The organism is Salibacterium aidingense DSM 18341 (genome assembly GCF_000429685.1).
GTDB classification, from domain to species: Bacteria; Bacillota; Bacilli; order Bacillales; family Marinococcaceae; genus Salibacterium; species Salibacterium aidingense.
In genome coordinates this window covers 56990-171795 of sequence record NZ_AUCI01000003.1, presented here as the reverse complement: position 1 = coordinate 171795, position 114806 = coordinate 56990, and the positions used below count along the sequence as shown (strand labels likewise).

The window sequence follows — 114806 nt, the reverse complement described above, 5'->3', positions numbered from 1 at the left end:
GTTATATCGGAAGGAGGATATATTGAAAAAGGACAACAGGTAAAGGTAGTAGAGGCAAAAGGTTCCAGAATTGTTGTACGAGGAATAAACAATTGAACATGAAGGAGGATTCCCCATGGATATGCCCGTGGATTTAACATTAATTATTGTACTGGTGCTGGCATTTATTCTGCTGGCTGTTCTATTTACGTTTGTACCTATCATGCTTTGGATTTCTGCGCTTGCTGCTGGAGTGAAAATAGGTATTTTCCAGCTTGTGGGTATGAGACTGCGGAGAGTTATCCCGGCCAGAGTGGTGAACCCGTTAATTAAAGCTGAAAAAGCAGGTCTTAACATTGAATTGAATAAACTAGAAGGGCATTATCTCGCAGGAGGCAATGTGGATCGTGTGGTTAATGCTCTTATCGCCGCTCAACGTGCGAATATCGAACTCACCTTTGAACGCTGTGCCGCGATTGATCTTGCCGGGCGGGATGTGCTGGAAGCAGTTCAAATGAGTGTTAACCCGAAGGTGATTGAAACACCGTTTATTGCCGGTGTGGCGATGGATGGGATAGAAGTGAAAGCCAAGGCCAGGATTACTGTTCGTGCGAACATAGACCGTCTCGTTGGGGGCGCCGGTGAAGATACAGTGATTGCCCGTGTTGGGGAGGGGATTGTATCAACCATCGGGTCTTCCACCGATCACAAAGCGGTGCTTGAAAATCCTGATATGATTTCCCAGACTGTTCTCAAAAAAGGACTAGATTCCGGAACGGCCTTTGAAATCCTTTCCATTGATATTGCCGACATTGATATTGGCAAGAACATTGGTGCCGGTCTGCAGACTGATCAGGCAGAAGCAGACAAGAAGATTGCCCAGGCCAAAGCCGAAGAACGCCGTGCCATGGCTGTTGCGCATGAACAGGAAATGAAAGCAAAAGTGGAAGAAATGCGCGCCAAGGTTACAGAAGCGGAAGCTGAAGTGCCGATGGCCATGGCCGAAGCCTTTAAAGCAGGCAATCTCGGGGTCATGGATTATATGAATTACCAGAATATCAGTGCTGATACAGATATGCGGGACGCTATTGGTAAAGAATCCAAAGGAAACGACGAAGATGGGTACAGCAATAATCCGGGGACCGATTTGTAATGGCTCAGCGGATAGAAGGAAGGGGGGACCCCCTTGGAAGCCATTTTTGAACTGATTTTTGGAAATATCTTTATTCTGGCGCTGCTGATTGGCGGTTTGATTTCCCTGTTTAACCGCAATAGAGGCGGACAGGAACAGTCGGAGACCAGCGGCCGCCGAAATGAAGATCAAAAAGACTGGAAGGATATTTTTCAGAATCAAAAAGAAGAAACAACATCCAGTCAGCGGCCGACTAAACCAGTACCGGAAGCTGAAGGAGAATTGGTGAAGCCAGATCGTGCCGGCTATGAACCGTACCATGAAGAAATGGAAGAACTGCGCAGGAAGCAGGAACGAGCAAGAGAAGCGGCAGAAAAAGCTGGCAGTCCTTCAGTAGATACAAGACCAGCTGGGAGGAGAAGACCAGCTCCCGGAGGCATTGCCCCCGTTACGCCTGAGAATGCAAGGCAGGGTATCATATGGGCGGAGGTTCTGGGAGCGCCGAAGTCCCGGCGGCCATACTCGACTCATAGAAAAAACGCATACCGAAAAACACGATAATCTTCCACTAGAAAAATTCGTTTTGATGAAACGTCCGGGTGATGTGAGCCCGGGCGTTCTTTTTTTATCATTGTGAAGCAAAAAGTGATACATACAAAATGCAAACATATGATGAGAAAAGGGGTGCATGAGATGCTGGATCAATGGAAACGTTGGCTCACAGAAAAATTAACACTGCCGGAGGATGTATTACTGGACACACCTCGATTGACAATGATAGGCCAGCATCAATTACACGTGGAAAACCACCGCGGTGTGCTCTTTTTTTCAAAAGAAACCATCCGTCTGAAGCTGGCCGAGGGGGAACTGCTGATAAAAGGGGAACAATTTATTATAAAAAAAATATATCCGGAAGAGTTGCTGATTGAAGGCAAAATCCGAGAAGTAGCTTATCCTGGAGGGAAGACGGAGGGAGGATGGAATGAAGAAAAAACGTCACTTTTCTGAAGTAAGAATTTATATACAAGGGCCTCACATTGAACAGGTAATCAATCACTGTCTTTCCGACTCCATCGTATTACATCATATAGAAAAATCAAAAAACGAGGCGGCGGTTTTTCATGCCTCCACCCGTCATATCAGTGATATTGAATCCATTGCTCAAAAATATCATTGTGAGATGGAAGTGACCGACCCTTCGTTTTATGAAAAATCATTTGGTTACTTGAAAAGAAGGTGGGGCGTTACAGTTGGAATTCTATTATTTGTCATTATTACAGTTGTGTTGTCCCAGATGATATGGAATATAGAAATAGAAGGGGCCGATCCTCCTCTTGAAAATAAACTTCGGAACCATCTTCAGGATATGGGGGTCAAAATAGGGGGCTTTCAGTTCCTTCTGCCTGATTCCAAAACCATTCAATCAGCGTTAATGAATGAAATCGAAGGGACGACATGGATTGGTATGAATAAAAATGGGACGACCTATCATTTTGAAGTAGTCGAACAAACTCTGCCGGAAGAAACAGAAACGGCGCAGCCTCGGCATCTCGTTGCTTCTAAAACCGCAGTTATTCACCAGATATATGCTGAAAAAGGACAACCAGTAGTTCAACAGAATGATCTTGTCCATGAAAACGAGCTGCTTATATCGGGTTTTATTGGGGAAGGAGAATATGCAAGGGCAGTAGCGGCTACAGGGAAAGTTTTAGGGGAAACCTGGTACAAGGTGACCGTGGCCGTGCCGGAAAATCTTCTGCTGCAAACGTTAACCGGGGAATCAGAAACAGAATATGAAATCACGATCTTTGGGAAAGATATACCTGTATGGGGGTTCGGGGCTGATGATCAATTTTCTCAATCTGTAGTAAAGGAAAGCCGGTATCGTCCTTCCATCCGGGGATGGCAGCTTCCTATTGCCCTGAAGATAAATGAATACCAGGAAAGCCGTAAGACCAAAAATACTTCAGAAAAAAGCACCGTGGAAAAAGCCAAACGAGCGGCAGATAATAAAATACAACAGTCCCTCTCACCGGAAGCGGAAATCCTTTCTGAAAAAATTTTGCACGAGGACACGCAGAATGGTAAAGTTAAACTAGTTATCCACTATCAGGTCATAGAAGATATTAAGTCGGAAACACCGATCATCCAAGGAGAATGAGAAGATTGGCAGAAAAGCAGGTTATTGAACTTGATGTAAAAGATACGAATGAAATGCAGATTTTGTTCGGTCCTAATGATATACATTTAAAGCGAATCGAAGAAAAATTGAACGTTTCTATCATTACAAGAGGAGAATCCCTGCTCGTATCCGGACCAGAAGCAGAAGCTGCTTTAATAAAAGAAGTCCTGGATTCTCTTGTGCGGCTGCTTCGAAATGGGATTAAGCTGTCCGAAAGAGATGTTATATATGCCATTCAGCTGGCCCGGGAGGACAAACTCGATCAATTGGAGGATCTGTATCAGGAGACAATAGCGGTTAACTCTAAAGGCAAGCCCATTGTGGTAAAAACACTTGGACAAAAAGAATATGTAGATGCTATCAGAAAAAAGGACCTTATTTTCGGCATTGGCCCTGCAGGTACAGGGAAGACTTATCTAGCTGTAGTAATGGCGGTCAATGCATTAAAAGAGGGAAGCGTAAAACGGATCGTACTCACCCGGCCGGCTGTTGAAGCGGGAGAAAGCCTTGGGTTTCTGCCAGGGGATCTAAAAGAAAAAGTAGACCCTTATCTTCGACCGCTGTATGATGCTCTTCATGATATATTCGGTGTTGAACATACAGCCCGCCTCATGGAGCGGGGCACGATTGAGGTTGCGCCGCTTGCCTATATGAGAGGGCGGACGCTTGAAGACGCCTTCGTTATACTCGATGAAGCCCAAAACACGACAAGAGAACAAATCAAAATGTTCCTCACCAGGTTAGGCTTTGGGTCAAAAATGGTGGTCAATGGAGATTTAACGCAGGTGGATCTTCCAAAAGGGCAGCAGTCGGGTTTGAAAACAGCCATTCATATACTGGAACACATTAACAATATAGGATTTATTTATTTACAGCCTACGGATGTTGTCCGGCATACGATCGTACAGCAGATACTGGATGCTTATGAAGAAGCAGAACCATCCCGTAATTTCAGCAGCCGCAGGACCTCCGGCGGGCAATACAGCGAGTAGGAGGATGAAGCATGAGCGCTGTTATAGACTTAATAGATGAAACAGAAATGATGTTACCTGAACATGCTACGTTACTAAAAGATCTCCTTCACCATGCATTTCTTTATGAAAATATTCCCGAAGGGGCCGAATTATCTGTCACGATAATGGATAATGACAGCATTCAAGCTGTGAACAGGGAGTACCGCGGCATAGATAAGTCAACAGATGTCATTTCTTTTGCGTTGAATGAAAATGAGGAGATCATACAAATAGAGCAGGAGATGCCGGATCTGCTCGGTGATATTATCATAAGCTTGGACAAAGCGCAGGAACAAGCGGAGGAATATGGTCACAGCCTGAAAAGGGAGCTTGGATTTTTGGCGGTCCATGGATTTCTGCATCTTCTTGGGTACACCCACGAGCAGGAGGATGCAGAAAAAGAAATGTTCGAACGCCAGGAATCGATATTAAAGGACTATGGGCTTGAAAGATAGAAGAAAAAAGGGATGGCGCCGGCTGTTTCGATCGTTTATATATGCCGGCCGCGGTCTCTGTTATGTAGTGAAAGAGGAACAGAACATGCGGTTTCATCTTTTGGCGGCGGCGGTTATGATAATCCTTGGTTTATCCTTTGCTATCCCTCTGCTCCATTGGATGATGTTAGTCCTTGTCATAGGAGGGATGTTCGCTCTTGAGACTATAAATACAGCCATAGAGCGGGTCGTTGATTTTATTACGGAGGATTACCATCCTATGGCGAAATTAGCGAAAGATATAGCGGCTGCCGGCGTTTTGGTTTACAGTATCGTTGCAGTTATCATTGGAATTTTTATATTTTACCGTCCGATTATCGATTTGTTTTCGGGCTGATCATAAGGAGTGAAGATAATAATGACTGATAAAGAACTGCTCGAAAAGGCAGTCGAGGCCAGAGATACGGCCTATGTTCCTTATTCCGGTTTTCCCGTAGGGGCGGCGTTAATAACGGAGGAAAAAGAAGTATTTACGGGCAGTAACATTGAAAATGCTTCCTACGGCCTTACCAATTGCGCTGAACGTACGGCTGTATTTAAAGCGGTCAGTGAGGGAAAACAAAACATATATGCGCTGGCGGTGGCTGCTGATACTCCGGAACCGGTATCCCCATGCGGGGCCTGCCGTCAAGTATTGTCAGAGTTTTTAGCAGGCGAGACAAAAATTATACTTGGAAACCTCCAGGGAGAAATACAAGAAACCACCATTGCGGCTTTGCTTCCGGGAGCCTTTAAAGCGAAGGATCTTCCCCATGAGTAAACCGTTTAAATCAGGATTTGCGGCTATTATAGGCAGGCCCAATGCCGGGAAATCCACACTGCTAAACCATGTTCTCGGCGAAAAAATAGCCATTATGAGTGATAAGCCGCAGACGACTCGCAATAAAATTCAAGGAGTATATACCGCAGAGGATGCGCAGATTATTTTTATTGATACACCGGGAATTCATAAGCCAAAACATAAACTCGGGGATTTTATGGTGCAGTCCGCAGTTCAGACCCTGCAGGATGTAGATCTGATTTTATTTTTAATCGATGCAGGCGACCGGTATGGACCGGGAGAAGAATTTATCATTAATAAATTAAAAGACCTTTCCACTCCCGTTTTTTTAGTCATAAACAAAATTGATCAAATTCATCCAGACCAGCTTCTTGAAAAAATTGACCATTACCGGCAGCTTGCTGATTTCGCTGAGGTGGTGCCGATTTCAGCACTTCAGGGAAATAACGTGGATACATTAATGCAGCAGATCACCCAGTATATGGAAGAGGGGCCGCAGTTTTATCCTGCGGATCAATTGACGGATCACCCTGAACGTTTTGTTGTCAGTGAGCTGGTGCGGGAAAAGGTTCTGCACTTGACTGAGGATGAGATCCCCCATTCCATTGCTGTGTACGTAGAAGAAATGAAGGAACGGGAAGAGGGTGCTGTTTATATTGCTGCTGTGATTGTAGTGGAGCGTTCTTCCCAAAAAGGGATTATTATTGGGAAACAGGGAAATATGCTCAAAGAAATTGGAAAAAGGGCAAGACAGGACATCGAATCACTGCTTGGCTCCAACGTTTATATTGAACTTTGGGTAAAGGTGCAGAAAGACTGGAGAAACAGCCGTTTCCAGCTTAATGAATATGGATATAAAGAAGAGGAGTATTAATAAAGAGGCAAATATTACAGGGCATTATTTACAGAGAGTAAGACATTCTAAACATATCAGCTTTTATATTATGCTGTTGGAAAGGATGTCTTATTATGCTTCGGGAAGAGCATTTTCCTTGGGATTTATTTTATTTAACTGGTAATATAGATGCCTATCTTTTAACGAAAGAAGTGGAACAGAATCAACGCAGTGATGGGGAGAACTTGGAAGGAAGCGAAGAATACCTGGAGTAAAAGCAAGGAAGGAAAACCATGCTTGAAAAAGCGGAAGGCATTGTTCTCCGTACCTTTTCATACGGAGAAACGAACAGTATATTAAGGCTTTTTACAAGAGAAGCTGGAAAAATATCAGTAATGGCACGCGGTGCAAAAAAGCCGAAAAGCAGATTAGCCGCTGTTTCCCAGCCGTTTGTTTATGCTTCTTTTTTATATTATAAATCCACTGGTATGAAAACCTTGAATCAAGGGGATACGATTGATTCGTTCCGCATCATACGAAGTGATATTGTCAAAACTGCGTATGCATCCTATTTATTAGAACTGCTTGATAAACTGACGGAGGAACAGGAAAAAAACCCTTATTTGTTTGAGTTATTATTGCAGCTCCTGCAGCGGATGAATGAAGACGATGATCCAGAAATTCTGGTGCGTATTTTCGAGATGAAAATGACCGCTCAAGCTGGGATTAAACCCGAGCTGGAACACTGTACAAACTGCGGCAGCACGAAAGGCACATTTAGTTTTTCAGTGAAAGAAGCTGGTTTTTTATGTCACCGCTGCATTTTCCTAGATGAACACAGACTCGATATTCACCCAAAAACCGTCGAACTGCTCCGTACTTTTTTTCACCTGGATATTTCCCGGTTTGGGAGCATTTCCTTGAAACAGCGGACAAAAGATGAACTGCGGCGGGTGCTGGAAGCGTATTACGATGAATATTCTGGTCTTTACTTGAAATCAAAACGATTTTTAGAACAAATGGAGAAGTGGGAGTGAAACAAACAGGACTTGACAAATAGCTGAAGATTTCAGTATGATGCTAATACATTCTAAATTGGTGCGTTGAAGGAAAGTAGTAATGATCCTCTGATTAAGAAAGCGAGCGCAGGGTGGTGGAAGCTGCGTTAATTATGATGATGAAGGCGTTCCGGAGCAGATTGTTTTGAAAGCGGCCTGTTATTCCAGGCAAATAGGGTGGAACCGCGGATCTTATGACCCGTCCCTATATACCCGGCAAGGTATATAGGGACGGGTTTTGTTTGTTTTCAGCATTAGCGGTATAGTACATAAGAGAAGGAGGCAGTCTGATGAATATTCAGGACATGATATTAACGCTGCAAAATTTTTGGGCAAAACAGAATTGCCTGATCATGCAGGCGTATGACGTGGAAAAGGGAGCGGGGACGATGAACCCGATGACATTTTTAAGAAGCATCGGCCCGGAGCCCTGGAATGTAGCTTATGTAGAGCCTTCCAGAAGACCGGCAGATGGCAGATACGGAGAAAATCCAAACCGCCTTTACCAGCACCATCAGTTTCAGGTTATTATGAAACCATCGCCGATTGATATTCAGGAGACCTATCTCCGCAGCCTGGAAGAACTGGGAATCAATCCAAAAGAACATGATATCCGTTTTGTAGAAGATAACTGGGAAGCGCCGACGTTAAGCGCCTGGGGACTTGGCTGGGAAGTGTGGCTGGACGGTATGGAAATTACCCAATTCACTTATTTCCAGCAGGTTGGCGGTATTGATGCGAAACCAGCAGCCGTGGAGATTACATATGGCATTGAACGTTTGGCTTCTTATATTCAAGATAAGGAAAATGTATTTGATCTCACCTGGGTCGACGGATTTACGTATGGGGATGTGTTCCTTCAGCAGGAGTACGAACATTCCAAATATACATTTGAAGTGGCTGACCATGACATGCTGTTTCAGGAGTTTGCCACCTGTGAAAAAGAAGCCGAGCGGGCCATTTCCGAAAATCTTGTATTCCCGGCCTACGATTATGTATTAAAATGCTCTCATATTTTTAACCTTCTGGACGCCGGTGGAGCGATATCGGTAACAGAAAGAACCGGTTATATTGGCAGAGTACGAAATTTAGCAAGAAAATGTGCTGCAGCCTATTATGAAGAAAGAGAAAGGCTTGGCTTTCCTATGTTGAAAGAGAAAGAAGGTGACCGGGTTGAATAAGAAAAATTTTCTCCTTGAAATAGGGATGGAAGAAATGCCGGCCCGTTTTGTGACAGATGCTATGCAGCAGCTTCAGCAGAAAGTGGGGAATTGGCTGACGGAGAACCGGCTGGCCTTTGATTCTATCGATGCATTCTCCACACCGCGCAGATTAGCTGTACGGGTGAACGGCCTGGCGGAAAGGCAGGAGGATGTCGTGGAAGAAGCACGAGGACCTGCCCACAGCATCGCATTGGATGAAGAGGGAAACTGGACCAAGGCGGCAGAAGGATTTGCCCGTGGTCAGGGCGTGAAGACAGACGACCTTTATTTTAAAGAAGTAAAAGGGACCGGTTATGTATTTGTAAACAAAGAAATAAAAGGAAATGCGGCAGCCGATATATTAACGGGGGTGGATGCTGTTATCACAGATCTGACCTTCCCTAAAAATATGCGCTGGGGCAGTTTTAATCTAAGGTTTGTCCGCCCGATCCACTGGCTGGCAGCATTGTTTGGAGACGAGATCATACCACTAACCATTACCGATATTCAAAGCGGAAGGCATACGTATGGCCACCGTGTTCTGGGGGGAGAAGTGGAGATCACGGACACCAGCCGCTATGAAGAATTACTGCTTCAGCAGTTTGTCGTTACAGAACCGGAAAAACGAAAGGGAATGATTCGCCGGCAGATAGATGCTCTCGCAGAAAGACAGCAGTGGAACGTGCTTGTCACGGAAGATCTGCTTGAGGAAGTGAACAATCTGGTGGAATATCCGACAGCCCTGTATGGAAAATTTGACGATGACTTTCTTCAGCTTCCAGAGGAAGTGCTGATCACTTCCATGCGGGAACATCAGCGGTATTTTCCTGTCGAAGACCAAAACAAACATCTTCTTCCGTACTTTGTCACCGTCCGGAACGGAAACGATGAACATCTGGAAAATGTGCAGAAAGGAAACGAGAAGGTGATCCGGGCCAGATTATCTGATGCAAAATTTTTCTACGAAGAAGATCAAAAACTGAGTCTGGAGGAAGCTGTCGCAAAACTGGATTATATAGTGTTTCAGGAAGAACTGGGAACGATTGGAGACAAAGTACGCAGAGTGGAAGCGATATCCAAGGCTTACGGCAATATGCTGAAACTGGGAGAAGAGGATTTAACGCACACTGTCAGAGCCGCTGCTATTTCCAAGTTTGATCTTGTAACACTGGTGGTGGACGAATTTACTGAACTGCAGGGCTTGATGGGAGAAAAATATGCGTTAATGGCAGGTGAAAACCCGGAAACCGCCAGAGCGATAAGAGAGCATTATCAACCAAAACATGCATCTGATGCGGTTCCATCTTCTCTTCCTGGAGCCGTCCTTGGCTTGGCCGAAAAAATGGATACTATTGCAGCCTGCTTTGGAATTGGCATGACCCCGTCTGGTTCCCAGGATCCCTATGGGTTAAGGAGACAGGCAGCTGGAGTCTCAAGAATTTTATTGGAACACGAGATTGCTGTACCGTTGGAGCAGTTAATTGATACCGCCCTGGCCCAGACAGAACAAGCTGGCATCCTGAAACGTCCGGCGGCGGAAGGAAAAGAAGAAATCCTTTCCTTTTTTGGATTAAGGTTGAAAAATATTTTAGCAGAACGTTCCATTCGATATGACATCGCCGATGCTGTATTGAATCAACTCGGCGGGCAGATGAGAGTACTGGTTCACAAGGCGGAGTTTCTTCACTCTATTTCAGAAGATGCGTCCTTTAAAGATACAGTGGAAGCATTAAGCCGGGTAACAAATATTGCCCGCAAGGCGGAAACGAAGGGTACGGCAGTCCAGGAAGACCTATTAAGAGAACAACAGGAACGTGATCTTTATCAGGCGTTTAACAACCTGCGGGCCGATCTCCCGGCCGCACTGGAAAAAGGGAGGATTGAATCGGCCTATCAGCTGCTGGAAGAAATGAAGCCGTTTATTCACGCCTATTTTGACAATGTCATGGTTATGACAGATGATACAGCATTAAAAAATAATCGTTTGGCTTTGATGAATCACTTATCGGCTGAAATAAAGCGTTTCGCTGATTTTCAACAAATTGTATTTTCATCCTAGCCGCTCTCCTGCCATAAGAATAGTCATCCTTCTGGTATTAGGATATAATGGAAGGAACAATGAGGAGACCATTAAAGGATGAAAAGATGGTCTTAAGGCGGTGATGATAATCGAACTGACCGATCGACAAGAGTATATATTAAATATTGTAAAAGAAAACGGCCCGATCACAGGAGAGCATATTGCAGAAAAATTATCATTAACACGCGCCACGCTTCGGCCGGATCTTGCTATTCTTACCATGGCCGGTTTCCTGGATGCCCGTCCAAGGGTGGGATATTTTTTCACAGGAAAGACGGGGACGCAGCTTTTGACAGAAAAAGTAAAGAAACTGACAGTCCAGGATTATCAGTCTATTCCGGTGGTAGTCAATGAATCCCATTCTGTTTATGATGCGATATGCACTATGTTTCTGGAAGATGTAGGGACCCTGTTTGTGGTGAATGAAAAAGCTCATCTCGTCGGGGTATTGTCGCGGAAGGATCTGCTGCGGGCGAGTATTGGCAAGCAGGATCTAGAAGCTATGCCGGTCAGTATTATAATGTCGAGAATGCCTAATATAGCCGTGTGCCAGAAAGATGATTTAATCATTGAGGTTGCGAATAAACTGATAGAAAAACAAATTGATGCCCTGCCAGTCGTAAAACCGGTAGAGGATAATCAATTGGAGGTTATCGGAAGAGTGACGAAAACCAATATGACAAAAGTGCTCGTGGATCTTTCTCACGATCAGATTGACTAACCGCTGAAAATATGATGGCGAGGAGGATGGGGATGGAATCTATGACTCAACAGCGTCCAATTGTATATGTTGTCTCTGACTCGGTTGGGGAAACAGCGGAACTGGTGGTAAAAGCGGCGGCCAGCCAGTTTGGAGAAGAAGGAATGGAAATCCGGAGAATTCCTTACGTAGAGGATGAAGGAACCATTGATGAAGTGATAGAGCTGGCAAAAGAAGTACACGCCATGATTGCTTATACACTGGTGATTCCGGAAAAAAACAGATACCTGCTGGAACGTGCAAGAGAGGCAGGGGTGGAAACCGTTGATATCATTGGGCCGATGCTTGAAATGATGATGACCGTGACAGGCCGTGACCCGAGATATGAACCGGGGCTTGTCTACCGTTTAGACGAAGACTACTTCCGTAAAGTGGAGGCCATCGAGTTCGCTGTCAAGTATGATGACGGACGGGACCCAGGAGGTATATTACGAGCTGATATTGTCCTGATCGGTGTGTCCCGAACATCGAAAACACCATTATCGCAGTACCTGGCCCATAAGAGGCTCAAGGTGGCTAACGTTCCCCTTGTTCCTGAAGTAGACCCGCCGGAAGAACTGTTTAAGATTTCTCCTAAGAAATGCATCGGGTTGAGTATCAGTGCGGAAAAATTAAATGCTATCCGTACGGAACGGTTAAAAGCGCTGGGGTTAAAAGCGGAAGCTAATTATGCAAAACTGGAAAGAATTGAACAGGAACTGGCCCACTCAAAAAAAGTAATGGATGAAATCGGATGTACAGTTATTGACGTATCAAGCAAGGCGGTAGAAGAAACAGCCAATTTAATTTCAAATATGTTTCAGAAGGGATAAATTTCTACAACAGAAAAGCTGCCAGCAGAAAACAGCAGCTTTTTTAAATTTATAGGGAAATATTAATATTAGGCGTTTTCAAGATCCACCTTCAGGCGTCAACGGCTCGAAGCCGCTTCCACCTACATTGCAGCAGCAGCCCTTTTCGGCAGGTATCCAGCGCTTGCCGCCGATAGAGGGGCCCCTTTGCGCTTTTCTTATGTTAGAAGCTTATGAATGGCATTTGCACTAAATATCATTTAGAATAAAAAAATGTGTTCTATAATTTTTTAAAGAAGGAATTTGTATAACGTTGTCGAATTAAAGAAAGGGACGATTATTTATAATCATTTATACGGATGCGAATGCATGTCCGGTAAAACAGGAAATCGACACCCTCGCTTCTGAAAACCACCTGGAATCTTATTTTGTTTTTACCTTTGCCCATGTTACCAATAGAACCTATTACTCTACATCTATTGTTCTGGATACAGATGCAGAAGCGGTGGACCTTTATATTTATAATCACGTAAAGCCCGGCGACGTTGTGGTGACTCAGGACAACGGTCTCGCTGCAATGATACTGCAAAAAGGCGCAGCTGCGGTGTCTCCAAGAGGAACTGTGTTTCATTATAGGGACATTGATATGCTTTTACTCGGACGGTTTGAAGGAATCAGGGCAAAACAGGGAAAAACGAAGATAAAAGGGCCTCCGGCAATATCGAAGGAGGACCGCTGTCGATTTGTACAGGCCTTGGAAAGACAGTTGCAATAATAGGTATCTGCTTAAAAAAACGGGTGATGAAAGTTGGCAGCATATATTCCAGAAGAAACGATTTCCGAGATTCAACAATCTCTGGATATTGTCGATATTGTTAGTGAACATATCCAGTTAAAAAAACAGGGAAAACACTATCTGGGGCTTTGTCCCTTTCATGGGGAAAAGACTCCTTCTTTTTCGGTTTCCCCGGAGAAACAGCTTTATCACTGTTTTGGATGCGGCGTCGGAGGAAATGCCATTACCTTCGTTATGGAGATGGAAAATCTGGTATTTGTGGATGCCGTAAAGAAACTTGCGGATAAAACTGGAATATCGGTCCCTGATGTTGGATATTCTAATGCGGAACACGAAACAGCATCGGTGCATCAGGAAAAGAAGGAAGCTCATGAGCTGGCGGCTAAATTTTACCATCATGTGTTAATGAATACGGAACAGGGGAAACAGTCCTATGACTATCTCCTGGAGCGGGGCTTTACCCCGGAAGTGATGGAACGATTCCAGCTTGGCTGTTCTCCGGACCAGCCGGACGTGTTAAAGGGGCTGCTGGAAAAACGGGGATATGACCTGGAGGAGATGGAAACGTGCGGACTGCTGCTTCGTCAGGAATCGAACTGGGAACTGCGGGACCGTTTCCGTCATAGGATTATGTTCCCGATTCGTGAACTGCAGGGCCATACGGTTGGTTTTGGAGGACGCAGCCTGGGAGAGGCAGAACCCAAATACTTGAACAGTCCGGACTCCCCTATTTTTCATAAAAATGAGCTGCTGTACGGCTTTGATATAGCTAGACCTGATATTCGAAGACAGAATGCAGCAGTGTTATTTGAGGGATACGCGGATGTTATTGCTGCGAATACGGCTGGCGTGAAAAATGGCGTGGCTTCTCTTGGAACTTCTTTAACCGAAAGACAGGCTCAAATCATACGTCGTAATACGGAACGTATTATTATCTGCTACGATGGAGATAATGCGGGACAAGGAGCGGCCCAAAAGTCGGGAGAAATTCTGGAACAGCAGGGATTGCTTGTTGAGGTAGCTGTCCTTCCTGCCCGGATGGATCCGGATGATTATATTCAGACTTACGGGTCAGAGCGTTTCCGAAAAGAAGTGATTGAGTCGGCAGTTCCTTTTATGAGCTTTAAAATCCAGGCCCTGAAAAAGGATAAAAATCTTCAGGATGAAGGAGATAGACTGCGGTATATCGAAGAGGTGTTAAAAGAGATAACTCACCTTTCCAAAGCAGTTGAAAGAGATTTTTATCTAAGACAGCTGGCGGAAGAATTTTCTCTGTCTCTGGATGCTTTAAAACAGGAGCAGTACCGGATATATAAAGAGAATGTCAGAAACGGAGCAGGTAAAAACAACAGAGAATACCGCTTCAGCGGCAGACAAAAACGCTGGAATGTGGAAGATTATTCAAAAGAACGGCTGCTGCCTGCTTTTCACAATGCGGAAAGGTATCTGCTTGCTCATATGATGCGGGACAGTCAGGCGTCTCTGGAGGTACAGGAACGGCTGGGCGGCAATTTTAATATAGAAAACCACATTGCCCTGGCCGCGCACCTTTATGCCTACTATGCTGATGGAAAGCCGGCAGACCCCGGGACATTTATCAATCACCTGCATGACCCGGATCTTATCAAAGAAGCTTCTGACATTGCTATGCTTGACATTACGGAGCACATGTCGGAAAATGAATTGGTTGATTATATAGATGAGATTAAAAATTACCCAAAATGGGTAGAAATAGAACAAATCAAACAAAAAATGAAAGAAGCAGAAAGAAATCAAGATGTAGAGCTTGCTGTTAAGCTGGGAAACGAAATAATTGACATGAAAAAAGCCTTGCAAAAATAAACTCGTTAAAGTAAGATATAATGTTATTTTTTATTATTTTCGGGTGGAAAGAAACATTTTTCTGAATATGGAGAGTGTCCCGAGAGAGATATAGCGGTTTGAAGAATGGAAGGAGGGGATCGAGAATGGCTGAAAAACCAACGCGCCCGCTCGCGGAAGGTGAAATGTCGATCGATCAAGTGAAAGAACAGTTACTCGAAACCGGTAAAAAACGAGGAGTACTCTCGTATGCTGAAATAACAGAAAAACTTGCCCCATATGACCAGGATTCGGAACAGATGGACGAGTTTTTTGAATACCTTGGAGAACAAGGTATTGATTTATTAAACGAAGGGGAAGAGGTCCCCAGCATGGAACAGGTCGAAAAAGAGGAAGAAGAACTTGATTTAAATGACTTAAGTGTACCGCCCGGGATTAAAATTAATGACCCGGTAAGAATGTACTTGAAGGAAATCGGCAGGGTTCCACTCTTATCTGCTCAGGAAGAAATCACGTATGCCAAACAAATAGAAGAAGGCGATGATGAAGCAAAACGGCGTCTTGCGGAAGCAAACCTCCGTCTTGTGGTTTCGATCGCGAAAAGATATGTAGGCCGCGGCATGCTGTTTCTGGACCTTATTCAGGAAGGAAATATGGGACTAATTAAAGCCGTAGAAAAATTTGATTATGATAAAGGGTTTAAGTTCAGCACGTATGCGACATGGTGGATACGTCAGGCCATCACAAGGGCCATCGCCGACCAGGCCAGAACGATCCGTATTCCTGTTCACATGGTGGAAACCATAAACAAGCTTATACGGGTCCAGCGCCAGCTGCTGCAGGATCTGGGACGGGAACCGACGCCGGAAGAAGTCTCCAAAGAAATGGACCTGACCCCGGATAAAGTCCGGGAAATCCTGAAAATCGCCCAGGAACCGGTGTCCCTTGAAACCCCGATTGGGGAAGAGGATGATTCCCATCTCGGCGACTTTATTGAAGACCAGGAGGCTACAGCGCCGTCTGATGCAGCCGCGTATGAACTCTTGAAAGAGCAGCTGGAAGATGTCCTGGACACCCTGACGGACCGGGAAGAAAATGTGCTGCGTCTCCGTTTTGGTCTTGATGACGGAAGAACACGCACACTTGAAGAGGTTGGAAAAGTATTCGGCGTGACCAGGGAACGTATCCGCCAGATTGAAGCCAAAGCATTGCGGAAGCTTCGTCATCCAAGCCGGAGCAAGCGTCTAAAAGATTTTTTGGATTAATTGGAAGGAATACCGGGATTGTCTCTAGAACAGAAACAGGAGGCAATCTTTTTCCTTTTGGTACCCTCCTTATCGTGCCAGATGGCAGCAGCCGGCTGCCTACACCCCTGTATTCAGACAGAGGAGATTAGAATGGATGAAGAAAGAAAAGACATTATTTTAAAGGAAATAAGATATTGGAAGGCGAATCAACTGCTGCCGGATCAATATTGTAACTTTTTATTAATGCTGTACTCCGAAGGGGAGGAAGCGGATGAAATGGAAGATAATACGCCTTCCCTTTCTCCTTCCCCCCATAACTTCGGTGTTGTGCTTACCATGCTGCTTGCAGCTGCGGCTGCTTTAATTTTAACATTTATTGTTATTTATTTTACTTCTTTTTCTCTCCTTTTGCAAACGCTCTCGCATCTTATCTTAGCAGCGTTTGTCTTTGCTATGGCTTTTTATGCGAGAAGAAGAAGGGACCATATTCTATTTCATATTCTTATCTCCGCAGGGGCTCTCCTCCTTTTCATTGGAAGCACCACAACAGTGATGCGGTTTGAAGAAAATAATATCCTGCTCCATCTAACCATCCTTTTTCATTGTTCTGTCTGGCTTCTGGCCGGGTTTTATTGGAAGCTGACGTATTTAAAATGGGCCGGAGCGGCCGGAATCATTTTGGCTGTGCTGTTTTCCGCGGCCTCCTGAAAAAAGCGGGATATTTGAACAGGTTGTGACAAAAACTATAAAAGTCTGGTTATAGTCTTTTCTAAACGATAAGAATAAAGTAAAATGAGAAGGAATGCGGAATTATAACGCTTCTTCTTTTGAAGTACATAGAGAAAAGGGGGAAATGGTCGTGAAAGGTAAACCTCTCATTCCGTTTTTCCTCATTGCGGTTGCCGGTTTGCTGTTGACTTTAGGTTTATCCCTTGTGGGAGTGAATCAACAGGCAGGTGACGGCGGCGAGGAAGAAGCGGCAGAACAAGACCCGGTGGAATACGGGGAAGAAGTTGCAATGGAAAACTGCGTGTCCTGTCATGGCGACAACTTAGAAGGAGCCAGCGGCCCTGATCTTACCACGGCAGGAGAGAAATATTCAGCAGAGGAGATTGCTGATATTGCTCAGAATGGTACCGGCGATATGCCGAGCGGTATTGCCAATGCAGAAGAAGCGCAGGCTATTGCAGAATACCTGATGTCGCTTTCAGAAGAATAAAAAGAAGGAGGGGCCGCGCTGCCTCTCCTTCTTTTCCATATAAGAGAGGAAAAGAAAAAGGATGAACAAAAATCATTTGTCGAAGAGACTTTTTGCGGTTGCTGAACATATTCCAGCAGGAGCGGTAATAGCAGATATAGGAACGGATCATGGAATTCTGCCTATTTATGCGGTGAAACAAGGTACAGCGGTTTCTGCCATTGCTTCTGATGTCAATGCCGGCCCTCTCGAGTCGGCCCGGAATAATATCGCAGCCGAACAATTAGAATCCCGTATAATAACAAGGGCAGGGGACGGGCTGCAGGCACTAAAAAAAGAAGACAATGTGGACACCGTCATTATCGCAGGAATGGGGGGAGCCCTGATCACTTCCATGTTGAACGAGGGGACCTGCCCCCTGCAGAATGTACAACGACTTATTCTGCAGCCTAACCTTGGCGCGGAAGAAATCCGCAGATGGCTACTCCATAACCACTGGCAGCTGACTTCGGAAAGTATAATAGAAGAAAGCGGAAAAATTTATGAAATTTTAACTGCTGTGAAAGGGAACGGAGACAAACCTTATAGTGATAACATGGAAAGAATAGAGGCCGAGCTGTTATTTGGCCCATTTTTGCTCCAGAAGAAGAATAGGGCTTTTGTAAAAAAGTGGTCGAGGGAAAAGAAGCAGTGGGAAACCATTATAAGCGAACTAAATAAAGCAGAGGAACCGCGGCAGGTAGCTGCAAAAAAGAGAGAACTACAAAAGAAAATAAATTTGGCTGAGGAGGTTTTAACATATGAAACCAGCTAATGGTCAGGCCGTTATTCAAGCGTTTGAACAGTGGGCGCCCAAGTCACTGGCTCTGGAAGGGGATAAAGCAGGGCTCATGCTTGGCACGTTAAATAAACCGGTCCGTCAGGTAATGACCGCCCTGGATGTCTCCGAAGAAGTAGTTGACGAAGCGGTAAGAAAAAATGTAGATTTAATTATTGCTCATCACCCTCTTATCTTTAAACCGTTAAAACAAATAGAGACATCGAGGGGACAGGGACCTATTATTGAAAAATGTATAAAACATGATATTGCTGTGTACGCCGCTCATACGAATCTGGATATAGCCGGCGGCGGAGTAAATGATATGCTGGCTGAAGCACTGGGTCTGGAACACACGGAAGTGCTGGTACCAACGCAGGAAATTCCGTTAAAGAAACTGACTGCTTTTGTTCCAGAGGATCATGTGGAAACCGTCCGTCAGGCGCTCGGCGATGCAGGAGCAGGACATATCGGTGATTACAGTCACTGTACATTTACTGCCGGGGGAACGGGGACATTTATCCCCGGGGACAATACGGACCCTTATTTAGGTACGCAGGGGAAAATGGAGTATGCTGCGGAAAAAAGAATGGAAACCATTGTACCCGAAAACATGTTACCCTGCGTTATCAAAGCGCTGGAAAAAGCGCATCCCTATGAAGAACCAGCTTACGATGTATATCCCCTGGATCTTGAAGGGGAGATCCTTGGGCTGGGAAGGGCCGGCTATATGAAGAAGCCTGTTTCCTTTGAGACTTTTATTGAAAACGTGAAAGAGGCCTTTGATGTCTCCCATATCCGTACTGCCGGACCAGAACCGAAGGAAGTCAGAAAAGTTGCCATCCTGGGAGGAGACGGCAATAAATACTGGAATTACGCGTTAAGAAAAGGAGCAGACGTCTATATCACCGGTGATTTGTATTATCACGTCGCGCAGGATGCCGCGCTGGAAGGGTTAAGTATGATCGATCCAGGCCATCATATAGAAAAGATTATGAAGAAAGGCGTGAAACGAAAAATGGAAACGCTGGTGGAGCCGGCCAAATATGAGACAACTTTTATTGCTTCCGACGTTACAACTGAACCGTTCCGCTTTAAATAAAATAAAAAACCGGCCCGCAACTGGGGAACCACGAAGATATGCGCTGCAGGCGGGCCGTCCGCCCTCCTCATAGAAAAGGAGCTGTATCTTTTGATACAGCTCCGAAGCGTCCGTCTTCCGTTTTATCACAACGGCGGGCGGACATATATTCCGCTATTTCTCTGATTTTTCCCCTTTTGAAGGAGAGATGGGACATTTGTGCCGCTATTTCCCCTTTTCAACGTTATAGAAGCAGTCGCAAGCTTTGATAGCGGAATATATGTCCGAAAAAGCCTCCACGGACTGTAAAATCCGCCATATAACGGAGCCACTTTGTCTATCCTATTTACTTTGATTTCGTCTTCACTTTCGGAAGGATTTTGGACGTTTCTACCTGTTTTTCCGCATTCCAGGTAGATGGATCATTTTCATCGTACTGTTTCAAGAACTCAATCACTTCTTTCGTGATTGGTGTCGGAGTAGAAGCACCTGCGGTGACAGCAATCGTCTCAATTCCCTGCAGCCACTCCAGGTTCAGTTCGGAGATATCGGCAATGCGGCGTGCCGGTGTCCCGGCGATGTTTTCCGATACCTGGGCAAGCCGGTTGGAATTATTACTCTTTGGATCCCCGATAACGAGCATTAATTCTGCCTCTTTTGCCTGTTCCGCGACAGCTTCCTGACGAACCTGGGTCGCCATGCAGATTTCATTGTGAATCTCTGCATCAGGGAAGCGGTTTAAGGCTTCACTCATGATATCGGAAACATCCCACTGGCTCATCGTCGTCTGATTGGTGATAGTAATTTTATTGGTTGGGATATCGAGTTCCTTAACGTCATCCATGGTTTCCACCAGATGGACGACATCAGGAGCAACGCCCACGGCACCTTCCGGCTCAGGATGCCCCTTTTTGCCGATATAAATGATGTGGTAGCCCTCTTCTTTTTTATCACGGATTAAATCATGGGTGCGTGTAACATCCGGGCAGGTGGCATCCACCGTGGTCAATCCTTTTTCTCTTGCCAGCTCACGCACTTCCGGGGAAACACCGTGAGCGGTGAAAATCACCGTTCCTTTTTCCACTTCTCTCAGAATTTCTAAACGGTTGGGCCCGTCCAAAGAAATGATACCTTCTTCATCAAAAGCCTCGGTAACGTGTGTATTATGAACGATCATTCCCAAAATATAAATAGGGCGCGGCAGTTCTAAATTACTGGCCGCTTGTTTTGCCAGTACCATCGCGTCGACAACACCGTAGCAATAGCCCCTCGGGGATATCTTAATAACTTCCATAACAGCCTCCTCTGAAACTGATTCCATTATAGTCGTCTATTCAATAGACGCGCACGCATTGCAAATGCTCTATCAGTTGAATGCTACGGTCATTATACTATCTATACTGCTAATTGTAAAAGAAGACGATGGTCGAAAGTCGATGACTGCGGGCCCTATATATACAGTTTCGGAGGTGGGGTATCAAAGTCATCTATATCGGCCGTATTCCAATCGTAATTTGTTGTTTTTTCCGTATCCTCCAAAACACCTTCCGAAAATCCCGTCGAAGGGGCGGCAGATAAAAGTTTCCATAACGTAGGAAGCTGCCGGACGATGGGATAGTACTGCTTGACATATGGAGCAACGGTTTGAGCAATACGTATCATGTTCTGAACCTGGGGGAGCAGGGTATGCAAAGACGGAACCTGGGATATAAAAGGCGCAGGGGAAAACGGACTTCGTTCTACAGGCGGTTGATAAGAAAATGGAAACGGCTGTCTGAATTCATCGGCAGCAGGACCAGGAACACGCGGTTCCGGTGGAAAAGGTGGGTATAATGAAGACAATGTCATCATCCTTTCTGCAAATGGGGTTTAAGAAAGCTGTGTTTTTGCCATGTTTATGATAAAATATGATAGCATCTTCCTTGTTGTGCAGATACAAGGACATTTTCGTTTACTTTTCAGGAAGGCGGTTAAGAATGAAAGCTTTTCAGCGCTTTAATTTGCCTCCTTATTTATTAGAGGCATTACAAACTCAAAAAATATCCCAGCCGACGGAAATACAGGAAAGGCTGATTCCGGCTATTTTAAATAAAAGGGACGTGATCGGGCAGTCACAGACTGGTACCGGTAAGACACTCGCTTTTCTGCTTCCGGTTGCTGCCCGTGTTGAACCGGAGAATGAAAAGATTCAGGCAGTTATTACAGCCCCTACAAGAGAGCTGGCCTCCCAGCTTCACCATGAACTGCGAAAGCTTCTGGAAGACGGCGAGGGCCAGCGAATTTCAATAAAAAGTCTGACTGGCGGCACAGACCGGCAGAAGTCTATTGAAAAGCTTCAAAAACAGCCTCACATTATTATCGCGACGCCGGGGCGGTTAAAAGATATGAGTGACAGCGGTGCCATTGACATAAGCGCCGTAGAAATGCTGGTGATTGATGAAGCAGATCAAATGCTGGACATGGGATTTATAGAAGACATTGACCCTGTAGCAGCAAGAATGCCGGATACTCTCCAGATGCTGGTGTTTTCTGCAACCATTCCGGAGCAGTTACAGCCTTTTTTAAGAAAGTACATGAGTTCCCCTCGTCATGTGCAGGTACAGCCTGAACATGCGGCACCGGCAGCCATTGATCATTATTTTATCCCTTTGAAGCATAGAGATCGAACGGGTGTGACGGTGCAGCTGGCAGCTCAATTACGGCCGTATTTCGCTATCATATTTACCTCGACGAAAGAGGAAGCTGATGAGGTTTCGGATGCTATGATAACCTCCGGAATACAGGTCGACACGCTGCATGGTGATATTGCTCCCCGTCAGCGCAAACAGGTAATGAGAAACATCGAAAAATTAGAAGTACAGTATCTTGTGGCGACGGATCTAGCCGCCAGAGGTATGGACATTAAAGGTGTCTCACATATTATTAACCATTCTCTTCCAAATGAGCTGGGATATTATGTACACAGAGCAGGACGTACCGGACGGGCAGGCGCTTCTGGAGAGGTTTATACGCTTGTAGATGAACAAACAGAGTATCCTCGTGTGAAGTCTCTTGAGAACCAGGGGATTACATGCCGGTTTCTGGAGTTTAAAAAAGAACAATTCCACCTGATGGATAGTCCACTTACCAATATAAGCAAAAATAAACGCCGTCCTTCTTCTCCAGAAATAAAAGAACCGAAACCTAAGAAGGTGAAACCGGGATATAAAAAGAAAGCCAGAGAAAAAGCGCAAAGAAGACAGAAAAACAATAAAAAGAAATAGGAGGAATAAACAGTGTTAATAGGTTCCCACGTGTCTATGAATGGAAAAAAAATGCTTCTGGGTTCGAGTGAAGAGGCAGCATCGTATCATGCGACTGCGATGATGATTTATACTGGCGCTCCGCAAAACACCCGCAGAAAAGCGATAGAGGATTTAAATATAGAGAACGGCAGACAGCATATGAAAGAGAACGGTATAGAAAGTGTGGTTGTCCACGCCCCTTATATTATTAATATAGCGAACACCACAAAGCCGGAAACCTTTCAGCTCGGAGTAGACTTTTTACGTTCTGAAGTGGACAGGACGGAAGCAATCGGAGCGAAACAGATCGTTTTGCATCCGGGCTCTCATGTAGGGGAAGGAGCTGATAAAGGAATAGCTAAAATCATTGAAGGATTAAATGAAGTGATTGACCCCTCCCAGGATGTACAAATTGCGCTCGAAACAATGGCTGGAAAAGGATCGGAATGCGGACGCAGCTTCGAAGAACTTGCTGCCATTATAGACGGTGTCACCCATAACGAGAAACTATCGGTCTGTTTTGATACCTGTCATACCCATGATGCCGGCTATGATATCATACATGACTTTGAAGGCGTGCTGCATACGTTTGATGAAATAATTGGTCTGGATCGTTTAAAGGTACTGCACGTCAATGACAGTAAGAATGAAAAAGGAGCGGGAAAAGACCGTCACGAGAACATAGGTTTTGGGTATATTGGATTTGATGCATTGAAGGATATCGTTCATCATCCTGTTTTTGAAAATGTTCCTAAGATATTGGAAACCCCTTACGTCGGAACGGATAAGAAAAATAAAAAGCCTCCGTACAAACACGAAATTGAAATGCTCTGTACAAAGGCGTTTAACGACAATATGAAAGAAGAACTGATTTCCTAAACATTGTTCAGCAGGCCGCTTCCTTGGTCTGCTGATTTTTACCCGAAGTACTGTTGAAACAGCTGTTCTATAGCACGGAAGGTTTCCGGAGAAACATTCTGCTCCACTTTTTCCAATACCGCATATAACGAAGGCTGATCGTCCATGCTCCAGCTGCTGTTTTGTACGATGTTCAGAACAGTAGCTGCTTCTTCATACGTTACTGTAATCCCAAAGAGATTTCCATAATGAATAAGGTCTTTTGGATGCATTTCCGAGATTTTGTATTTAACCCATTGTTCCTTAAAATGATTCATAGGGCACTCTCCTCCAGCATAGTGTAATATTATGAAGCCCGACAAAACACTCCCTGCCATCGTATGTGGCAGAATAAGAAATGTACCGGTTTAAAATAATCTCAAATAAAAAACAAAAAATGTAGTAATTTTTGAAAATTTTAGTATAATTGAAAATAGAGCAAAAAATGATATGATTGTATTATAGATATAAAATGATATTTGGGGGTTGGTTTAATCAAGGAGGGGTTACATGTACCAATCGCTGCGTACATTAAGCACAACAGATTTTCAAGAAGAGTTTGAGCAGCTGAAAACAGATGTCGTTGAGCTTCTGCTTACAAAGGAAGGGCTTATTTTATCAGTGAATGAACCGGGCAAAGCTTTATTCTCTGAAAATCATTCGTTTTTCGCCTATGTTCCTCCGGTATTTAGAAAACAGGCAGAACAATTCTTGCAAAAGATCATGTCGCATGGGACATGCATGGAAGTACCCCTTTTACACACTTTCAAAGACAGAGGGATGTATATCCAGTACAATGGCATGTATACCAATGAGTATATATTGCTTACTGGACAAAAACCCGTAGATGCTGGGTTTTCTATTGAAACTTCAGAAATGCTCCAGCAGTTTGAACATGCCAGTGTCATCGTCAATTCAGACATGGAAATTGAATTATGCAATAATGCTTTTAACTCTTATATGGAGATGGAAGACAAGGAAGGCAATGTTCAACATTTTTCAAAGGATATATATGTCTTAAGCAGCGCAAAAGAAGGACTTGATGTGGCACCGAAACTCATAGAAGAAGTGCTGGAAAAGAAAAAATCGCTGGAGCTGGAAGTGAAAAATGAACAATCCGAAAAATGGCTGTATTTAAAAGGTGTATACTTAAAAGGAACCCATTGTGTTTTACTGATGATATACGATCTGACGTATGAAAAAAAGTATCACCATCTTCTGACGTATCAGGATCAGATGGAATCGGTCTCCTATCTTTCCGCCGGCGTAGCCCATGAATTGCGGAATCCTTTATCAGTGATTAAAGGGTTTTTGCAGCTGTCTTCTTTAACGGACAGCTTCCACAAATACTCAGATACCATTTTATCGGAAGTGGAAAGAATGAATGAGATTATTGATAACTTTCTTTCGGTAGCACGGAAGAAAGTAAAGAAAGAACCTAAGGATCCCGGAGATCTTCTGGACAGTGTTATTGATATTATGAGGTCGGAGTGTTTGATGCAGGGGGTGCATTTTCAGTACAAGGTGGAACCGGTGGAAGGGCAGATCGAAGTGAATGAATCTTCATTTAAACAGATTATCTTAAATGCCCTCCGTAATTCGATGGATGCGTTTCCAGAAGGAAGAAAAGACAATAGGTTTTCACTCGAAAGTTATGCCCGCAATGACAGCCTCATGATTCGTTTAGAAGATAACGGCGAAGGTATTCCGGAAGAAGTCCTCCGCAATATTGGGAAACCGTTCTTTACCACAAAAGAAAAAGGGACTGGCGTCGGGATTCCATTATGCAAAAAAATTATGCAGGAACATAATGGCACATTTGATATTGAGAGTGAACCAGGAAAAGGAACCGTGATAACATTATCCTTCCCCTTAAATATTAAGTAAAACCAATAGAAACCAATTCTGTGAGAGGAAAGCAGGATTGGTTTTTTATGTAAGGATGGAATGTAAAATATCGTGGGAAACTCATGTAAAACAACACACCTTCGTTGACGGGGGCCCTCCCTTGTGATAAAAACTGGTATCGTGGCCGTTTATCAAAAAGCTGTATGTTTAGGGGCAAGGCGGAAAGGGAACGAGCCGTCTGGTTCGTTTTCAACAATGGAGCCTGCGTAAGCAGAAGAAACGGAGGTGAATCATTTGAATTCTATATCGTTGAGATGGACAGGCCTGCTGCTGCCTGTTTTGTTATTGTTGTCTGCTTTTGATAAATCTCACATCGAAGAGCTGGAAGGAAAAAGCGAAGAATTGGAGCACGCCATAGATTTTGAGGAGAAGATGCCGTTTTTACAGGAATCAGAACAGCTGACGTGGGATGCCGGTTACCATGAGTGGACGGATGCCAGGCAGGAAGCAGCTGTACTCAGGGAAGAGAGCGGGGATGAATTTCCTTTAGACTGGGGCACTTATATGGTATATCAAGCAAAGAAAAAAGAAATCAGCCCCGCTCTTGTCTATGAATTGTTACATGTGGAGACAGGGGGAACCTTTGACCCAACATTGACAGGACCTCCGACAGAATACGGCCGCGCTTATGGTCTGGGACAATTCATGAAAAACACAGGTCCCTGGATTGCAGATCTATCCGGACTTCCATACAGGGATTCTTTATTATTTGATCCTTATTATTCCATCCAATTATCGATTGAGTATCTAGATTACTTGCATGATAAATATAATGACTGGGATCAGGCTTTGACAGCTTATCACCGCGGAGTGGGGGGCTTAGAAGCATATGAAAGCCGCCATGGAAACGCAGAAAGCTGGTATGCGGAAGAAATCCAGAAGAAGGCGGACAAGAAAGAAGAATTACTGGCCGCTGAATAATATAAAAAGGCTCGTACAGAAGCGGAGCAGGTTCCCTGTACGAGCCTTTTATTCATCCTGGTGATCAATAAAACGGGCAGCACGTTCGAACAAAAGCAGCTGGCTGTTTATGGCTTCTTCGGAATGTTCCCGGACCGCGTAATGATATTTCCCGGAGTCGTCCTGTATCCTTGCTTTTTGGTTATCCTTGAGGGTTATTTGCAGTATTGTTTTTAATCTGTCTTTCAGCTCGTTTTCCAAAATAGGAAACATGATTTCGATTCGTTTTTCCATGTTCCGGGTCATCCAGTCGGCAGACGATAGAAACATTTTTTCCTCCCCGTTATGGTGGAAAAAGAAAATTCGGCTGTGTTCGAGAAAACGGCCTACGATGCTGCGGACGGTGATATTTTCACTGATCCCCTCAATTCCAGGGCATAGGCAGCAGATGCCCCGGACGATCAGGTCAATCTTCACTCCGGCTCTTGACGCTTCGTACAGTTTTAAAATAATCGGCTTGTCGGTAAGGGAGTTCATTTTGGCAATGATCCGGCCTTTCCCATGCTTTTTGTGGGAGGCGATTTCCTCTTCCATATAAGCCAGCAGCTGCTCTCTGATTTCAAGGGGAGAAGTGGAAATATAATTCCATTCCGGTTTGGTGCGGTAGCCGCTTAAATAGTTAAAGAAATTGGTGGCATCTTCTCCAAATTCCTGACGGCAGGTTAACAGCCCCATGTCTGTATACTGTTTTGCTGTAGAGTCATTGTAATTCCCTGTTCCCAGGTGGACAAAACGCTGGATACGGCCCCGGGTCTGTCTGACTACGAGGGTGATTTTACTATGCGTTTTTAAGCTTGTAATTCCGTAAATGACGTGGACGCCTGCTTTTTCTAATTTTTTGGCCCATTGGATGTTGTTCTCTTCATCGAATCTCGCTTTCAGTTCCACAAGCACGGTTACCTGCTTGCCGTTTTCCGCTGCTTCCGCTAACGCATGGACAATGGGGGAATCTCCGCTGACACGATACAAAGTCTGTTTAATAGCCAGCACTTCCGGATCTTCGGCCGCTGCAGCCATGAAATCAACCACAGGCTGAAAAGACTCATATGGGTGGTGAAGAAATATGTCTTTTTTTTCAATAGCGGAAAAAATATCAGTTTCTCTAATTAAATCCTCGGGCGGCTGAGGTATTAATGTCTCATATACAAGATGCTCCGAGTCTTCAGCTAATTGATTGTAAAGAGAAAACAGAAAGGTCAAATCCAGCGGTCCTCTTAACCGGTAGACATCATTAGGGTGAATTTCCAACTCTTCTGTTAAATATTCAAGGATTTTATTGTCCATTAAACCGATCTGATATTCCAGACGGACGGCGGCGCCCCATTTTCTTTTCTTGAGTTCTTTTTCAATCTCCACGAGCAGATCCCGGGCCCCTTCTTCGTGTATCGTAAGGTCTGCGTTGCGGGTAATCCTGAACGGGGAGACCGACGAGACTTTATATCCGACAAACAATTCGCCGATAAACTCGCTGATGACCTGCTCCAGCATAATAAATTGGTTCCGGCTGGTTCCTCCGGATGGGAGTTTAATGAAACGATTCAACACCGCAGGAACCTGCACAATAGCAATCTGTTCGTTATGTAGATTGGTCGTTTCTTTTAACAAAACAGCCAGGTTTATGGACTTACTTAAAAGAATAGGAAAAGGACGATAAGCATCAACAGCCAGAGGAGTGAGCACAGGGAAAATATACTCTTTAAAATAGTATTTTACAAAGGTTAACTGTTCGGTGTTCAGTTCCTCGAGTGATAAAAATTCAATATGCTCCTGATGAAGCAGAGCCATTAACGTTTCTGTGAAAAAATCATCCTGGAGATGAACCAGTTCTCTATTTTTTTTTGTGATTTCTTTTAACTGCTGTTTTGGAGTAAGGCCTGCTTTATTTTCCGGCTTGTTATATCCAGCTTCTACCTGATCCTTTAATCCTGCCACCCGGACCATAAAAAACTCGTCCAGATTAGAACTGAAGATAGCCAGGAATTTCAGGCGTTCCAATAAGGGATTGGTTTCGTCAATGGCCTCTTCCAGGACTCTTTCATTAAAAGCCAGCCAGCTTAACTCCCGGTTGTTATAATAGGCTGGATTATTTAAATCAACGCTTGGATATTCATCGGAAGTCATGGTATCCTGCACCTTTCTTTATAACATCTGATTCAATCGTAACATTAGAATATAAAGGTTTTATTAAGCTCAGTTATCGGATGAAAATGCAGCGTGATATTTCTTTTTAATACTTTCTCCACGTGCTTTTTATATTTATTGCTTTTTACTTCTTCAAAATAACTATATGTCTCGTTTTTACACCATATGTATAGGTCCAGGGATTCACCGCTGTCTTCGACAGTCACGGATTCGACGACCTTCCGTTTCGTCCGGTCCAGCGCATAGGCTAATTTTAAAATACTTCCCAGCAATTCATACCGTTTAAACTCCTTTTTGGATACGTACGATTGAAATGGCTGGGACAGCCGTTTCATCCATGATTTGGATTTAAAAGAAGCTATAAAGGACATGGCCAGCCGCTCAGAATGAGGGATTCCATCAATCGAACGATTTGTCAGCACATAAAAAGTGTGCTGGCTGCTGGTTTCATGACTGATGAACTCCCCAATATAAAGAACCCGGGCGCTTTTTTTTAATAAGGTCATATTGTCTGCTTCTTTTAGATGGTTTGGAACACAGGGCTGCAGTTGAGTATAAAGCTGGCGTGCGATACTTCCTACTTCCTGTACATAACTTTCATTCATTTCAAATTCCCGGCTCAGCTGGAAAAAACTCTCTTCGGTCACTTCCGGAAAATAATCGGCGGAATGTTCGCGCAGCATCTCTTCAAAAAATAATCCTTCCCGCAATCCTTTGCTGCTCATCATGAAATCGTTAGAGCTGATATAGTCTGCTAATTCATAAATAACGCGGACGGCAGGGATAATGACGTCAGCACGATCTTTGGACAGGCCTTCGATATTTTCTCTTTCCTTCAGGTCCGCATTTTCAAAAAGCTGCATCATAGAGGATATGTCGGCTTTTTTCATTTCATATTGATGAAGACCGGACAAAGGATAATTAGTCTGAGCCTGATGGACAAGAGACATGTTTCTGGCGCTTCCCCCAATTCCAATAACTGGTAGATTTTCTGCTTCTTTTAACCAGGTTAGACTGTCCAATTGACGCAATACATATTCTGAAAGTTGTTTTAAGTCCTGCTTGGAAGGTTCGGTCTGCGGAAAAAATTTCTTTTTTAACGTGAGGGCGCCAAAGGGAAAGCTGTGGGCATATTGCAGTTTTTTATTTTTAAATACCGTAATCTCTGTACTCCCGCCGCCGATATCGATGGAAATGCCATCTTTATGGGAGGTGGAATTGATAACAGCAAGGTAACCATAATACGCTTCTTCTTCCTCTGATAATACCCGGACATGAAGAGAGGTTTCGCGATGAATAAAATCGAGAATCTGCCTTTTATTTGCGGCATTTCGAATGGCAGCGGTAGCCACCGCCTTTACATTGGTGACGTGATGGTGCTGGAGGACCTCCTCGAACTGCTGGAGAGATTCTTTTAACACTTTCATTCCTTCAGCTGTAAGGAAATAATTCTCATCGATGTAATTACTTAACCGGGCAACCTGCTTAAGGTTATGTAATTCCCGCGTCCCTTTTTTATCATCCAGTTCATTTATTACTAAGCGGATAGAGTTGGAACCAATATCGATAACAGCTACTTTTTCTTTGAGTGGCCTCATTTTCTTATATCGCTCCCTATTGTCAAAATAGTTCTTATTTTTATCATAAACGGTTGTTGCATAAAGAACAAGGCGGAGAAGCGCTTATATTTACAAGGTAGAAAACTTGCTGTATACTCTATTAATGCATAAATCGTAACGGTTCTTATAATGGACGGAAAACAGGGAGGACTCCCATGGAAAACAGCAGATCAGATACACCCATAATTGAGTTGGAAAACATCAGTTTGAAGCGGGAAAATCAAACAATATTAAGTAATATTGATTTAAGGATCAGAAAAGGGGAGTTTTTAGGCCTAGTCGGGCCAAATGGATCTGGAAAATCTACTCTCATCAAGATCTTACTTGGATTAATCAGACCTGATAAAGGGAACGTCCACTTGTTTGATCAACATCTGAAACAGTTTAAGCATTGGGAAAAAATAGGCTATGTTCCTCAAAAAGCTGCCAGTATTAATACAGGGTTTCCGGCCACTGTTTATGAAGTCACCGCTATGGGGCTGTTTGCCAAAGTAGGGCTGCTTCGTTTTTTGAAAAAAAGCCACAAACAAAAAATTGATGAAGTTCTTGAAACAGTAGGAATGCTTGAATATAAACACCGGAATATCGGAGCCTTGTCCGGGGGACAGCAGCAAAGGGTCTTTATCGCAAGAGCGCTTGTCAGTGAACCGGAAGTGCTTATTCTGGATGAGCCCACAGTAGGGGTGGATGCAGCATCCGTAGAGATTTTTTATCAATTGTTAACCAAATGGAATCAGCAGAAAGATCTTACTCTGTTACTAGTGACTCATGATGTAGGAGTCATGACCAGCTATGTCACCAGCGTAGCCTGTCTGAATCAGACTCTGCATTTTCACGGGAGTTCCCGGGAATTTGAAACAAGTGAGCTCTCGTCCCTATACGGCCATGATGTGCAGGTAATCCATCATGACCACGGAGGACAGTAAAATGATCAGTGCCTTTTTGAATTATGACTTTCTCCAGCATGCATTATGGACTGGCGTGATGGTTGGATTTTTAGCACCGGTTATCGGTGTATTTATTGTCGTCCGCAGATTAGCTTTGATTACAGATGCATTATCTCATATTACCCTGACTGGTATAGCCTTTCACTTATTGCTCGCCCAGACTTTTACGTTTTTGCAGTTGTATAACCCTTTATATATGGGGATGGGATTTGCTGTGGTGAGTTCTTTATTGATAGAAAAGCTCCGCCGCCTGTATACAGCGTATCAGGAGCTGTCTGTGCCCATTATGCTGTCGACAGGGATTGGTCTCGGGGTTGTATTTATTTCCCTGGCGGATGGATTTAATAATGACTTGTTTCAGTATTTGTTTGGAAGCATCATTGCAGTCACGGAGGAGGACTTTCTTGCGATTTCCGCTCTTACGGTGATTGTAACCGGATTGCTGCTTCTGTTTTATAAAGAATTAATGTTCCTTTCTTTTGATGAAGAGCAGGCGAAAGTAAACGGTATTGCAGGCAGGAGTATTAATACAATGTTTATTATCATGACAGCATTGGTGATTGCTTCTTCCATGAAGGTCGTTGGCATTTTACTGGTCTCCTCTTTAATGACCCTTCCGGTTGCCGCGGCGGTTCAGCTGTCGAAAAGTTTTAAACAGATGTTCTTTTATGCCGTGATGATTGGGGAATGTTCTGTTATAACCGGTATGTTGACGGCGTTTTATTTGGATGTATCCTCCGGAGGGATGATTGTCATGACGTCGTTATTCATACTGCTGATTGTACTTGGTTTTCGAAAAGCTGCCGGTATGCCGGCAAGACTGTTGAAACGGAGAGAACCCTCAGCAGAATTCGAATGAGTTGCTGAATATGCCCGATACTGTATAAAATGATATTAATTAAACGGAGAGGATAAGACATGGAATTATCGTTTATTGAACGGGGATTTTTAGCAGCGCTTTTCATCGGCGTGATTGCACCGGTTTTAGGCACGCTGCTGGCTGTCCGACGTTCCTCCATCATTTCAGAATCTCTCTCTCATGTTACGCTGACCGGTATTTCTGCGGGAGTACTTCTGGGACAGACCATTGAAATATTGCCGGTTAACCCGTTGTATGCAGGATTTATTTTTTCTCTTGCGGGTTCTCTGTTTATTGAAAAACTAAGGCAGGTGTACCGGTCTTTTCAAGAACTGGCTGCTCCGATCATTTTATCGGCGGGAATTGGGATGAGTGCTATTTTCATGAGCCTGGCATCATCTGGTTACAATGAATGGTACGATTATTTGTTTGGAAGCGTGGTTTCTGTGACAAATCAGGATCTTGTTTTTATAACAATTACTTTTTTTCTTGTTATTGGTCTGTTTCTGTTGTTTTTTAAGGAACTGACATTTGTTTCATTTGATCAGGAGGCGGCTGGGGTATCCGGTATTTCAGTGAAGTTCTTTAATTTTTTATTTTCCCTTTTGACCGCCCTTGTTATTTCCATGTCGATGAAAGTGGTGGGCATCCTGCTTGTCGGAGCTTTGATTTCCCTGCCGGCAGCGGCTGCTCTGCAGGTGGCAAAAAGTTTCCGGACATTATTTCTATGGAGTGTTATGATAGGGGAAACGGCTGTTATAGCAGGTGTTTACGGTTCGTATTACCTGGACATCGCAACGGGAGGCGTGATTGTCGTCCTTGCGGCATTCCTATTACTTTTTATTCTGGCTTGGAATTCAATACACATACGTATATTCAGCAGGGGGGAGCATTTATGAATGTAGAACAGGCTTTATCCCAATTAAAAGAAAAAGGGTATAAATTTACAGGGAAGCGCGAGGAAATCCTTTCGGTATTTGCTCAGGAAAAGCGGTATTTGTCCGCAAAAGATGTCCTTTCCGCACTGCAAATGAATTATCCTAATATCAGTTTTGATACAGTATACCGGAATTTATCCCTGTTTGAAGAAATGGAGATTCTTGAAGTAACGGAACTTGAAGGAGAAAAACGATTTCGGTTTCAATGTTCCACGACCCGCCATCATCATCATTTAATATGCCTGGACTGTGGAAAAACCAAGCAAATTCATGCATGTCCGATGGATTGGCTGGAGGACAGCGAAGAGGAAGAATTCCAGGTGACAGGCCATAAATTCGAGATTTACGGCTACTGTCCGGAATGCAGTTCTGCTGCGGTTCAGGCTTAATGCTTGAAATTGGCAGGGTGAACTGAACTGCTTTGTGCCATACTATAACTGCTCTTACTTTTAAGGAGGATGCTTTGGAGAATCCCTTAATAAGAGCAGGGAGGGGCAGCAGCATGGATGAAGAGCGTCGTCTGAATGAACAGTCGACTGATGCGATGGATACTGTGCCCAAAGAAAAGGGTCCTGACGATGTTGAGATTGAAGAAGAAGATTATACCATGGAAAATGCCTCCGAAATAGCTGCGCCGGGAATTGGCAGTAAATCAAACCTGGCGGAGCCGGAACGGGAAGAAGAAGAGCAGGATGCAACAATGGAAGCAGATGTAAATGATGAGTCTATTGGGAAAGGCATTGGTGTAACAGCTCTCATTTTAAGCATATGTTCTTTATTTTTTCTTCCTGCCATTACGGGAGGCGCTGGTATAGTTCTCGGTATTTTTGCTCTCAGAAGAGAAGCAAAAGGCCTCGGCTGGTGGGCAATTGGGCTTGGGGCTTTTTCCATTGCCATGACTGTATTATTCGCACCATTCTTTTAGGTATAAAAAAAGCTGTTCCGAACTATAACGTTCGGAACAGCTTTTTTTGCAGATTATTAAGCACCGCCGATGCTGATTAGTTGGTGGCTGCTGCTTCGTCTTCTTTTGCCTGTGCTTCTTTGGCATAATGCTCTTCGGCAATTTTATCGACTTCTTTTTTCAGTTCGTCAACCATTGTTTCCTCCGGTACTTTGCGGATAATTTCCCCGTGCCGGAATAATAGTCCTTCTCCTTTGGCACCGGCGATTCCTATGTCCGCTTCTCTTGCCTCGCCCGGTCCGTTGACGGCACAACCAAGGACGGCGACTTTGACAGGAGCCTTAATGGTGGAGATGTAGTCTTCCACATCATTGGCAATACTGATTAGATCAATTTCGATCCGACCGCAGGTGGGGCAGGAAATCAAAGTGGCTGCGTTGGACGCGAGTCCGAACGTCTTTAACAATTCTCTGCCGACTTTCACTTCTTCCACCGGATCAGCACTCAGGGAAATCCGCAGGGTACTGCCGATCCCTTTACTTAGAATTGCACCAAGCCCCGCTGAACTCTTGACCGTTCCTGCAAATTGAGTGCCTGATTCAGTTATCCCCAAATGCAGTGGGTAAGAGAAGGCCTGGGCTGCTTTTTCATAAGCTTCAATAGCCAGGTGAACATCGGAAGCTTTCATGGAAACGACGATATCGTAGAAGTCCAGCTCCTCCAGAATTTTTATATGGTGAAGGGCGCTTTCCACCATCCCGTCTGCGGTAGGATAACCGTATTTTTCTAAAATGCCTCTTTCTAGAGACCCGGCATTTACCCCAATACGAATCGGGATATTTTTGGCCTTGGCTGCTTTCACCACAGCCTCGACTTTTTCCCGGCTGCCGATGTTGCCCGGGTTAATGCGGATTTTATCGGCGCCGCCTTCTATGGCCTTTAAAGCCATGCGATAGTCGAAATGAATATCAACAACAAGCGGGATGTTAATTTGTTTTTTTATTTCCGGAATGGCTTCAGCCGCCGGCATATCGGGGCAGGCCACCCTTACGATCTGGCAGCCGGCTTCTTCCAGCCGGTGAATTTCATTCACGGTTGCTTCCACATCATCTGTTTTTGTCGTTGTCATACTTTGCACAACAACTTCATCATTTCCTCCGATAACGAGGTTTCCAACCTTTACCTGTCTTGTTTCCGTACGATGGGTGATTTGGTTCATCAATCCATTCGCCCCTTTTATGATGATACGTTTCATCGATTTTTTACTTACAGTCATTATATATTATCAACCAGGATCAGTCCTAATTGTATCAGCGTTTTGAATGGTTTGGCAAGCAAAGGCCTTTAAAAATGAAGACAATCAGGGCGAATAAACGGGAAAATAGTAAGACTTGTCCACTTCGATATCTGTGGGCTCTACGCCGTTGTTCAGTTCCTTAAAATCATTGCTTATTTTTTCGATACTGGCATGCACCGGCTGGTCGTGCAGTCTTTCTACAATCGACAAAACCGTCTGGCCAGGTTCAACTGTAACTTCTCTTCCTGCTTGCTCGTCTATAATAGTGGAGGTGTTGGAGGGATCACTATCCCCGGAAGAAGGACTTGCCAATGTTCCATCTGTTACATCATAATAAATAGACGCAGAGAGTAAAATAAAAGCGCAGATAAATAATAATTTTTTCATATTTTATTCCTCCGGCTGGACGAATTCTCTTTATAATGTAATTATATGCAGGAAAGGGCGAAATAAGAACGGGCTGTTACTAATAATGGATAATAAAAGGAGAATGATTATGACAGTAATAAAAAAATCTTTATTGGGATGTTTAGCTGTGGTCATGACGGCACTCACTCCTTCTGCCGTATTTGCGGAGGCAACCGAAGGGGATGTGATTGTTACTTTGGGAGAAGATTTAAGTGAAGACCAGCGGAGTTCTCTTCTGAATGAAATGGAAGTAGATGAAAATGTGGAAATGGTGACGGTATCGAATGAAGAAGAATATGAATATTTAGGAGAATACCTCGGGGATGACATTGGAAGCAATGCCCTTTCTTCTTCTAAAATAACGATAGCTGCTGAAGGCGAAGGAATTAGTGTGGAAACGAATAACATAAATAAGGTGACCGAAGGCATGTATGCGAATGCGCTTGTCACTGCGGGAGTGGAAGATGCCCAAGTGTATGTTACTGCGCCGTTTTCTGTTTCCGGGACTGCAGGTTTGACAGGGTTAATCAAGGCTTACGAGATCCAAAATGATATTGACATTTCAGAAGAACAGAAAAAAGTAGCGAATGAAGAGATGGTAAAAACATCGGAATTAGGGGAAAGTATCGGGACAGAGGAAGCAACCGAGCTTATTACACGGATTAAAGAAGAAATCAGCAATGAAAATATTGAAACGGAAGAGGATCTCCGCGATCTGATTGAACGGATTGCCAACGATCTTGGGGTGGAATTGACCGAAGAGGAGATGAACGGTCTTGTGTCCCTGTTTGAGAGAATGCAGAATTTGGATATCGATTGGAACCAGGTACAGGACCAAATAACGAATATCCGGGATAATTTGGATGAATTTTTAAACAGGGAAGATACCCAATCGTTTATTTCAAGCTTTTTGGATTTTATCAATGAGTTAATCGACTCTCTTCGCGGATGGTTTGGAAGCGAAGAAGAATCAGCCTAGGCCAGGGTGCACGCCGTCTTTCTTGAAAGACGGCGTTTTTATGAGTGAAATAAAAGCAGGAAAGAGGTAAAATAGAAGGTGAAACCATAAAGGCTGCTGAACGTAAGGATAGCAGCAGCATGTTAAGCACGTTTGAATTTTATGCTCAAAAGGAGCTGGTTACCTTGGAATGGCTTTCATATGCCAGTGTCGGCTTTTTAGTTGTGTTTTTAGGAACGTTATTTTTAATGGGGGAAATGCTGGTAAAAGCAAAGGGCTTGTTTGCTGTATTGGGTATTGCTTTTATGAGCCTGTTTTTCTCTTATCATATTGATGCAGGCGGAAATATGTGGATCATTATTCTGTATCTTCTAGGGGTTGCGTTAATTATATTAGACGGAAAGGTGATCAGTGACGGTACCATTGCTTTATTTGGTGCTTTGCTTATGGGACTGGGACTCGCTGTGCCTACCCCGTCGATTACTTACGGAATTTTAGTGGTTTTTGGGTATATAAGCGGTTTGTTTGCCTCCGGTTTATTTTTGAAAGTATTCCCAAGCCGTAACCTCTGGTCGAAAATGACACTGCGAGATCAATTGGGAACGGAACAGGGTTATAATTCGATGAATGAATCCTATAAAGAGCTGGAAGGGAAAAACGCTAAAACCTTGACCCCTTTTCGTCCTACGGGTACTATCATTGTGGATGGACGGCATTACAGTGCCACAAGCGGAGATCAATGGCTCGAGGCCGATGAAATAGTAACCGTTACAGCCGTGGACGGCACGAAAATCTTAATACAGCGGCAGGAAGAAGAAACACAGGATAATCATTAAAGAGCCGGGACAAAAGATAAAAGTAACGGCGAAAACCTGAACATTTCGTATTCTAGTTATGACGAAGCGATAAATAGTAAAGAACGAAATGAGGCCGGGACAGAAGGCCGGGACAGAAGGATAGGAGCTGGCCGAAAACCCGAACAAAACAATGACGATGGGATCGCTGCACCCGGTCACTGCGCTTTCCATGGGGACGGCTTCAGCTCATGGTAAAGAAGATCGCATTATCAAGTGAATCTGGAGTCTCCGTGGCCGGCCTCGGCTGAATAGAGAGGGAGGTTGGGCCAAACGAAAGAAAAATTGGTAAAACGGACATCTTAGGGTTTATATAACAAGAACGTCCATTCAGCGGAGTCAAAATAGGTCGACTCCTGCGGGAAAAGCACGAGTCTCGAGACCCCGCAGGCAGATTTTTTTCTGCCGAGGGCCCGCAGGATGCGGGTCAGGTCGGCGTTGGCACAGGACGTGCCGCTCTTAGCCGATCCTCCTTTAAAGAGGCCGTGCCCGCGGAAAGCGACCTATTTTGACGCAGCGATAGAACAATACACAAAAATCCGAACGATTTATGGAAAAATCGTTCGGATTTTTTGTCCATGATAATGTTTTGTCCCAGACTCATTTTTATCTACTAATGTATTGTCTCCGTCCTTTTTTCGGCGAGGTGCGGTTTTATTCTGTTTCCTTTATATGCATGAGGCGAAGTCCCCGCAGAGTGAAGAATAAGCTCGTGGAGGCTGCGGCCATGCCCGCGGCAAAAGGGGGGGCCGGTGCCGCGCTAGGACCAGTAGGTTTCTGCCTTCTGCTTTTCTTAAGGGGGCCGGGTCTTTAAAAGCATCTTGCTTTTGAATGACTTAAAGGGTTCCCTGTTATCTGCTTTTTCTTGGAATTTTGAAGACTACATACAGCCAAACAAAGGCGATCAGCCAGTACACCGTAAAAGAATAGGGCAGTTGAAACGGAAAAGCGTTAAAAATGGTCATAATTAATGTTGGCAGGGTGACAGTGTAGGCACATATGATCCAGATTTGGCGGTAAGATAAAGGAATAGGGGAAGCCTTTCTTATTAATAATCCAAATACGGACAGAGAAAAAATACCGATAAATTTTAATGCAGTAGTCAATAAATACATGCAGACAAGGATGACGGGAATAAAAAGAAGAAGAAGCCCATCCACGGATTCCATATAAGAAAGCAGGTCTTCTTTTTCGATATGAAAATTCCCGGCCTGTTCATATCGAAAGGTCTGGCGGTCTCCGTTCATCTCTAAAACAAATCGCTCCTCGAGGAAGGCTGTCACATTTTCTCCCAGTTCGAGCTCGTCTGCAGTGGTTCTCCCGGAAGGATCAAAAATGATAATATTACCTTGGGCATCTTCCATTTTACGGAAAGGTTCGTCCATTTCGGAGCTGAGGCGGCCGTTTGAAATCGAAAACTGCGGCAGCTCTTCATGGCTTAGAGCTGATTCCAGCTGGCTGACCCCGCTGAATACGGTATTTGTTAAAAATACACCAGCAGGAATACTCGCAAGAAACATAAGTAAAAAGACATACCCAATCGTTTTACCGATACTTTTAAAACGAAATCGACCAATGTATGTCGGGGAATGAAGGCATTTAATAAACGTTTGAATCGTATTCATGAATAACTCCTTTCACCCGTCTCATTTTACCGTATCCTGTATGTAGGAAAAAGAAATATTACAGATATCTTTACAAATCTTAATAAAATCTTTACAAAAAATAAATGACATTTAAATAAATTTAAAGTAGAATGCAAGAGGTTTGTCGATAAAGGGGATTAAATCTACAATACTTGAAGGGATGAACGGGATTGGAACTTGATCTTCAAACAATTATTTTCACATTTCTAGGTGGTCTCGGAATCTTTTTGTTCGGTATCAAGTTTATGGGGGATGGATTACAAAAAGCGGCTGGAGATCGTTTGAGGGAAATATTGGACAAGTTTACAAGCAATCCTATCATGGGTGTGCTTGCAGGAATTATTGTTACCATTCTAATTCAAACCAGCTCTGGTACCACTGTATTAACGGTTGGGCTGGTCAACGCAGGATTCATGACTCTGCATCAAGCGATCGGGGTCATTATGGGGGCAAATATTGGTACAACGGCTACCGCATTTATTATAGGATTGGATATTGAAGCGTATGCGCTCCCTATTATGTTTATCGGCACGGTTATGATTTTTTTCCTTAAAAACAAAAAGATCAACAATATAGGCCAGATATTGTTTGGGTTCGGCGGTATTTTTTATGGCTTGAAATTAATGGGGGACGGCGTAGCCCCGCTGGAGAGTCTGCAGTCCTTTGAGAATTTAACGGTGAGTATGAGTAACAACCCCATTCTTGGCGTAATAATCGGCATTACCTTCACAGTTGCCGTGCAAAGTTCGTCTGCTTCGATTGGTCTGCTGCAGGAGCTTTACCAGCAGGGAACGCTTGTCCTCGATGCAGTCATGCCGGTATTATTCGGTGATAACATAGGAACTACGATAACAGCGGTTCTGGCCGCAATAGGAGCTTCTGTTGCTGCCAAACGAGCAGCGCTGACGCACGTAATTTTTAATTTAATTGGGACAACCATTATATTAATACTGCTCGTCCCGTATACGTCCTTTATTGAAAACATGCAGCAATGGTTAAGTTTAAATGAACGAATGACGGTAGCTTTTGCGCACGGTATATTCAATATCTCTAATACCCTGCTGCAGCTGCCATTTGTAGGGCTGTTAGCGTTAATCGTAACGAAATTGATACCCGGGAAGGACACGGAAATCGAATACAAAGCGCAGCATCTGGATACCACCTTTATTCAAAGGTCTCCCGGTATCGCACTTGGACAGGCTAAGTCCGAAACATTGCGTATGGCTGAATTCGCCGAGAAAGGATTAACGGAATCCCTTCATTATTTGAAAACAACGCATAAGCGCCATTCAGAATTAACGGTGCAGTTTGAAGAAGCCATTAATAATCTCGACAAAAATATTACAAATTATCTGGTGCTGGTGTCGGAGCGTTCTTTGTCTGATGAAAACTCCAGAATGCACTCGCTTCTAATGGATACAGTACGTGATATCGAACGGGTCGGAGATCACATGGAGAACCTCGTAGAACTAGTCGATTATCAAGTCACCAATAAAGTAACGTTATCCGAGGAAGCTTATACGGATTTAGAGGAAATGTTTAACCTGACGATCAATACATTAAAAAACGCGATTGTAACGCTGGAAAATGATGATATTGACGAGGCAAGGGAAGTAGTGAAGCAGGAAGAAGAAATCGATAAGATGGAACGTAAGCTTAGGAAAAAGCATATTCTTCGGTTGAATGAAGGAAAGTGTTCAGGGTCGGCTGGTATTATTTTTGTCGACATACTAAGTAATCTGGAAAGAGTAGGAGATCATTCTGTCAATATTGCAGAAGCTGTATTGGATGAGCAGGAAGAATAAGGTTAGGTATGGACTGGACCTTCTGATAAATACCCTGAACAGGGAGCTGTATCAAAAGTGCGTTACATGCTGAGGCTGCATGACCAGCATCCTGTCGGCCCGGAGTCGTCTGCCTCGGTTCCATTTTCTTTATCACAGGTAAGGGGCTGTACCTTTTTTATATAGCCCCTCCTGTTTAAAGGAAATGAAATTGGTTGGAATTTAACCTTGACTCGGTCTATGAAGCATGGTAATATCATTATTGTCGTTGAAAATGACGCAAACATATTCCACAGTAGCTCAGTGGTAGAGCTATCGGCTGTTAACCGATCGGTCGCAGGTTCGAATCCTGCCTGTGGAGCCATGAGGCGGTGTAGCTCAGCTGGCTAGAGCGTACGGTTCATACCCGTGAGGTCGGGGGTTCGATTCCCTCCGCCGCTACCAAATAAAAAAGAAAGAATGCTTGTGTACGCTGCATATGGCGGTTGTGGCGAAGTGGTTAACGCACCGGATTGTGGCTCCGGCATTCGTGGGTTCGATTCCCATCAACCGCCCCATATATTTTAACCACGAAGTGTAACGAACTTTTTAGCATAGTTATCTCAGGACAGAAATTATAACTAAATTTAAAATAACTTAACATGGACCCTTAGCTCAGTTGGTCAGAGCAAACGGCTCATAACCGTTTGGTCGTAGGTTCGAGTCCTACAGGGTCCACCATCTGATTTAAATAAAAGCATGAGAGACCGTGCTTTTTTCTTTATTTTTTCCTGGAGGAATACCCAAGTCCGGCTGAAGGGGACGGTCTCGAAAACCGTTAGGAGCTTCACGGCTCGCGAGGGTTCGAATCCCTCTTCCTCCGCCATTTTAAAATAATGTTTAATATACATAACTGCGTGGTATAGTACGAATGGTGTTCAAGGAGAGCACCATTCGTTTTTGTTGAAAACAGAAAAAGAATTTGGTAACGTTAAAAATGTCAGACACACCGATGGCGAGCATCGTTGATCTGAGCGTTTCCAGGTTAGAGAAGAAGAGCAGCACGAATCAACACAAAACATATACTTTACAAGGAGGAGTTCATTTATGGCTAATCATCAACTACCAGAACTACCGTACGGATTTAACGCTCTTGAACCTCACATTGATGAAGAAACAATGAAAATTCATCATGGGAAACACCACAATACCTATGTAACTAAGCTGAATGCTGCACTGGAAGGTCATGACGACCTGGCCGACAAGGATGTCAACGAGTTGATCAGCGATCTTAATTCCATTCCGGACAGCATCCGCACGGCTGTTAGAAATAACGGCGGCGGCCATTCCAACCATTCGCTTTTCTGGCAGATTCTCAGTCCAAACGGCGGCGGAGAACCAAGCGGTGACCTCGCAGATGCAATTAACAGCAAGTGGGGAAGCTTTGACAAATTTAAAGAGGAATTCAAAAACACAGCACTCGGCCGGTTCGGTTCCGGTTGGGCATGGCTTGTTGTAAATAATGGGGAACTGGAAATTCAGGATACATTAAATCAGGATTCCCCTATTATGGAAGGCAAAACACCTATTCTTGGCGTTGACGTATGGGAGCATGCGTATTATCTGAAGTATCAAAACCGCCGTCCTGATTATGTCGATGCTTTCTGGAACCTTGTGAATTGGGACGAAGTGGCGAAACGTTATAAAGAAGCAAAATAAGAGGAAAAATCACTGCCTTCCGGGCAGTGATTTTTTTAGTTATAGAAATTCATAAGAGCGGGCAACGCTTTCTCCCCATTGCTTTTTATTGAATAGCTTTTATGGTTATGCGGCACAATAAAAGCAAGGGCGGTGGGGACATGTTACGATCTGTCACGAAATTTTTATTGGGAAATGTTCCAATTACTAAAAATTTGTTAATGCTGCTCGTTATTGGCGGTCTCTACGCTGTATCAGTAGCATTGTCAAACACCTTTGTCAATATTTATTTGTGGAAACAGTCCGGAGAGGTCCGGGATATTGCCCTGTATCAGCTGGCTTCTGTTGTCATGCAGCCCTTGTCGTTTTTAGCTGCCGGCTACATTGCTAAAAAAGCGGATCGAATTTATACCTTGCGGGCCGGCGTTTTTATTTTAACGGCGTTTTATTTAGCTGTGCTTTTCACAGGAGAATCAGCGGAAAAATTCCTGCTTCTGCTGGGAGCGCTTCTTGGTATGGGGTTCGGATTCTACTGGCTCGGGTACAATGTACTCACCTTCGAAATTACAGAACCGGACACGAGAGATTTCTTTAATGGTTTTTCGGGCCTGCTGACTTCCTTCGCCGGGATGGTTGGTCCGTTAAGCGCGGGTTTGATTATTACTTGGATGCCGGAAGCAAGAGGGTACCAGATCATTTTTTTTATCTCATTTTTCTTATTTATGCTCGCTGTTTTGTTAAGTTTAAAAATGAAGCACCGGCATGCCAAAGGGCCGTTATACGTCAAACAAACCGTGGCAGAAATCAAGAAAAATGCAGATTGGCGTAAAATCCTTTATGCTCATTTTATGCAGGGACTGCGCGAAGGAATCTTCGTGTTTATTATCATTTTGTGGGTCTACATGGCAACAAACAGTGAATTAGCGCTGGGCACTTATGGTTTTGTTACATCTGCCGTCTCTTTTGCCGGCTATTTTATGGTGGGCCGGCTGCTCAAGCCGTCTTACCGGAAGAGGGCTATTTTTATAGGAAGTACTTTATTACTGGCATCCGTTTTTTTGATTGTATTTGCCCCGACGTATTCCCGTTTGCTTTTCTATGGCATCGTTATCTCTGCGGCTTATCCTCTCATGCTGGTTCCATATGTTTCATTAACGTATGATGTCCTGGGCAAAGCAGCTGATGCAGGAGCCCTGCGGATTGAGTATTTAATAACGAAAGAATGGTTTGTTAATGGAGGAAGAATTTTTTCCATTTTTCTTCTTTTAGTTGGTATTGCCTTTTTTGAAGACCAATTTATCATTCCTGTTTTAATGGTTCTTTGTGGTTCAGGCCATTTTGCCGCAGCTTTCTTTATAAAAAATATTAACACGGCGTTTCTTGTGAACAAAAAGAAAATCAACAGCGGAATGCCGGAAAATGGAGGAGGGGACTCAGTGACATGAGCCCTCCTTTTTCTTTTTTGACAGGGGGAAGTGTGCTAAAATGAAGAGCGGGAGCGAGAACCAAGAAAGGGAGAGGAATGCAGGTGTCAAAAACAAAAACAGGAAAAAATCATATCCCTTTTCGCTTAAATTTGTTATTTTTTGCTGTATTTATACTTTTTTCGCTATTGATATTAAGACTGGGTTATATCCAGATTGTACAGGGGGACGAGTTTGAAAGGGATCTGGAGGAATCCTCGGAGCAGACTTCGCGGATCGATGCTCCAAGGGGATTAATGTATGACCGCAATGGCGAACTGCTGGTAGATAATGATCTGGCGCTGTCCCTTACATATACAAATAAGCAATCGGTTTCTGATGAAGAACGACTGGAGATAGCTGAAAGACTAAGCGGATTAATCACAATAGAGACGGAAGAAGAGGAAACCCTGGATGATAAACTTGATGAAAGGACGAAAAAGGACTACTGGATTGCTTCTCATCCCAACGAAGCGGAAGGCCTTATTACGAAGGAAGAAATTGAAAATACCGAAGAAGAACAGGATTTATATAAGCTGCAGCTGGAACGGATAACAGAGGAACATCTGGCAGAGCTGGACGGCGAGCTGGAGAAGGTTTACATTTGGGGGGAGATGGTGAGCGGCTATTATGATTCTGCATATCGAATTAAAAAAGATTTGACGCAGGACGAAGCGCACAGTATCAGTGAACGGCTCGATGACCTACCCGGGGTGGATATTCTCCGTGATGCCAACCGCCAGTATTTATACGATGATGCTTTTCCAGATTACTTCGGAAATATTGGCTCGATTCCGCGGGAGAGACTGAATCATTATCTGGCCAAAGGGTATGCCCGTTCCGATGAAGTTGGAACCAGCTTTTTGGAACAGCAGTATGAAGATGACCTGCGTGGAAAAAAAGGGACCATATCAGAAGAGGACACCTCCGGCGGGGAACAATCTAAAGCAAGACGGGGCAACGACCTTGTTCTTTCGATTGATATGGCGCTTCAGCAGGAAGTGGATGCGATTGTACAGGAGGAAATCGAGGCCTCTACGGGGAGCTTTATTAACGATCAGAATGCCTATGTCGTTATGATGGAGCCGAACACCGGAGAAGTACTGGCTGCTTCCGGTTATCAGGACCAGCTTGGAGTTACTTCCAGGTCGTATGAAATGGGTTCAACGGTAAAACCGGCAACCGTTATGCTTGGTCTGCAGACGGGCGCGGTGGACCGGTACACGACAATCGTCGACCGGCCCTTAGAACTCCCCTCGACTCCAACCATCAGCTCTGTGTATTCGATGGGGCCGGTCAATTACCATTCTGCTATTGTACAATCTTCCAACATTTACATGTCTTATGTGGCGATGAACATGGCAGGATATCAGCCCGGGGTCTCTCAGGGTTGGGCAAGTACTACGTACAGGCAGGCGTATGATACGTTTCGATATTACTATGAACAATTCGGATTGGGAACAACTACCGGGGTTGATCTGCCTTCGGAATCAACCGGGATTGACGGGGGAAGCGGCCTGCCGGGTAGTTTACTGTTTCTAAGTTTCGGCCAGTTTGACACGTACACCCCGTTGCAGCTGGGGCAGTACGTTTCTACTATAGCCAATGACGGCTACCGGATGCAGCCGCAGCTGGTCAAGGAAATCCGCCATCCCAACCCGAACAAAAACCAGTTAGGCTCCGTGAAGCAGCAGTTGGAACCGCATGTGCTGAACAAACTGGACATCGACAATCAATATATTGATATGGTACAGGAAGCAATGCGGGGCGTCGTCCATTCAAATAACGGTACAGCTTCAGGATATTTTCAAGGGATCGATTATGAAGCTGCTGGTAAAACAGGGACCGCAGAAATAAGAGTGCGCCGGGAAGCTACCGATACATTGGTAGACGGAAACAACCAGGCGTTTATTGGATATGCGCCTTACGATAATCCGGAAGTAACCGTAGCCGTGATCGTCCCTGGTGTGTACGCAGACGGGCGTGGCGGTATTGCGAATACTATCGCAAGAAGAGCGCTTGATTCCTACTTTGATTTAAAAGAAAATCCAAAAGACATTGAACCCGGGAAAGAAGAATAGTAAAGAGTTTGGGACAATACCATTATAAGATAAAAATTTCCGAACGATTAATCCATAAATCGTTCGGTTTTTTGTTTGTTTTTGTTTTGCTTCGTCAAAATGGGTCGCTTTCCGCGGGGACGGCTCGAATAAAGGAGGATCGGCTAAGAACGGCACATCCTGTGCCGACGCCGATCTGACCCGCATCCTGCGGGCCCTCGGGGAAAATCCCTTCCTGCGGGGTCTCGAGACACGTGCTTTTCCCGCAGGAGTCGACCTATTTTAACTCCGCTGAATGGACGTTTTTGTTATATAAACCCTAAGATGTCCGTTTTACCAATTTTCTTTCGTTTGGCCCAATCTCCCTCTCTATTCAGCCGAGACCGGCCACGGAGACTCCTATGGGACGAAGACGAACTGAAGATTCACTTGGCAATGCGATCTTCTTTACCAAGTGACCTGGAAAGCGCAGTGAGCGGGTGCAGCGATCCCATCGTCATTGTTTTGTTCGGGTTTTCGGCCGGATCCTATCCTTTGTCCCGGTCTCTTTTTATGAAGATATAAGATCAATAATTTCAGCGGGGGTCATGGTGCTGTTCAGTTCGTATTCTCCGGATTGAATAGAGGTGGCTGCTCCGCTTTCCTGTAACTGCTCCTGAAAGGAGTCAGCACTTTCTATGATTTCAAGGCTTTGAAGGTGGGACGCCACGTCACCGCTGGCCATACCTTCTTCAATATGTAAAATCGTTTTTACTTTTGTTTCCGGGGGCTTCTGCTCCTCTGTACGAGAATCCTTTTCTTCCTGCAGTTCGGCTAATTCATCAGCGCTTAACACCGTATAGCCGGAACTTTCTAAGGAGGCTATCATTTCCTTTTCCTCCATGCTGTTCTCCTGCGGGACCGGGGTCTCTTCGAAATCTTCTTTTGCACGATCAGAGGATTGCGGCTGCCATATAAAATACACAGCTGCCAGGCAGCAGGCGGCTGCGAACCATCCGAATGCAAAAATCTGGATGCTTTTTCGATTCATTCCCTTCTCTCCTTATTCAGTTTAACTGGGCCAGCAGATACTTCACTTCATCCTTTTTTAATTCCATCGTTTCTGCTGTCTCTTCGATACTATTGTTCTGCTGAAATAATTGATATGCTTCCTTGACCAGTTCATCATTCGCCTGAGGACGGGTACTGGAAGTGGGTGGGTCTGAAACCGTCAGCATTTCTTCTTCCACGACCCGGAGCCGCTTTTTCACCTGATAAAGATCTCCCATGACTTGAAGGGAAAGGTGATCTAATTCTTCCTTCATCTCTTTTTGTTTATCCTTTGCGAAAAAAGAAAGACCAAACAGCAGGATACTGATTAGTATAAATACAAGAATCAGCCACTCCATTTTTGCGTTCCTCCTTTCTAATACGGATGATTCATTCATATTATACATGCTTAAGAAAGAAAGGAGAATGGATTCCCTTTAATCTCCTTTTTTCTTTTGTTGGTGCTTGATAGCTCGCCGTATATTTGCTATTATTGTAAAGTATGAATGAAGCAGAAGTTGAGGAGGGAGAACCATGCGTGTACAAGTAACCCTGGCCTGCACGGAATCAGGAGATCGTAACTACATTACGTCCAAAAATAAACGCAAGAACCCGGAACGTATTGAACTAATGAAATTCAGTCCGCGTTTGAACAAACACACACTGCACCGCGAGACGAAATAAAAAGCAGGAGAGTAGAACTCCCTGCTTTTTTTTATACACCACTCCTTGTTCATGATTCTAAAGGCAATATGGTAAGGTAGGCACAGAGTAAAATTCAGGCAGGGAGAGAAGTTGGATTGAAGGAAAAAAGGGAGATTCGTTTACATATCAGAAACACGTTTCAGCGTCTAACAGAACAGGACATGGAGCAAAAAGGGGCAAAGATTTGCGATCAGCTTTTTGCCTCCTCTTTATGGCAGAATGCTTCGACGATTGCATTAACGATGGCAACGAAAAATGAAGTAAACACCCGCCCAATGATTGAAAAGGGGTGGCAGGAGGGCAAATGTATAGCTGTCCCCAAGGCCGATCCATTTTCCTATACGCTTGACTTTTATCAAATAACTTCTTTTCAGGAGACAAAAGAGGATTTTGCCGGAATTTTCGAGCCAGATCCCGCTTTCTCTTCCTTTATTCCGCCGGATATGTTTGATTTAATTATTGTTCCGGGAATGGCCTTTGACAAAGAGAAATATCGAATTGGATTCGGCGGAGGATACTATGACCGGTTTTTAAAAAATATAGCTGTTCCTGCCTGCGCCGTCCTTTGTGAGTTTCAGCTGTTTGAACGGCTCCCCAGAGAAAAACATGATATCCCTTTGGATTTTCTGTTTACTGAAAATAAGATAATATAGATCTTTCCTTTTAAAGCATAAACAGAAAATATTCTGCAAAGCCTATAAGAAAAAAGAGGGGCAATTATGTTTAAAAATGGGAAGATAATCGTATGGTTGATTCTGTCAGCCTTTATTATTGGGTACTATCGACGTCCAATTTTTCACTTCTTTTGGCATAATCCTGCTATTCGACGAGTAGCCATCACGGCAGCAATGAGAATCCCAGCTGTCCGGCATTATCTACTGCGGCCGTTTCTCCACTCATGAAGGACAAAGGATGCCGTCTGATTTGATTTCAGGCCAGGCATCCTTTTTTCATCTCTTCCCGCCCCGAATGATTCGATATATGAAGTCAGCGTTGCTATAATGAGGGGAATGGAGGGAACATCATGCGCTGGAATACAGTTTGTTTTGATTTGGATAATACCTTATTTAGTCATGAAGAAGCATTTGAACGGGCGATTCAGTATACATTTCAGTCTTTGTACAAAAACAGGAGGAATAAGGGGAAAATTCCTGACGTGGATGTAAAGGATTGGTTTCAGACTTTTAAAACCAATTGCGATTACTATTGGGATGATTTTGAAAACAACAAGTTGACCCGGGAAGAGTATCGTAAAATCCGCTTTGACGAAACCATGAAAGCATTCGGACTTCCTTTTCAGGAGGGAGATGCAAAACAGTTCCATGACCAATACGAAGCTGTCGTTGCCAGGTTCAGCCTCCCCTTTAACGGGCTGCACCACCTCCTTTCCTGCCTGCGGCAGGCGGGAATTCGTTTAGGAATTATTACGAATGGAAAAAAAGAAACGCAGACAGAAAAACTGAAACAGCTGGACGTGGAGAAATATATTCCACTGTCGCATCTTATCGTTTCGGAAGAAGCCGGAGTAGAGAAACCAAATAAGGAAATATTTGATCAGGCTCTCCATAAAATAAATGGAGAAAGAAAATATGCTTTATTCATTGGCGATTCCTGGGATTTAGATGTGAAGGGAGCGATTCACGCCGGGTGGGAGGCCGTGTTTTTAAATACACGAAAAGAACATAAAACATCGAGTGAAACGCCCGCAGCTGAATGTTATTCTTTTCAGGAAACATCCGATTTTCTGCTGGAATCCCTCCATCTGAAAGGATGAAATATGTTGGAGCCACTGCATCGATATTGGAAATTAATCCATCATCTTGTGATAAAAGAAAATGCGAGGATACTTGATATAAGTCCGGACAAAAAGCAGATATGGATGGAAATGGAGAAACAGGGACGTAAAGCTGCAGTCCGCATAGCTAAAATAGAATACGACTGGATGAATCAGCTCGAAAAGGATGTGGAACAAGCCAAGGATTCTTTCCGCCGTGTAAAAAAGATGATTCTGGGGCGGAACTTGCAATTTTATAATATATATGTGTCATCTTATCCCCCCGTTGATCTCCGCACCCCATTAGGGGAGCATTTACAGCAAGAGAATCGTATTCATCTTTATTTTCTTTCCCGTGATCCATCTGGTGAAATTGCCGATTCAGCTGAAACAATATTAAGAGATGTCGGAGCTGAAACAAAGTGGAATCCACTCATGGACGGAACCGACGAAGAGCATGAAAACGAGGCCCGGCACTATCGGAAAGAAGTGCAGCATAAACAGCAGGCTCTGGAGAAACAGGATCGCTCCCTGCTGATGTTCAGTCGTCCCCGGGCCATTTATCCGATACTGGCTGCGATATTTTTAATTTTCTTGTGGTTGGAGCAAAACGGGGAGAGCACGAATATTGTAACCCTCATTGAATATGGGGCAAAATATAATCCAGCTATTTTGGATGGGGAATGGTGGCGTTTAGTTACGTCTATGTTTCTGCATATCGGTTTTTTTCATTTGATTATGAACTCTCTTGCCTTGTTTTATATTGGTGGGGCTGTGGAGAGAATGTACGGTATGTTTCGTTTTATTATTATTTATTTTACTGCTGGTCTGTTTGGGTCCCTGGCCAGTTTTGCTTTTAACGAACAAGTTTCTGCAGGTGCTTCCGGTGCTATTTTTGGATGTTTTGGGGCTCTTTTATATTTTGGGATAATCCATCGCAAGCTTTTTTTTCGGACGATGGGGCTTAACGTGCTGGTTATTCTTGGCATTAATTTAGCCTTTGGATTTGCTGTACCGGCCGTTGATAACGGTGCCCACATCGGCGGATTGGCCGGCGGCTTTTTAGCATCCAGCCTGGTTCATCTCCCCGGCCATGGAGCAAAGATCACTCAGTTTCCGGCGATTGTTCTAATCCCGGTTTTAGCCTCAGGTCTTTATTGGGCCGGGCAAATAAATGAAGATAAAACTGATGCTTCTATGATTAACGTCCAGCTTGCTCAGGAGTATATACAACGGGATAATATCGAAGAAGCACGCCGTATCCTTCATAAAATGTTAGACTCAGTTGATAACCCTTCTGCTTATTTCGTTCTGGGGAATACGTATCTGGAAGAAAATCAATACCGGCAGGCCGCGGGTAACTATGAAAAAGCTGTCTCCCTTAACCCTGAATTGGCTCAGGCCCATTACAATCTATCCATTGCCTATTTGAACCTGGAAAAATGGGAAAAAGCAAAGCAGGCGATTGAAGAAGCGAAAGCATTAAATATTGAAGAACAGGATGAAAACGTCGATGTGGAGCAAATCGAATCAGAAATCGCAGATAGAAAAGGTTAAGCCTTTCCATAATGAATATATAAAGTAAGTTTTTTATGGTGCTGATCCCAGCCGACAAATGGCATGCCTTTTTTTTCTGTGGTGTTGTGTTTATCTGTTTCTTCCACCAGCTTATGAAAAATGTCGAGCCAGACGTCTTCCAGGACAGAGGGGGATAATATAGAAGAAGCCATGATGGCTTTCCACTGCTTTCGGTCATTTAAAGGAAAAAGCTTGGTTTCTTCAGATAGATCCTTTTTATCCCTTATTATTCTTTTAATATGGCTCTGCTGCTGCCGGATGATGGTATCAATCATTTGTTTTGCTTTCTGTTCTTCCCGGGACTTCGCTTCTTTAAAGGAGTGGAGGTCTGTCATTGGGGTATCAAGCACATAAAGCTCCGCCTCGTCCCAATCAAAGGAAAAGACAGGGGCATCTTTCACGGCAAAATAACTGATGACATCATATCGGCTTGTATCTTCGGAGGCTGTCTGTTTTACCGAAGCCAGCTGACTTCGCTGCTCTGCCCATGCTGTTGAGCTTTCTTTCACATAACCATCCTCAAATAACAGAGTTTTCACCTGAAGGGTTTCACATGGCTCATGCGTCTCGAGTCTGCCTTCCCATTCCAGCTGATATTCATCCTCGTCTGCGATATGAAGAATATCAATCGTACTATCAGCCATAGAAAAAAGACGTTCCGGTGATTCAAAAACCAGCTCTTTTTCTTCTTTTTGCAATGGAGCGGCATATGTTTCCGGGACAGGAGCCATTAGAAAACATACCATGATCCATGGAATAAAGAATTTCATCATGTTTATCCCTGCCTGTTTTTTACTATTATCTGCAGGTTGGATTTCCTCATGCACGAAATTCATGATTTTTGACTCCTTTGAATGATTTTTAATATACCGGAAAAACTGGTAAACAGAGGTGAACGGAAATGGATAAGCATACTGTGCCAGTCTCCGGAGATATTGAAGAGAACAAGGCTTACCTGTCTTCAGAACTTGCTGTTGATAAAAATTTTGATATTATTGAGCTTGAATTGGAATACAACGGCCTGGAAATGGTGTTGTATATGGTAGACGGGTTTGTGAAAGATGACGCGATGACTCAAATTCAGCGTGAATTGGATCATCTGAAACCTTCAAAGCAGCGGATAGAAGTCATACAGTCCTTGATTACATCCCGTATTCCATATGTTGAACTGGATACAAGCGATGATCTCAATGAGGTTGTCAATCAAGTGTTATCCGGCCCCGCCGCCCTTGTCGTGGACGGCCAGAATGAAGTCATCCTTATTGATACGCGTGAATATCCTGTCCGGTCCCTGGAGGAGCCGCAGACAGAGCAAGTAGTGCGCGGGGCAAAAGATGGATTTGTGGAAACGATTATTTTTAATATGGCTTTAACCAGGCGTCGGATCCGTGACAGAAACCTGCGCATGGAATATTCAAGAGTGGGCCGGCGTTCGTTGACCGATGTATGCATCAGCTATATAGCAGACATCGCCAATGAAGATATAGTAGAGCGGATAAAAGATGGATTAAATCAGGTCGTTATTGATGGACTGCCAATGGCAGATAAAACAATCGAAGAATATTTGTTTGGACAGTACCTCAATCCTTATCCGCTGGTCCGTTATACAGAACGGCCGGATACCGCTGCCGTCCATCTGCTGGAAGGGCATGTGCTGATTTATGTGGATGGCTCGCCGACTGCCATTATCGTACCTTGTACCTTCTGGCACCATCTGCAGCATGCAGAGGAATACCGGCAGAAACCAGTGGTAGGTACGATGCATAGGGTGGTCCGCTTTGTTTCCGTATTTGTCTCCTTATTTTTACTGCCGTTATGGTTTTTGTTTGCTGCCGAATCGCTGACGCCACCGGACTATTTAAGTTACATTGGGGTGGAAGAGTCAGGGAAGGTGCCGCTTTTGGCTCAATTTATTATTGCAGAAATTGGAATTGAAATGCTTCGGATGGCTGCCATTCACACCCCATCAGCTTTAGCAACAGCTTTGGGGATCATTGCTGCCATATTGATTGGGGAAATAGCGATTGAAGTTGGTCTCTTCTCCTACGAAGTGGTTCTGTATCTGGCGGTGGCAGCCATTGGCTCTTATGCCACCCCGAGCTATGAATTGAGCCTTGCTAATCGAATCTGGCGTTTTATTTTTCTTCTTGCTGCTGCGATTGGCGGGGTGCCGGGGTTTATTCTGGCGATAACGATTTGGATGCTTATATTAACTGCATTAAAACCTGCGGGGGTTCCCTACCTGTGGCCGCTTCTTCCTTTTTCCCTGTCGAACATGGGGGATATCTTTAAAAGAAAACCAATTCCATTGAAAAAAGATAGACCGGAAGCTCTCGATGTGGGGGATCCGGATAAGGCTCCCACCCAGTCATGACATTTTCCTGTACCAGTCAGGCAGGATGTATGGATTATTCAGGACAAACATAGGCTGTACTAATCTGCAATATAAGAGGAGGCCGTTATGTTTGTGTCCCTGCTGGAAGTAATCATAGTTGGAATGGTAACGGGAGCCGCCTGTATGTATACGTTTCAAAAACAAAAAAGAGTCACGATATTGTTTATTTTATTGTTCGTCTGTTCCTTTTATCTAGGCTTTCTTCTTTCCAGCCAATGGGTGAGAGTAACAGAAGCGCTCTGGGTGTTTGATGTCTTCCGGCTGGTTTTGGCGTTAGCTCTTTTTGTTCTTGGACTTCTCTCCTTTGTTCCGTATCATGGTTTTTTTCACGTGCATGGAAAGTATATCTGGCTTGCCGTTTCCATGTTGTTTTGGTATACCGGCTGGCATACAGGGCATTGGCTCTCGTCCATTTTGGGAATCGCCGTTCTTGTGCTTCTTTTTATTACTGCCTTTGTTGTCGGCAATACCGTCCAAAGCATCATTCATTTTAAAATGAAAGGAAAAACCTTTGTTCCTTTCCTCCCATTTGCTGTCCTGCTTTTCTTTTCTTTCCTTATGTTGCTATAATGTAATTATGAATAACGAGTTTCGTTCCATCGCAGACATTAGAAAATGGTTTATGCAGTTTAGACTTGTGGTTTATACAAAAGATAGAGACATGGATCTTGAATTAATGGAAGGGGAAATAAAGGAGGCCTACGAAGCAGGACTGCTGGAGCAGAATGATTATCAAAAGGCACTCCTTATTATCAAACAGGAGAAACGGATGCAGAATAAGGAGTAAGAAAGACATGGGAGGACGTACATATGAAAGACACGTATGTTTTGGGGATAGATGTCGGTGGAACTTCTGTTAAGCTTGCTGTGTTCACGGAACAGGGAAAATTGGTGGAGAAGTGGTCCATACCCACCAATACGGATAATAATGGAGAACATGTGTTGGAAGATATCTCTCATTCGGTGAAAGACATATGGAATAAAAAAAACATAGAGCTCCGTGATGTAAAAGGAGCAGGTATTGGTGTTCCGGGATTTGTTGATATGAAACGGGGAACGATTGATTTTGCAGTAAACATAGGCTGGAAGGATTACCCCGTAGCCTCGGTCCTGTCGGAACAGCTGGGGATCCCGGTAGTGGTGGACAACGATGCCAACCTTGCTGCGGCCGGAGAATACTGGCGCGGGGCAGCGACTGACGCTGAAGATGTCCTGTTGCTTACTTTAGGGACTGGAGTCGGCGGCGGCGTGATTGTTAAAGGTGATATTTTACATGGAACCTCTGGAATGGCCGGGGAAATAGGCCATGTAACGATGGTCCCTAATGGAGGGGCTTCCTGTAATTGTGGAAAAACGGGATGTCTGGAAACCGTTGCCTCAGCTACCGGGATGGTCCGGCTGGCAGAAAAAGCAGTAGAAAATCATACCGAATCTATGTTATACAAGAAATGGACAGGTTCAGACGATTTAACGGCAAAGGATATTTTTGACTGTGCTGCCGAAGAGGATGAAACGGCACGAAAGGTGATTGACACCGCCATGTCCTATTTAGGAATGGCCGCAGCGAACGCAGCCAATGTCCTGAATCCAGAGAAAATTGTTATCGGCGGAGGGGTATCAGCAGCCGGAGAAGCGCTGCTTCAGCCGCTGCGCTATTATTATGCGAAGCATGCTCTTCCAAAAGTGGAACGCCACTCTACCTTTGCAATCGCAAAACTCGGTAATGATGCAGGAATTGCCGGCGCAGCCTGGCTTGCCAAAACCCACGCAAATAACGCTGACGGCCTATGAAGGAAATAGTAATGAATCATGAAACCAAGGGACTGAAGGAGAAGATCGCATGACGGACTATCGCACGGAGAAAGATTTTCTTGGGGAAAAAAAAGTACCGGTGGATGCTTATTACGGCATACAAACCATCCGGGCTAAAGAGAACTTTCCGATTACGGGGTACCCCCCGCATCCAGAATTGATCCGGGGTTTCGGATATGTAAAAAAAGGGGCAGCCATGGCAAACCGGGATGTGGGCATGCTTAACCACAATATTGCCTCCGCTGTTATCCAGGCCTCGGATGAAGTAATTGAAGAAAAATTTAACGATCAATTTATTGTCGATGCTATCCAAGGCGGGGCAGGCACCTCCTTTAATATGAATGCAAATGAGGTTATTGCCAATCGTGCCATTGAAATTCTAGGCGGCAAAAAAGGTCATTATCTGATGGTCAGCCCTAATACACACGTGAACATGGGGCAGTCCACCAATGACTCCTTCCCGACTGCTATACATATTGCCTGTCTTCATCTTGCAAAGGGGCTTACCAAGTCGCTGGAAGAGCTTTTAACTACGCTGAAGAAAAAGGAAGAAGAATTTGATGAAGTTATTAAGATGGGCCGTACTCACTTACAGGATGCTGTCCCTATCAGGCTTGGACAAGAATTCAGTGCGTACCGGCGCGTGTTGTCAAGGGACTTAACCAGAATAAAACAATCGGTGGATCATTTATATGAAATCAATATGGGGGCTACCGCAGTAGGAACTGGCTTGAATGCGAAACCGGAATATATTGAAAAAGTTTCCGAATATTTATCTGATCTTACCGGTTTTCCGTTTTACAGTGCTGAAAACCTGGTCGATGCCACCCAGAACACGGATGCTTATACCGAGCTTTCCGCATCCTTGAAAGTACACGCCATCAATTTGTCGAAAATGTGCAATGACCTGCGTCTGATGAGTTCAGGCCCGCGCACGGGGTTGAACGAAATAAACCTGCCTTCGAGGCAACCTGGTTCCTCGATTATGCCGGGAAAAGTGAATCCGGTTATGTGTGAAGTCATGAACCAAATTTCGTTTCAGGTTATAGGGAATGATCACACGATAAGTCTGGCTTCAGAAGCAGGCCAATTGGAATTAAATGTAATGGAACCCGTATTAGTATTTAACCTTCTCCAGTCGCTGTCTGTACTGCAGAATGGATTGAGCGTCTTTCGGGAACATGGAGTTTCCGGAATCAGCGCTAATGTGGAACATTGCAGAGATCTGGTTGAAAAAAGTGTGGGGATCATTACGGCAATCAACCCTCATGTTGGTTATGAAACGGCCTCTCGCATTGCCAAAGAAGCGATCGATACAGGCCGGAGTGTCAGGGAAATCTGCCTGGAACGTGATATATTAAGCAAAGCAGAATTGGATGAAATTTTAGATTCCAAAGAAATGACAAATCCAGGGATTGCCGGATCAAAGTTTTTATAGTCAGGAAGGGGACAGCCCCAGTCGCTTAGTGAACCACGAGGGCATACTTTAGCCGGCGAACAGCAAAATGCTGCCGTCTTCCGCTCCTGCCCATGATGAATTCTCTTTGTCATAGAAAAGGAGCTGTAGCTTGATACAGCTCCTTTTCCTATATAATGGCAGGCGGGAAGCCGGGTCCCCGGGAAAGGAAGAAAGATATGTTTCGCGGAAATAAATTAGTGGTGATTTTACCCATGACATTAATGATTTTTCTATTCATTGGAGGAAGCTTCTACATAAACCAGGCAGAAGAGGTAACCAATGAAAATCTTTCGGAAGAAGTACGGTGGCAGACAAACTTATCAGTAAAGGAATCAGGAGATGCTTTATCAGCGTCGTGGGAATGGGACATGATGCCAAATGACGGGATGACCGGAATGGACTATATCGGTGTTACGTTTCTTGATGAAAATGGGGATCCTCTTATGGAAGAAGATTATGACAGTTTTCAGTTGACTCTTGATCAAAACACACAAAATGATATTAAGAACCAGGGAAAGCCCGTGGAAAACGGCGTAGTATTTTCTGTTCCGAATCGTATAGAAGAGAATGAAACAATTGGAAACAGCGGACGAGTTCATGTGACTGCCGAATCGGATGCAGAAGTTGACCGTGCGGTGATTAGTTATTTGCATACGTGGGAAAATCATGATGGGCTGAACACAGAGGAATCCAGATTTTTCACTCCCTCTTTTGTCGGAAAAAAGGAAAACGATGAATCCTTTTATTGGGTGATGGAAAGTTTTGTAGACCGAAATTCCGAAGAAGAGGAATGAAGGAAACATGAAAGGTTTATCCTACCAAAACGGTGTTCTGTTTATAGGCAAAGAATATATCGGCTGGGCCTGTTGGGATAACAGGCGTCCGGTTTCCCGGGTTTTACCGGTCTCCATGACAGCCATGTTAAAAATTGGACAACATGTTTTTAAATCCATGCCATTGTGGTATAAGGTAACCAGCGGCCTATTGATCTGCTTGGTCTTTCTTCCAGACTTGTTAGGTCTTATATCCGGGACCCGCCTGCCGGGGGTGCCTTTGTACATTTTACTGTATTATTTGATGGGCACCCATTTCTTTTTTCCGGCGGAGCTCCGGAAATTTCACGGAGCGGAACACAAAGTATTCAGTTATAAAGGGGTAAAAAGAAAGAAGAATCTGCACCGCATCAGACAATCAGCGATCACCAACCGGTATTGCTCGACCAATACTGTCGTCTTGTATTTTCTTCTTACAGGGGCTGGTTATGGACTGATGCGTCTTTGGTTTTCCTGGGATTTCAGTCTCGAAACAGCGTCTTATGCCGCAGTACCGCTGTCTATGGCCGGACACCGTTTACTTCAAATGGAGCGGATGTCAAAAATCAGAGCCCCTTTTCTTCGTTTATCTTATTTTGTGCAGCGTCATATCGCCTGTTCTGCTCCAGAGAGAAAGCATTTGCGGACCGCACTGGAAGCATACAGAGCATTGGCAGAACAAGAATTTCCGCACCTTCTGGAGGAAAGAAAACCGAAAATCACAAAGGAGGCAAAACAGATGGCTATTGTGGATATTACAGTTGTACCGGTCGGAACAGAATCTACCAGTATTAGTGAAGATGTGGCTCAGATCCAACACGTATTGAACCAGCATACGGATAAGCTGGATTACCAGTTAACATCGATGGGAACCATTATTGAAGGGAACCTGAAAGATATTTTCCCGATAGTAGAAGAGCTTCATGACATTCCATTTCAGCGCGGAGCTAAACGGGTTTCTACCAATATCCGTATTGATGACAGGCGGGATACAGAAGGCGGCAGCATGAAAGACAAAGTACAGTCCGTGGAAAATAAAATGAGTTAACAAAGAAGGCTGGAACAGAAGCGGAAAAACGGGAGTCATATAAAAAGGGATGTTTATTCCATACTAATAAACATCCCTTTTTATTATATATATTTTGTCCTTGAACCGTTATTGGCTGGGATGGCAGGATTCGAACCTGCGCATCACGGAATCAAAATCCGATGCCTTACCGCTTGGCTACATCCCATTAACAACAACTAGTATAAGTAATTTTAGAAGCGATTATACCATACACAAAAAAATTTTTTAAACAAAGAAGGATATTTGCAAATAATGACGAATCTTAAACATTGAACCAATATTTTTGTAAACAGGAAGGTGATGCCTTGGAAAACATGGAATACGAAAGTCAGCGTTTGATAGAAAGAGCACTGGCCCTGCAGGCCACAGATCTGCATCTTCACCCTGCAAAGAATCAGACCCTTTTATTGTACCGGATTCACGGAAGACTCCGAAGGATGGCTGTCATGAACCAAAGATATTCAGAACGGCTTATCGCTCATTTTAAATTTCGAGCCGGGATGGATATTGGAGAACAGAGGCGGCCGCAGAATGGCTCTATCTCATTAAATAACACGACTCCTCCTGTTCATCTCCGCTTTTCCACCATGCCCTCCTCCCTGCGGGAAAGCTTGGCGGTAAGACTGCTGCCACAGCATGAATTTTTCACCTTATCGTCTTTGTCCTTCGCCCCCGCTGTAGTATCGTGTTTTTCATCGCTTTTAGACGGGAAAAACGGCATTATTATGCTGACAGGGCCAACCGGATCAGGGAAAACAACAACCCTTTACGCTTTTATGAATGAATTGATTCATCGTTATTCTTCCCGGATCGTCAGTATTGAAGATCCCATCGAGATTCACGATGAAGCATTTATCCAATCTGAAGTGAATGACAAAGCAGGGATGACCTATGAAGAACTGCTGAAATCTTCTCTTCGTCATGATCCGGATGTGCTTATGATTGGGGAAATTAGAGATGAAAGAACTGCTTATCTTGCCGTCCGCGCTGCTTTAACCGGTCATCTCGTATTAACAACGATGCATGCCGGTACCCCATTTGGCGCTGTCCACCGGCTGCTCGAATTCGGATTTTCTACCACCGATTTAAAAGAAACCTTGTTATGTATCACCTCCCAGGAACTCTTCCCCAGATATTGTCCATTATGCAGGAAGCAGCCCTGCGATATATATTGCCGCAGACATCAGCAGGCTTCTCGTACAGCACTTTTCGATATTCTGACATCCCGCGGGCTCGATGATTTTCTCACTGGACAGACTTCTTCTGCGCTTACTTTCACTAAAACCGAGCAATGGAAAAAAGGGAATAGCCTTGGACTTTTTCAAAATGAGAGGAAGGAGAGCTCTTATGTTCGAACGGGAAACATGGCGTAGAGAAGAAAAAGCAGCTTTTCTTGTAAAAGCCGGTGTACTGCTCGAACAAGGATATACTCTTCATCAGGCCCTGCAGCTATTATCATGGGAGCAGCCTTATAAAGTAAAAGAAAAGATAATGCAAATGATAGAAGAGCTTTTAGCCGGGACTCCGGTTCATGACATGCTCGCTCATCATGATTTTCCCTCGGATGTGACTGCCTATGTGTTCTTTTCAGAGCAGGGCGGCGGGCTGGCTGAAGGATTAATAGGAGCAGGCGAGTTGTTTCGAAAAAGACTGAAGACCTGGACCTCAATACGGCAGCTGCTGCGCTATCCCCTGATATTGGTATGGGCAGTGGTCATGATTGCGGTAGTCATGGTTCAATTTTTGTTTCCTTCCTTTCGTGAACTGTTTCAATCCCTTGATATTGAGTTCCCCCTTTTGACTCGAATGATGATTGTAATCTTTCAGTACGTTCCCTACTTATTGTTTGGTATGGTTCCTTTTGTCCTCCTTGGAGTTCTTTACTATGCAATAAGGTTTCGTCAGTTTGCCCCGGACAAACAATTTGCTCTGTTATGGAAGATTCCTTTTCTCCAGTCTTATCTCCAATTATTTCTCACGTATTATTTTTCTCTGCAATTCAGCAGCATGCTGAAAGGGGGGATATCTATATATGAAGCCTGCCAGGTATTCGAAAAGCAGCATCACTTTCCATTTTTCCAGCTGGAAGGAACGTTGTTAAAGCAAAAGCTGAAAGAAGGAAAACCGTTATCCGCAGCCGTGGAAAACTCAGGCTGGTACCGGAAGGATATGAAGTATGTTATTCAGCATGGGCAGGAGGCCGGCAAACTGGATGAAGACCTTCGATTCTATGGTGAACGAGTAATTGACATGCTGGAAACCAGAATTAAAAAAACAGTAATGACATTACAGCCCAGTTTGTTTCTTGTCATTGGATCGATTATTTTAATCATGTTTTTATCGGTGTTCCTGCCAATGTTTCAGTTAATGAGTTCTATTCAATAAGAAAAAGAAAGGAAGAGTTGTATTGGAAAATGGTCATACATTGACTGACGAAAAAACTTTATTGAAAATTCAGGAATTGGAAGAAAGATTGAAAATACTTGAAGAAACGAAGGAACATGATATTCTCAGTATTCTTCATGTGCTTGGCACAAAAATAAATCAGAGGAAGTGGTTTGCTTGACCAGCCATGTAAATAACGAAAAGGCATTTACGATGGTAGAAATGGTGATAGTTCTTCTCATCATCACCGTTCTGCTGTTGATTGCCCTCCCGAATATGGTAAAAAACAATGAAGTGGCCCAATCCAAAGGCTGCGACGCTACGATTCAACTGCTGGAAGCGCAGGCAGGAGCTTATGAAGTCGAACATCACAGCCAGCCGGAATCGCTTGCAGACCTGGAGGAAGAAGGGTATGTGGACACGATAACGTGTCCGGATAATACTGCTTTAACTCTGGGAGAAGATGGCAAGGTGACACCAGCTGAAGAACAGTAAACAGCCAATTTCCAGCACAGACGGTCATACCCTCATGGAAATGCTTATCGTATTAGCGGTTTTAAGTGTTATGACAATGATTCCCATCCTCCATTTCCAGTCCCTTCACGAAAAAAAATCCACTGATTACTTTATTGATTTACTGGAAGAAGACTTACGTTCAGCCCAGCAGCTTGCCTACGCTAACGAAGAATGGATTTACTTTCAGGAAACAGAAGAAGAATACCACATCCGCAGAGGTTCGATCTATGAAGAGCCCATTAAGAAACGAACCATCCCCCCTGGCATTTATTTCCGAAGAAGCACATTAGATTTTGACAGTATTGGTTTTAAAAGCAATGGCAATGCCAGAAAAGCCGGAACCGTGTTTATTGAAACACCAAACGGAAGCTATAAGCTTGTCGTATTAGTTGGGAAAGGGAGAGTATACATTGAAAAACGGTGAAAAAGGAATGACGTTGGTGGAAGCCGTGGCGGCTTTGAGCTTGCTTTCCTTGATTTGTCTTATGTTTCTCCCGATTTATTCCACCTGCACCAAGGAACACCATGCAGTAAATGAAACAAAAACGGCTTTATATCTTCTGGAAAAGGAAGCCTATCAAACCCGTGATCACTTATCAACTGCACCTTCCGGCGGAAAGGAGGATATATATACCTGGGAAAAAAACAGCAGGGGTGCCGGCACTGATATTTGTGTGAGCTGGGAAGGAGCAAATCATCGTCATTATGAAAAATGTTTGTTTGTATTGGAGAAATAATTCTGGAATGACGTTGCTGGAAGTATTGATCTCGCTTACGATTCTTTTCGTTTGCGCCGTGGTCCTTGCGAATTATATTCCTATTCTGGACACCGGTACAAAAACGTCCCGTCAGGAAATCCAGCTTTTTTTTCAACAGATGAAAGAAGACATGGATTATGCCTATGATGTGGAGGTGACAAAAAACAGTGTGACATTCCAAGAACAGGTGGATAAACGGCAGTATCTTCAGTCCGGCAGCAACATTGTCCGCCGCAAAAATGGAACTGGACATGAAATCGTACTTCAGGAAATCAGAGGTTTTTCTGCAGCGGCTGTTCCTTATGGAGCTGTCGTGTCCATCGTGGACACAAATGGAGTAACATGGTCCGGGGTGGTTGGCAGACGACCCGCTCTGGAAGGAGAGAACAGCTTTTGGGTGAAAAGGGAACCGTAATGCCTGCTATGTTAATCTTTTGTTTTTTACTTGCCTCTCTTCTGTTATTTCAAATTGCTCTGTATTCAGATGAAAAGCAGAGTCTGACAAAAGAAGAACAGGTCCTCCGTTTAGAATGGCTGCTGCGGAACGCAGAGCAGCAATGGAAAGAAGATAGAGAGAAAGGACGCGGAAGTGTTGATCGTCGGTATCAATTTCCGCGGGGCGAAGTACAGATAACGGAAACTCCTCTTGATCCCCGGACAACACGAATTGATTTAACTGCAAGGAATGAAGAAGGACAGGAAAGAACGCATTATTTTTATCTGGAATTAAAAGAGACAGAATAGCTGTAACGAAAAAAGGATAAGCTAGTCTATAGCACAACATTAGACCAAGAGGAGGGAAGCCGGTGAAACCGAACCCATTTTTAAAGTTTATTACGAAGGAAATGGTCGAAGCCCTGGACGAACGGATGAACAAGAAAAAGCGGAAACGAAAGAATTTCCGGTCGTTGTTTAATCTGAAGCATTCTGGCTTCAGATGGTTTGGGATGCTTCCCTTCTCGTTTAAAATTGCCTGGCAGAAACGAAAAAGAATTAAATCCTGATACTACGGCTCCGCTTTTTTATTAAAACATTTACAATTGTTCCATCCCTCATATATAATATGTATAGCAGAACATAACCGTGTTAACAGGGAAAGTGACAAGGGGGGAAATGACATGGACCGCATGTTTCGCATGATGGGCTTTTGGACAGCCGTTTTTGCTGTTTTATTTTTCGTAGGTGATATGTTTAGTATGGCCATTTTGTTTTTTGCTCAGACGGCTGCCTTTTTAGCACTTGGATACATGAAACTGACAGAGCGTATGTATATTTATATATTTGGAGCTTATTTAACGGTTTTCTTCGTTAGTTTCACGTATTATACGACGTTTATTATGGAACCTGGCTTCCACTAGAATGTGCCTTCTGACAGAAAAGTGTACATAATAAAAAAACATCCCTCTCCATAGGAAGGGATGTTTTTTTATTCAACTGCCGTCCATTAAAAACCATTTAAAAAGGGATTGCTGTCCATTTCCCTTTGTATGACTGTAAATGGCCCATGTCCGCAGGCCACATAGGTGTCTTCGGGAAGTTCCAGGATCTTGTCATGGATGACTTTTATTAATTGTTCCTGGCTTCCGCCGGGGAGATCTGTGCGTCCGATCCCGCCGGAAAACAGTACATCGCCTGAAAACACGGTCCGGCTTTCTTCATGATAAAAGGAAACACTTCCGGGAGAATGCCCTGGCGTTTCCAGAATATAAAAAGCAAACGATCCGATGGTTAGTGAACCTTCCTGTCGGATATGATGATCGGCTTCGCCTGCTGAAATACGGTGATCTCCGAGAAACAGAGAAGCCCCATTTTTTTCAGGATCGGTCAGCCAGTCCCGTTCGTTTTCGTGGAGATAGACATCAATGTCATAACTCCGGCGGACCGTCTCTACTGCTCCAATGTGGTCAAAATGAGCATGGGTTAATAAAATGGCGGCCGGGCGGAGTCCGAGATTGTCGATTTTTTCCTGAAGGACTTCGGCATCCCCGCCTGGGTCAAAAATAATAGCCTCGCCCTGATCGTTATATAAGACATAACAGTTCGTCTGCAGCGGACCTAAAGGTACACTCTCCCATTTCATCTTATATCTTCCTTCCTCTTTAAACGTGATGCTGTTTATTTTAACATAAGATGCAGGGGGAAAGGCTAAAATAAGGGGTGCATGTCTTCTTGAAAAATTGTATAATGATAACGACATAAATGTTAAGAAATACATGGTTACATGACCTCAGGACATGCCGGAAAAAGGGGGGAGTTCTTTATGGCTCTTGGGATTACAATGCTTTTCGTCGCCATTCTATGCGGAATTGCGACCATTCGGGAAATAAAGAGAAGAAATTTTTTTGCGGTCGGATTTGCCGGAATATCTTTTTTGGTGTTTGGATGGTTCTCCATTATGACAATATTTATCAGTGGAGCTCCCGAGGTTTAAACACAAGGATATTAAAAAACGAGGCCTTTTATATAAAGGACCTCGTTTTTTATTAATAGCTCGAAATGATTTCGTTTATTATCTGCCAATGAGCGGCTCTTGGGAAACCACCCAAGAGCCGTTTTTCTTAATGAAGAGAATTTACAGGGCGGATTGGCTTAAGTAAAACAGTCCGCTGTTTACGATGTCCACCTGGATGTGAGGGTGGTATCTGCTGATAATGGCTTGTTTTTCCCGTTCGTATTCTTCTTCTGAATAAGAGGAAGAGCGGAAATAGGCTTCAAGAATGGACAGTTCCTCCTGCATCCGTCTTTCGGCTTTGTGCGCCCACTCCTCGGAATGTGATGCCAGGGCCTGTTCCACCTTCCGTTTAATGCGCAGCAGGCCGCTTTGCACCTGAATCAGAGAAGCCATTGGAAATGAATGGTCAGGAATCATGGCATGAAGCTTTTTAGAGTGAAGGCGGTCCATCATATGTTCTACAAATTGACCGTGAATCAGCTGGAGTCCGTAAGAAGCAATGTAATCTTTGCGTTGATGGGAGACAAACGAATATTTTACATTCACCACAAGCCACGGAAAAAGCGGAGAAGGGTGTTGGTTCTTCCGGCTGTTTTCATACAGCAGCGTCCACTTTCCTTTTTGACGGGCCGATTGAAAAATTTGATGGAGCCGGGGAGAGCCGAAATGCAAATGTTCTCCTTTTTCATTTTCTTCTTTATCCCTATCGGTCAAAAAAGTCAGCGTCATTGGTTCCCCGTAAGCACCTGTTTTCTTAATATACTGCCAGTAAAAAGGCCGGTTAATCAATTCCTGGTCAAGCGCCTCCGTTAATTGAACCTGTATTTTATTAGCCGACTGATTCAAAATTTCCGCTCCGTTGGATTGAAAATAACGGCATAGATAGTTTTGCAGGGTCTGATCTTCCATGGTTTATGTCCCTTCTTTCTTTACAGGTTCTTCCATTAATTCGGAAAGGTGATTCAGTTTTACTTCAATCTCTTCTTTGGACTCCGAGTGATGGAGTGTTTCGGTAATGTAATCTTCCAGGACAGATCCATAGGAGGAATCAAGAATAGTGTCAAGCGTTCCAATGACGTTTTCAAATAATCTTATTTTGTCATATAAGAGAGCCAGAATATGTTCTTCAATCGTTTGCTTCACAGCAAAATTATAGATTTGAACGTCTCTTGTCTGGCCCAGCCGGTGAAGCCGGCCGATCCGCTGCTCGAGCCGCATGGGATTCCAGGGAAGGTCATAATTAATAATCGTGCTGCTGAATTGAAGATTGATCCCTTCCCCGCCGGCTTCTGTCGCTATCATAACCTTGGCGCGGTCTCGGAAAAGCTGCTGCATCCATTCTTTTTTGCTGCTTTTAAATCCTCCGCGAAAAGGAACTGATAAAATTCCGTGCTGCTTGAGGTACCACTGCAGATAAAGCTGAGTGGCGCGGTATTCGGTGAAAAGAACTACTTTGTCCTCGGTGTTTTTGATTAACTCTACTGCTTTTTCTGCTTTGCTGTTTACGTCCATGGTTTGAATATGCTGAAGCAGAGAGGCAAAGACAGTATCGGTTAGCTCTTTTTGTTCATGCATGTGATTTAATGTCATATAAGCTGCTTCTTTACTGCTGCACGCTTCTCTTAATAATGTAGTGGCGGTAAAACCGTGAAAATTGTTCTCTGGGTTATCTTTCAACTCCTCCAGCATGTTATAAAAGGTTTGTTCCTTTTCAGTAAACGGGATATACATAGAATGGACATTCCGTTTTGTCCATTGAATGCCGGTTTGTTCTCTGCGGTTCCGCACCATTACCTGCTGGACAATATGTTTAACAGCTTTTTCCCCTTTTTCTTTAAAAAGCTGATTAAATTCTTTTTGACTTCCTAACAGTCCCGGTTTTAATAAATTAATTAAATGAAATAGCTCTCCCGGTTTATTCTGAACCGGGGTAGCCGTTAACATCAGACAGAATTTTTTCTGTAAAAGGCGGGCAAATTCATAGTTTTTTGTTTTTGGGTTTTTTAATTTATGGGCTTCATCAAATATAATCATGTCATATTCCTGCTCGAGCACCATATCACGGTGCGGCGGCCGTTTTGCCGTATCTATAGAGGCTACTACAATATCCGCTTCTTCCCACACGTACGTTTTTCGCTGCGCGACAGCCGGAATGAAAAATTTCTCATACATTTCTTTGGCCCATTGGCCGGTCAGTGAAGCCGGCACTAGAATTAATGCTTTTTTTACCAAGCCTCTTACCATATATTCTTTTAAAATAAGCCCGGCTTCAATGGTCTTGCCGAGTCCCACTTCATCAGCCAGAATCGCCTTTCCGTCCATTTCCTCCATCACACGTTTTGCTGTCTGCTCCTGGTGGGGATAGAGCTGAAGGTCAGAGAGATGTTTATAGCATAAGAGTCCCTCAAAGTCAGGAATAGATGTCCATTGCTGAGACTCATAAGCCAGACAGAATTGTTCCCACGAAGACACCGGAAGAGTCTCTATACTTTCTTTGTTAAAATCGTCCCATTCCGAATGAAAAAATACGTCTATAGTCATATTGTTCGTTCTCCTTTTGAGAAAAGAGATTGTTAGTGATCTTGGATCGTGATAAAATAAAACCAACTCTTAGAACTAGTATGCTTCGAAAAGACCCAATTTTATGCGTAGAGAAACAATTCTATAGGAAAAGCGGATGAAGGCAAAGGGAGAGACCGCATAAAGCGGCGCCGAAGGAGCAAACTTGGGAAAGTGAATCTCTCAGGCAAAAAGACTTTTGTCCGACGCAGCTCTGGAGAGCGCTCGATGAATAGAGAGCCACCCACGAAGACAATCTTCTTTCTATCGGTATCGATTTCTTGAAGAAAATGTTCGGAAATAATCGATAGGGGAGAGAAACTTTCTGGTTGTAGGACAGAGAATCCCGACAGCAGACGGGGTTCTCTGTCTTTTTATAAGGCAGGAAAGTATATAATGTTGGCCTATTCCAGCTTCAGGCGTCGTCGGCTCGAAGGCCCGCTACAATGCAGCTCAGGTCGGCGCAGCCGCAGGACGAGAGGGTTTTAGCCTATCTTTCTTACGATACCCGCACTGCCGTCGGGTCTTTAGCGCTTGGCGCCGATAGGCGGGGGCCTTGCGCTTATCTTACTTTCTAAAAGGCGGGGATGCTATGAGTCATGCAAAACGGACGCCTCTTTATTCTATCCATCATGAATATGGGGCAAAAATAGTTGAATTCGGAGGCTGGGAGATGCCGGTGTATTTCTCCGGTATCAAGAAGGAGCATCACACGGTCCGAAAGGCCGCAGGACTCTTTGACGTTTCTCATATGGGAGAGGCGCGGGTCACTGGTAGTCACGCTTTCTCTTGGCTTCAGACAATGGTTACAAATGATTTGGCAACATTGGAACCCGGCAAAGCAATGTATACCTTGTTATGCAATGAGCGTGGAGGTGTGGTGGATGATATGCTTGTATATCAACTGGCAGCCGAAGACTATTTTCTCGTTTTAAATGCGGCGAATACCTCCAAAGATATTAACTGGCTTCAGTCCCATGCAAAGGGAGAGGTCTCGGTAAAAAATGTTTCCGATGAGTATGCCCTGCTTGCCCTGCAGGGACCAAAAGCCGAAACCGTGTTGCAGCGTATAAGCAGGGAGGATCTTTCGTCCATTGCCCCTTTCCGGTTCCAGCCGCACAGTTGTGTGAATGATGTTTCTTGTCTTGTATCAAGAACCGGTTATACCGGGGAAGATGGATTTGAGATTTACTGCCCGGTTACCAAAGCAGAAGAACTTTGGAAGGCGGTGCTCGAGGCAGGGGAACCCGAGGGAGTGATTCCGTGCGGATTGGGGGCCAGGGACACCCTGCGTATGGAAGCAAGACTGCCGCTCTACGGCCAGGAAATAGATGAGACCATCAGCCCCTTGGAAGCCGGTTTGGGCTTTGCAGTGAAACTTCAAAAAGACAGTCCTTTTATTGGAAAAGAAGCCCTGGAAGAAGAAAAGGCCGGCGGCCCGGCGCGGCGTTTAATCGGATTAAAGATGATCGATAAAGGTATTCCCAGATCAGGCTGTACAGTGCTGAATGAAAAGGGGGAATCCATTGGGGAAATCACCACCGGAACACACTCCCCGACACTTGCTGCCAATGTAGGGATGGCTTTAGTGGAGATCAGAAAAGAAACAGGGAGGTATTATGTGCAAATACGTCGTAAAACATTAGAGGCAGCTCCTGTATCTTTACCATTTTACAAAAAGTCTTAAAGGAGGACCTTTCCTTGAATTTTCGCTATCTGCCTGCAACAGAAGAAGATAAACAAGACATGCTGCACACCATTGGCGCTGAAAAAATGTCTGATTTGTTTGAAGATATACCGGAACGTATACGTACCCAAGAAGAGATGGATCTACCGGAAGCGGCTTCTGAACCGAGACTGTTGAAAGAAATGTCCCAATTAAGCAGAAAAAATGCGGACGTCCGGACTTATCCGTCCTTTTTAGGAGCAGGCGTGTATGATCATTATATCCCTTCCGTGGTGGACCATGTTATCCGCCGCTCGGAATTTTATACCGCCTATACCCCGTATCAGCCTGAAATTTCTCAGGGCGAATTACAGGCGATTTTTGAATTTCAGACCATGATATCAGAATTAACCCAAATGGATATTGCCAACTCATCCATGTACGACGGTCATACAGCGCTGGCTGAGGCTGCGCTTATGGCCGTCAGTCATAGTAAAATGAAAAAAACTAAAATTATTGTCTCGGAAGGGGTTCATCCTGAAGCGCTTGCTGTGCTCGATACTTATGCCGCCGGACCCGGCCTGACGGTTGTACGTGTTCCGCTTCAGGGAGCCCGCACCGATAAAGAGGTCCTCGAAAAAGAAATGGATGAACAGACAGCTGCCGTCCTTGTTCAATATCCTAACTTTTTTGGAACCGTGGAAGAGCTGAAAGAAATAGAAACAATGGTACATCAGAAAGATTCGCTCTTTATCGTATCCAGCAATCCGTTAGCCCTGGGTATTCTAACGCCGCCGGGGGATTTCGGAGCTGACATTGTAATTGGGGATACACAGCCTCTTGGGATTCCGATGCAGCTGGGCGGGCCGCATTGTGGTTATTTTGCTACCAGCAGAAAGCTGATGAGAAAAATGCCGGGAAGACTGGTCGGCCAGACGGTGGATAAAGAGGGAAATCGTGGCTTTGTGCTTACGCTGCAAACGAGGGAGCAGCATATCCGCCGTGACAAAGCGACTTCCAACATATGTTCCAACCAGGCCTTGAATGCCCTGGCCTCTTCTGTTGCCATGTCAGCATTAGGAAAAAATGGCATCCGTGACATGGCCCTTCAAAGTTTAAGGAAAACAAATTATTTTAAAGAAAAGTTAAAACATGAAGGAGTATCTGTCGTGCATGAAGAGCCGGTATTTAATGAGTTTGTCATTCACACGCAGACCGACGCAGCAGCTGTCAATCGACGTTTATTTGAAAAGGGAATTATTGGCGGATATGATCTTGGATCGGTATATGAGGACCGTTTCGGCCACATGCTTTTATGCGTTACCGAGATGAGAACACGAGATGAAATAGACGCTGCTGCGGCAGCATTGAAGGGAGCGATAAAATGAAGCAGGAACAACCGCTCATTTTTGAAATAAGCAGACCCGGCCGTACTGGGCATTCTCTTCCTGAAAATGATGTAGCTGAGGTGCCAGTAGAAAAATTACTCCCGGCGGAGTGTATCCGAGAAGAAGCTCCGGAACTTCCGGAGGTATCAGAATTAGAGTTAATGAGGCATTATACGGCTTTGTCCGTGAATAATCATGGCGTCGATACCGGTTTTTATCCGCTCGGATCTTGTACGATGAAATACAATCCTAAAATGCACGAAGATATTGCAAGAATGGAAGGATTTTCCCATGTTCACCCTTACCAGCCTGAAGACCAGATCCAGGGTGCGCTGGAGTTAATGTATCATCTTCAGTCTTGTTTGTGTGAAATAACCGGAATGGATGAAGTGACATTGCAGTCTGCTGCCGGAGCACAGGGAGAATGGACGGGACTGATGATGATCCGAGCGTTTCATGAAGCAAATGGAAAGCCACACCGCCGGAAGGTCATCATTCCGGATTCGGCTCATGGTACAAATCCAGCTTCTGCCAGAGTAGCCGGTTTTGATGCAGTAACGGTGCGTACGAATGAAAAAGGGCTGGTGGATATCGATCATCTCAAAGAAGTGGCTGGAGACGACACTGCTGCTCTGATGCTCACAAACCCTAATACACTGGGGTTGTTTGAGGAAGAAATTACCGAAATAGCTTCGATTATCCACGAAGCAGGCGGGAAATTATATTACGATGGTGCGAATTCCAATGCTATTTTAGGAATAACCAGACCTGGCGATATGGGGTTTGATGTGGTCCACCTGAACCTCCATAAAACATTTACAGGCCCGCACGGCGGAGGCGGGCCGGGAAGCGGTCCCGTCGGTGTAAAGAAAGACCTTCTTCCGTTTCTGCCAAAACCGCTCCTGAAAAAAGAAGCAGATGGTTACCGCTGGGATTATGACAGGCCGGCATCGATAGGGCGGGTTAAACCATTTTATGGCAACTTTGGGATTAACATCCGAGCCTATGCCTATATTCGAACCATGGGGGCAAAAGGCTTAAAGCAGGTATCTGAACATGCAGTCTTAAACGCCAATTATCTGCTCCATAAACTTGCTCCCTATTTTGATGTACCTTACGAGCGCTACTGTAAACATGAGTTTGTCCTGTCGGGAAAAAGGCAGAAAAAGAACGGAGTTTCAACCCTGGATATGGCAAAGAGACTCCTTGACTTTGGTTATCATCCCCCGACGATTTATTTTCCAATCAATGTAGAGGAATGTTTTATGGTGGAGCCTACAGAAACAGAGTCTAAAGAAACTTTGGATGCCTTCGCCGATGCGATGGTTACGATTGCCAAAGAAGCGGAATATGAACCGGAAACGGTCCTGAATGCTCCGCATACAACCGTCGTAAGACGACTGGATGAGACAACGGCAGCGCGAAAACCCGTCTTAATTTTTAAGCCAAATAAAAACGCTCAAGGATAAATAATTCCTTGAGTGTTTTTTAGAGACGGACCCCTACTTTTTATTGATTTTGCCTGTCCATTTTTTAAACCCTTTTTTCAATTGGTAGATATCATTGTTTCCAGCTTTTTTTTGAATAATTCTGGCGGCCTGGCGGCTCCGTGCTCCGGACTGGCAATAGAGGTAAACCGGCTGGTCATCTCTGATTTCATTAATTCTCTGTTTTAATTGTGATAATGGAAGATTTCTCGCGCCGAGAATATGACCGCCATTATACTCTCGTGGTTCCCGGACATCAATTAATTGTGCTTTGCGGTACCCTTTTATAAATTCGTCCTGGGTTAATTCCGTTAAAAAACCAGGTTTTTTAAAACGCCGGAAAAGCAGAACAATAAGCACAGCTAATAAAACTCCCCATAATATCCAGGTGATGGTATCCATACTATCCCCTCCTTTACAGATGAACAAAGACTACATGGTGTATTATAATAAGGAATAGCCTTGGAAGCAAAGTTTAATTATTATACAAACAGATAGCTTTCGATTTTTATATAGGTTTGTTAAACTATTTCTGCATCCTGGATCAGGTCTCATTTAGAGAATGGGGGATAACAATGGAAAAAGAAACCTGGTATTTTATAGATTCCGGTAATTGCCCGCCGGCCTACAATATGGCGATGGATGAAATGCTGATGCAGTGGCACAGTGAAGGTAAGCTGCCGCCAATTGTCCGATTTTACGGCTGGAACCCAGCGACGTTGTCAGTAGGCTATTTTCAGAAAGTACATAAAGAAATTGATTTTGATGCCGTCCAGAATTATGGTCTCGGTTTTGTAAGGAGGCCCACCGGGGGGCGCGGGGTTCTCCATGACCAGGAACTTACTTATAGTGTGATCGTTTCCGAAGCCCACCCTGAAATGCCGGCAACGGTAACGGAGGCCTATCGTGTTATTTCCGAAGGAATTCTGCAGGGATTCCGACACCTCGGCCTTCATGCTGATTTCTCCATTCCACGTACAAAAGAGGAGGAAGAAGCTTTAAAAGCCCCCCGCTCTGCGGTTTGTTTTGATGCACCGTCCTGGTACGAGCTTGTTGTGGAAGGCAGGAAGATTGCCGGGAGTGCGCAGACGAGGCAAAAAGGAGTTATCCTTCAGCATGGGTCCATTCTTTTGGACATGGAGGAAAACAAATTGTTTGATTTATTTAAGTATCCAAACCAGCGGGTAAGAGAACGAATGCAGCGGGGTTTCAAACATAAAGCTGCAGCTATTAATGAGTTAAAGAGCTCCCCGGTGACCATGAGAGACGTATCCGAAGCATTTCACCATGGATTTGCAGAAGGACTGAATATTAATTGGCACCCCTACCAATTAACGAAAGAAGAAGAAAAGCAGGTACATGCTTTGGCTGAACAAAAATATGGAACGGATGAATGGAATTACCGTAGATAAAAAGCGGTTCCTTCTCGAGAGGAACCGCCTTTTCAATTGGAAGGCTTTAGTTTTCGGCGCTTGCAAATGCCTTCTGGAGCCGGCGGGTAATCGGCCCAATCGCCAGCTTTTTAGTGACAGAGCCTTTTATTTTTGTGACTGGAACAAGCTCATGACTGGTGCTGGATATAAACATTTCTTCGGCAGCAGGAATATCTTCGAGGGTAAATGCTTCCTCCTGAAAAGAAATACCCTCTTCTGAGGCAAGCTGTTTGATAAATAACCTTGTGATCCCATTAAGAATGTAGTGGTTTGCAGGATGGGTGTAAATGGTTCCATCTTTCACTAAATAAACATTAGTGGAGGAACCTTCTGTCACTATATTTCCCCGGTGCTGCAGGGCTTCGTGGCAGCCTTCATCTTCTGCTTTGCGTTTGGCCATGACATTTCCCAACAGATTAATCGTTTTTATATCACAGCGGAGCCAGCGGATATCATCGAGGGCCCATAATGAAATGCCATTCTCCTGCAGGCTTACCGGACTATCGTCCTCTTTGGTAAACGCCGTTAAAACAGAAGAAAGCGTCCGGGGATATAAATGGTTTCTTTCTTGTTCCCCTCTTGTTATTTGAAAATATACAATGCCGTTTTGAAGGTTATTTTTCGCGATAAGGGAAAGAATATTTTTTTTCATGTCGTCCACTGGCTGGGAGAACTCAAGATCCAGTTCCCGTGCACTTCTTTGAAGCCGTTCAAAATGTTCTTCCCACAAAAAGGGGATCCCGTTATATACGCGGATTACTTCATAGATCCCATCGCCAAAGTAGTATCCCCGGTCATAAAAATCAATATAGGCCTGGTCTTTACGAACAAACTCATTTTTTATTAACACATAGTCCAAATTGCAGCACCCTCCAGTATTTACAATCTACTGTTCACTTTAACATAAAAGGCGGCGGGCGGAGCAAAAGAAATATAATAGCTGCCAGCTGCCGTCCATAAAGCAAGAAGTAAATTATTTTAGAATTCCCGATAATTAGAGTATGATTTTATGATTTCTTCCATATTCTCTTTATATCGCTGACTTTATAAGTTGACAAAATGCATGAAAATCTGATTCTGTAACCATATATAGTGTAGAAGTTAAAAATAAGAACACAATATATTGATTTGAGAGCGGAGGATATGATAAGCTTATACATACCATATTAGAAATGGGGAGGACGAAAACAATGAGCACCACCATGCAGCAGTTTGCAGCTATAGATAAGAAAAAATTAAATGAGGATATTGCCCTTTTTCCCCAGGTCCATCCCATAACGGATGACATGAATGTAACCAAGACAGGAGTTTCCCGGCTGGTTATGCTGGATCGCTATACCTTTAAAGATACGGAAAAAAGAACCTTATCTAATGGTGATTTTGTGGTCTTAACCGTGAAACAGGATCCGAAATTTCCGGCAAGGGGATACGGCTTCATCACAGAACTGGATTGGGAAGCTGGGAAAGCGCAGGTACTGGTGGATGAAAGCTTCCGTCACGTTCTTGAAAACGACGAAGCCGATACCGGGATTGTGACACGTACCCTGGATGTCATTGAAAAACCTTTGGAAATTTATTATGAACAGATTGCGAAACGCAACGCCGCAGGCCTGGCAGAGGTGGAAACAACAAAGGAAAAACGGGAAGAATCCTTTGAAGCCTTTTATCAAGAGCTTGTCCGAATGAACTTTGTGCCGGCCGGACGGGTATTGTACGGAGCTGGCGCTGAAACGGACGTAACGTACTTTAACTGTTATGTTATGCCGTTTATCGAAGATTCCCGCGAAGGCATCTCCGAACACCGGAAACAGGTAATGGAAATTATGAGCCGCGGCGGCGGGGTAGGAACGAACGGGTCTACGCTTCGACCGCGCAATACGCTTGCAAGAGGGGTGAACGGCAAATCTTCCGGTTCTGTTTCGTGGCTGGATGATATTGCCAAACTTACCCATCTTGTGGAACAAGGTGGTTCCCGGCGCGGGGCACAGATGATTATGCTTGCGGACTGGCACCCGGATGTACTCGAATTTATTATCTCAAAAATGCAGAATCCAAGGATTTTACGTTTCCTTCTCGAAAATTCTGAAGACGAACAAATTCAGACGCTTGTCCAGGAAAAACTAAAATTCACTCCTTTAACTCCAACAGAAGAAGCTTTATATCAGGGAGTGCTCAATTATAAAGAGATTCCGGGACAAGGTGGGTTTGATTCTAAAGTCATAAAGGATGCGGAAGAAAAATTGAACACAGGCGGCACGTATTCCGTTAATTCGCCGGAATTTTTAACTGGTGCCAACATTTCTGTCTGTTTAACGGATGATTTTATGAAGGCCGTGGATAACGATGAGGAGTATACGCTCCGTTTTCCCGACGTGGAAAACTACACTGCCGAAGAAATGGAAAAATACAATGAGCAATGGCAGGAATGCGGGGATGTGCGTGAATGGGAAGCCAGAGGATTCGGCATCCGTACCTACAGAACGATAAAAGCCCGGGAATTGTGGAAGCTGATTAATATTTGTGCCACGTACTCGGCAGAGCCTGGTATTTTCTTTATTGATAATGCTAATAAACTGACGAATGCACAAAGTTACGGACAAAAGGTAGTGGCCACCAATCCATGTGGAGAGCAGCCGCTCGCTCCTTACTCTGTCTGTAATCTTGCTGCTGTAAATTTAGCTGAAATGGCTGATAAAGAACGCAGCACAGTGGATTTCGAGAAGCTGCAAAAAACGGTGGAAACCGGAGTGCGGATGCAGGACAATGTCATTGATGCCACCCCTTATTTTCTGGAAGAAAACACTCGTCAGGCAAAAGGAGAACGCCGTGTCGGCCTCGGTGTCATGGGACTGCATGACCTGCTGATCTATGCGGAGACGGAATATGGATCAGCCGAAGGAAATCAGCTTGTTGATGATATCTTCAGAACTATTGCAACAACAGCTTACCGGACAAGCATAGAACTGGCAAAAGAAAAAGGAAGCTTTCCATTTCTTGTTGGAAACACAGAAGAAGAAACACGGCAGCTACGCAAAGCTTTTACAGAAACAGGTTATATGAAAGATATGCCGCAGGACATCAAAGACGGAGTACTTCGACATGGTATCCGTAATTCTCACCTTTTGACCGTGGCACCAACAGGAAGTACCGGTACCATGGTAGGAGTAAGCACTGGACTGGAACCATACTTTTCCTTTAAATACTATCGCAGCGGTCGTCTTGGCAAATTCATCGAGGTAAATGCAGAGATTGTTCAGGAATATCTTGACCGCCATCCGGAAGCAGATCCGGAACATCTTCCAGACTTTTTTATCTCTGCGATGGACCTGTCTCCGGAAGCCCACGCGGATGTCCAATGCGTGATTCAAAAATGGGTGGACAGCTCGCTGTCTAAAACGGTGAACGCTCCGCGCGGATATTCGGTAGAACAAGTTCAGAAAGTATATGAAAGACTGTACAAAGGCGGTGCAAAAGGTGGAACGGTCTATGTAGACGGAAGCAGGGATGCGCAGGTGCTTACGTTAAAAGCAGAAGAAAATCATTTCGAAAACGAGGCAGAAACGGAACCTGCTTCCAACGAAGAATCAAAAGTTGTTCTGGTTGATACCATTAAAGATGTGCGTTCTACTACGGTTAACTTTGGAAACGAAATAGGAGATACCTGCCCGGTGTGCCGGGAAGGTACCGTAGAAGATATCGGCGGCTGCAACACATGTACGAACTGCGGCGCTCAATTAAAGTGCGGATTATAAACTGCTCAAAGGGGCTGGCACAAAGGGAAGAAGTGTTGGAAAACGAACGTTTCGCGTTTTGTTTTTTAGGGACAGCAATCCAGCGGAGTCAAACTACGTAGACTCCAGCTCAGAACAGCACGTGTCTAGAGATTCCGCAGGATGCGGGTCAGATCTGCGCTCGCCAGGAGGTGCCGCCCTTGTGCCCTGTGGGTGAAAGCGAAGTATTTTGACGCAGTGTTAGAAAGACGCACAAAAATTTCCGAACGAAGCATAATCGTTCGGAAATTTTTTCTCTTGTGATGGTTTTGTCCCAGACTTTTTTGTTTTTGGGAGAATCTGTACTGCAAACTGCTCTTTGTGGTTCTATTATCCTTCATGTATACTAATAGTAGAAAAAATTTTGACCTCATCAAATGGTTTTGTATGTATTGGAGGAACCTTCATGCCAACCCCAAGTATGGAAGATTATCTGGAACGTATTTATAAGCTGATCGAAGAAAAAGGATATGCCAGAGTGTCGGATATTGCTGAAGCCTTGGAAGTCCACCCTTCTTCCGTCACAAAAATGGTGCAGAAACTGGATAAAAAAGAGTACCTGGTGTATGAAAAGTATAGAGGACTGGTTTTAACATCAAAAGGAAAAAAAGTAGGAAAACGGCTGGTATACCGCCACGAGCTGCTGGAAGATTTCTTAAACTTAATCGGTGTGGATGACTCCTATATATACAATGATGTGGAAGGAATAGAACATCATTTGAGCTGGGATGCCATAGACCGCATCGGAGATGTTGTTCAATTTTTTCAGGAAAAGGAAGAAAGAGTGGAAACTTTAAAACAAATCCAACGAAAAAACGAAGCCTGATCTCCGTTTAAAGAGGCTGCCTCAAAAGGGCAGCCTCTTTTATCCGGGAAAGAACGCTTTTTTTATTTTCAATCACGTTCCGTGTTTTCCGCCCATAAGATAGGAGAAAAGTATGGAACAAGGGTGAGAGAGACATGAAAATAGATGGTGTATTCGCGGGCGGAGGGGTAAAAGCGTTTGCTTTTATAGGAGCATTGCAGATTCTAGAAAAGAAAGGCTATCAATTTCAACGGACAGCAGGAACCAGCGCCGGGGCACTAATGGCTGCTCTCATACAGGCAGGATATACGTCTGGAGAATTAAAGTCGATTTTTATGCCGCTGAAAAGCTCAGACATATTGGATGAGACCTTTATCAACGAACGGATGCCCTGGTTGTCCTGGGTGGCGGTGTACTGGAAATTGGGACTTTATAAAGGAGATAAGTTGGAGAAATGGATTCATCAACTATTGGCCAAAAAAGGGATATATACCTTCAGGGATCTACCGAAAGATTCGTTGAAAATAATAGCTTCTGATTTAACGGACGGACGTTTATTGATCCTGCCGGATGATTTGCCTAAATACGGCGTGGATCCCAATCGCTTTCCTATCGCGTTAGCGGTAAAAATGAGCTGCACCCTTCCCTACATTTTTCAACCGGTAAAATGGCGGACAAAAAATAAAAAAATCCACCTCATTGTAGACGGCGGTATTTTGAGTAACTTTCCCTTATGGTTGTTCAAGGATGCAGACACAGGGAAATGCAGCAGACCCGTTATCGGTTTTCAGCTCTCCCCTTCCATGCAGGAAGCGCAGTCCCCGGCACCAAAGATTAAAAATGCGTTAAAGCTGTATCAATCTCTGTTTTCTACGATGAGGAAGGCCCACGATCTGCGTTACATTTCCAAAAGCCAGGCGAAAAATATTGTCTTCTTACCAGTAGAAAATATAAAAAGCACGCAGTTTGACTTAGACCTTTCCCAGAAAAAAGAGTTGATCCAAATCGGAAGGAAGGAAACGGAAATATTCCTAGACCATTCCTTTCGGAACATTCTCTGAACCACGGCTTCAAAAAGTTCGCAGCTGTCCCTTCTGGTCGTTTAGTTTGAGTTTAACCGACAAAAATGGAGTAACCAGGGTAATCCAAAATCCAAGCAGGGCAGCATGTAAAAAATATAACAATATAGTGGAAGGAAGCAGATTTTGGGACAATGCAATAAGAACCAGACCGATTAAACCAACAGCCGCTGTGATGACCTTATTTTTAATTTTTGTGGATACCACCATTCGGCATTTCAATTTCTCTAAACTATATCCCGCCCCTGCTCCTAAAAGAAGGCCTGCGTATGGACCGCCTTCTGGAAACAATAGCAGCAGGGAAGAGGGGAGGACGAGGGAAAATGAAAATAAAAAAGGTTCAGGCACACTCCCGATCCAATCCATAGAACGATACACCGCAAAAACCACAAACGCTCCTACCAGCACAGCCATAATGATATCCTGAAAGGAATGGCTGCTGTTTATAAATGTCATGACGGCAATGAGGGCAATAATTACACAGGCCAACAAAGTAAAGCGTCGTTTTGAAATTTCCGGGATGAGGAACCCCCAGAAGGACGTGGCCAGCTGGACTTCGCGGGCAGGAAAGGTGAAAGAAGTACTGCCTGCGGAAGGAATCGGAGAAAATGTCTGTTTGATCAGACCATGAAAATAAACACTGAGCGCCACCACAATCAAAAGCTTCAATCCGGTATTTTTATCAATGGTCCAATAGACAACAGCGATGACGATTAAAAAAAACCAATCATTGGTTAATAACTGCACGGTATCCCCGGCCCATTCCACGAACATCCTCTTTCCCCTCCTTGTCAGGACATTTAAGAATGTCGGTAGTTTTTCACCAGAAGGTACGGTCTTTCTCCAAGTAAAAGAAAAACCAGGCTCAGGTTAAAAGAGAGCCCGATTTTTCTTCCGGTTTTTCTTTCCCTCGATAACAGTCAGGTTATGGTCATTTCGACGCTTGCTCACTGAACGGGGAGAACGTTTTTTATCAGCTTTCATTTTTGCCTGCTGCTGTTTAGCAGCTTTTTGGTATTTTTTATGGGGTGAACCTGCTTTTCCATTGGCTGCCCGCGGTCCTGCGGCTTTTTGGTATTGGTTCATCGAAGTGCGTTTCATAATGACTCTGGTAAACAAAAAGTACAGCCCAACGGCGACAGCGGCACCAACAAGTAAATAAGTGAGCAGTCCAAGCGGATTGGTCACAAGCTGGTACCCAAGCCCAAGAACGGCAAGACCAAATACAATGATCAAAAAAGGGTTCATTGGAAAACGGGACATTCGATCACCTCCAAAAATGGTAAGCCCTTTAAACCTTTGATGAACATGCTGCCTGTTTATTTTCACTGCAAGTAATGTATGTGTTGAATATGACCATTCGTGGGAAAAGGCATGCTTTTGGAACCTGGGCATGTCACATTCTGCGGACCTTTATCCGGATAACCTCTGAAGAGGAAAAGAACTTCCGGGAATGTTAACATTTTTAATCAATGTAAAACGGCTATTAATTATATTCTACATGATTCTTTCGGTTTCCTCTATAGAATTCAGACAATGGAGGAAAAACAATTCATATTCTTATACATTCCCTATTATGAAAAAAATACACGTTGGAATTTGGATAGAATGCTATTTCTGGGTATGAAATTTGGTTTTTTCTACATAATACCGTTAATGGAGGTGGGCGTATGAAAAGAATTTGGCTGTTCAATCAAAAGGTGGCTGGTATTGGGTTTTTTGGAGGGCTTATTTGGAGTTGTGTAGGATATGCAGCCTTTTCGTTAAATTTTACAAAATGGGGCCCGGCTATGGCGGTTCTTCCATGGGCGCTGCCGGAATGGAAGGAAACGTATCTCGGTCATTTGACGGGGATCGTTATGATTGCCCTTCTTTCCATCTTAGCGGCTTATTTGTACCGGGTATTATTTCAAAAATGGGAATCTATCTGGCTTGGAGCGGGATTTGGAATTTTCCTTTGGGTTGTTGTGTTTTACTTTCTGCACCCGATTTTTCCCGGAAAGGAACCAATAACGTCCATGAGCCGTACGGATTTAACGACGACACTATGTCTTTATTTGGTGTATGGCGTATTTATTGGTTATTCTATTTCCTATGAATACAAAGAAATGCAGCGTCAGGAGGAGTAATCTATTCAAAGGGCGGACCTTATGGTAAACTGACTGCAGGGATCAGGAGAAAACCGGGGAGGGATTATGATGTCTGAAAAACTGAGAACATTAAGAGGACAATTAGAGGAAAAGCAGGCAGATGCAGTGTTCATTAACAGCCCTGCTAATCGTCAATACATATCAGGTTTTACAGGGACAGCAGGAGCTGTTTTAGTGACAAGGAAAGAGGCCTTTTTCATTACCGATTTCAGATATGTAGAACAAGCGAAAGCACAATGTGAAGGCTTTGAAGTGGTTAAACATTCTTCCTCTGTTTTCAAGAAGGCGGGAGAACTTCTCGAACAGCAGCAGGCCCAAACCGCCGCGTTTGAAAAAGAGCACGTCACCTATGGCGATTACGAAGAGCTTCAGCAACATATAGAAGCAGAACTGCTTCCCATACAGGGAATGGTAGAGAGCCTGAGGCAGTATAAAGATGACAAAGAGCTGGAAGTTATTCAGCGCGCTGTAGATATAGCAGATCGTACGTTTGAACATATCACGACATTTATAAAACCAGGCGTCAAGGAAAAAGAGGTCAGTGATGAACTGGAGTTTTTCATGCGCAGACAAGGGGCGGTTTCTTCTTCCTTTGATATTATTGTTGCTTCTGGAGAGAGAAGCGCCCTTCCGCACGGCGTGGCCAGCAACAAAGAAATCCGGAACGGGGAACTGGTAACCCTTGATTTTGGGGCATATTTTCAAGGATATTGTTCGGATATTACAAGAACAGTTGCCGTCGGGGAACCTTCCAATGAATTAAAAGAACTATACCAGACGGTGTACGAGGCTCAGTTGAAAGCCGTTGAAAAAATAAAACCCGGTATGACAGGGATAGAAGCGGATGCTGTGGCCAGAGATCATATCAATAAACAAGGTTTTGGGGAATATTTTGGGCACGGACTCGGTCACGGCCTAGGAATGGAAGTACACGAAGGCCCCAGATTATCGCCTAAGTCTTCCTCTTTATTAGAGCCGGGAATGGTAGTTACCGTAGAACCGGGTATTTACGTACCGGAACTTGGCGGAACTCGGATTGAAGATGACATTGTTATTACAGAAGACGGCAATAAGCTCCTGTCCCATTCTCCAAAAGAACTAATGATTCTCGGATAATAAATCGTGATAAATGGATTTGTGTGTTATAGTGGAAGGGAAAATGATTTGGCAGAGATGGAGGAAATGTAATGGTTTCAGTAAATGATTTAAAAACAGGACTTACAGTAGAAGTAGACGACGATATTTGGCAGGTTGTGGATTTTCAGCACGTAAAGCCTGGAAAAGGAGCAGCATTTGTAAGAACGAAACTTCGCAGCCTCCGCACCGATGCGATCCAGGAAAAAACATTCCGGGCCGGAGAAAAGATTAACCGCGCTCATATTGAAAACCGCAGAATGCAATATTTGTATTCCAGCGGGAATACGCATACGTTTATGGATAATGAGACGTTTGATCAGCTTGAACTTACAAGTGACCAAATCCAGTATGAACTGAATTTTCTTAAAGAAAATATGGAAGTAAAGATCATGTCATACGGCTCTGAAACACTTGGCCTGGAACTGCCAAACAATGTAGAGCTAGAAGTAACAGAAACAGAACCCGGCATAAAAGGGGATACAGCTTCAGGCGGCACCAAGCCGGCTGTGCTGGAAACGGGTTATAAAGTGCAGGTTCCTTTCTTTATTAATGAAGGGGAGAACCTGGTCGTTGATACCAGAAAAGGTGAATATGTCTCCAGAGCATAAGAAGGGGCTGGGACAAAAACCATACTAAGATACAAAATTTCCGAACGATTCTTCCAGGAATCCGTTCGGAAATTTTTTTTGCAGGGCGGAGCATCGTGGTCAGGGATACTATACCTTTCCCTCTTTTCTAATCCGCTAAAGAACAGTTCTAGCAGGTCGGAAAGTGAATAAAATGTACAAAAAGAGATTTTTGGAGGATCATGATGGACGAGATTTTATCCCTTCTGCCTGCTCACTTTCATTCCCCGTTTACTGCTTCTTCTGATTTTCGTCGTGCAGAGGAAATTAGACTCCGCATACATCAGCCGATTGAGATCGTCACGCCCGGAGAATCTGTCTTATTAAAATCGGAAAATGGACAATCCTGTGTCATGACAGAGGAAGATATGGAATATACATTAAATCAGCTCAGTGAATTCTCCCTGTATGCTTTTCATGAAGAAATGAAGCAGGGATACATTACGACAAAAGGCGGGCACCGCGTGGGAATAGGCGGACAAGTTGTTCATGAAGAAGGCAGAGTATCAGCCATTAAACATGTCCGCTACTTTAACATTAGAAAGGCTGCAGATCATAAAGGAGCAGCCCGCCCGTTCATAAAAAGGTTATTAGACGATTCATGCGGACATACGTTGATCATTGGAACGCCCAGGGCTGGAAAAACGACATTTTTACGGGATATAGCCAGGCTTGCGAGTGAAGGAGTCCCGGAAATGAATATCGCACCAAAAAAGGTAGGAATCGTCGATGAAAGATCTGAATTAGCAGCCTGCTATGAGGGGATCCCTTCTTTTGACGTAGGGCCGCGGACAGATGTATTGGATGCCTGCCCGAAAGCAGAGGGTATGATGATGATGATTCGATCGATGAGCCCGGAGATTCTAATTGTGGATGAAATCGGGCGGAAAGAAGATGCCACCGCCATTATGGAAGCTGTACATGCAGGTGTTACAGTGTTTTGCAGTGCCCATGGGGGCTCCTTATCCGAAGTAAAAAAGCGGCCGATGATCAGGAACATGATAAATGCTTCCGTCTTTAAGAAAACCATGTTTCTCCAAAGAACGAAGGGACAAATTCATGTGAATATGGAAACCCTTATATGACGGGGAGGCGGTACCATGAGCTGGGTTGGGGCAATTTTTATTTTAACGGCCTGCACGTGGACAGGATTTGAAATCTCTAAAAAATTAACGGAACGCCCAAGACAGCTGCGCCAATTAAGAACAGCCCTTCAGAGCTTTGAAGCAGAGATTATGTACGGTATGAGTCCTCTCCCGGCCGCCAGTCAAAAAATAAGCAGACAGCTGCCCGTTCCTGTTTCCTATTTGTTCCACTATTTTTCAGAATACTTGAAGCGGGGAGAGAAGAACGTAGACGAGGCCTGGCGTAAAAGCCTGGAGGAAACATGGCCCTATACCGCGCTGCAGCCGCATGAAAAAGAAGTGATGTTTCAATTTGGAACAACGCTGGGCAAACACGAAAAGATGCAGCAGCAAAAACACATCAGACTGGCCATGATTCATTTGGAAAAAGAGGAAACGGAAGCGAGAGAAAAGGAAAAAAGGTATGAAAGAATGGCGAAATCGCTTGGGTTCTTAGCAGGGTTGCTGCTTATTATCATTTTCATTTAACAGCGCCATTTTCTGCTGTTATTTCTTCAGGCGTTATAAGGGGGTAGTGAAGTGGCCTATGATGTGAACACGATATTTCAAATTGCCGGGATCGGTATCATTGTTGCCATGATCCACACTGTATTAAAACAAATGGGAAAAGAAGATTGGGCCCATTGGGTCACCTTAATTGGGTTTGTGGTTGTTCTGTATATGGTGGCTTCTATCATAGATGAACTATTTCAGAAGATTAAAAGCGTCTTTTTGTTTCAGGGATAGGAGGCGGTGGCTATTGAAATCGTACAAGTGGTCGGTTTCGGCCTCATCGCCACGTTCTTAATCGTTATCGTTCGGGAACAAAAGCCCGTCATTGCTTTAGCCATAGCACTGGTTGCAGGCGGGATGATATTTTTATTCATCATGGCCCCGCTGCAATCGGCGATAGAATTAATTTCTACGCTGAGTGGACAAGCAGGGATTAATAATATGTACATCCAAACGCTGTTGAAAATCATCGGAATTGCTTATCTGGCAGAATTTGGAGCGCATTTGGCAAGGGATGCCGATCAGGAGTCGATCGCCGCAAAAATTGAATTGGCCGGTAAAATGTTGATTATTATGCTGGCCGTTCCTATTTTCCAGGTGCTTGTCGAAACTGTGATGGCTCTTCTACCTGGAGGAGCATAAGGATGTGAAAGGAATGAAAACACGAGCGGCCATTATTATTTTTTTCCTTCTGATGGGGATGATGCCATCTGCTGCTTTTAGTGTAAACGACGAAAATCAGGAAGGCCGTTCAGCTTTAGACAATTTTAAAGAAAATCAGCTGGAAGCGATGAACCTAAAAGAGATCACCGAATATTGGGAAAATATTACGAGAGAATACGGTACCTTTCTGCCTGAGTCACAAAAAGGTTCATTAAAAGAGTTTATGGAGGGGGAGAAAACCTTCTCTCCAAAAGAATGGGGGACTGCGTTTTTACGCTACCTCTTTCATGAAGTGACGGCTAATGGAAAATTAATGGGCACGCTGCTCGTGCTAGCAGTTTTTAGTGCAATCTTAAAAGCTCTCCAAAATGCATTTGAAACAGAAGTCGTCAATAAGGCGGCATATGCTGTTGTTTTCCTCGTTTTTACCGTTATCGCCTTGAATAGTTTTTATATAGCGATGAATTATGTTCAGGATACGGTATCCAACATGGTGCACTTTATGATAGCTCTGCTCCCTCTTATGCTGGCCTTATTGGCTTCAAGCGGGGCTCTTGCAACAGCCGGACTGTTTCATCCGCTGGTTATTTTCCTCGTTCAGACAAGTGGTTTATTAATAGAATATCTTATTTTGCCGCTTTTGTTTTTCTCCGCCGTCATCAGCATTGTCAGCAGTCTCAATGATCATATTAAATTGACAAGACTGGCTGATCTGCTTCGAAACGTGGCCATGGGGGTATTGGCCGTATTTTTTACCGTTTTTTTAGGGGTTATCTCTGTACAGGGAGCGACAGCAGCTGTGACGGATGGGATTGCCGTAAGAACCGCTAAATTTATTGCCGGTAATTTTGTGCCAGTGATTGGAAGAATGTTTACGGATGCAGCGGATACGGCTTTGGGAGCTTCGGTTCTGTTAAAAAATACAGTAGGACTGGCAGGTGTCGGGATTCTATTTCTTCTATGTGCGTTTCCTGCTTTGAAAGTATTGGTGATTAGTTTTATTTTTCATTTTACCGCCGCGCTGGTGCAGCCATTAGGAGAAGGACCGCTGCTGGAATCGTTGTCCATGCTTGGAAAAACGGTGCTTTCCATGTTCGCTGCGTTGGCAGCTGTTTCCTTTATGTTTTTCCTGGCCTTAACACTGATTATAGCTTCTGGAAATATTTCATTGATGGTGAGGTGAGCATATGGAAGCTTTCAGCGAATGGATGAGTAATCTGATCATCTTCCTTCTGGCTGCTTTTTTGTTGGAGCTGCTTCTTCCCTCTTCTTCCTTTCAAAAATATGCACGGCTGGTACTATCTTTTATCCTGATGCTTCTTATCATCGAACCATTGTTATCAATTACCTCCAGTAACCCTGAACAAAAGATTCAGCAGACTATCGAAAATTGGAGAAGGGAATCTTTTGAAGATCAATCAATAGAATTAGAAATGAATAAGCAGAAAAACGAAATAGAAGCGGGACAAGATGCATATATTTCTAAACAAGTATCCAGTCAGCTGAAGGATCAGGCAGACAGGCATGTTAAAGACCAATGGGGATGGGAGGTAGAAGACATATCAATTGAATCGCTGGAGGAAGATTTAAACACAGAGGATATTTCTGTATTTGTGACGCTGAGGAAGGCAGAGAATGAGGAAGAAAAAGATGAGGATGAAAAGAATATTGAGCCTGTACGCATCAACGTAGAACATACATCAGAGGAGACGGTCGAAGAAACTTCAGAAGAGACATCAGGTGAAGCGGAAGAAATTCATTCTTATCTCGCTGAAACCTGGGATCTTCGTATGAATCAAATTCACATTTCTTTGGTGGAGGAGGGTGGATAATGGCTGAAACAGAAGATGCTCCCATAAAACGAAGGTTTAAAGAATGGCTTGGGAAAGGAAACAACCAGCCTCCTCCAAAAAAGCCGTTTAGTTTGTATTTGGGAATTATCCTCGTGCTGGGAATCGTTCTTATGGCAATAGGAGCATTAAACGGGGAAAAGGAGGAAAACCCGGGAAATCAGAACGTTCCACCTCAGAATAAGGAAGAAACAGCCGATGAGGAGCAAGAGAATAAGGGAGAAATTGGAGAAATAGAAAAAGAGATGCAATCAAGACTGGAAAATATGCTTGAGAATATATCACAGGTAGATAACGTTACAGTTATGGTAAGTCTGGAAGGCACGGGAAAAAAAGTGTATGAAAAAGACAGAACAATACGTCAGCAGACGACCACAGAAGAAGACCAGGAGGGTGGAACGCGGGAAATGGAAGACGGCACCACCGAAGAACAATTGGTTATTGTAAGACAGGGAGACCAGGAAGAACCACTTCTGCTTTATAAAGAAAAACCGGAGGCAAAGGGGGTACTTGTTGTTGCAGATGGAGTGGATAATATAGAGGTGAAAGAATGGGTGGTAGAAGCAGTGACAAGGGTGTTGGAAATAGCGCCGCATAAAGTATCCGTATTACCAAATGATCAAGAGAGAGGAGAATGAGAGTGGTGTTAAAAAAGCAAACGGTTTGGCTCATGACAATGGTAAGTTTGACGATTGTATTGGCGGTATATTATATAACTTCTCCGGATGAAGTGGCAGAAGAAGCACCAGAAGGGGAAGAACAATCAGATGAAGTAACGGCAATGATGGAGGATGAAGAATTGGTAGAATGGCTTTCTGATGAAGAAATGGAGACTACCATTGAAGAAACGGATCCATCCGCAGAGGAAAGTGTGAATGGGGAGAATGCCGGAGAACAGGCAGGAGAAACAACAGACAGCCTTTTTAGTGAATTTCGGCTGGAACGGGACGAATCCCGAAGTCGTTTAAGAGAAGAATATACCGAAACCATAGCATCGGATGATTTTACTGCTGCTGAAAAAAGTGAAGCTTACGATAAACGGGAGGCTTTGGAAGAAAGGCAGCACCGGGAAAGTACCCTTGAAAACCTCATACAGTCGGAAGGTTATGAAGAGGCGGTAGTGATGCCGGGGGAAGACAGTACACGTATCATCGTTCAGGCAGAAAAACTATCGGAAGAAGAAGCAGTAGCTCTTAACCGGCTGGCGGCTGAACAATTAGGAGCACAGGATATTGTAATCGGCCACCGTTCCGCGTCTAATTAAGACATATTGCTGCCTGTACTTCGAAAAAAGAAGTACAGGCTTTTTCGTGGAAAAAGGAACTGGGTCTCTCTGGAATAAGGAGCGGCAGAGCTCATTTCCAAAACTTTTCACACTGTTTTCAAACTTTGGGGATATAATGAAAAAAAGATTGCGGCATGATATAATTTAACAGATGAAATGAATATATTGTCAGCATATGAAATGAGGAGAGATTTTTTGATGGAGTGGGCGGATTTAACCGAAGGTTCCAAAGCAGTGTTGGAACAAACCAGAAATATGAAAAATGATCAAATACAGATTGTAGAGTTTGAAGTAGGATTTGAACATGAATACGGGGAAGGCAGTAATGCCTATACTGTATCCATTCAGGAAGAAGACTACGAAAACTTAAAAAAGTTCACGAAAGAAAATGAGTACGGGGAAAAATACCATATGGCCCGAAATAAAAACATCGTTAAAATTATACTGCTTGAAGACGGAAAAATTCCTGATAACCTATCGGAGTTTCCAGTATTCCGCCAGTATAAATACGATTATATACAAAAACAGCAGGAAGCTGAAGCAGCTGAAGCCGAAGCAGCTGAAGCCCAGGCGGACGAGGAAGCATCAGAAGAGTAAAATCAACGAAAGAAAAATGCGTATAAGCTGAATCAGTCCTGGAGGTGAGATGGATGAGTGAATACCGGATGATCGATCTGGAGGAAGAGAAAAATGAGTTAGGCAGAATTGAAATTTCACCAGAAGTAATCGAAGTAATTTCCGGCCTGGCAGCTTCTGAAGTGGATGGTGTTTATTCATTAAGGGGTAATTTTGCAGCTGATGTCGCTGAAAGGCTTGGGAAAAAGAATCATGGAAAAGGTGTTAAGGTGGAATTGCTTGAAGACGGGGTCAAGATCGATATTTCCCTTCTGTTGAATTACGGAGTATCTGTCCCGGAAGTGGCCAGAGAGGTACAGACGAATATACAACAAGCTCTTCAAACGATGACTTCCATTGCAATACAGTCCATCAATGTTCATATCCTAGGTATTCAATTAGAAATTCAGGATGAAGTGGAACAGGTCTAAACAAAGGATAAATGTTCTGTCATCCTTTTAGAGCTGGCTGAAAAATGACATCGAATTTCTCCTGATTTTCACTCCAGCTTTTTTAATCCAGGTGCGGGCGCCCGTGAAACTCCCGTTTCCCCTATTCGGGAGAACGGCGCGAAGACTGCGGTTGCCAGCTGCCGCACAGGACACAGCTCACAAAGGCGTGCAGCATGATGAGGCACAGCCCTTGGTCCTTTATAAAGAGGATAAAACTCCGACGGAGGGAAGTCTCCCTTCCCCTGTCTTTGGACAACCATTTTGTCTGAAAGCTATTTTTCCGGGATAACTGTATGAGAAGAAGGAGCAAAGGTATGAACCGACGTTTAGCAAGGTTAAGAGCAGTACAGATTCTGTATCAAATTGATTTAACAAGCACCTCCTGGGAAGAAGCGTTGAATAATACCCTGGAGGAAGACGAGACGGCTGATGATTATTTGAAACAGACTGTACAAGGAACACTGCAGCACCTAAATGATATTGATTCAATTATTAAAGAACATCTACAGCATTGGACGCTCGAACGGGTGGGGAATGTAGACAGAGCTGTACTCCGGGAAGCCGTGCATGAAATGTTATATATGGAAAACATCCCCCTTCATGTCAGCGTCAACGAAGCTATCGAAATTGCCAAAGCTTTTGGCGGGGAAGAATCAGGGAAATTTGTTAATGGAGTGTTATCAAGTATATTAAAAAAATATGAAGGGTGAAAAGGAGAAAATAGGTATGACAGCATCTATTATCAGTGGAAAAGAAGTGGCTGCTGAACTGCGGCAGCAGATTAAGGAAGAGGTCCATGCATTGCAAGATACCGTCACTCCCGGGCTGGCCGTTATTCTGGTCGGTGATAATACGGCTTCAAGATCGTACGTGAAGGGTAAAGAAAAAGCTTCAAAAGAGGCAGGCATTTATTCAGAATTAGCAGAAATGCCTTCGGATATTACGGAAGAAACACTGTTGAACAAAGTAGAAGAGTACAATCATCAGGATAATATTCACGGCATTCTGGTCCAGCTTCCACTTCCGGATCATATATCTGAAAAAAAGGTTATAGAAAGGATTGCCCCTCAAAAGGATGTGGATGGATTTCACCCCATTAATATTGGGAGAATGATGACAGGTCAGGAAGCATTCCTTCCCTGTACACCGTTTGGCATTTTGCAGATGTTGAAGTACAAAAATATACCGTTGGAAGGAAAACATGCGGTCATTGTAGGCAGAAGCAATATTGTAGGAAAGCCGGTCGGCCAGCTGCTTTTAAACGAAAACGCTACTGTTACATACTGCCACTCAAGAACAGCCGATCTAAAGCATCATACCTCCCAGGCAGATATCGTCATCGCTGCCACGGGAAAGGCCGAATTCATCAAGCAGGAGCATGTGAAAGAAGGGGCAGCCGTGATTGACGTAGGAATGAACCGCAGAGAGGACGGAACATTATGCGGAGATGTGGACTTTGAAGAAGTGAAGGAGAAAACATCTTTTATCACACCAGTGCCGGGCGGTGTCGGACCAATGACGATTACCATGCTGCTTTATAATACGCTGCAGTCAGCGAAAAAACATGCCGGAGTTCGAAATTCATGAATATAGAACAGGGAAACTGGCTTACGGTATCTCAATTAACCATGCAGATCAAAAAAACCATTGAATTGGATGACAATCTGCAGCACGTATGGCTGCGTGCAGAAATATCGAATTTTAAAAAACACAGCCGGGGCCACATGTATTTTACACTGAAAGACGAGAACTCCAAAATTTCTGCTGTGATGTTTGCGGGAAATAACCGCAGGTTGAAATTTGTACCAGAAAATGGCATGAAAGTTCTTATTAAGGGACATATATCTGTGTATGAACCGTTCGGTCAATATCAGCTCTATGTCAAAGAGATGGAACCGGATGGACTCGGCCAGCTCTATATTCAATATGAGCAGTTGAAAAAAGCGCTGGAAGCCGAAGGGTTGTTTGCTAAAGAGAGAAAGAAATCTATTCCTGTTTTTCCAAAAGAAATAGCTGTCATCACCTCTCCAACCGGCGCGGCTATTCGAGATATGGCCACTACGTTGAAAAGGCGTTTTCCTTTAGCCCGGATTACACTGTTTCCTGTCCTCGTTCAAGGGAAGGAAGCCGCTTCTTCCATCGTTTCTGCCATGGATCGAGCAGAAATGATGGGCTCTTTTGATCTTCTTCTGTTTGGCAGAGGAGGAGGATCAATAGAGGAACTGTGGGCTTTTAATGAGGAAATCGTTGCCCGGAAGATTGCCGCTTTAACGATCCCGGCTATTTCAGCCGTCGGCCACGAAACGGATTTTACTATTTCCGATTTTATTGCAGACGTACGGGCTGCAACGCCTACAGCAGCAGCTGAATTAGCGGTTCCGGTGCTGGCGGATTTAGAGAACACACATATTCAATTGAAAACGCGGCTGTACCGGGCTATGAAAAAGTACACAGAGGCAAAAAAGGAGCATCTGCATCGTCTCGACCGCTCTTATGCCTTCCGCTATCCCGGTCATTTGCTGAAGCAAAAGGAACAGGAACTCGATCGTCTTCTGGAAAGACTGCAAAAAAGTCTCGTAAATAAAAAACATGCGCAGGACGAACGTCTGGCAGTATTGGCCAAAAGACTGCACCGCCGGCATCCCTACCGTCTACTGGAACAGGAAAAAAACAATCTTGCCGCTCTTAACGAGAAAGCAGAAAAAGCGGTGAAACGGTATGTTGCCGATAAGGACGAAAATTTCCAGCATGTGCTGCAAAAACTGAGAATCCTTAATCCGTTGGGTATTATGGAAAGAGGATATAATGTGGCTTATATCGAAAAGGATACGCTGCTCACATCGGTCCGCCAGGTAAACAATGGAGACAGGATCACGATGTATGTACGGGACGGGCAGATTCAAGCTAAAACAGAATCCTGGTCCGACAGCGTATTATGGGAAAAAACGCAGCATAATCGAAAAGAAGGAGGGAAGAACGATGAGTGAGGAAGAACAGGCCGGAAATCATACAGAGAATCCTATGGAGAAGGAAGACGTTTCATTTGAAGAAGCCATGGCAAAACTGGAGAATATTGTGGAAAAATTAGAAGAAGGGGAAGTTCCTTTAGAAAAAGCCATAGCGATGTATCAGGAAGGCATGACTTTATCGAACACCTGTCATGAAAAACTCCGTCAAGTAGAAAAACAAATGGACCGGATCGTAGAGGAAGACGGAGAAATCAAACCTCTGACAACCGAGGAGGATGTAGAGTGATCACCCCAGAATTAGAGTCGTTTATTAATACCCATAAAGATGAAATAGATCATAGACTTCCTGCTTACATAATGGATTTAGAATGTCCGCAGAAATTAAAAGAAGCAATGATATATTCTTTAAAAGCGGGCGGAAAACGAATTCGCCCTCTTTTAATGCTGGCTTCTATTTCTTCATACAGACAGATCGAAGCAGAAGATTATAAAGCAGCCTGCAGCATTGAAATGGTGCATACATATTCTTTGATTCATGATGATCTTCCTGCAATGGATGATGATGATTACCGCCGCGGGCAGTGGACCAACCACAAAGTATACGGGGAGGCCTTTGCTGTTCTGGCTGGTGATGCCCTATTAACAAACGCGTTTGCTATGATCGGTTCGTTATCCCAGGCCGATGATATCCAAAAAGTAAAGTTAATGAATGAATTATCCAAGGACGCAGGAGCGGAGGGGATGGTAGGCGGACAAGCTGCGGATTTAGAAGGAGAAAACAAACTGCTCAGCCAAAATGAACTGGAGTATATTCACTATCGAAAAACAGCAGCATTGCTGCAATTCTCGATTGCGGCCGGAGGTATTTTAGGGAGAGCACCGGAACAAGATCTTAAGCAGCTCCGTCTGTTCGCGCAGGAAATGGGACTTGTTTTCCAGATAAGGGACGATATCCTTGATATTGAAGGAGATGAAGCGGAAATGGGTAAAGCAACCGGAAGGGATGAAGGAAAAAATAAAAGCACCTATCCCAGTCTGCTTACGATGGAGGGGGCAAAGGATAAACTTTATCACCATGCTCAACAAGCCAAGGCTTCCCTGCAATCCACTTCTGCTTATTCCGCGTTATTGTCTGCCTTTGTAGATTATACTGTCACACGCCTCCATTAGTGGAGAAGCGGATAGGAATGATTTGTCTAGATGAATTATTTCGTGGTATAATGAAATTACAAAAAAATCGGATGGTGCAGTATTCTAGTCGATTCTCCATTCTCGAGGGCGGGCCTAAAAATCCGCTGAAGGGCATATCGATGAAGTTCCTGGTGTCGGCTCGAGGCGCCCAGCCTTGGGTCGATGCTGGGAGTAAAGGTGTAAGGGCGATCCACAAAGGCATGTGGGCGTGAACCCTTTCGCCGCGGAGGCCTTTTTCTTAAAGGGAAAAGGTAAGACCTGCATGGCAGGCCTCGGGAGGTCTGCCTGCAGCGTAGCCTGCCTTGAGTGGGGCAGCGGGGAAGAAGGCAAATAGGAAGATAACTACGCTTGGCCGGCGCTTATCTTCCTATTTTCTGAAACCTGCCCTGCAAAAGAGGCTAAGAGAGTGGCACGGAATTGTCGAGGAAAACTCCTAGACTGTTCTTTGGACGGATGAAGCGGATTGCAGTGTGTTCTAAGTGGCAATCCAGTCTGATGAGCGGCAACGCCATCAACCCGTCTTTAAAGGGAAACCGCCGGGGCGGCGACGCACCGGTAGACGAGTGGGAAAACCTACTGGACCTAAGACACAATGTTTACGTTTCATTCCGACCATCCGATTTTTTACATAGCTTTATTGTTACCAACGTTACGCCATAATATTAGGTGATATTGAAAAAAAAATGAAAAGTATATGGAAAGAATCTATACATTGGAGTATATTTATTGCCGTTATCACACTCGTGTTAGCGGCTATTTTTTCAATCGTTTCCACCGCGTTTTTGTCAGGGGTGGGCTGGGCTGTTGGAATGCTGGTGGTATTGATTATAGTGTTAACCGGCGTATTCTTTGATATGATTGGCGTGGCGGCTACGGCTGCATCGGAAAAGCCTTTTCATGCCATGGCAGCCAAAAAAGTACCCGGCTCATTTCAAGCAATGCTGATTACGAGAAATGCAGATAAAGTGGCCAACTTCTGCGCAGATGTGATTGGAGATATCTCCGGCGTAGTTAGTGGTACAGCTGCATCAGCAGTGGTTCTGCAGCTGACATTTTCAGCCGGTGCCAGTGATGGAAGTGCACTGCAGTTCACATTAAATGTTATTTTTACTGCTGTCGTTGCGGCATTAACGGTAGGAGGTAAAGCACTTGGAAAAACATTTGCCATCACAAAATCCACGTCTATTATTTTTCAAGTAGGTCGTATTTTTTATGTTATAGAAGAAAAATGTAAAATTACACTGTTTAAAAAGAAAAGGAAAAAAGACGCATAAAATCACGGAAAGTGAGGGTTCGTTTGATGGACGTAAAAACGATAAAGGACCCGGAATTTATAAAAAACTGCAGCCGCCGGGAACTACGGGACCTGGCCAAGGATATCAGGGACTTTTTAATTCAGCAGCTGTCTGTGACCGGCGGACATCTGGGCCCAAACCTGGGGGTGGTTGAATTAACACTTACTTTACATTCCCTGTATCAGACACCAAAGGACAAATTGGTGTGGGATGTCGGCCACCAAACATACGTTCATAAAATTTTGACGGGAAGAGCGGATCAGTTTGATACGCTTCGGAAATACCGTGGTTTATGCGGATTTCCGAAGCGTAATGAGAGTGTACATGATATCTGGGAAACGGGTCACAGCTCGACGTCTTTGTCCGCCGCCATGGGTATGGCTGTGGCCAGAGATATTAAAGAATCGGATGAACAGGTGGCGGCTGTAATTGGAGACGGGGCGCTCACCGGCGGGATGGCTTTAGAGGCTTTGAATAATATAGGTCATCAGCAGACAAATATGACGATCATCCTAAATGATAATGAAATGTCGATTGCTCCAAACGTGGGGGCGATGCACAGTATATTGGGCAGATTGCGGACAATGGGACGCTATCAGAAAGTGAAGGACGACCTTGAGTATCTTATTAAAAAGATTCCAGCTTTTGGAGGCCGGCTTGCCTCCACTGCTGAACGTGTAAAAGACAGCTTAAAGTATCTGCTTGTCTCCGGTATGTTTTTTGAAGAGTTAGGCTTTACGTATCTTGGACCGGTGGACGGCCATGATTTCGATGATCTTATGTCCAATGTTAAATATGCAAAGGATACGAAAGGACCTGTTATTGTACATGTCCTGACGAAAAAAGGAAAAGGCTATGGACCGGCAGAAAATGATGCAAAAGGAACATGGCACGGTCTAGGACCTTATAAAATTGAATCGGGAGAAGTCGTAAAGAAACCCGGTCCGCCCGCCTATAGTGCTGTTTTCAGCAGCACACTCCAGCGTATTGCTGCAGAGGATAAGAGAGTAGTTGCGTTAACAGCTGCTATGCCCGGAGGTACGAAACTGGATCAATTTGGAGCGGCATTCCCTGATCGTATGTTCGATGTCGGAATTGCCGAGCAGCATGCCACTACGATGGCAGGAGGATTGGCAACGCAAGGCATGAAGCCGGTATTTGCCGTATATTCCACGTTCCTGCAGCGTGGTTACGATCAGTTGGTTCATGATATCTGCCGGCAGAATTTGAACGTTTTCTTCGGAATTGACCGGGCAGGCCTGGTAGGGGCAGATGGAGAAACACATCAGGGAGTATTTGATATTGCTTATCTTCGCAGCCTGCCTAATATGACAATCTTGATGCCAAAAGATGAAAATGAACTTCAGCATATGGTGTATACAGCTTACAAATATGACGGAGGCCCAATCGCTGTACGTTATCCACGAGGGAACGGATACGGCGTACAGATGGAGGAAGAATTAAAAGAGCTCGATATCGGTAAATGGGAAATCATGAGAGATGGAAAAGACGCCACTATCCTCTCGTTTGGTACAATGCTCCCGGTGGCGCAGGAAGCAGCGGATATGCTGGCTGAGCAGCATATCTCTGTCCGAGTAGTCAATGCCCGTTCTGCCAAACCGCTGGATAATGGTTTGCTGGAAGAACTTTACGAAGAAAATAAACCAATTCTTACTCTAGAAGAGGCTGCTCTGAAAGGAAGTTTTGGAAGTGCGGTGTTAGAACATTATCACGATAATGGTCAGCACCAAATGATAATAGAACGAATGGGAATACCAGACTGGTATATTGAACATGGCAGTGTCCCTGAATTGTATGAAGAAATAGGGCTGACATCACACGAAGTCATGAAAAAAGTACAAGCACTGCTGCCAAGAAAACAAAAAAGGGCGTAATAAATGAAAAAGGAAAGAATTGACATCCTGCTCGTTGAACAGGGGTTTTTCGAATCAAGAGAACAGGCAAAACGATCCATTATGGCAGGTCTTGTACTGGCCAATGAGGAACCGATTGATAAACCCGGTACAAAAATGGACCGGGATGTTGTGTTACGGATTAAAGGGAATAAACTTCCCTACGTAAGCCGCGGCGGTTTAAAGCTGGAGAAAGCCCTGCACGTATTCGATTTTGATGTTAAAGACAAAATAGTTATTGATATCGGTGCTTCCACCGGCGGTTTTACAGATTGCTCGCTGCAAAATGGGGCGCAGAAAGTGTATGCCGTGGATGTAGGGAGTAATCAACTTGCGTGGAAATTACGCAGCCATCATAAGGTAACCGTCATGGAGCAGTATAATTTCCGGTATGCCGAGCCGCGCCATTTTGAGGAGAAACCGGAAGCAGCGGTTGCTGACGTTTCTTTTATCTCACTGAAACTTTTGCTTGAACCTTTAAGTCGGATCCTTTCAGAAAATGCTCATGCCTGCCTTCTGGTCAAGCCTCAATTTGAAGCAGGCAGGGATAAAGTCGGAAAAAAAGGGATTGTACGGGATCGTAAGGTGCATCAGGAAGTATTGATGGATATTATTCAATTTGCCGGTGCAGCAGGTTTTCACGCCGACGGACTTGATTTTTCTCCGATCACCGGAGGCGATGGGAATATTGAATTCTTATTGCACCTTTTATGGAAACCGCCGGCTCCTCCCACAAACCATGCCATTCACCTTGTTTCTCACGTCATCGACCAAGCGCACGCCCATTATGCTTCATAATGGGACTTCCTTTCCTTTGGTCTTCCATCTTTAATCATTCGATTGTATAAATATGAAATTTTGGGTATCATGAATATATAGAGGAGACTATCAAGAGTTGGAGGATTAGAATGATGAACAAAGGACAAAGGCATATTAAAATCAGAGAATTTATTTCTGATTTCGATATCGAAACTCAGGATGAATTGGTCGATCGACTAAAAAAAGGGGGATATAATGTCACCCAGGCAACGATTTCCCGTGATATAAAGGAATTGCATCTGGTTAAGGTGCCGACAGCTGACGGCCGTTACAAATACAGCCTCCCCGCAGATCAACGGTTTAATCCGTTACAAAAATTGAAACGAGCCTTGATCGACAGTTTTATCGGCATTGATCAGACGGAAAATTTAATTGTCATGAAGACATTGCCGGGAAATGCCAATGCGGTGGCTGCCCTGATTGACAATCTGGACTGGGAAGAAATTATGGGTACGATTTGCGGAGATGATACCATCTTAATCATATGCAGGGAAAAAGACCAAACGACAGAGACGATTGACCGGTTTTTAGATATGCTATAATCCATGGATACCGAGGTGCTGTTATGCTCGAAGAGATCACCATTAAAAATTTTGCAATTATTGATAAGATAACGGTACGTTTTGAAGAAGGTTTAACTGTGCTGACCGGCGAAACAGGAGCTGGAAAATCTATTGTAATCGATGCCATTGGTCTTTTAATCGGGGGACGCGGCTCTGTAGATTATGTCCGCCATGGAGAAAGCAGAGCTGAAATCGAAGGATTGTTTCACATTCAGCCCTCGCATCCAGCACGTACTGTTTTAGAAAATACCGGAATTGAAGTGGAAGAAGATATGGTGGTAATGCGAAGGGATATTACCGATAAAGGGAAAAGCGTATGCAGAATAAATGGAAAATTAGTAACGCTGGCTGTATTACGGGAGGTCGGCCAGTCCCTTGTCGATATTCATGGACAACACGAGCATCAGGATCTTATGCAGTAGGAGAAACACCTCTCTATTCTTGATCGGTATGCCGGCAGGCGGTTAAAAGAAACGTATCGTGATTATCTGGCCAGATACCGGACGTTTTCACAGCTGAAAACGGAATGGAAAAAATGGCGGGAAAATGATCAGGAAACGGCCAGCCGTCTCGATTTTATTCAGTACCAGCTTAAAGAAATAGAAGAAGCGGGACTTGTACCGGGAGAAGATGAAGAATTGGAAAAAGAAAAGCATATTTTAGCGAACAGCGAAAAGCTTTACAGTCAGCTTGGACATGCTTATGAAAGCTTATACGGAGAAGGAAGGGCTTTGGATTGGGCAGGTCTTGCCATGAGTCATGCGGAAGAAGCGGCTGCCGTGGATGAAAATGTGCAGGAACTGAAGGAATCGATGGACTCGGCTTACTATACTTTGGAAGAAGCTACCTTCTCTCTCCGCGACCATATGGATTCCTTGTCGTTTGACCCGGATCGCTTGAATGAAATCGAAGGTCGTCTGGAAGAAATAAAAAAATTAAAAAGGAAATATGGAAACTCCGTGACAGAGATTCTGGAATTTGCTTCTGAACTGGAAGAAGAAATGGAGTCTTTATCCAATAAAGAAGAAAAACTGGAAGAGTTGGAAGTGCAAATACAGGAAACGGCCCTTGATTTGAAAGTGGAAGCCGATACATTAACGGATTTACGGAGGCAGGCAGGAGAAAAGCTGGCGGAAGATGTGAAACATGAACTTCAGGCTTTATTTATGGAAAAAGCTGTTATGGAAGTTCGAATTCAACCCGCTAATAAAGGGTATACTTATGAATGGGACCAGGGCGTTTCTTATTTTAATGAAAATGGGCAGGATCAGGTTGAGTTTTTAATGGCAACGAATGCTGGCGAACCTTTAAAACCTTTGGCAAAAGTGGCTTCTGGAGGAGAAATTTCCCGGATCATGCTTGCTCTTAAAACCATTTTAGCCGGTTTTCAGCATGTAACTTCCATCATATTTGATGAAGTGGATACAGGGGTAAGCGGCCGTGTAGCTCAAGCCATTGCCGAAAAAATTTATCATGTGGCAAAAGGAGCCCAAGTATTATGTATTTCCCATCTGCCGCAGGTTGCTGCAATGGCTGACACTAATCTGTGTATTGAGAAGAAAGAAAAAGAAGACCGGGTTATTACCAATATTCGGCCATTAAAAGAACAGCAGAAAACGGATGAAATTGCCAGGATGATCTCAGGAGTAGAAGTGACAGAATTAACACGGGATAACGCTCAAGAGCTGTTGACGATGGCAGAAAAAATAAAATCCAACGCATGAAAAGCTGACCAAAAAAGGTCAGCTTTTTTAGCAGACCGCACTTATAAATACCGTTCCCAGAGGCAACATTAGAAGTACACCAAAAGTTAAATATCTGCGGGGACGAGGAGGATGCAAGGAATGGATTGGGGGAGAAAATTGGCGGGCATGCTATTATTGGTTCTCTTTATTCTGACCATGGCCAATGATAAAGTGCAGTCCTATTTACAAATACCAAACGAAATTACAACATTTGAATCAGCTTCTTCGTATATAGAAGAAATGTTGGAAGGAAGCGGACAGGTTACAGTAAAGAAAGAGAAACCTGCCAGCGCCACTGTAGAAGTAGGCGGATTGCCGCCAAAACAAACCAGTGTGAAAAAAATTCCCGATTTAAAAGTGATTCCAGGCGGGGATTCGATAGGAGTTAAATTACAATCTGATGGAGTAATGATTGTAGGATTCCACGATGTTGTTGATGGAAAGGAACGATTTTCTCCAGCAAAGAAGGCCGGCTTAAAGCCTGGAGATCGAATTGTGGAAATGAATGGAAATGAAATCGATAAACTGGAAGATGTCGTCCACCGCTTAGAAGAAATGAATCAAGAACGAAGGCTGACAATGAAAATTAAACGCAACACGGATTTACATGAGATCAGCGTGAATCTTCATCAAGGAAAAGAAGGAAATGTGCTGGGGGCTTATATTAGAAACGCAGCTTCCGGCGTTGGAACACTGACATTTTATGAACCAGAACAAGGGAAATTCGGCTCTCTCGGCCATGTGATTGCAGATTCGGACACTAAAAAACCAATTACAGTTGAAAATGGAAAGATAATGAGATCATCGGTTACTTCAATACAACGGGGAACAAATGGGGATCCTGGTGAAAAACAGGCCACCCTTGCTTCCGATAGGGAAGAATTAGGAGAAGTAACAAAAAACACCTCATTTGGAGTATTCGGCAAACTTGATGCAGATAAAATGGACCCTCATAAACCTATGCCCGTGGCTTTTGCACAGGAAGTAAAACCGGGGCCGGCAAAGATGCTTACCGTTATTGAAGATGAAAAGATCGAAGCGTTTGATATTGAAATTGTTCAATCCATGCCTCAGATGCAGGCTGCTTCCAAGGGAATGGTTATTAAAGTAAAAGACGAAGAGCTTTTAGAACGAACAGGCGGGATCATTCAAGGCATGAGCGGGAGCCCCATTATTCAGGACGGCAAAATAGCCGGAGCTGTCACCCATGTTTTTGTGAATGATTCTACGTCCGGGTATGCCTGTCATATTGAATGGATGCTCGAGGAAGCAGGAATCGACACATTCGCGGAGGAAAGACAAGGAGCAGCCTAATGAAAAAGAAAGGAAAACTAAAATGTTAGTTTTCCTTTCTTTTTTTGGATAAAAATGTGATATGATGAAGGAAGAAAAATAAAGATTATTCGACAAATGCACGGGTGTATTAATTGTCAAACGTCGAAAAGAGTCTAAATTTATAGAAATTATTAGATAATGGCATCTATTCAAGATTTTTAAAGAAATTTGAAATATTTAAAGGGATTTTGATTTCTCTGTTGAATTAGAAATATAGAGCCAATTGGAATAAAAAAGGAACAAAAAATGAGGAGGTACATGAATTGAATAACATTAAGGTTTGTGTGGCAGATGATAACAGAGAGTTAGTGGGCTTATTGAATGAATATATTGGGGCCCAGGAAGACATGGAAGTTTCCGGCTATGCGTACAATGGGCAGGAATGTTTACAAATCGTTGAGGAGACCGAGCCTGATGTTCTTGTTCTTGACATTATAATGCCCCATCTGGACGGCCTGGCGGTTTTAGAAAAGATACACTCCAACAATTCACAGGTGAAACCAAAAATCATTATGCTTACGGCTTTCGGTCAGGAAGAGGTCACGAAAAAAGCAGTAAACCTTGGGGCTTCCTATTATGTATTAAAACCTTTTGACATGGAAACGTTAATCTCCAATATTAGAGAAGTGAGCGGAGAGCAAATGTCTTCTTTTATTCCAAATACAGCATCTACCCCGGTGAAGGAACAGCAGGAAGGCTCTGGAGAAATTAATTTAAGCCAGAGCATTACAAACATTATTCATGAAATTGGTGTTCCCGCCCACATAAAAGGATATATGTACTTACGGGAAGCGATAACCATGGTATATAATGACATCGACCTTTTAGGATCGATTACGAAAGTGCTGTACCCCGATATCGCGAAAAAGTATAATACCACATCGAGCAGAGTGGAGCGGGCAATACGTCATGCTATTGAAGTGGCGTGGAGCCGGGGCAACTTCGATTCGATTTCAAGAATGTTTGGTTACACCATCAATGTATCGAAGGCTAAACCAACCAACAGCGAGTTTATTGCCATGGTGGCAGATAAACTGCGTCTGGAACATAAAGTAAGCTGATATAACCAAAACAGAGGAGTCTGGGACAAAAGAAAAAAGGATAAATAAAACCCGGACCATTCGTAGTTATGTTAAAAGAAGAACAAGCGAAGTCAAAATCGAAGCTCCAGTGGGGCCAGCTCGTGTCTCGAGACCTGCAGCAGAAATTTTTCTGCTGAGGGTCCACAGGATGCGGATCAGATCTGCGCCTGCTTCCTTTATTCGAGCCGCGCCCACGGAAAGCATGGTAGGGATACGCAAAAAATTCCGAACGATTCTTTCTTGGATCGTTCGGAATTTTTTATATCTTGATGATTTTCTCCCAGCCGCACTTTTATTCCTTTATGAAAGTCTCAAATAGTGCGGCCAGCCGGTAATTGATAGGACGCATTTGCTCAATCTGCTCTGTTTCCGGGTCATATTGAATCGTATACTGCTCCCCGTTATAGGAGCTGACATACATATCATATCCATGTCTGGATTCCATGAATTGAAACACTGGAAACACAGCTCCTTTCTCTGCGGAGTAGGTATAGATTGCACATCTTCTGTTTTTTTATGCATGGAACTGCTCCTGTTTGGACCATACTAACAGGAGGAGGCGAGAAAGGTGGTAAAGATAAAAGGAAGGGCTTTTTATCATAAAAAAACAAAAGAACTTGTGAAATTTATCCATCCCAATAATATTGCGGTGCTGGCTCACGAAGATATTGATTCCACTGCTGCGGAAACTCTGATTGATAAAAAAGTTAAAGCAGTTATTAATGTGAAACCCTCGATGACGGGAAGATTTATGCAGGATGGGGTGATTCGGCTGCTTAACAAACAGATTAGGGTGTTTGATATTCATTCCTCTGAAATCGGGCCGTGGGTGAATCAACGAGAGGTAGAAATTAATCAGGACCGGCTTTTTCTTGATTATTCCGGTCGTAAAATCGAAATTGGATTTCTACAGGAATATACTCAGCCGCTTATTTCAGCGCTTAACGAAAAAGCAGCAGGAAAGAAAACGGAAGCATTTGAAGACTTCTGCGGGAACAGTTTTTACTATGCATCGCGGGATCTGGAAACACTGTTAAAACAATGGGAGAATTGGAAGGGATCAAATTCCCTGCAGGGACAGGATGTGTGTATCGTTATCCGGGGAGCGGATTATGTTCAGGATTTATATTATGCGAATAAATATTTTTTACCTCCTGGGATGTGCCGTATTGCCGTGGATGGAGCAGCTGACGAAATGAGGAAGATGGGAGAATGTCCTGATTATATTATCGGAGACATGGATTCTGTCAGTAATTCGTCGCTTTGCAGCGGGGCCAGGTTAATCGTCCATGAGGACAGGGATGGCCGTGCTCCTGGTCTGCATCAGATACAAAAGCAGAAGCTTACGGCGGAAACGGTGAGATTTGTCGGCTTAAGCGAGGATGCTGCGATTGCATTTGCCTTAAAAGAAGGAGCCGAGAAGATTTATTTAATAGGCGGCCATCGGGATATGGAGGAATACCTAAGCAAAGGCCGCAAAGGTATGGGTTCTTCTCTGCTGATGAGGATGCTGGCCGGCAGCAGGATAATTGATTTGAAAGGGATCCACCATGTTATGAAAGCAAAGAAAAATGAGTCGTGGTGGAAAAACAAGCTTCATTCTTTATTTTCCCTTTATAGCAGGGCAGAGATCAGAAAAAATGGGAAAGAGGTGAAGATAAAGGCGTGAAAATCAGTGTAATTATACCGGCTTATAATGAAGAAAAACATCTTCCTTCCACGATTAACGCTATACGGGAAGCAGGCTGGGCAAGTGAATTAATCGGAGTGAATGACGGAAGCAGGGATCGCACCGGGAGAATGATGGAATACTATTGCGATACCACTATTTCTTTTATAAAAAATCAAGGAAAATCTACAGCCGCCAAGGCAGGATGGCTGGCGAGCAAGGGAGATTATATTGTGACCCTCGATGCTGATCTGCGGGAAAGCGCTGCTTATGGGGAGGCATTGATACAAGCCTTACAGCATCATTGCGCAGATCTTGTCATTGGTAAGGTGCAGGGAAACGGAAGAAACGGATTTGGGTTTGTAAAAAGAAGAGTACAGCGGATGATCGAACAACAAAGCGGAATCTCATTGGAAATGCCGCTTTCCGGACAAAGAGCCTTTCGGCGGGAACATTTACCGATTTTTCAAGAAATGAAAACGGAAGGATTTGGTTTGGAAACGATTATGAATTTACACGCGATTCAGCAGGGGTTTCGGATTGAAGAAGTCAACGTTCCTTTTGTTCATAAAGGAAAAGGGTGGGGTTGGCAGGGAATATACCACCGGGGAAAACAGTGGCTGGAGGTAGAACGGTGCTTGAAGAAATACGGCCGCTCTTATACTTCCCTGCGCTGATCATTACTTACTGGTATGGCGTGTCTGTTCTTTGTCATCTTTATGGGTGGAAGACGGAAAATTATAAGCAGAGGCCGGTTCCCTTTTCTTTAGGGCTGGTGTTATTCTTATCCATTCTAACATTTAGTGGGTTTTGGGCTCCTCCGGATGCTGCTGTTATGGTTATATACATCGGCATGATTTGGAGTGCCGGCTGGTTGGATGATGTATGGGGCGGGTCTTATCCAAAAGGGATCAAGGGACATCTCCTGCTGTTTTTAAAAGAGCATCAATGGTCGACGGGTTTTATAAAAATTATCGTAACGATGGCGGCTGCTCTGATAGCAGCTGTATTTTTGCGGCCGTTTCTGTCTTTAGAATTTTTCGTTATATTTGCATTATTTTTATTGTCTCCTCATGTCACGAACTTATTAGACACCCGCCCCCTCCGCGTATGGAAATGGACGCTGGCCCACGGGGGGATAATAGTGTTATGGCAGCCGGCTGTTCTGACCTGGGATTCCATCATACCTTTGAGTTCGGTGATAGTGTTGTGGGCCGCGGCGGAGTCCTCGAACAGAAGCATGCTGGGAGATAATGGGGCTGCCGCTGCAGGTGGTTTGATTGCCTGGGCAGGGGCTGTATGGCTGCCGCTTTCCGCTCAAATCATACTGGCAGCTGGTTATGCTTTCATGACGCTGCTTGCAGAAAAAAAATCTATACATGCCATCATTCGCAGCCGCCCTCTTTTGCATTGGATTGATCAGCGGGGCTGGAAAGAATAGAACAGATGGGGTTTATTCAGATTTTGATACCCTGCGCACCCCTGGTTTTTTATTTTTTCGGTCCCGGTATAAAACAAATCCGGCAATGAACCAGATTCCGAATATAAGCAAAAGTCCTCCGGTAAGGAATTGCAGCCAAAGAAAAGGGAAAGGAGCCTGTAGAATTTGAAAAAGGGTGTCTCTCATTAGTTTAATTCCCAATGCGGAAAGAAACCCCGGAATGACTAATATTAATAAAGCGATAATCCGCATTTTTTCTCTCCTTACACATACATGTATTTCAAATGTATTGTACTCCACCTCTGGAGGGAAGTTCAAGTTTTATGGAAAAGTACATGGAGAAGCCGAAACGTGTTAAAATAGAGAATTGTTAATACATAAATATCCTTTCTGCTGGATGACCAATAGAAAGAAATGCTAAAGTGCATAAAGGGATAAAAAAAAGATGCAGGTTAGGAGGAAGGCTGGTGCCGGAAGAATATGATGTGGTCATAGTAGGTGCTGGGACAGGCGGCTATGTTGCCGCTGTAAAAGCTGCCCAGGAAGGGTTAAAAACGGCAGTGGTAGAGAAAGCGGAAGAAGGAGGGACGTGTCTTCACCGCGGCTGCATCCCCAGTAAATCACTGCTTAGAAGCGCAGAAATGTACGAGGATATGAAAAATAGTGAAGCATATGGGATCGCGGCCACAGGCCTCACACTTCAATTTGATAAAGTGCAGGAAAGAAAAAACGCTATCGTAAAACAGCTTCACCAGGGAATACTCCAGCTGTTTAAAAAAGGCAGTATTGATGTTTATAAGGGAATCGGCCGTATTTTGGGTTCATCTATATTTTCCCCGCGTTCCGGGACCATATCCGTCGAAATGGCTGACGGTTCTGAAAATCAGATGCTGCTTCCTAAAAATGTTATTATTGCTACAGGAACGCGGCCCAAGGCCTTGCCCGGGCTGGACATAGACGGGAAGAAAGTGATAACGTCTGATCATGCGCTTCACTTGGAAGAGCTTCCTTCCTCTATCATCATTGTAGGAGGAGGAGTGATCGGAGTGGAATTTGCTTCGATGCTTTCCGACTTTGAAGTGGATGTCACAATAGTGGAGTATGCGTCCTGTCTTCTGCCGCAGGAAGACCATGACATTTCTGCCGAAATAGAACGGAGACTGAAAAGGCGGGGAGTGCAGATTTATACAAGCACAAGCGTGGTTCCGCACAAGACGGAAACAGCAGACAACATTTCGGTGACAGTTGAGCAGGAAAACAAGGAATTAGAGCTTCAGGCGGAGAAAGTATTAGTGTGTATCGGCAGAGAAGCAAACATAGAAGATATCGGTCTGGAAAATACAGACATTGAAACAAAGGACGGCGTTATTGTTACGAATAAATGGTATCAGACAAAGGAAACCCATATTTACGCTGTCGGTGATGTCGCCGGCGGAAAACAGCTGGCTCATGCAGCTTCAAAAGAGGGCATGATCGCGATTGATCACATTGTGGGGAATAAGCCGATACCGCTTGATTTTCATTCGATTCCCCAATGTACCTACAGCAGACCGGAAATTGCAAGTATCGGGCTGACCGAAGCTGAAGCAAGACAGAGAAATCTGCCTGTGAAAACGGGAGTGGTCCCTTTCCAGGCTGTCGGACGGGCACTTGTCCAGGGAGATTCCACTGGTTTTGTGAAGATGGTGATCGATAAAGAAAATAATGATTTACTCGGTATTCATATGATTGGCTCTCAGGTAACGGAGCTGATATCGGAAGCAGCTCTTGCTAGAATTGTAGATGCTTCCGGCTTTGAAATTGCCGAAACGATCCATCCTCATCCTTCTTTGTCTGAAATCATGGGCGAAGCAGCGCTGGCCGCAGATGAAAAAGCGATTCACCTATAAGTTCTATTAAGGGGGTAAATCTACATGGCTTCAGCTAATTATGAAACGCTTGGTCTGAGCAGTGACCAGGTTCTATCGATGTATGAATCCATGCTTTTAGCCAGAAAAATTGATGAAAGAATGTGGCTGCTGAACCGGGCCGGAAGAATTCCCTTTGTTGTATCATGCCAGGGTCAGGAGGCGGCGCAGGTTGGAGCGGCCATGGCTTTAAATACAGAAGAAGATTATCTTCTTCCTTATTACAGGGATGTAGGACTAGTGCTGCATTTTGGAATGACAGCTCAGGAACTGATGATGCAGGGCTTTGCAAGAGCTGACGATCCAAACTCGGGCGGAAGGCAGATGCCCGGTCATTTTGGACAGAAGAAAAACCGGATTGTTACCGGCTCTTCTCCGGTCACCACACAGCTTCCTCATGCAGCAGGCATCGCGCTTGCGGCAAAAATGGAGAAAAAGAATTTTGTCACGCTTGTTTCCTTTGGAGAAGGATCTGCCAGTCAGGGCGATTTTCATGAAGCTGCGAATTTTGCCGGTGTACATAATCTTCCAGTGATCTTTTTTTGCGAGAATAATAAGTACGCCATTTCAGTCCCGATGGAAAAACAGTCAGGCAGCGAACACATTTCTGAAAGAGCAGCGGGGTACGGGATGCCTGGTGTAACTGTGGACGGCAATAACCCGCTTGCTGTGTACGAAGCTGTTAAAAAGGCCGCGGATCGATGTAGAAATGGAGAAGGACCAACATTAATTGAAACATTGTCCTACCGCCAAACTCCACACTCAAGTGACGACGATGACAGTTCTTATAGAACAAAAGAAGAAGTAGAAGAAGCAAAACAAAACGATTCCATTCATACCTTTTCTGCTTACTTAAGAGAATGTGGTGTGTTAACGGAAACCAAAGAAAAGGAATTACAGGAAAAGATAAAAGGAATCGTGGACGATGCAACAGAAACGGCAGAAAGTGCCCCATACGCTGATCCCGAAACCACACTAAATTATGTGTATGCCCCAAAGGGTGGTGACCTGTAATGGCAGTGATAAATTACATTGAAGCTGTAAACTCGGCACTTCGTGAGGAAATGGCACAGGATGAGAAGGTATTTGTATTAGGAGAAGATGTCGGCGCCAAAGGCGGTGTATTTCGTGCAACCGAAGGATTATATGAAGAGTTTGGGGAAAGCAGGGTCCTTGATACACCTCTGGCGGAATCAGCTATTGCAGGAGTGGGGATCGGAGCTGCCATGTATGGTATGAAACCGGTAGCCGAAATGCAATTTGCAGATTTTATTATGCCGGCAGTCAACCAGATTATTTCAGAAGCCGCAAAAATTAGATACCGTTCTAATAATGATTGGACATGCCCGATGACGATACGGGCCCCATACGGAGGAGGTGTTCATGGAGCGCTGTATCATTCCCAGTCGGTGGAATCTTTATTTGCTCATGTTCCCGGCCTGAAAATTGTCATGCCTTCGACTCCTTATGATGTAAAAGGATTATTGAAAGCAGCGATACGGGACGAAGATCCGGTGTTATTCTTTGAACATAAACGAGCCTATCGACTTGTTAAAGGAGAGGTCCCCGAGGAAGAGTACGTCCTCCCTATCGGAAAAGCGGACGTCAAGAAAGAAGGAACAGATGTAACCGTTATAAGTTACGGCCTTTGTCTACATTTTGCCATGCAGGCAGCAGAGAGGCTGGAAGAAGAAGGTATATCAACACATATACTGGATCTGCGGACTGTGTATCCGCTGGACCAGGAAGCGGTAATTCAAGCCGCTTCAAAAACGGGAAAAGTCCTGCTCGTGACCGAGGATAATAAAGAAGGAAGCTTAATGGGAGAAGCGGCTGCCATTATCGGAGAATATTGTCTGTTCGACCTGGATGCTCCCATTCAGCGTCTTGCAGGTCCTGATACGCCGGCGATGCCCTTTGCGCCGACGATGGAAAAATACTTTATGATGAACCCGGAAAAAATCGAGAAAGCGATCCGTGATTTAGCGGAGTTTTAGGAGGGGATGGACATGTCTGAACAAATCAAGATGCCCCAGCTTGGTGAAAGTGTCACCGAAGGAACAATTACGAAATGGCTGGTAGAACCAGGAGATAAAGTCAATAAGTATGATCCTATTGCAGATGTGACGACCGATAAGGTCAATGCAGAAGTTCCATCTGCCTTTTCCGGCATCATTAAAGAACTCGTAGCCCAGGAGGACGAAACCGTTCAGGTAGGCGAGCTGATCTGTTATATCGAAACAAACGAAACGCCGGCTGCCAGCCGGCAAGGCGGAACAGAGCCGGCGAAGTCTACGGCACCTTCCGAAGAACCAGCGCAGGAAGGGGCAATGAAAAACAGGTATTCACCTGCGGTGATGCGGCTTGCTCAGGAAAATAACATTGATTTGACCACCGTAGAAGGGTCGGGAAGAAGCGGAAGAATTACCAGAAAAGATATAGAACAGATTATCCAGGAAGGCACGGCAGAACAACAAGAAGAAGAACAAGCGGCAGGCTATCCTGCGTATAAGAAAAAGCCGCCGGAAAAAATCGAAGTTCTTTCTGAAGATAAGGAGATCCCGCTTTCTCAGATGCGAAAAGCCATTGCGGGGAACATGGTCAAAAGCAAGGAAGAAATTCCACACGCCTGGACCATGGTGGAGGCCGATGTTTCTAATATCGTGACGTACCGGGATCGTATAAAAGAACAGTTTAAAGAAAATGAAGGGTTTTCCCTCACCTTCCTGCCTTTCTTTATGAAAGCCATCGTGGAAACCCTGAAAGAATTCCCGGAAGTGAATTCAGTCTGGGGCGGAGATAAAATCATTCATAAAAAAGATATTAATATTTCCATTGCCGTGGCTGCAGAAGATTCATTATATGTACCGGTCATCAAAAATGCAGATGAAAAAAGTATAAAAGGGCTCGGGAAAGAAGTACGCTCGCTTGCTAAAAAAGCACGGCTCGGCCAGTTGTCAGAAGAAGAAATGAAAGGTGGTACGTTTACCATTAATAACACCGGATCATTTGGTTCTGTACAATCTATGCCGATTGTCAATCATCCCCAGGCCGCTATTTTATCGATAGAATCCATTATTAAAAAACCGGTGGTCGTTCAAGATGATATGGTAGCTATCCGAAGCATGGTCAATCTTTGTCTTTCCCTGGACCACCGCATACTCGACGGACTTATCTGCGGCCGGTTTCTCGCACGAATTAAAGAAAAGCTGGAAGGCTTTAATGTAGAAAAAGACCACATATATTAGAACAGGCGGAATAGGCCGTTAAGCAATAAAACAAGAAGCCGGTTACTTGTGCATGTTTCCTGTTTTTCGGTACAATAAAAGATGAACAAAGAATCGTAAAAGAAAGGATGATAAAAGTTGGATTTTAATTTCTATGTTAATGACGTAGTTAATACAGCGAGACAGGAAATGGAAGAAGCCGGATATACCCCGTTAGGCACTCCCGAGGAAGTAGAAGAGACATTGTCCCAGGAAGGCACCACTTTGGTTATGGTAAATTCCGTATGCGGTTGTGCCGGTGGGATTGCCCGTCCTGCCGCCGCTTATATGAAAAACTATGAGAAGAAGCCGGACCGTTTTGTTACCGTCTTTGCCGGACAGGATAAAGAAGCAACGGACACAGCAAGATCTTATTTCACAGGATACGCTCCGTCATCTCCTTCCTTCGCATTGATTAAGGATGGTAAGATTCAGAGAATGGTAGAACGCCATGAAATAGAAGGGCACGAACCAATAGAAGTGGTACAGGAACTGGAAAAAGCATTTGATGAACATTGTTAAAAAGACTTCAGGCTCCATGTCACGGAACGTACAATTTCTGTGACATGGAGCTTGACTTTTGTTCTATTCCTTATGGTATAATGTTTCTTGTTTCCAATATACATAAAGGACGGAATAGGAATGGACGCGTTTTATAATCAGGTGCAGGAATATTTGAACATGGAAGAAGAAATCGGCTTTGACGAATTCCGTGATTACTATCAGAGTGTGATTCATTATTTGGACAACCAGCAGCAAGCTCCGGAAGAACAGGAACTATGGAAATCCCTGTTTGTAGTAGAAAGTATTATGTCCAATGCGGAAAACAGAGGCCAGACTACCAAAAATAACACAGAACGAAAGAAATATAAAAAAATGCAAGAGCGTACAAAACTATATGCCCAGCATTTTACAAAAATGCTTCATCAACTGGGGTATGATCAGGATCAGATTGAAGAACATTTTAATAATATGCTGGAAGAGGGACCGAATGAGAAAAAGGCCTAAAGGTTCCTTTTTCCATTAATATATTACAATAGTGTTGACGAGCTCCCATTCTTTCGATACAATGGTGATTGTCATGTTTTGAGAAGTTAATTATTGCGCCTATGGTGAAAGGGATATCACGCGAGATTCCGGTTCTCGTATTCCAGGTTCGAATCCTGGTAGGCGCGCCAATTTTGTATACCATATATAGAAGATGCTGCTGCACATGAAGAAATGTGTAGTTTTTTTATGAAGGTTGAAGCCCGCATCAGAATTTTCCGTCTCGTCTCGTCCCGTCTGCTGCAGATGCAGGAAGCAGATACCCCGAAATACATAGGACGGAACGCAAAAAACGTTTCAAGCCTTTTTTTCTTAATTAAAACGCCGCAGCGCAAAAGGAGTTCTTATGAGTGGCTGGAGAATCGGTTATCGGACAGTAAAGACTTCAGTGGGGGCCGCGCTTTCTATTTTCATGGCCCAGTTGTTTCAACTCGATTTTTATGTATCCGCTGGGATTATCACGGTATTATGTATCTCTGTTACTAAAAAAGAATCACTTCGTGCCTCGTGGGAAAGGTTAATAGCTTGTCTCATCGGCCTGATGTTTGCTGGCTTTATTTACGAATTGTTAGGCTATCACCCATTGTCTGTCGCAATTTTATTCCTATTGTTTATACCCACTGCAGTGACGATAGGCGTGAAACGAGGCGTGGTGACCAGTGTTGTTATTATGCTTCACTTATATACGTTGGAGGAAATCTCGGCAGGTATATTACTTAATGAGCTTTTCATCATAAGTATTGGTATAGGGGTGGCATTAATTATGAATGTCTATATGCCGAGCCGGGAAAAGGATTTGACCTGGAAACAGGTCAGGCTGGAAGACTGTTTCCGCAAAATCTGGAAGGAATACGCTGCATACCTTCAGCATGGCGATATTTTATGGGATGGGAAAGAAATAGCAGAAGCTGCTGCCATTATTGAAAAAGGCAAAGGCATGGCTCTAAAAAACATAGAGAATCATTTTCTGCGCAATGATGATTATTTTTACCATTATTTTAAAATGAGAGAAAAACAATTTGATGTGATAAAACGAATTCTTCCTTTTATATCCACCTTGGATAGGACGGTCGTTCAAGGCGAAAAAATGGGAAGATTCCTGCACGAATTAAGTGAGGGAGTATCGCCGGGAAACACAGCGGGATACTTTCTGGCCAGGCTGGACGATTTAAAAAAAGAGATTCAGGAGATGGAACTTCCGCAGACTCGGGAAGAATTCGAAGTCCGATCTTCCCTTTTTTACATCCTCCATGAGCTCGAAGCGTATTTGTTAACGAAAAAGAGATTCAAGCCGGACCCTAAACGTACGCGCACGGTTTCTGGTAAACGATTGAATAGAGATCGGCAGAAGAGGAATAATACGTAAAATGAAAAATAGCGTATAAGGGGTGTGGCAGATGTGAAGGGCTGGTCAATGTTTCTTGTTCTGGCTGTATTTTCTGTTTTATGGCCATTAAATCCACAGCCGGATTCGGGGGATCCATATGTCATCATTAATAAAAAAACCAACAAGCTGGCGTTCGTGAAGGATGGTTACGTGGAAGATATCTATCCCGTAGCTACAGGCAAAACTGAAGAATTAACACCAGAAGGGGAGTTTACGATCATTGTAAAAGCCGTTCGTCCTTATTATCGGAAAACCGACAAAAAAGGGGGAGCGCCGGATAACCCGCTTGGAAGCAGATGGATCGGTTTTGATGCAGATAATACCAACGGGCGGGTATATGGTATCCATGGAACGAACAGACCGGAATCGATCGGCCGATATGTATCCAACGGCTGTGTAAGAATGAGAAACGAAGAAGTAAATGAACTATTTCAAAAGGTCGAAAACGGAGTAAAAGTCTGGATTGAAAGCAGTCCCAGGTCCATCGAAAAAATTGCCCGCGAAAGAGGAGTGCTTCACGTTCCCAAACCGCTGTATCTGGAAGAGGATCTCAAGCAGCTTTGACAGAAAAGAAAGGCCCGTGAAAAGGGGCCTTTTTAAAAATAAGTTTAGAAGAATGTTGCTGCTCCAGTAAGCACACTTCCAACGACTAATGTTATGATCATAATATAGATAATGATGGTTTGAAACTTCTTTGGCAATGGATTTCCCTCCACATATGGACTCTTTCTTAGTATTGTACGTGCCTTGAGCGCGATACTCAACCTTTAATTATGAATTTATTATTAAAACGCAGACAAGGGGCTGAGCAAAATGATAAAGGAAAAAAGAATCGTAGAAGAAATGATGGAATTAGTGAAAATTGATTCAGAAACAAAAAACGAAGAGAAGATAGCAGCCGTGTTAAAAACAAAATTTGAGTCGTTAGGGATAAATGTGGAAGAAGATGACGCCAAGCAGGCGACCGGCCATGGTGCCGGCAATTTAATTTGTACGTGGGAGGGCAATGTAGAAAAAGCAGATATCATTTATTTTACCAGCCACATGGATACTGTCCTGCCAGGAGCCGGCGTGCAGCCGCTGTTGGAAGATGGATATATTAAATCCGATGGGACCACGATTCTGGGGGCGGATGATAAGGCCGGGATTGCCGCCATGCTTGAATGTATCCGCTCCATTCAGGAAGATAACAAACCTCACGGTACGATTCAATTTGTAATCACAGTTGGAGAAGAATCCGGACTGGTAGGTGCTAAAGCCCTTGATCATTCGTTATTGCACGCGGATTACGGCTATGCGCTTGATAGTGATGGAGAGGTCGGCAATCTCATCGTTGCAGCTCCAACGCAGGCGAAATTACAGATAAAGGTGAATGGAAAGACGGCTCATGCAGGACTGGCCCCGGAAAAAGGCATATCCGCGATTACGGTGGCGGCAAAAGCTTTGGCTGACATGCCGCTCGGACGGATTGATTCGGAAACCACAGCCAATATTGGGCGGTTTGAAGGGGGATCGCAAACCAACGTTGTGTGCGATGAAGTCCATATTCTTGCAGAAGCCCGCTCGCTGGATAGAAAAAAACTGGATAATCAGGTGGATAAAATGAAATCATCCATTCAAAAAACAGCGGAAAACATGGGATCGTCAGCAGAAATCGAGGTCACCATTATGTATACAGGGTATAAACTCAGCGAAGATGATAATGTGGTCGCTTTAGCCGGCAAAGCAGCCAAAAAAATGGGTCTGGAAGCCAAACTGCTTCGCAGCGGCGGCGGAAGTGACGCCAATATCATAAGCGGATACGGCATTCCAACGGTAAATTTAGCGGTGGGCTATGAAAATATACATACAACCAAAGAAAAAATACCGGTTCGGGAATTAGTAAAATTGACGGAGTTTATGGATGCTATTATTGAAGAAACCGTCTCTTCAACCAGGTGATTTGAAACATTCCTTTTT

The 114806-nt window shown here is 44.1% G+C and carries 124 protein-coding genes, 7 tRNA genes, 1 pseudogene and 1 riboswitch (1 of these 133 cut by a window edge); of the genes and pseudogenes, 110 read left to right on the top strand and 22 right to left on the bottom strand.

Annotated elements, in window-relative coordinates; all coding sequences use genetic code 11:
* The 23 genes from G475_RS0105010 to G475_RS0104900 form a co-directional block, all read left to right on the top strand.
* Positions 1-96, top strand: the end of a protein-coding gene (locus G475_RS0105010; RefSeq protein ID WP_026700342.1) for an NfeD family protein. The gene continues 1227 nt to the left of window position 1, outside the view; the window shows 96 of its 1323 coding nt (coding positions 1228-1323); its start codon lies off the left edge, out of view; its stop codon occupies positions 94-96.
* Positions 97-121: 25 nt separating this feature from the next.
* Positions 122-1132, top strand: a complete 1011-nt coding sequence (floA, locus tag G475_RS0105005; RefSeq protein WP_026700341.1) for a flotillin-like protein FloA — start codon at positions 122-124, stop codon at positions 1130-1132.
* A 33-nt stretch (positions 1133-1165) separates the two neighbouring features.
* Positions 1166-1672 (top strand): hypothetical protein, encoded by a 507-nt coding sequence (locus G475_RS0105000; protein ID WP_026700340.1) that lies wholly within the window; start codon positions 1166-1168, stop codon positions 1670-1672.
* Between the two features lie 132 nt (positions 1673-1804).
* The gene (yqfC, locus tag G475_RS24270; protein WP_051302184.1) at positions 1805-2119 is read left to right on the top strand and encodes a sporulation protein YqfC; all 315 of its coding nucleotides are present in this window, start codon (positions 1805-1807) and stop codon (positions 2117-2119) included.
* Complete coding sequence (gene yqfD / locus G475_RS0104990; protein ID WP_026700339.1) at positions 2094-3272, top strand: sporulation protein YqfD; 1179 nt, start codon at positions 2094-2096, stop codon at positions 3270-3272. Before yqfC ends, yqfD begins: the two co-directional genes overlap by 26 nt.
* Positions 3273-3277: 5 nt before the next feature.
* Positions 3278-4285: a PhoH family protein gene (locus tag G475_RS24265; protein ID WP_051302182.1), complete on the top strand. Its 1008-nt coding sequence runs from the start codon at positions 3278-3280 to the stop codon at positions 4283-4285.
* Positions 4286-4296: 11 nt separating this feature from the next.
* Positions 4297-4761, top strand: a complete 465-nt coding sequence (gene ybeY, locus G475_RS0104980; RefSeq protein WP_026700338.1) for an rRNA maturation RNase YbeY — start codon at positions 4297-4299, stop codon at positions 4759-4761.
* Positions 4745-5137, top strand: coding sequence for a diacylglycerol kinase family protein (locus G475_RS0104975; RefSeq protein WP_026700337.1), 393 nt, complete (start codon positions 4745-4747; stop codon positions 5135-5137). Before ybeY ends, G475_RS0104975 begins: the two co-directional genes overlap by 17 nt.
* 21 nt (positions 5138-5158) lie before the next feature.
* Positions 5159-5560, top strand: a complete 402-nt coding sequence (locus G475_RS0104970) for a cytidine deaminase (protein ID WP_026700336.1) — start codon at positions 5159-5161, stop codon at positions 5558-5560.
* Positions 5553-6455, top strand: coding sequence for a GTPase Era (gene era / locus G475_RS0104965; protein ID WP_026700335.1), 903 nt, complete (start codon positions 5553-5555; stop codon positions 6453-6455). Before G475_RS0104970 ends, era begins: the two co-directional genes overlap by 8 nt.
* A gap of 95 nt (positions 6456-6550) precedes the next feature.
* On the top strand, positions 6551-6691 hold the full coding sequence (locus tag G475_RS26670; protein WP_084413998.1) for a YqzL family protein: 141 nt from the start codon (positions 6551-6553) through the stop codon (positions 6689-6691).
* An 18-nt stretch (positions 6692-6709) separates the two neighbouring features.
* Positions 6710-7453 (top strand): DNA repair protein RecO, encoded by a 744-nt coding sequence (gene recO, locus G475_RS0104955; protein ID WP_026700334.1) that lies wholly within the window; start codon positions 6710-6712, stop codon positions 7451-7453.
* A 311-nt stretch (positions 7454-7764) separates the two neighbouring features.
* Positions 7765-8655, top strand: coding sequence for a glycine--tRNA ligase subunit alpha (gene glyQ / locus G475_RS0104950; RefSeq protein WP_026700333.1), 891 nt, complete (start codon positions 7765-7767; stop codon positions 8653-8655).
* Positions 8639-10735, top strand: a complete 2097-nt coding sequence (gene glyS / locus G475_RS0104945; protein ID WP_324603205.1) for a glycine--tRNA ligase subunit beta — start codon at positions 8639-8641, stop codon at positions 10733-10735. Before glyQ ends, glyS begins: the two co-directional genes overlap by 17 nt.
* Before the next feature lie 103 nt (positions 10736-10838).
* Positions 10839-11477: a helix-turn-helix transcriptional regulator gene (locus G475_RS0104940; protein WP_035710349.1), complete on the top strand. Its 639-nt coding sequence runs from the start codon at positions 10839-10841 to the stop codon at positions 11475-11477.
* A gap of 32 nt (positions 11478-11509) precedes the next feature.
* Positions 11510-12328 (top strand): pyruvate, water dikinase regulatory protein, encoded by an 819-nt coding sequence (locus G475_RS0104935; RefSeq protein ID WP_026700330.1) that lies wholly within the window; start codon positions 11510-11512, stop codon positions 12326-12328.
* Between the two features lie 322 nt (positions 12329-12650).
* Positions 12651-13082: a YaiI/YqxD family protein gene (locus G475_RS26665; RefSeq protein ID WP_084413997.1), complete on the top strand. Its 432-nt coding sequence runs from the start codon at positions 12651-12653 to the stop codon at positions 13080-13082.
* Positions 13083-13115: 33 nt separating this feature from the next.
* The gene (dnaG, locus tag G475_RS0104925) at positions 13116-14945 is read left to right on the top strand and encodes a DNA primase (RefSeq protein ID WP_026700328.1); all 1830 of its coding nucleotides are present in this window, start codon (positions 13116-13118) and stop codon (positions 14943-14945) included.
* Between the two features lie 125 nt (positions 14946-15070).
* Positions 15071-16189 (top strand): RNA polymerase sigma factor RpoD, encoded by a 1119-nt coding sequence (rpoD, locus tag G475_RS0104920; protein WP_026700327.1) that lies wholly within the window; start codon positions 15071-15073, stop codon positions 16187-16189.
* Between the two features lie 132 nt (positions 16190-16321).
* On the top strand, positions 16322-16879 hold the full coding sequence (locus G475_RS0104915) for a hypothetical protein (RefSeq protein WP_026700326.1): 558 nt from the start codon (positions 16322-16324) through the stop codon (positions 16877-16879).
* A 151-nt stretch (positions 16880-17030) separates the two neighbouring features.
* The gene (gene cccA / locus G475_RS0104910) at positions 17031-17390 is read left to right on the top strand and encodes a cytochrome c550 (protein WP_026700325.1); all 360 of its coding nucleotides are present in this window, start codon (positions 17031-17033) and stop codon (positions 17388-17390) included.
* Positions 17391-17451: 61 nt separating this feature from the next.
* Positions 17452-18183, top strand: coding sequence for a tRNA (adenine(22)-N(1))-methyltransferase (locus tag G475_RS0104905; RefSeq protein WP_026700324.1), 732 nt, complete (start codon positions 17452-17454; stop codon positions 18181-18183).
* Positions 18170-19288, top strand: coding sequence for a Nif3-like dinuclear metal center hexameric protein (locus G475_RS0104900; RefSeq protein ID WP_026700323.1), 1119 nt, complete (start codon positions 18170-18172; stop codon positions 19286-19288). Before G475_RS0104905 ends, G475_RS0104900 begins: the two co-directional genes overlap by 14 nt.
* Before the next feature lie 325 nt (positions 19289-19613).
* Here the strand turns inward: G475_RS0104900 and G475_RS0104890 are convergent, their stop codons facing one another.
* Positions 19614-20561: a 4-hydroxy-3-methylbut-2-enyl diphosphate reductase gene (locus G475_RS0104890; RefSeq protein WP_026700322.1), complete on the bottom strand. Its 948-nt coding sequence runs from the start codon at positions 20559-20561 to the stop codon at positions 19614-19616.
* A 155-nt stretch (positions 20562-20716) separates the two neighbouring features.
* The gene (gene vrrA / locus G475_RS0104885; protein WP_026700321.1) at positions 20717-21109 is read right to left on the bottom strand and encodes a VrrA/YqfQ family protein; all 393 of its coding nucleotides are present in this window, start codon (positions 21107-21109) and stop codon (positions 20717-20719) included.
* A 134-nt stretch (positions 21110-21243) separates the two neighbouring features.
* Between vrrA and G475_RS0104880 the strand changes: the two genes are divergently transcribed.
* Positions 21244-22530, top strand: a complete 1287-nt coding sequence (locus G475_RS0104880) for a DEAD/DEAH box helicase (protein WP_026700320.1) — start codon at positions 21244-21246, stop codon at positions 22528-22530.
* A gap of 12 nt (positions 22531-22542) precedes the next feature.
* Positions 22543-23430: a deoxyribonuclease IV gene (locus G475_RS0104875; protein ID WP_026700319.1), complete on the top strand. Its 888-nt coding sequence runs from the start codon at positions 22543-22545 to the stop codon at positions 23428-23430.
* Between the two features lie 38 nt (positions 23431-23468).
* Here G475_RS0104875 and G475_RS0104870 read toward each other — a convergent pair whose 3' ends face one another.
* A complete protein-coding gene (locus G475_RS0104870; RefSeq protein ID WP_026700318.1) occupies positions 23469-23726 on the bottom strand; it encodes a DUF2624 family protein in 258 nt (85 codons plus the stop codon).
* 232 nt (positions 23727-23958) lie between these two features.
* Between G475_RS0104870 and G475_RS26270 the strand changes: the two genes are divergently transcribed.
* Positions 23959-25335 (top strand): two-component system sensor histidine kinase NtrB, encoded by a 1377-nt coding sequence (locus tag G475_RS26270; RefSeq protein WP_051302179.1) that lies wholly within the window; start codon positions 23959-23961, stop codon positions 25333-25335.
* Positions 25336-25590: 255 nt separating this feature from the next.
* Positions 25591-26277 (top strand): lytic transglycosylase domain-containing protein, encoded by a 687-nt coding sequence (locus G475_RS24255; RefSeq protein WP_051302175.1) that lies wholly within the window; start codon positions 25591-25593, stop codon positions 26275-26277.
* Between the two features lie 48 nt (positions 26278-26325).
* Here G475_RS24255 and G475_RS0104855 read toward each other — a convergent pair whose 3' ends face one another.
* Positions 26326-28437: an RNA degradosome polyphosphate kinase gene (locus G475_RS0104855; RefSeq protein ID WP_026700317.1), complete on the bottom strand. Its 2112-nt coding sequence runs from the start codon at positions 28435-28437 to the stop codon at positions 26326-26328.
* Positions 28438-28481: 44 nt separating this feature from the next.
* Positions 28482-30056 (bottom strand): exopolyphosphatase, encoded by a 1575-nt coding sequence (gene ppx, locus G475_RS24250; RefSeq protein ID WP_035710257.1) that lies wholly within the window; start codon positions 30054-30056, stop codon positions 28482-28484.
* Positions 30057-30232: 176 nt separating this feature from the next.
* Between ppx and G475_RS0104845 the strand changes: the two genes are divergently transcribed.
* From G475_RS0104845 to G475_RS0104825, 5 genes are all read left to right on the top strand, one after another.
* Positions 30233-31003 (top strand): metal ABC transporter ATP-binding protein, encoded by a 771-nt coding sequence (locus tag G475_RS0104845; RefSeq protein ID WP_026700316.1) that lies wholly within the window; start codon positions 30233-30235, stop codon positions 31001-31003.
* 1 nt (position 31004) lies between these two features.
* On the top strand, positions 31005-31883 hold the full coding sequence (locus G475_RS0104840) for a metal ABC transporter permease (protein ID WP_026700315.1): 879 nt from the start codon (positions 31005-31007) through the stop codon (positions 31881-31883).
* A gap of 59 nt (positions 31884-31942) precedes the next feature.
* Positions 31943-32782, top strand: coding sequence for a metal ABC transporter permease (locus tag G475_RS0104835; protein WP_026700314.1), 840 nt, complete (start codon positions 31943-31945; stop codon positions 32780-32782).
* The gene (locus G475_RS0104830; protein ID WP_026700313.1) at positions 32779-33210 is read left to right on the top strand and encodes a Fur family transcriptional regulator; all 432 of its coding nucleotides are present in this window, start codon (positions 32779-32781) and stop codon (positions 33208-33210) included. The genes G475_RS0104835 and G475_RS0104830 overlap by 4 nt, the downstream gene beginning before the upstream one ends.
* A gap of 113 nt (positions 33211-33323) precedes the next feature.
* Complete coding sequence (locus tag G475_RS0104825) at positions 33324-33746, top strand: DUF4190 domain-containing protein (protein ID WP_051302173.1); 423 nt, start codon at positions 33324-33326, stop codon at positions 33744-33746.
* Between the two features lie 76 nt (positions 33747-33822).
* On the opposite strand, the gene ispG is transcribed toward G475_RS0104825, so the two are convergent.
* Entirely contained in the window at positions 33823-34944 is a 1122-nt protein-coding gene (gene ispG, locus G475_RS0104820) for a flavodoxin-dependent (E)-4-hydroxy-3-methylbut-2-enyl-diphosphate synthase (RefSeq protein ID WP_026700311.1), read from the bottom strand.
* Positions 34945-35085: 141 nt separating this feature from the next.
* Positions 35086-35409 (bottom strand): hypothetical protein, encoded by a 324-nt coding sequence (locus tag G475_RS0104815; protein ID WP_026700310.1) that lies wholly within the window; start codon positions 35407-35409, stop codon positions 35086-35088.
* 109 nt (positions 35410-35518) lie between these two features.
* Between G475_RS0104815 and G475_RS0104810 the strand changes: the two genes are divergently transcribed.
* Both G475_RS0104810 and G475_RS0104805 read left to right on the top strand, forming a co-directional pair.
* Positions 35519-36409: a DUF1002 domain-containing protein gene (locus G475_RS0104810; RefSeq protein WP_026700309.1), complete on the top strand. Its 891-nt coding sequence runs from the start codon at positions 35519-35521 to the stop codon at positions 36407-36409.
* A gap of 164 nt (positions 36410-36573) precedes the next feature.
* Entirely contained in the window at positions 36574-37224 is a 651-nt protein-coding gene (locus tag G475_RS0104805) for an NfeD family protein (RefSeq protein WP_026700308.1), read from the top strand.
* 869 nt (positions 37225-38093) lie between these two features.
* Here G475_RS0104805 and G475_RS0104795 read toward each other — a convergent pair.
* On the bottom strand, positions 38094-38867 hold the full coding sequence (locus tag G475_RS0104795; protein ID WP_026700307.1) for a DUF1189 domain-containing protein: 774 nt from the start codon (positions 38865-38867) through the stop codon (positions 38094-38096).
* Positions 38868-39058: 191 nt separating this feature from the next.
* On the opposite strand from G475_RS0104795, the gene G475_RS0104790 reads away from it, so the two are divergent.
* From G475_RS0104790 to G475_RS0104750, 9 genes are all read left to right on the top strand, one after another.
* A complete protein-coding gene (locus G475_RS0104790; protein WP_026700306.1) occupies positions 39059-40693 on the top strand; it encodes a Na/Pi cotransporter family protein in 1635 nt (544 codons plus the stop codon).
* 268 nt (positions 40694-40961) lie between these two features.
* Positions 40962-41036, top strand: a tRNA-Asn gene (locus G475_RS0104785).
* Positions 41037-41039: 3 nt separating this feature from the next.
* A tRNA-Met gene (locus G475_RS0104780) sits at positions 41040-41116 on the top strand.
* A 37-nt stretch (positions 41117-41153) separates the two neighbouring features.
* Positions 41154-41229: transfer RNA gene (locus G475_RS0104775), tRNA-His, on the top strand.
* 86 nt (positions 41230-41315) lie between these two features.
* A tRNA-Ile gene (locus G475_RS0104770) sits at positions 41316-41392 on the top strand.
* A gap of 52 nt (positions 41393-41444) precedes the next feature.
* Positions 41445-41537: transfer RNA gene (locus G475_RS0104765), tRNA-Ser, on the top strand.
* A gap of 221 nt (positions 41538-41758) precedes the next feature.
* The gene (locus G475_RS0104760) at positions 41759-42370 is read left to right on the top strand and encodes a superoxide dismutase (protein WP_026700305.1); all 612 of its coding nucleotides are present in this window, start codon (positions 41759-41761) and stop codon (positions 42368-42370) included.
* A gap of 140 nt (positions 42371-42510) precedes the next feature.
* Positions 42511-43794, top strand: a complete 1284-nt coding sequence (locus tag G475_RS0104755; protein WP_026700304.1) for an MFS transporter — start codon at positions 42511-42513, stop codon at positions 43792-43794.
* Between the two features lie 83 nt (positions 43795-43877).
* A complete protein-coding gene (locus tag G475_RS0104750) occupies positions 43878-45893 on the top strand; it encodes a peptidoglycan D,D-transpeptidase FtsI family protein (RefSeq protein ID WP_407636189.1) in 2016 nt (671 codons plus the stop codon).
* Positions 45894-46422: 529 nt separating this feature from the next.
* On the opposite strand, the gene G475_RS0104745 is transcribed toward G475_RS0104750, so the two are convergent.
* Positions 46423-46902, bottom strand: a complete 480-nt coding sequence (locus G475_RS0104745; protein WP_026700302.1) for an endolytic transglycosylase MltG — start codon at positions 46900-46902, stop codon at positions 46423-46425.
* Positions 46903-46918: 16 nt separating this feature from the next.
* The gene (locus G475_RS24245; protein ID WP_035710339.1) at positions 46919-47260 is read right to left on the bottom strand and encodes a hypothetical protein; all 342 of its coding nucleotides are present in this window, start codon (positions 47258-47260) and stop codon (positions 46919-46921) included.
* A 175-nt stretch (positions 47261-47435) separates the two neighbouring features.
* Here G475_RS24245 and rpmG point away from each other — a divergent pair, with 175 nt between their 5' ends.
* The 4 genes from rpmG (at position 47436) to G475_RS0104720 (ending at position 50937) form a co-directional block, all read left to right on the top strand.
* Complete coding sequence (gene rpmG / locus G475_RS0104735; protein ID WP_026700301.1) at positions 47436-47585, top strand: 50S ribosomal protein L33; 150 nt, start codon at positions 47436-47438, stop codon at positions 47583-47585.
* A gap of 116 nt (positions 47586-47701) precedes the next feature.
* A complete protein-coding gene (locus G475_RS0104730; RefSeq protein WP_051302171.1) occupies positions 47702-48259 on the top strand; it encodes a 5-formyltetrahydrofolate cyclo-ligase in 558 nt (185 codons plus the stop codon).
* A gap of 371 nt (positions 48260-48630) precedes the next feature.
* Positions 48631-49380 carry an HAD family hydrolase gene (locus G475_RS0104725; RefSeq protein ID WP_026700299.1) on the top strand — a complete coding sequence of 250 codons (750 nt, stop codon included), beginning with the start codon at positions 48631-48633 and terminating at the stop codon, positions 49378-49380.
* A 3-nt stretch (positions 49381-49383) separates the two neighbouring features.
* Positions 49384-50937, top strand: a complete 1554-nt coding sequence (locus G475_RS0104720) for a rhomboid family protein (RefSeq protein ID WP_026700298.1) — start codon at positions 49384-49386, stop codon at positions 50935-50937.
* Here G475_RS0104720 and G475_RS0104715 read toward each other — a convergent pair.
* Positions 50934-51794: a hypothetical protein gene (locus G475_RS0104715; protein ID WP_026700297.1), complete on the bottom strand. Its 861-nt coding sequence runs from the start codon at positions 51792-51794 to the stop codon at positions 50934-50936. The two genes, G475_RS0104720 and G475_RS0104715, sit on opposite strands and share 4 nt — an antisense overlap.
* A 65-nt stretch (positions 51795-51859) precedes the next feature.
* On the opposite strand from G475_RS0104715, the gene G475_RS0104710 reads away from it, so the two are divergent.
* The 7 genes from G475_RS0104710 to G475_RS26660 all read left to right on the top strand — a co-directional run bounded on the left by G475_RS0104710 (position 51860) and on the right by G475_RS26660 (position 58484).
* Positions 51860-53332: a spore germination protein gene (locus G475_RS0104710; RefSeq protein WP_026700296.1), complete on the top strand. Its 1473-nt coding sequence runs from the start codon at positions 51860-51862 to the stop codon at positions 53330-53332.
* Between the two features lie 87 nt (positions 53333-53419).
* The gene (locus tag G475_RS0104705; protein ID WP_026700295.1) at positions 53420-53923 is read left to right on the top strand and encodes a hypothetical protein; all 504 of its coding nucleotides are present in this window, start codon (positions 53420-53422) and stop codon (positions 53921-53923) included.
* Positions 53924-53930: 7 nt separating this feature from the next.
* Positions 53931-54140 carry a YqgQ family protein gene (locus G475_RS0104700; protein WP_035710248.1) on the top strand — a complete coding sequence of 70 codons (210 nt, stop codon included), beginning with the start codon at positions 53931-53933 and terminating at the stop codon, positions 54138-54140.
* Positions 54141-54163: 23 nt separating this feature from the next.
* A complete protein-coding gene (locus G475_RS0104695; protein WP_026700293.1) occupies positions 54164-55144 on the top strand; it encodes an ROK family glucokinase in 981 nt (326 codons plus the stop codon).
* A 49-nt stretch (positions 55145-55193) separates the two neighbouring features.
* Positions 55194-56603, top strand: a complete 1410-nt coding sequence (aspA, locus tag G475_RS0104690) for an aspartate ammonia-lyase (protein ID WP_026700292.1) — start codon at positions 55194-55196, stop codon at positions 56601-56603.
* A 197-nt stretch (positions 56604-56800) separates the two neighbouring features.
* The gene (locus G475_RS0104685; protein ID WP_156911628.1) at positions 56801-57418 is read left to right on the top strand and encodes a hypothetical protein; all 618 of its coding nucleotides are present in this window, start codon (positions 56801-56803) and stop codon (positions 57416-57418) included.
* A gap of 7 nt (positions 57419-57425) precedes the next feature.
* Positions 57426-58484: an MTH1187 family thiamine-binding protein gene (locus G475_RS26660; protein WP_084413994.1), complete on the top strand. Its 1059-nt coding sequence runs from the start codon at positions 57426-57428 to the stop codon at positions 58482-58484.
* A gap of 112 nt (positions 58485-58596) precedes the next feature.
* Here the strand turns inward: G475_RS26660 and G475_RS0104675 are convergent.
* Positions 58597-58671, bottom strand: a tRNA-Gln gene (locus G475_RS0104675).
* Positions 58672-58819: 148 nt separating this feature from the next.
* Here G475_RS0104675 and comGA point away from each other — a divergent pair.
* From comGA to G475_RS0104625, 10 genes are all read left to right on the top strand, one after another.
* Positions 58820-59878, top strand: a complete 1059-nt coding sequence (comGA, locus tag G475_RS24240; protein ID WP_233275730.1) for a competence type IV pilus ATPase ComGA — start codon at positions 58820-58822, stop codon at positions 59876-59878.
* A complete protein-coding gene (gene comGB / locus G475_RS0104665; RefSeq protein ID WP_026700289.1) occupies positions 59853-60890 on the top strand; it encodes a competence type IV pilus assembly protein ComGB in 1038 nt (345 codons plus the stop codon). The genes comGA and comGB overlap by 26 nt, the downstream gene beginning before the upstream one ends.
* Before the next feature lie 22 nt (positions 60891-60912).
* On the top strand, positions 60913-61071 hold the full coding sequence (locus G475_RS27095) for a hypothetical protein (RefSeq protein WP_156911627.1): 159 nt from the start codon (positions 60913-60915) through the stop codon (positions 61069-61071).
* Positions 61068-61385 (top strand): competence type IV pilus major pilin ComGC, encoded by a 318-nt coding sequence (gene comGC / locus G475_RS0104655; RefSeq protein ID WP_156911626.1) that lies wholly within the window; start codon positions 61068-61070, stop codon positions 61383-61385. The genes G475_RS27095 and comGC overlap by 4 nt, the downstream gene beginning before the upstream one ends.
* Positions 61372-61830: a competence type IV pilus minor pilin ComGD gene (comGD, locus tag G475_RS0104650; RefSeq protein ID WP_324603206.1), complete on the top strand. Its 459-nt coding sequence runs from the start codon at positions 61372-61374 to the stop codon at positions 61828-61830. Before comGC ends, comGD begins: the two co-directional genes overlap by 14 nt.
* On the top strand, positions 61817-62143 hold the full coding sequence (locus tag G475_RS0104645) for a hypothetical protein (protein WP_026700286.1): 327 nt from the start codon (positions 61817-61819) through the stop codon (positions 62141-62143). Before comGD ends, G475_RS0104645 begins: the two co-directional genes overlap by 14 nt.
* Before the next feature lie 7 nt (positions 62144-62150).
* Positions 62151-62579, top strand: coding sequence for a ComGF family competence protein (locus G475_RS0104640; protein ID WP_026700285.1), 429 nt, complete (start codon positions 62151-62153; stop codon positions 62577-62579).
* The gene (gene comGG / locus G475_RS0104635) at positions 62558-62908 is read left to right on the top strand and encodes a competence type IV pilus minor pilin ComGG (protein WP_026700284.1); all 351 of its coding nucleotides are present in this window, start codon (positions 62558-62560) and stop codon (positions 62906-62908) included. The genes G475_RS0104640 and comGG overlap by 22 nt, the downstream gene beginning before the upstream one ends.
* A 62-nt stretch (positions 62909-62970) precedes the next feature.
* Positions 62971-63168, top strand: a complete 198-nt coding sequence (locus G475_RS0104630) for a YqzE family protein (protein WP_026700283.1) — start codon at positions 62971-62973, stop codon at positions 63166-63168.
* Positions 63169-63282: 114 nt separating this feature from the next.
* Positions 63283-63522: a DUF2626 domain-containing protein gene (locus G475_RS0104625; RefSeq protein WP_026700282.1), complete on the top strand. Its 240-nt coding sequence runs from the start codon at positions 63283-63285 to the stop codon at positions 63520-63522.
* A gap of 86 nt (positions 63523-63608) precedes the next feature.
* Here G475_RS0104625 and G475_RS0104620 read toward each other — a convergent pair whose 3' ends face one another.
* Positions 63609-64244, bottom strand: a complete 636-nt coding sequence (locus G475_RS0104620; RefSeq protein ID WP_026700281.1) for an MBL fold metallo-hydrolase — start codon at positions 64242-64244, stop codon at positions 63609-63611.
* 180 nt (positions 64245-64424) lie between these two features.
* Between G475_RS0104620 and G475_RS26655 the strand changes: the two genes are divergently transcribed.
* Positions 64425-64595, top strand: coding sequence for a DUF2759 domain-containing protein (locus tag G475_RS26655; protein WP_084413990.1), 171 nt, complete (start codon positions 64425-64427; stop codon positions 64593-64595).
* 141 nt (positions 64596-64736) lie between these two features.
* Here G475_RS26655 and G475_RS0104610 read toward each other — a convergent pair whose 3' ends face one another.
* Both G475_RS0104610 and G475_RS0104605 read right to left on the bottom strand, forming a co-directional pair.
* Complete coding sequence (locus tag G475_RS0104610) at positions 64737-65525, bottom strand: YqhG family protein (RefSeq protein WP_026700280.1); 789 nt, start codon at positions 65523-65525, stop codon at positions 64737-64739.
* Between the two features lie 3 nt (positions 65526-65528).
* Complete coding sequence (locus G475_RS0104605) at positions 65529-67157, bottom strand: DEAD/DEAH box helicase (RefSeq protein WP_026700279.1); 1629 nt, start codon at positions 67155-67157, stop codon at positions 65529-65531.
* A 136-nt stretch (positions 67158-67293) separates the two neighbouring features.
* Positions 67294-67384, top strand: a riboswitch (glycine riboswitch).
* Between the two features lie 383 nt (positions 67385-67767).
* On the opposite strand from G475_RS0104605, the gene gcvT reads away from it, so the two are divergent.
* The 3 genes from gcvT to gcvPB are packed head-to-tail and all read left to right on the top strand — an operon-like array spanning position 67768 to position 71698.
* Positions 67768-68862: a glycine cleavage system aminomethyltransferase GcvT gene (gene gcvT, locus G475_RS0104600; protein ID WP_026700278.1), complete on the top strand. Its 1095-nt coding sequence runs from the start codon at positions 67768-67770 to the stop codon at positions 68860-68862.
* A gap of 14 nt (positions 68863-68876) precedes the next feature.
* Entirely contained in the window at positions 68877-70229 is a 1353-nt protein-coding gene (gene gcvPA, locus G475_RS0104595) for an aminomethyl-transferring glycine dehydrogenase subunit GcvPA (RefSeq protein ID WP_026700277.1), read from the top strand.
* On the top strand, positions 70226-71698 hold the full coding sequence (gcvPB, locus tag G475_RS0104590) for an aminomethyl-transferring glycine dehydrogenase subunit GcvPB (protein WP_026700276.1): 1473 nt from the start codon (positions 70226-70228) through the stop codon (positions 71696-71698). Before gcvPA ends, gcvPB begins: the two co-directional genes overlap by 4 nt.
* A 33-nt stretch (positions 71699-71731) precedes the next feature.
* Here the strand turns inward: gcvPB and G475_RS0104585 are convergent, their stop codons facing one another.
* Positions 71732-72118: a rhodanese-like domain-containing protein gene (locus G475_RS0104585; protein ID WP_026700275.1), complete on the bottom strand. Its 387-nt coding sequence runs from the start codon at positions 72116-72118 to the stop codon at positions 71732-71734.
* Between the two features lie 173 nt (positions 72119-72291).
* Here G475_RS0104585 and G475_RS0104580 point away from each other — a divergent pair, with 173 nt between their 5' ends.
* Positions 72292-73128, top strand: coding sequence for a lipoate--protein ligase family protein (locus G475_RS0104580; protein WP_026700274.1), 837 nt, complete (start codon positions 72292-72294; stop codon positions 73126-73128).
* 46 nt (positions 73129-73174) lie between these two features.
* Here G475_RS0104580 and dat read toward each other — a convergent pair whose 3' ends face one another.
* Positions 73175-74008 (bottom strand): D-amino-acid transaminase, encoded by an 834-nt coding sequence (gene dat, locus G475_RS0104575; RefSeq protein WP_026700273.1) that lies wholly within the window; start codon positions 74006-74008, stop codon positions 73175-73177.
* Positions 74009-74339: 331 nt separating this feature from the next.
* Here dat and G475_RS0104570 point away from each other — a divergent pair, with 331 nt between their 5' ends.
* The 3 genes from G475_RS0104570 (at position 74340) to G475_RS0104560 (ending at position 78785) form a co-directional block, all read left to right on the top strand.
* Positions 74340-76901: a vitamin B12-dependent ribonucleotide reductase gene (locus G475_RS0104570; RefSeq protein WP_026700272.1), complete on the top strand. Its 2562-nt coding sequence runs from the start codon at positions 74340-74342 to the stop codon at positions 76899-76901.
* 424 nt (positions 76902-77325) lie between these two features.
* A complete protein-coding gene (gene mntR / locus G475_RS0104565) occupies positions 77326-77745 on the top strand; it encodes a transcriptional regulator MntR (RefSeq protein WP_026700271.1) in 420 nt (139 codons plus the stop codon).
* Positions 77746-77879: 134 nt separating this feature from the next.
* Positions 77880-78785 carry a patatin-like phospholipase family protein gene (locus G475_RS0104560; protein ID WP_026700270.1) on the top strand — a complete coding sequence of 302 codons (906 nt, stop codon included), beginning with the start codon at positions 77880-77882 and terminating at the stop codon, positions 78783-78785.
* 9 nt (positions 78786-78794) lie between these two features.
* On the opposite strand, the gene G475_RS0104555 is transcribed toward G475_RS0104560, so the two are convergent.
* Positions 78795-79577, bottom strand: coding sequence for a phosphatase PAP2 family protein (locus tag G475_RS0104555; RefSeq protein ID WP_026700269.1), 783 nt, complete (start codon positions 79575-79577; stop codon positions 78795-78797).
* Between the two features lie 96 nt (positions 79578-79673).
* On the bottom strand, positions 79674-80066 hold the full coding sequence (locus G475_RS0104550; RefSeq protein ID WP_026700268.1) for an SA1362 family protein: 393 nt from the start codon (positions 80064-80066) through the stop codon (positions 79674-79676).
* Positions 80067-80473: 407 nt separating this feature from the next.
* Between G475_RS0104550 and G475_RS0104545 the strand changes: the two genes are divergently transcribed.
* The 25 genes and pseudogenes from G475_RS0104545 (at position 80474) to spo0A (ending at position 102109) form a co-directional block, all read left to right on the top strand.
* On the top strand, positions 80474-80932 hold the full coding sequence (locus G475_RS0104545; protein ID WP_026700267.1) for a YqhR family membrane protein: 459 nt from the start codon (positions 80474-80476) through the stop codon (positions 80930-80932).
* Positions 80933-81001: 69 nt separating this feature from the next.
* Positions 81002-82069 (top strand): M24 family metallopeptidase, encoded by a 1068-nt coding sequence (locus G475_RS0104540; RefSeq protein WP_026700266.1) that lies wholly within the window; start codon positions 81002-81004, stop codon positions 82067-82069.
* Positions 82070-82140: 71 nt separating this feature from the next.
* The gene (efp, locus tag G475_RS0104535) at positions 82141-82698 is read left to right on the top strand and encodes an elongation factor P (RefSeq protein ID WP_026700265.1); all 558 of its coding nucleotides are present in this window, start codon (positions 82141-82143) and stop codon (positions 82696-82698) included.
* A gap of 203 nt (positions 82699-82901) precedes the next feature.
* Entirely contained in the window at positions 82902-83801 is a 900-nt protein-coding gene (gene spoIIIAA, locus G475_RS0104530) for a stage III sporulation protein AA (RefSeq protein ID WP_026700264.1), read from the top strand.
* A 15-nt stretch (positions 83802-83816) separates the two neighbouring features.
* Positions 83817-84329 carry a stage III sporulation protein SpoIIIAB gene (gene spoIIIAB / locus G475_RS0104525; RefSeq protein ID WP_026700263.1) on the top strand — a complete coding sequence of 171 codons (513 nt, stop codon included), beginning with the start codon at positions 83817-83819 and terminating at the stop codon, positions 84327-84329.
* A 51-nt stretch (positions 84330-84380) separates the two neighbouring features.
* Positions 84381-84587: a stage III sporulation protein AC gene (spoIIIAC, locus tag G475_RS0104520; RefSeq protein ID WP_026700262.1), complete on the top strand. Its 207-nt coding sequence runs from the start codon at positions 84381-84383 to the stop codon at positions 84585-84587.
* A 12-nt stretch (positions 84588-84599) separates the two neighbouring features.
* On the top strand, positions 84600-84995 hold the full coding sequence (gene spoIIIAD / locus G475_RS0104515) for a stage III sporulation protein AD (protein WP_026700261.1): 396 nt from the start codon (positions 84600-84602) through the stop codon (positions 84993-84995).
* Between the two features lie 13 nt (positions 84996-85008).
* Positions 85009-86199: a stage III sporulation protein AE gene (gene spoIIIAE / locus G475_RS0104510; protein ID WP_026700260.1), complete on the top strand. Its 1191-nt coding sequence runs from the start codon at positions 85009-85011 to the stop codon at positions 86197-86199.
* A 4-nt stretch (positions 86200-86203) separates the two neighbouring features.
* Positions 86204-86848: a stage III sporulation protein AF gene (gene spoIIIAF, locus G475_RS0104505; RefSeq protein WP_026700259.1), complete on the top strand. Its 645-nt coding sequence runs from the start codon at positions 86204-86206 to the stop codon at positions 86846-86848.
* Positions 86848-87504 (top strand): stage III sporulation protein AG, encoded by a 657-nt coding sequence (spoIIIAG, locus tag G475_RS0104500; RefSeq protein WP_035710242.1) that lies wholly within the window; start codon positions 86848-86850, stop codon positions 87502-87504. Before spoIIIAF ends, spoIIIAG begins: the two co-directional genes overlap by 1 nt.
* Positions 87501-88130, top strand: coding sequence for a SpoIIIAH-like family protein (locus G475_RS0104495; protein ID WP_084413988.1), 630 nt, complete (start codon positions 87501-87503; stop codon positions 88128-88130). Before spoIIIAG ends, G475_RS0104495 begins: the two co-directional genes overlap by 4 nt.
* A 219-nt stretch (positions 88131-88349) precedes the next feature.
* Entirely contained in the window at positions 88350-88748 is a 399-nt protein-coding gene (locus G475_RS0104490) for a hypothetical protein (RefSeq protein ID WP_026700256.1), read from the top strand.
* A 53-nt stretch (positions 88749-88801) separates the two neighbouring features.
* Positions 88802-89197: an Asp23/Gls24 family envelope stress response protein gene (locus G475_RS0104485; RefSeq protein WP_026700255.1), complete on the top strand. Its 396-nt coding sequence runs from the start codon at positions 88802-88804 to the stop codon at positions 89195-89197.
* A 335-nt stretch (positions 89198-89532) separates the two neighbouring features.
* Positions 89533-89928 (top strand): transcription antitermination factor NusB, encoded by a 396-nt coding sequence (nusB, locus tag G475_RS0104475; RefSeq protein WP_026700253.1) that lies wholly within the window; start codon positions 89533-89535, stop codon positions 89926-89928.
* A 16-nt stretch (positions 89929-89944) separates the two neighbouring features.
* Positions 89945-90805 (top strand): bifunctional methylenetetrahydrofolate dehydrogenase/methenyltetrahydrofolate cyclohydrolase FolD, encoded by an 861-nt coding sequence (gene folD / locus G475_RS0104470; RefSeq protein ID WP_026700252.1) that lies wholly within the window; start codon positions 89945-89947, stop codon positions 90803-90805.
* Positions 90802-92205 carry an exodeoxyribonuclease VII large subunit gene (xseA, locus tag G475_RS0104465; RefSeq protein ID WP_051302169.1) on the top strand — a complete coding sequence of 468 codons (1404 nt, stop codon included), beginning with the start codon at positions 90802-90804 and terminating at the stop codon, positions 92203-92205. Before folD ends, xseA begins: the two co-directional genes overlap by 4 nt.
* Positions 92198-92473, top strand: coding sequence for an exodeoxyribonuclease VII small subunit (locus G475_RS0104460; protein ID WP_084413987.1), 276 nt, complete (start codon positions 92198-92200; stop codon positions 92471-92473). Before xseA ends, G475_RS0104460 begins: the two co-directional genes overlap by 8 nt.
* Entirely contained in the window at positions 92473-93357 is an 885-nt protein-coding gene (locus tag G475_RS0104455) for a polyprenyl synthetase family protein (RefSeq protein WP_026700249.1), read from the top strand. The genes G475_RS0104460 and G475_RS0104455 overlap by 1 nt, the downstream gene beginning before the upstream one ends.
* A gap of 704 nt (positions 93358-94061) precedes the next feature.
* Positions 94062-94652, top strand: coding sequence for a hypothetical protein (locus tag G475_RS0104445; RefSeq protein ID WP_026700247.1), 591 nt, complete (start codon positions 94062-94064; stop codon positions 94650-94652).
* A 26-nt stretch (positions 94653-94678) separates the two neighbouring features.
* Entirely contained in the window at positions 94679-96568 is a 1890-nt protein-coding gene (gene dxs, locus G475_RS0104440; RefSeq protein WP_026700246.1) for a 1-deoxy-D-xylulose-5-phosphate synthase, read from the top strand.
* A 3-nt stretch (positions 96569-96571) separates the two neighbouring features.
* On the top strand, positions 96572-97384 hold the full coding sequence (locus G475_RS0104435) for a TlyA family RNA methyltransferase (protein WP_026700245.1): 813 nt from the start codon (positions 96572-96574) through the stop codon (positions 97382-97384).
* Positions 97385-97497: 113 nt separating this feature from the next.
* Complete coding sequence (gene ahrC / locus G475_RS0104430) at positions 97498-97947, top strand: transcriptional regulator AhrC/ArgR (RefSeq protein ID WP_026700244.1); 450 nt, start codon at positions 97498-97500, stop codon at positions 97945-97947.
* A 23-nt stretch (positions 97948-97970) separates the two neighbouring features.
* A pseudogene (recN, locus tag G475_RS24235) lies at positions 97971-99692 on the top strand (DNA repair protein RecN).
* Positions 99693-99812: 120 nt separating this feature from the next.
* The gene (gene spoIVB / locus G475_RS0104420; protein WP_026700243.1) at positions 99813-101027 is read left to right on the top strand and encodes a SpoIVB peptidase; all 1215 of its coding nucleotides are present in this window, start codon (positions 99813-99815) and stop codon (positions 101025-101027) included.
* Between the two features lie 284 nt (positions 101028-101311).
* Positions 101312-102109, top strand: coding sequence for a sporulation transcription factor Spo0A (gene spo0A, locus G475_RS0104415; protein WP_026700242.1), 798 nt, complete (start codon positions 101312-101314; stop codon positions 102107-102109).
* 313 nt (positions 102110-102422) lie between these two features.
* Here spo0A and G475_RS27090 read toward each other — a convergent pair whose 3' ends face one another.
* Complete coding sequence (locus G475_RS27090) at positions 102423-102587, bottom strand: hypothetical protein (RefSeq protein ID WP_156911624.1); 165 nt, start codon at positions 102585-102587, stop codon at positions 102423-102425.
* 111 nt (positions 102588-102698) lie between these two features.
* On the opposite strand from G475_RS27090, the gene steA reads away from it, so the two are divergent.
* Genes steA through G475_RS0104395 form a run of 3 tightly spaced genes read left to right on the top strand, consistent with a single transcriptional unit; the run spans position 102699 to position 105240 of the window.
* The gene (steA, locus tag G475_RS24230) at positions 102699-103799 is read left to right on the top strand and encodes a putative cytokinetic ring protein SteA (RefSeq protein WP_051302167.1); all 1101 of its coding nucleotides are present in this window, start codon (positions 102699-102701) and stop codon (positions 103797-103799) included.
* Positions 103796-104476 carry a glycosyltransferase family 2 protein gene (locus G475_RS0104400; protein WP_026700241.1) on the top strand — a complete coding sequence of 227 codons (681 nt, stop codon included), beginning with the start codon at positions 103796-103798 and terminating at the stop codon, positions 104474-104476. Before steA ends, G475_RS0104400 begins: the two co-directional genes overlap by 4 nt.
* Positions 104434-105240: a hypothetical protein gene (locus tag G475_RS0104395; RefSeq protein ID WP_026700240.1), complete on the top strand. Its 807-nt coding sequence runs from the start codon at positions 104434-104436 to the stop codon at positions 105238-105240. The genes G475_RS0104400 and G475_RS0104395 overlap by 43 nt, the downstream gene beginning before the upstream one ends.
* A gap of 12 nt (positions 105241-105252) precedes the next feature.
* On the opposite strand, the gene G475_RS24225 is transcribed toward G475_RS0104395, so the two are convergent.
* The gene (locus tag G475_RS24225) at positions 105253-105492 is read right to left on the bottom strand and encodes a DUF2627 domain-containing protein (protein ID WP_035710239.1); all 240 of its coding nucleotides are present in this window, start codon (positions 105490-105492) and stop codon (positions 105253-105255) included.
* Positions 105493-105707: 215 nt separating this feature from the next.
* Between G475_RS24225 and lpdA the strand changes: the two genes are divergently transcribed.
* From lpdA to G475_RS0104345, 9 genes are all read left to right on the top strand, one after another.
* Positions 105708-107129, top strand: a complete 1422-nt coding sequence (gene lpdA / locus G475_RS0104385; protein ID WP_026700239.1) for a dihydrolipoyl dehydrogenase — start codon at positions 105708-105710, stop codon at positions 107127-107129.
* Between the two features lie 24 nt (positions 107130-107153).
* A complete protein-coding gene (locus G475_RS0104380; RefSeq protein ID WP_026700238.1) occupies positions 107154-108161 on the top strand; it encodes a thiamine pyrophosphate-dependent dehydrogenase E1 component subunit alpha in 1008 nt (335 codons plus the stop codon).
* Positions 108161-109144, top strand: coding sequence for an alpha-ketoacid dehydrogenase subunit beta (locus G475_RS0104375; protein ID WP_026700237.1), 984 nt, complete (start codon positions 108161-108163; stop codon positions 109142-109144). The genes G475_RS0104380 and G475_RS0104375 overlap by 1 nt, the downstream gene beginning before the upstream one ends.
* A 12-nt stretch (positions 109145-109156) precedes the next feature.
* Positions 109157-110395, top strand: a complete 1239-nt coding sequence (locus tag G475_RS0104370; protein ID WP_026700236.1) for a dihydrolipoamide acetyltransferase family protein — start codon at positions 109157-109159, stop codon at positions 110393-110395.
* Between the two features lie 117 nt (positions 110396-110512).
* Positions 110513-110935, top strand: a complete 423-nt coding sequence (locus tag G475_RS0104365) for a BrxA/BrxB family bacilliredoxin (protein ID WP_026700235.1) — start codon at positions 110513-110515, stop codon at positions 110933-110935.
* A gap of 120 nt (positions 110936-111055) precedes the next feature.
* Positions 111056-111421: a hypothetical protein gene (locus G475_RS0104360; RefSeq protein WP_026700234.1), complete on the top strand. Its 366-nt coding sequence runs from the start codon at positions 111056-111058 to the stop codon at positions 111419-111421.
* Between the two features lie 95 nt (positions 111422-111516).
* Positions 111517-111591: transfer RNA gene (locus tag G475_RS0104355), tRNA-Arg, on the top strand.
* Positions 111592-111806: 215 nt separating this feature from the next.
* On the top strand, positions 111807-112826 hold the full coding sequence (locus G475_RS0104350; protein WP_026700233.1) for an aromatic acid exporter family protein: 1020 nt from the start codon (positions 111807-111809) through the stop codon (positions 112824-112826).
* Between the two features lie 48 nt (positions 112827-112874).
* Entirely contained in the window at positions 112875-113411 is a 537-nt protein-coding gene (locus G475_RS0104345) for a L,D-transpeptidase (RefSeq protein ID WP_035710235.1), read from the top strand.
* A gap of 44 nt (positions 113412-113455) precedes the next feature.
* Here the strand turns inward: G475_RS0104345 and prli42 are convergent, their stop codons facing one another.
* A complete protein-coding gene (gene prli42, locus G475_RS27085) occupies positions 113456-113548 on the bottom strand; it encodes a stressosome-associated protein Prli42 (RefSeq protein ID WP_156911623.1) in 93 nt (30 codons plus the stop codon).
* Positions 113549-113660: 112 nt separating this feature from the next.
* On the opposite strand from prli42, the gene G475_RS0104340 reads away from it, so the two are divergent.
* Positions 113661-114788, top strand: coding sequence for a M20/M25/M40 family metallo-hydrolase (locus G475_RS0104340; RefSeq protein WP_026700231.1), 1128 nt, complete (start codon positions 113661-113663; stop codon positions 114786-114788).
* Positions 114789-114806 lie beyond the last annotated feature (18 nt).

Bases quoted from the DNA above. Each gene is read 5' to 3' on its own strand.
- floA (WP_026700341.1), top strand. From the start codon at position 122: ATGCCCGTGGATTTAACATTAATTATTGTACTGGTGCTGGCATTTATT.
- yqfC (WP_051302184.1), top strand. From the start codon at position 1,805: ATGCTGGATCAATGGAAACGTTGGCTCACAGAAAAATTAACACTGCCG.
- yqfD (WP_026700339.1), top strand. From the start codon at position 2,094: ATGAAGAAAAAACGTCACTTTTCTGAAGTAAGAATTTATATACAAGGG.
- ybeY (WP_026700338.1), top strand. From the start codon at position 4,297: ATGAGCGCTGTTATAGACTTAATAGATGAAACAGAAATGATGTTACCT.
- G475_RS0104975 (WP_026700337.1), top strand. From the start codon at position 4,745: ATGGGCTTGAAAGATAGAAGAAAAAAGGGATGGCGCCGGCTGTTTCGA.
- G475_RS0104970 (WP_026700336.1), top strand. From the start codon at position 5,159: ATGACTGATAAAGAACTGCTCGAAAAGGCAGTCGAGGCCAGAGATACG.
- era (WP_026700335.1), top strand. From the start codon at position 5,553: ATGAGTAAACCGTTTAAATCAGGATTTGCGGCTATTATAGGCAGGCCC.
- G475_RS26670 (WP_084413998.1), top strand. From the start codon at position 6,551: ATGCTTCGGGAAGAGCATTTTCCTTGGGATTTATTTTATTTAACTGGT.
- recO (WP_026700334.1), top strand. From the start codon at position 6,710: ATGCTTGAAAAAGCGGAAGGCATTGTTCTCCGTACCTTTTCATACGGA.
- glyQ (WP_026700333.1), top strand. From the start codon at position 7,765: ATGAATATTCAGGACATGATATTAACGCTGCAAAATTTTTGGGCAAAA.
- G475_RS0104940 (WP_035710349.1), top strand. From the start codon at position 10,839: ATGATAATCGAACTGACCGATCGACAAGAGTATATATTAAATATTGTA.
- G475_RS0104935 (WP_026700330.1), top strand. From the start codon at position 11,510: ATGGAATCTATGACTCAACAGCGTCCAATTGTATATGTTGTCTCTGAC.
- rpoD (WP_026700327.1), top strand. From the start codon at position 15,071: ATGGCTGAAAAACCAACGCGCCCGCTCGCGGAAGGTGAAATGTCGATC.
- G475_RS0104915 (WP_026700326.1), top strand. From the start codon at position 16,322: ATGGATGAAGAAAGAAAAGACATTATTTTAAAGGAAATAAGATATTGG.
- G475_RS0104905 (WP_026700324.1), top strand. From the start codon at position 17,452: ATGAACAAAAATCATTTGTCGAAGAGACTTTTTGCGGTTGCTGAACAT.
- G475_RS0104900 (WP_026700323.1), top strand. From the start codon at position 18,170: ATGAAACCAGCTAATGGTCAGGCCGTTATTCAAGCGTTTGAACAGTGG.
- G475_RS0104890 (WP_026700322.1), bottom strand. From the start codon at position 20,561: ATGGAAGTTATTAAGATATCCCCGAGGGGCTATTGCTACGGTGTTGTC.
- G475_RS0104880 (WP_026700320.1), top strand. From the start codon at position 21,244: ATGAAAGCTTTTCAGCGCTTTAATTTGCCTCCTTATTTATTAGAGGCA.
- G475_RS0104870 (WP_026700318.1), bottom strand. From the start codon at position 23,726: ATGAATCATTTTAAGGAACAATGGGTTAAATACAAAATCTCGGAAATG.
- G475_RS26270 (WP_051302179.1), top strand. From the start codon at position 23,959: ATGTACCAATCGCTGCGTACATTAAGCACAACAGATTTTCAAGAAGAG.
- G475_RS0104855 (WP_026700317.1), bottom strand. From the start codon at position 28,437: ATGACTTCCGATGAATATCCAAGCGTTGATTTAAATAATCCAGCCTAT.
- ppx (WP_035710257.1), bottom strand. From the start codon at position 30,056: ATGAGGCCACTCAAAGAAAAAGTAGCTGTTATCGATATTGGTTCCAAC.
- G475_RS0104845 (WP_026700316.1), top strand. From the start codon at position 30,233: ATGGAAAACAGCAGATCAGATACACCCATAATTGAGTTGGAAAACATC.
- G475_RS0104840 (WP_026700315.1), top strand. From the start codon at position 31,005: ATGATCAGTGCCTTTTTGAATTATGACTTTCTCCAGCATGCATTATGG.
- G475_RS0104835 (WP_026700314.1), top strand. From the start codon at position 31,943: ATGGAATTATCGTTTATTGAACGGGGATTTTTAGCAGCGCTTTTCATC.
- G475_RS0104830 (WP_026700313.1), top strand. From the start codon at position 32,779: ATGAATGTAGAACAGGCTTTATCCCAATTAAAAGAAAAAGGGTATAAA.
- G475_RS0104825 (WP_051302173.1), top strand. From the start codon at position 33,324: ATGGATGAAGAGCGTCGTCTGAATGAACAGTCGACTGATGCGATGGAT.
- ispG (WP_026700311.1), bottom strand. From the start codon at position 34,944: ATGAACCAAATCACCCATCGTACGGAAACAAGACAGGTAAAGGTTGGA.
- G475_RS0104815 (WP_026700310.1), bottom strand. From the start codon at position 35,409: ATGAAAAAATTATTATTTATCTGCGCTTTTATTTTACTCTCTGCGTCT.
- G475_RS0104810 (WP_026700309.1), top strand. From the start codon at position 35,519: ATGACAGTAATAAAAAAATCTTTATTGGGATGTTTAGCTGTGGTCATG.
- G475_RS0104795 (WP_026700307.1), bottom strand. From the start codon at position 38,867: ATGAATACGATTCAAACGTTTATTAAATGCCTTCATTCCCCGACATAC.
- G475_RS0104760 (WP_026700305.1), top strand. From the start codon at position 41,759: ATGGCTAATCATCAACTACCAGAACTACCGTACGGATTTAACGCTCTT.
- G475_RS0104755 (WP_026700304.1), top strand. From the start codon at position 42,511: ATGTTACGATCTGTCACGAAATTTTTATTGGGAAATGTTCCAATTACT.
- G475_RS0104745 (WP_026700302.1), bottom strand. From the start codon at position 46,902: ATGAATCGAAAAAGCATCCAGATTTTTGCATTCGGATGGTTCGCAGCC.
- G475_RS24245 (WP_035710339.1), bottom strand. From the start codon at position 47,260: ATGGAGTGGCTGATTCTTGTATTTATACTAATCAGTATCCTGCTGTTT.
- rpmG (WP_026700301.1), top strand. From the start codon at position 47,436: ATGCGTGTACAAGTAACCCTGGCCTGCACGGAATCAGGAGATCGTAAC.
- G475_RS0104725 (WP_026700299.1), top strand. From the start codon at position 48,631: ATGCGCTGGAATACAGTTTGTTTTGATTTGGATAATACCTTATTTAGT.
- G475_RS0104720 (WP_026700298.1), top strand. From the start codon at position 49,384: ATGTTGGAGCCACTGCATCGATATTGGAAATTAATCCATCATCTTGTG.
- G475_RS0104715 (WP_026700297.1), bottom strand. From the start codon at position 51,794: ATGAATTTCGTGCATGAGGAAATCCAACCTGCAGATAATAGTAAAAAA.
- G475_RS0104710 (WP_026700296.1), top strand. From the start codon at position 51,860: ATGGATAAGCATACTGTGCCAGTCTCCGGAGATATTGAAGAGAACAAG.
- G475_RS0104705 (WP_026700295.1), top strand. From the start codon at position 53,420: ATGTTTGTGTCCCTGCTGGAAGTAATCATAGTTGGAATGGTAACGGGA.
- G475_RS0104700 (WP_035710248.1), top strand. From the start codon at position 53,931: ATGAATAACGAGTTTCGTTCCATCGCAGACATTAGAAAATGGTTTATG.
- G475_RS0104695 (WP_026700293.1), top strand. From the start codon at position 54,164: ATGAAAGACACGTATGTTTTGGGGATAGATGTCGGTGGAACTTCTGTT.
- aspA (WP_026700292.1), top strand. From the start codon at position 55,194: ATGACGGACTATCGCACGGAGAAAGATTTTCTTGGGGAAAAAAAAGTA.
- G475_RS0104685 (WP_156911628.1), top strand. From the start codon at position 56,801: ATGTTTCGCGGAAATAAATTAGTGGTGATTTTACCCATGACATTAATG.
- G475_RS26660 (WP_084413994.1), top strand. From the start codon at position 57,426: ATGAAAGGTTTATCCTACCAAAACGGTGTTCTGTTTATAGGCAAAGAA.
- comGA (WP_233275730.1), top strand. From the start codon at position 58,820: ATGGAATACGAAAGTCAGCGTTTGATAGAAAGAGCACTGGCCCTGCAG.
- comGB (WP_026700289.1), top strand. From the start codon at position 59,853: ATGTTCGAACGGGAAACATGGCGTAGAGAAGAAAAAGCAGCTTTTCTT.
- G475_RS0104640 (WP_026700285.1), top strand. From the start codon at position 62,151: ATGACGTTGCTGGAAGTATTGATCTCGCTTACGATTCTTTTCGTTTGC.
- G475_RS0104625 (WP_026700282.1), top strand. From the start codon at position 63,283: ATGGACCGCATGTTTCGCATGATGGGCTTTTGGACAGCCGTTTTTGCT.
- G475_RS0104620 (WP_026700281.1), bottom strand. From the start codon at position 64,244: ATGAAATGGGAGAGTGTACCTTTAGGTCCGCTGCAGACGAACTGTTAT.
- G475_RS26655 (WP_084413990.1), top strand. From the start codon at position 64,425: ATGGCTCTTGGGATTACAATGCTTTTCGTCGCCATTCTATGCGGAATT.
- G475_RS0104610 (WP_026700280.1), bottom strand. From the start codon at position 65,525: ATGGAAGATCAGACCCTGCAAAACTATCTATGCCGTTATTTTCAATCC.
- G475_RS0104605 (WP_026700279.1), bottom strand. From the start codon at position 67,157: ATGACTATAGACGTATTTTTTCATTCGGAATGGGACGATTTTAACAAA.
- gcvT (WP_026700278.1), top strand. From the start codon at position 67,768: ATGAGTCATGCAAAACGGACGCCTCTTTATTCTATCCATCATGAATAT.
- gcvPB (WP_026700276.1), top strand. From the start codon at position 70,226: ATGAAGCAGGAACAACCGCTCATTTTTGAAATAAGCAGACCCGGCCGT.
- G475_RS0104585 (WP_026700275.1), bottom strand. From the start codon at position 72,118: ATGGATACCATCACCTGGATATTATGGGGAGTTTTATTAGCTGTGCTT.
- G475_RS0104580 (WP_026700274.1), top strand. From the start codon at position 72,292: ATGGAAAAAGAAACCTGGTATTTTATAGATTCCGGTAATTGCCCGCCG.
- G475_RS0104570 (WP_026700272.1), top strand. From the start codon at position 74,340: ATGAGCACCACCATGCAGCAGTTTGCAGCTATAGATAAGAAAAAATTA.
- mntR (WP_026700271.1), top strand. From the start codon at position 77,326: ATGCCAACCCCAAGTATGGAAGATTATCTGGAACGTATTTATAAGCTG.
- G475_RS0104560 (WP_026700270.1), top strand. From the start codon at position 77,880: ATGAAAATAGATGGTGTATTCGCGGGCGGAGGGGTAAAAGCGTTTGCT.
- G475_RS0104555 (WP_026700269.1), bottom strand. From the start codon at position 79,577: ATGTTCGTGGAATGGGCCGGGGATACCGTGCAGTTATTAACCAATGAT.
- G475_RS0104550 (WP_026700268.1), bottom strand. From the start codon at position 80,066: ATGTCCCGTTTTCCAATGAACCCTTTTTTGATCATTGTATTTGGTCTT.
- G475_RS0104545 (WP_026700267.1), top strand. From the start codon at position 80,474: ATGAAAAGAATTTGGCTGTTCAATCAAAAGGTGGCTGGTATTGGGTTT.
- G475_RS0104540 (WP_026700266.1), top strand. From the start codon at position 81,002: ATGTCTGAAAAACTGAGAACATTAAGAGGACAATTAGAGGAAAAGCAG.
- efp (WP_026700265.1), top strand. From the start codon at position 82,141: ATGGTTTCAGTAAATGATTTAAAAACAGGACTTACAGTAGAAGTAGAC.
- spoIIIAA (WP_026700264.1), top strand. From the start codon at position 82,902: ATGGACGAGATTTTATCCCTTCTGCCTGCTCACTTTCATTCCCCGTTT.
- spoIIIAB (WP_026700263.1), top strand. From the start codon at position 83,817: ATGAGCTGGGTTGGGGCAATTTTTATTTTAACGGCCTGCACGTGGACA.
- spoIIIAE (WP_026700260.1), top strand. From the start codon at position 85,009: ATGAAAACACGAGCGGCCATTATTATTTTTTTCCTTCTGATGGGGATG.
- spoIIIAF (WP_026700259.1), top strand. From the start codon at position 86,204: ATGGAAGCTTTCAGCGAATGGATGAGTAATCTGATCATCTTCCTTCTG.
- spoIIIAG (WP_035710242.1), top strand. From the start codon at position 86,848: ATGGCTGAAACAGAAGATGCTCCCATAAAACGAAGGTTTAAAGAATGG.
- G475_RS0104495 (WP_084413988.1), top strand. From the start codon at position 87,501: ATGAGAGTGGTGTTAAAAAAGCAAACGGTTTGGCTCATGACAATGGTA.
- G475_RS0104490 (WP_026700256.1), top strand. From the start codon at position 88,350: ATGGAGTGGGCGGATTTAACCGAAGGTTCCAAAGCAGTGTTGGAACAA.
- G475_RS0104485 (WP_026700255.1), top strand. From the start codon at position 88,802: ATGAGTGAATACCGGATGATCGATCTGGAGGAAGAGAAAAATGAGTTA.
- nusB (WP_026700253.1), top strand. From the start codon at position 89,533: ATGAACCGACGTTTAGCAAGGTTAAGAGCAGTACAGATTCTGTATCAA.
- folD (WP_026700252.1), top strand. From the start codon at position 89,945: ATGACAGCATCTATTATCAGTGGAAAAGAAGTGGCTGCTGAACTGCGG.
- xseA (WP_051302169.1), top strand. From the start codon at position 90,802: ATGAATATAGAACAGGGAAACTGGCTTACGGTATCTCAATTAACCATG.
- G475_RS0104460 (WP_084413987.1), top strand. From the start codon at position 92,198: ATGAGTGAGGAAGAACAGGCCGGAAATCATACAGAGAATCCTATGGAG.
- G475_RS0104445 (WP_026700247.1), top strand. From the start codon at position 94,062: ATGAAAAGTATATGGAAAGAATCTATACATTGGAGTATATTTATTGCC.
- dxs (WP_026700246.1), top strand. From the start codon at position 94,679: ATGGACGTAAAAACGATAAAGGACCCGGAATTTATAAAAAACTGCAGC.
- G475_RS0104435 (WP_026700245.1), top strand. From the start codon at position 96,572: ATGAAAAAGGAAAGAATTGACATCCTGCTCGTTGAACAGGGGTTTTTC.
- ahrC (WP_026700244.1), top strand. From the start codon at position 97,498: ATGAACAAAGGACAAAGGCATATTAAAATCAGAGAATTTATTTCTGAT.
- spoIVB (WP_026700243.1), top strand. From the start codon at position 99,813: ATGGATTGGGGGAGAAAATTGGCGGGCATGCTATTATTGGTTCTCTTT.
- G475_RS24225 (WP_035710239.1), bottom strand. From the start codon at position 105,492: ATGCGGATTATCGCTTTATTAATATTAGTCATTCCGGGGTTTCTTTCC.
- G475_RS0104380 (WP_026700238.1), top strand. From the start codon at position 107,154: ATGGCTTCAGCTAATTATGAAACGCTTGGTCTGAGCAGTGACCAGGTT.
- G475_RS0104375 (WP_026700237.1), top strand. From the start codon at position 108,161: ATGGCAGTGATAAATTACATTGAAGCTGTAAACTCGGCACTTCGTGAG.
- G475_RS0104370 (WP_026700236.1), top strand. From the start codon at position 109,157: ATGTCTGAACAAATCAAGATGCCCCAGCTTGGTGAAAGTGTCACCGAA.
- G475_RS0104360 (WP_026700234.1), top strand. From the start codon at position 111,056: ATGGACGCGTTTTATAATCAGGTGCAGGAATATTTGAACATGGAAGAA.
- G475_RS0104350 (WP_026700233.1), top strand. From the start codon at position 111,807: ATGAGTGGCTGGAGAATCGGTTATCGGACAGTAAAGACTTCAGTGGGG.
- G475_RS0104345 (WP_035710235.1), top strand. From the start codon at position 112,875: ATGTTTCTTGTTCTGGCTGTATTTTCTGTTTTATGGCCATTAAATCCA.
- G475_RS0104340 (WP_026700231.1), top strand. From the start codon at position 113,661: ATGATAAAGGAAAAAAGAATCGTAGAAGAAATGATGGAATTAGTGAAA.